The sequence below is a fragment of the Micromonospora sp. NPDC004704 genome (assembly GCF_053601675.1).
Genome location: NZ_JBSGCD010000011.1, coordinates 112,911 through 228,253, shown reverse-complemented (window position 1 = coordinate 228,253; position 115,343 = coordinate 112,911). Strand labels below are relative to the sequence as shown.

92 protein-coding genes and 1 pseudogene (2 of these 93 cut by a window edge) are annotated in these 115,343 nt (G+C 69.7%); 52 read left to right on the top strand and 41 right to left on the bottom strand.

Going from position 1 to position 115,343, the window contains the following annotated elements:
* A protein-coding gene (gene lon, locus ACWEFB_RS18140; RefSeq protein ID WP_452286799.1) for an endopeptidase La crosses the window boundary here: on the bottom strand, positions 1–1,761 show its 5' portion. It extends 582 nt beyond the left edge of the window; the window shows 1,761 of its 2,343 coding nt (coding positions 1–1,761); it begins with the start codon at positions 1,759–1,761; the stop codon falls past the left edge of the window.
* A 173-nt stretch (positions 1,762–1,934) separates the two neighbouring features.
* Here lon and ACWEFB_RS18135 point away from each other — a divergent pair, with 173 nt between their 5' ends.
* The 10 genes from ACWEFB_RS18135 (at position 1,935) to ACWEFB_RS18090 (ending at position 11,877) form a co-directional block, all read left to right on the top strand.
* A complete protein-coding gene (locus ACWEFB_RS18135) occupies positions 1,935–2,525 on the top strand; it encodes an excalibur calcium-binding domain-containing protein (protein ID WP_452286797.1) in 591 nt (196 codons plus the stop codon).
* A 193-nt stretch (positions 2,526–2,718) separates the two neighbouring features.
* Positions 2,719–3,681, top strand: a complete 963-nt coding sequence (locus ACWEFB_RS18130; RefSeq protein ID WP_452286796.1) for an ABC transporter substrate-binding protein — start codon at positions 2,719–2,721, stop codon at positions 3,679–3,681.
* Positions 3,682–3,744: 63 nt separating this feature from the next.
* Positions 3,745–4,803: a Rieske 2Fe-2S domain-containing protein gene (locus ACWEFB_RS18125; RefSeq protein ID WP_452286794.1), complete on the top strand. Its 1,059-nt coding sequence runs from the start codon at positions 3,745–3,747 to the stop codon at positions 4,801–4,803.
* Positions 4,800–5,030: a hypothetical protein gene (locus ACWEFB_RS18120; protein ID WP_326558883.1), complete on the top strand. Its 231-nt coding sequence runs from the start codon at positions 4,800–4,802 to the stop codon at positions 5,028–5,030. The genes ACWEFB_RS18125 and ACWEFB_RS18120 overlap by 4 nt, the downstream gene beginning before the upstream one ends.
* Positions 5,031–5,048: 18 nt before the next feature.
* Positions 5,049–6,011, top strand: coding sequence for a PDR/VanB family oxidoreductase (locus ACWEFB_RS18115; protein WP_452286792.1), 963 nt, complete (start codon positions 5,049–5,051; stop codon positions 6,009–6,011).
* 253 nt (positions 6,012–6,264) lie between these two features.
* Positions 6,265–6,879 (top strand): DedA family protein, encoded by a 615-nt coding sequence (locus ACWEFB_RS18110; RefSeq protein WP_452286790.1) that lies wholly within the window; start codon positions 6,265–6,267, stop codon positions 6,877–6,879.
* 248 nt (positions 6,880–7,127) lie between these two features.
* Positions 7,128–8,762 (top strand): VWA domain-containing protein, encoded by a 1,635-nt coding sequence (locus ACWEFB_RS18105; protein WP_452286788.1) that lies wholly within the window; start codon positions 7,128–7,130, stop codon positions 8,760–8,762.
* A gap of 9 nt (positions 8,763–8,771) precedes the next feature.
* The gene (locus ACWEFB_RS18100) at positions 8,772–9,368 is read left to right on the top strand and encodes a hypothetical protein (protein WP_452286786.1); all 597 of its coding nucleotides are present in this window, start codon (positions 8,772–8,774) and stop codon (positions 9,366–9,368) included.
* Between the two features lie 50 nt (positions 9,369–9,418).
* The gene (locus ACWEFB_RS18095; RefSeq protein WP_452286784.1) at positions 9,419–10,564 is read left to right on the top strand and encodes a hypothetical protein; all 1,146 of its coding nucleotides are present in this window, start codon (positions 9,419–9,421) and stop codon (positions 10,562–10,564) included.
* A gap of 47 nt (positions 10,565–10,611) precedes the next feature.
* A complete protein-coding gene (locus ACWEFB_RS18090) occupies positions 10,612–11,877 on the top strand; it encodes a toxic anion resistance protein (protein ID WP_452286782.1) in 1,266 nt (421 codons plus the stop codon).
* A gap of 67 nt (positions 11,878–11,944) precedes the next feature.
* Here ACWEFB_RS18090 and ACWEFB_RS18085 read toward each other — a convergent pair whose 3' ends face one another.
* The 10 genes and pseudogenes from ACWEFB_RS18085 to ACWEFB_RS18040 form a co-directional block, all read right to left on the bottom strand.
* A complete protein-coding gene (locus ACWEFB_RS18085) occupies positions 11,945–12,313 on the bottom strand; it encodes a SchA/CurD-like domain-containing protein (protein ID WP_326558890.1) in 369 nt (122 codons plus the stop codon).
* Between the two features lie 122 nt (positions 12,314–12,435).
* A pseudogene (locus tag ACWEFB_RS18080) lies at positions 12,436–12,741 on the bottom strand (antibiotic biosynthesis monooxygenase family protein); the annotation flags it as partial.
* A gap of 17 nt (positions 12,742–12,758) precedes the next feature.
* On the bottom strand, positions 12,759–14,018 hold the full coding sequence (locus ACWEFB_RS18075; protein WP_452286779.1) for a beta-ketoacyl synthase N-terminal-like domain-containing protein: 1,260 nt from the start codon (positions 14,016–14,018) through the stop codon (positions 12,759–12,761).
* Complete coding sequence (locus ACWEFB_RS18070; protein WP_452286778.1) at positions 14,015–15,286, bottom strand: beta-ketoacyl-[acyl-carrier-protein] synthase family protein; 1,272 nt, start codon at positions 15,284–15,286, stop codon at positions 14,015–14,017. The genes ACWEFB_RS18075 and ACWEFB_RS18070 overlap by 4 nt, the downstream gene beginning before the upstream one ends.
* Positions 15,283–15,702 carry a cupin domain-containing protein gene (locus ACWEFB_RS18065; protein WP_452286776.1) on the bottom strand — a complete coding sequence of 140 codons (420 nt, stop codon included), beginning with the start codon at positions 15,700–15,702 and terminating at the stop codon, positions 15,283–15,285. The genes ACWEFB_RS18070 and ACWEFB_RS18065 overlap by 4 nt, the downstream gene beginning before the upstream one ends.
* Positions 15,695–16,573, bottom strand: coding sequence for an SRPBCC family protein (locus ACWEFB_RS18060; protein WP_452286774.1), 879 nt, complete (start codon positions 16,571–16,573; stop codon positions 15,695–15,697). The genes ACWEFB_RS18065 and ACWEFB_RS18060 overlap by 8 nt, the downstream gene beginning before the upstream one ends.
* Positions 16,574–16,606: 33 nt before the next feature.
* Positions 16,607–18,043: an acetyl-CoA carboxylase biotin carboxylase subunit gene (locus ACWEFB_RS18055; RefSeq protein ID WP_452286772.1), complete on the bottom strand. Its 1,437-nt coding sequence runs from the start codon at positions 18,041–18,043 to the stop codon at positions 16,607–16,609.
* 18 nt (positions 18,044–18,061) lie between these two features.
* Positions 18,062–18,544 carry an acetyl-CoA carboxylase biotin carboxyl carrier protein gene (accB, locus tag ACWEFB_RS18050; protein WP_452286770.1) on the bottom strand — a complete coding sequence of 161 codons (483 nt, stop codon included), beginning with the start codon at positions 18,542–18,544 and terminating at the stop codon, positions 18,062–18,064.
* Positions 18,541–20,313 carry an acetyl-CoA carboxylase carboxyltransferase subunit alpha gene (locus ACWEFB_RS18045; protein WP_452286768.1) on the bottom strand — a complete coding sequence of 591 codons (1,773 nt, stop codon included), beginning with the start codon at positions 20,311–20,313 and terminating at the stop codon, positions 18,541–18,543. The genes accB and ACWEFB_RS18045 overlap by 4 nt, the downstream gene beginning before the upstream one ends.
* A complete protein-coding gene (locus ACWEFB_RS18040; RefSeq protein WP_452286766.1) occupies positions 20,310–20,654 on the bottom strand; it encodes a TcmI family type II polyketide cyclase in 345 nt (114 codons plus the stop codon). The genes ACWEFB_RS18045 and ACWEFB_RS18040 overlap by 4 nt, the downstream gene beginning before the upstream one ends.
* Positions 20,655–21,173: 519 nt before the next feature.
* Between ACWEFB_RS18040 and ACWEFB_RS18035 the strand changes: the two genes are divergently transcribed.
* Complete coding sequence (locus ACWEFB_RS18035; RefSeq protein ID WP_452286764.1) at positions 21,174–22,025, top strand: AfsR/SARP family transcriptional regulator; 852 nt, start codon at positions 21,174–21,176, stop codon at positions 22,023–22,025.
* A gap of 51 nt (positions 22,026–22,076) precedes the next feature.
* On the opposite strand, the gene ACWEFB_RS18030 is transcribed toward ACWEFB_RS18035, so the two are convergent.
* Positions 22,077–24,158 (bottom strand): multicopper oxidase family protein, encoded by a 2,082-nt coding sequence (locus ACWEFB_RS18030; protein WP_452286762.1) that lies wholly within the window; start codon positions 24,156–24,158, stop codon positions 22,077–22,079.
* A 328-nt stretch (positions 24,159–24,486) separates the two neighbouring features.
* On the opposite strand from ACWEFB_RS18030, the gene ACWEFB_RS18025 reads away from it, so the two are divergent.
* The 8 genes from ACWEFB_RS18025 (at position 24,487) to ACWEFB_RS17990 (ending at position 31,533) form a co-directional block, all read left to right on the top strand.
* Entirely contained in the window at positions 24,487–25,239 is a 753-nt protein-coding gene (locus tag ACWEFB_RS18025) for an NUDIX hydrolase (protein WP_326558900.1), read from the top strand.
* Entirely contained in the window at positions 25,236–26,243 is a 1,008-nt protein-coding gene (locus tag ACWEFB_RS18020) for a molecular chaperone DnaJ (RefSeq protein WP_452286760.1), read from the top strand. Before ACWEFB_RS18025 ends, ACWEFB_RS18020 begins: the two co-directional genes overlap by 4 nt.
* Before the next feature lie 24 nt (positions 26,244–26,267).
* Complete coding sequence (locus tag ACWEFB_RS18015; protein ID WP_452286758.1) at positions 26,268–27,245, top strand: hypothetical protein; 978 nt, start codon at positions 26,268–26,270, stop codon at positions 27,243–27,245.
* Positions 27,242–28,519: an adenylosuccinate synthetase gene (locus ACWEFB_RS18010; RefSeq protein ID WP_452286756.1), complete on the top strand. Its 1,278-nt coding sequence runs from the start codon at positions 27,242–27,244 to the stop codon at positions 28,517–28,519. Before ACWEFB_RS18015 ends, ACWEFB_RS18010 begins: the two co-directional genes overlap by 4 nt.
* Positions 28,520–28,610: 91 nt before the next feature.
* Positions 28,611–28,928 carry a hypothetical protein gene (locus ACWEFB_RS18005; protein ID WP_326558904.1) on the top strand — a complete coding sequence of 106 codons (318 nt, stop codon included), beginning with the start codon at positions 28,611–28,613 and terminating at the stop codon, positions 28,926–28,928.
* A 157-nt stretch (positions 28,929–29,085) separates the two neighbouring features.
* On the top strand, positions 29,086–29,469 hold the full coding sequence (locus ACWEFB_RS18000; protein WP_452286830.1) for a VOC family protein: 384 nt from the start codon (positions 29,086–29,088) through the stop codon (positions 29,467–29,469).
* Positions 29,470–29,475: 6 nt separating this feature from the next.
* Positions 29,476–30,102: a DUF1349 domain-containing protein gene (locus ACWEFB_RS17995; protein WP_452286754.1), complete on the top strand. Its 627-nt coding sequence runs from the start codon at positions 29,476–29,478 to the stop codon at positions 30,100–30,102.
* A 117-nt stretch (positions 30,103–30,219) separates the two neighbouring features.
* Positions 30,220–31,533, top strand: coding sequence for a helix-turn-helix domain-containing protein (locus ACWEFB_RS17990; RefSeq protein WP_452286752.1), 1,314 nt, complete (start codon positions 30,220–30,222; stop codon positions 31,531–31,533).
* Here the strand turns inward: ACWEFB_RS17990 and ACWEFB_RS17985 are convergent.
* Complete coding sequence (locus ACWEFB_RS17985; protein WP_452286750.1) at positions 31,502–33,286, bottom strand: prolyl oligopeptidase family serine peptidase; 1,785 nt, start codon at positions 33,284–33,286, stop codon at positions 31,502–31,504. The genes ACWEFB_RS17990 and ACWEFB_RS17985 overlap by 32 nt on opposite strands.
* Positions 33,287–33,653: 367 nt before the next feature.
* Here ACWEFB_RS17985 and ACWEFB_RS17980 point away from each other — a divergent pair, with 367 nt between their 5' ends.
* The 3 genes from ACWEFB_RS17980 to ACWEFB_RS17970 are packed head-to-tail and all read left to right on the top strand — an operon-like array spanning position 33,654 to position 34,407.
* A complete protein-coding gene (locus ACWEFB_RS17980) occupies positions 33,654–33,818 on the top strand; it encodes a hypothetical protein (protein ID WP_452286748.1) in 165 nt (54 codons plus the stop codon).
* Entirely contained in the window at positions 33,811–34,053 is a 243-nt protein-coding gene (locus ACWEFB_RS17975; protein ID WP_452286746.1) for a hypothetical protein, read from the top strand. Before ACWEFB_RS17980 ends, ACWEFB_RS17975 begins: the two co-directional genes overlap by 8 nt.
* 60 nt (positions 34,054–34,113) lie before the next feature.
* Positions 34,114–34,407: a DivIVA domain-containing protein gene (locus ACWEFB_RS17970; protein WP_452286744.1), complete on the top strand. Its 294-nt coding sequence runs from the start codon at positions 34,114–34,116 to the stop codon at positions 34,405–34,407.
* A 22-nt stretch (positions 34,408–34,429) separates the two neighbouring features.
* Here ACWEFB_RS17970 and ACWEFB_RS17965 read toward each other — a convergent pair whose 3' ends face one another.
* On the bottom strand, positions 34,430–34,825 hold the full coding sequence (locus ACWEFB_RS17965; RefSeq protein WP_452286742.1) for a nuclear transport factor 2 family protein: 396 nt from the start codon (positions 34,823–34,825) through the stop codon (positions 34,430–34,432).
* A 110-nt stretch (positions 34,826–34,935) separates the two neighbouring features.
* On the opposite strand from ACWEFB_RS17965, the gene ACWEFB_RS17960 reads away from it, so the two are divergent.
* Entirely contained in the window at positions 34,936–35,499 is a 564-nt protein-coding gene (locus tag ACWEFB_RS17960; RefSeq protein WP_452286740.1) for a TetR/AcrR family transcriptional regulator, read from the top strand.
* A 221-nt stretch (positions 35,500–35,720) separates the two neighbouring features.
* Entirely contained in the window at positions 35,721–36,629 is a 909-nt protein-coding gene (locus ACWEFB_RS17955; RefSeq protein WP_452286828.1) for an SDR family NAD(P)-dependent oxidoreductase, read from the top strand.
* 132 nt (positions 36,630–36,761) lie between these two features.
* Here the strand turns inward: ACWEFB_RS17955 and ACWEFB_RS17950 are convergent, their stop codons facing one another.
* From ACWEFB_RS17950 to ACWEFB_RS17935, 4 genes are all read right to left on the bottom strand, one after another.
* A complete protein-coding gene (locus ACWEFB_RS17950; RefSeq protein ID WP_452286738.1) occupies positions 36,762–37,547 on the bottom strand; it encodes an ABC transporter permease in 786 nt (261 codons plus the stop codon).
* Positions 37,544–38,380 (bottom strand): class I SAM-dependent methyltransferase, encoded by an 837-nt coding sequence (locus tag ACWEFB_RS17945; RefSeq protein ID WP_452286736.1) that lies wholly within the window; start codon positions 38,378–38,380, stop codon positions 37,544–37,546. Before ACWEFB_RS17945 ends, ACWEFB_RS17950 begins: the two co-directional genes overlap by 4 nt.
* 13 nt (positions 38,381–38,393) lie before the next feature.
* Positions 38,394–39,422: an ABC transporter substrate-binding protein gene (locus ACWEFB_RS17940; protein WP_452286734.1), complete on the bottom strand. Its 1,029-nt coding sequence runs from the start codon at positions 39,420–39,422 to the stop codon at positions 38,394–38,396.
* A gap of 192 nt (positions 39,423–39,614) precedes the next feature.
* A complete protein-coding gene (locus ACWEFB_RS17935) occupies positions 39,615–40,370 on the bottom strand; it encodes a hypothetical protein (RefSeq protein WP_452286732.1) in 756 nt (251 codons plus the stop codon).
* A gap of 75 nt (positions 40,371–40,445) precedes the next feature.
* Between ACWEFB_RS17935 and ACWEFB_RS17930 the strand changes: the two genes are divergently transcribed.
* The 3 genes from ACWEFB_RS17930 to ACWEFB_RS17920 all read left to right on the top strand — a co-directional run bounded on the left by ACWEFB_RS17930 (position 40,446) and on the right by ACWEFB_RS17920 (position 43,152).
* Positions 40,446–41,267 carry a phosphatase PAP2 family protein gene (locus ACWEFB_RS17930; protein ID WP_452286730.1) on the top strand — a complete coding sequence of 274 codons (822 nt, stop codon included), beginning with the start codon at positions 40,446–40,448 and terminating at the stop codon, positions 41,265–41,267.
* Positions 41,268–41,297: 30 nt separating this feature from the next.
* A complete protein-coding gene (locus tag ACWEFB_RS17925; RefSeq protein ID WP_452286728.1) occupies positions 41,298–42,035 on the top strand; it encodes a phosphatase PAP2 family protein in 738 nt (245 codons plus the stop codon).
* A gap of 91 nt (positions 42,036–42,126) precedes the next feature.
* The gene (locus tag ACWEFB_RS17920) at positions 42,127–43,152 is read left to right on the top strand and encodes a hypothetical protein (RefSeq protein WP_452286726.1); all 1,026 of its coding nucleotides are present in this window, start codon (positions 42,127–42,129) and stop codon (positions 43,150–43,152) included.
* On the opposite strand, the gene ACWEFB_RS17915 is transcribed toward ACWEFB_RS17920, so the two are convergent.
* A complete protein-coding gene (locus ACWEFB_RS17915) occupies positions 43,149–43,664 on the bottom strand; it encodes a GNAT family N-acetyltransferase (protein ID WP_452286724.1) in 516 nt (171 codons plus the stop codon). The two genes, ACWEFB_RS17920 and ACWEFB_RS17915, sit on opposite strands and share 4 nt — an antisense overlap.
* A gap of 141 nt (positions 43,665–43,805) precedes the next feature.
* Here ACWEFB_RS17915 and ACWEFB_RS17910 point away from each other — a divergent pair, with 141 nt between their 5' ends.
* The 3 genes from ACWEFB_RS17910 (at position 43,806) to ACWEFB_RS17900 (ending at position 46,318) form a co-directional block, all read left to right on the top strand.
* On the top strand, positions 43,806–44,552 hold the full coding sequence (locus tag ACWEFB_RS17910) for a phosphotransferase family protein (protein WP_452286722.1): 747 nt from the start codon (positions 43,806–43,808) through the stop codon (positions 44,550–44,552).
* Positions 44,553–44,798: 246 nt separating this feature from the next.
* Positions 44,799–45,347 carry a DUF1062 domain-containing protein gene (locus ACWEFB_RS17905; protein ID WP_452286720.1) on the top strand — a complete coding sequence of 183 codons (549 nt, stop codon included), beginning with the start codon at positions 44,799–44,801 and terminating at the stop codon, positions 45,345–45,347.
* A gap of 158 nt (positions 45,348–45,505) precedes the next feature.
* Positions 45,506–46,318 (top strand): ArsR/SmtB family transcription factor, encoded by an 813-nt coding sequence (locus tag ACWEFB_RS17900; RefSeq protein ID WP_452286718.1) that lies wholly within the window; start codon positions 45,506–45,508, stop codon positions 46,316–46,318.
* A 17-nt stretch (positions 46,319–46,335) separates the two neighbouring features.
* Here the strand turns inward: ACWEFB_RS17900 and ACWEFB_RS17895 are convergent, their stop codons facing one another.
* Entirely contained in the window at positions 46,336–47,955 is a 1,620-nt protein-coding gene (locus tag ACWEFB_RS17895; RefSeq protein ID WP_452286716.1) for a CocE/NonD family hydrolase, read from the bottom strand.
* Positions 47,956–48,136: 181 nt separating this feature from the next.
* Between ACWEFB_RS17895 and ACWEFB_RS17890 the strand changes: the two genes are divergently transcribed.
* The 4 genes from ACWEFB_RS17890 (at position 48,137) to ACWEFB_RS17875 (ending at position 50,594) form a co-directional block, all read left to right on the top strand.
* A complete protein-coding gene (locus ACWEFB_RS17890) occupies positions 48,137–48,865 on the top strand; it encodes a TetR/AcrR family transcriptional regulator (protein ID WP_452286714.1) in 729 nt (242 codons plus the stop codon).
* 53 nt (positions 48,866–48,918) lie between these two features.
* Positions 48,919–49,278 (top strand): hypothetical protein, encoded by a 360-nt coding sequence (locus ACWEFB_RS17885; protein WP_452286712.1) that lies wholly within the window; start codon positions 48,919–48,921, stop codon positions 49,276–49,278.
* 35 nt (positions 49,279–49,313) lie between these two features.
* Positions 49,314–49,559, top strand: coding sequence for a hypothetical protein (locus tag ACWEFB_RS17880; RefSeq protein WP_452286710.1), 246 nt, complete (start codon positions 49,314–49,316; stop codon positions 49,557–49,559).
* Positions 49,560–49,628: 69 nt separating this feature from the next.
* Positions 49,629–50,594: a helix-turn-helix domain-containing protein gene (locus tag ACWEFB_RS17875; RefSeq protein ID WP_452286708.1), complete on the top strand. Its 966-nt coding sequence runs from the start codon at positions 49,629–49,631 to the stop codon at positions 50,592–50,594.
* A gap of 50 nt (positions 50,595–50,644) precedes the next feature.
* On the opposite strand, the gene ACWEFB_RS17870 is transcribed toward ACWEFB_RS17875, so the two are convergent.
* Positions 50,645–54,496 carry a S8 family serine peptidase gene (locus tag ACWEFB_RS17870; protein WP_452286706.1) on the bottom strand — a complete coding sequence of 1,284 codons (3,852 nt, stop codon included), beginning with the start codon at positions 54,494–54,496 and terminating at the stop codon, positions 50,645–50,647.
* Between the two features lie 350 nt (positions 54,497–54,846).
* Here ACWEFB_RS17870 and yaaA point away from each other — a divergent pair, with 350 nt between their 5' ends.
* The gene (yaaA, locus tag ACWEFB_RS17865) at positions 54,847–55,644 is read left to right on the top strand and encodes a peroxide stress protein YaaA (RefSeq protein WP_452286704.1); all 798 of its coding nucleotides are present in this window, start codon (positions 54,847–54,849) and stop codon (positions 55,642–55,644) included.
* Between the two features lie 29 nt (positions 55,645–55,673).
* Positions 55,674–55,817 carry a hypothetical protein gene (locus ACWEFB_RS17860; RefSeq protein WP_452286702.1) on the top strand — a complete coding sequence of 48 codons (144 nt, stop codon included), beginning with the start codon at positions 55,674–55,676 and terminating at the stop codon, positions 55,815–55,817.
* 8 nt (positions 55,818–55,825) lie between these two features.
* Here the strand turns inward: ACWEFB_RS17860 and ACWEFB_RS17855 are convergent, their stop codons facing one another.
* Positions 55,826–56,467, bottom strand: a complete 642-nt coding sequence (locus tag ACWEFB_RS17855; protein ID WP_452286700.1) for a TetR/AcrR family transcriptional regulator — start codon at positions 56,465–56,467, stop codon at positions 55,826–55,828.
* Positions 56,468–56,611: 144 nt separating this feature from the next.
* On the opposite strand from ACWEFB_RS17855, the gene ACWEFB_RS17850 reads away from it, so the two are divergent.
* Complete coding sequence (locus tag ACWEFB_RS17850) at positions 56,612–57,346, top strand: SDR family NAD(P)-dependent oxidoreductase (protein WP_452286698.1); 735 nt, start codon at positions 56,612–56,614, stop codon at positions 57,344–57,346.
* A 33-nt stretch (positions 57,347–57,379) separates the two neighbouring features.
* The gene (locus tag ACWEFB_RS17845; protein WP_452286696.1) at positions 57,380–58,003 is read left to right on the top strand and encodes an NADPH-dependent F420 reductase; all 624 of its coding nucleotides are present in this window, start codon (positions 57,380–57,382) and stop codon (positions 58,001–58,003) included.
* 128 nt (positions 58,004–58,131) lie between these two features.
* Here the strand turns inward: ACWEFB_RS17845 and ACWEFB_RS17840 are convergent, their stop codons facing one another.
* The 4 genes from ACWEFB_RS17840 to ACWEFB_RS17825 all read right to left on the bottom strand — a co-directional run bounded on the left by ACWEFB_RS17840 (position 58,132) and on the right by ACWEFB_RS17825 (position 65,276).
* Positions 58,132–59,367 (bottom strand): glycosyltransferase, encoded by a 1,236-nt coding sequence (locus ACWEFB_RS17840; protein WP_452286694.1) that lies wholly within the window; start codon positions 59,365–59,367, stop codon positions 58,132–58,134.
* A 500-nt stretch (positions 59,368–59,867) separates the two neighbouring features.
* Positions 59,868–62,822, bottom strand: a complete 2,955-nt coding sequence (locus ACWEFB_RS17835; RefSeq protein ID WP_452286827.1) for a BTAD domain-containing putative transcriptional regulator — start codon at positions 62,820–62,822, stop codon at positions 59,868–59,870.
* A gap of 128 nt (positions 62,823–62,950) precedes the next feature.
* Positions 62,951–65,053: an HAD-IIIC family phosphatase gene (locus ACWEFB_RS17830; protein WP_452286692.1), complete on the bottom strand. Its 2,103-nt coding sequence runs from the start codon at positions 65,051–65,053 to the stop codon at positions 62,951–62,953.
* A 7-nt stretch (positions 65,054–65,060) separates the two neighbouring features.
* The gene (locus tag ACWEFB_RS17825; RefSeq protein WP_326558933.1) at positions 65,061–65,276 is read right to left on the bottom strand and encodes an MbtH family protein; all 216 of its coding nucleotides are present in this window, start codon (positions 65,274–65,276) and stop codon (positions 65,061–65,063) included.
* A gap of 262 nt (positions 65,277–65,538) precedes the next feature.
* On the opposite strand from ACWEFB_RS17825, the gene ACWEFB_RS17820 reads away from it, so the two are divergent.
* The 4 genes from ACWEFB_RS17820 to ACWEFB_RS17805 are packed head-to-tail and all read left to right on the top strand — an operon-like array spanning position 65,539 to position 79,830.
* Positions 65,539–68,664, top strand: coding sequence for an AMP-binding protein (locus ACWEFB_RS17820; RefSeq protein ID WP_452286689.1), 3,126 nt, complete (start codon positions 65,539–65,541; stop codon positions 68,662–68,664).
* Entirely contained in the window at positions 68,661–71,816 is a 3,156-nt protein-coding gene (locus ACWEFB_RS17815; protein ID WP_452286687.1) for a non-ribosomal peptide synthetase, read from the top strand. The genes ACWEFB_RS17820 and ACWEFB_RS17815 overlap by 4 nt, the downstream gene beginning before the upstream one ends.
* Positions 71,817–71,875: 59 nt before the next feature.
* Entirely contained in the window at positions 71,876–75,361 is a 3,486-nt protein-coding gene (locus tag ACWEFB_RS17810) for an amino acid adenylation domain-containing protein (RefSeq protein WP_452286685.1), read from the top strand.
* A complete protein-coding gene (locus ACWEFB_RS17805; protein ID WP_452286683.1) occupies positions 75,358–79,830 on the top strand; it encodes a non-ribosomal peptide synthetase in 4,473 nt (1,490 codons plus the stop codon). Before ACWEFB_RS17810 ends, ACWEFB_RS17805 begins: the two co-directional genes overlap by 4 nt.
* A gap of 10 nt (positions 79,831–79,840) precedes the next feature.
* On the opposite strand, the gene ACWEFB_RS17800 is transcribed toward ACWEFB_RS17805, so the two are convergent.
* From ACWEFB_RS17800 to ACWEFB_RS17790, 3 genes are all read right to left on the bottom strand, one after another.
* Positions 79,841–80,767, bottom strand: a complete 927-nt coding sequence (locus tag ACWEFB_RS17800; protein ID WP_452286681.1) for a DUF2726 domain-containing protein — start codon at positions 80,765–80,767, stop codon at positions 79,841–79,843.
* 129 nt (positions 80,768–80,896) lie between these two features.
* A complete protein-coding gene (locus ACWEFB_RS17795; RefSeq protein WP_452286680.1) occupies positions 80,897–82,333 on the bottom strand; it encodes an acyl-CoA synthetase in 1,437 nt (478 codons plus the stop codon).
* Between the two features lie 286 nt (positions 82,334–82,619).
* Complete coding sequence (locus ACWEFB_RS17790; RefSeq protein ID WP_452286678.1) at positions 82,620–83,531, bottom strand: aminoglycoside phosphotransferase family protein; 912 nt, start codon at positions 83,529–83,531, stop codon at positions 82,620–82,622.
* A gap of 271 nt (positions 83,532–83,802) precedes the next feature.
* Between ACWEFB_RS17790 and ACWEFB_RS17785 the strand changes: the two genes are divergently transcribed.
* From ACWEFB_RS17785 to ACWEFB_RS17775, 3 genes are all read left to right on the top strand, one after another.
* A complete protein-coding gene (locus ACWEFB_RS17785; protein WP_452286676.1) occupies positions 83,803–87,156 on the top strand; it encodes a glycosyl hydrolase family 95 catalytic domain-containing protein in 3,354 nt (1,117 codons plus the stop codon).
* A gap of 283 nt (positions 87,157–87,439) precedes the next feature.
* Positions 87,440–87,607, top strand: a complete 168-nt coding sequence (locus tag ACWEFB_RS17780; protein WP_452286674.1) for a hypothetical protein — start codon at positions 87,440–87,442, stop codon at positions 87,605–87,607.
* A 406-nt stretch (positions 87,608–88,013) separates the two neighbouring features.
* On the top strand, positions 88,014–91,055 hold the full coding sequence (locus tag ACWEFB_RS17775; RefSeq protein ID WP_452286672.1) for a TrlF family AAA-like ATPase: 3,042 nt from the start codon (positions 88,014–88,016) through the stop codon (positions 91,053–91,055).
* Between the two features lie 2 nt (positions 91,056–91,057).
* Here the strand turns inward: ACWEFB_RS17775 and ACWEFB_RS17770 are convergent, their stop codons facing one another.
* The 3 genes from ACWEFB_RS17770 to ACWEFB_RS17760 are packed head-to-tail and all read right to left on the bottom strand — an operon-like array spanning position 91,058 to position 92,751.
* Complete coding sequence (locus tag ACWEFB_RS17770) at positions 91,058–91,591, bottom strand: GNAT family N-acetyltransferase (RefSeq protein WP_452286670.1); 534 nt, start codon at positions 91,589–91,591, stop codon at positions 91,058–91,060.
* Positions 91,592–91,645: 54 nt separating this feature from the next.
* Positions 91,646–92,011 carry a hypothetical protein gene (locus ACWEFB_RS17765; RefSeq protein ID WP_452286668.1) on the bottom strand — a complete coding sequence of 122 codons (366 nt, stop codon included), beginning with the start codon at positions 92,009–92,011 and terminating at the stop codon, positions 91,646–91,648.
* Entirely contained in the window at positions 92,011–92,751 is a 741-nt protein-coding gene (locus ACWEFB_RS17760) for a GntR family transcriptional regulator (protein ID WP_326558944.1), read from the bottom strand. The genes ACWEFB_RS17765 and ACWEFB_RS17760 overlap by 1 nt, the downstream gene beginning before the upstream one ends.
* A gap of 656 nt (positions 92,752–93,407) precedes the next feature.
* On the opposite strand from ACWEFB_RS17760, the gene ACWEFB_RS17755 reads away from it, so the two are divergent.
* From ACWEFB_RS17755 to ACWEFB_RS17745, 3 genes are all read left to right on the top strand, one after another.
* Positions 93,408–93,734 carry a hypothetical protein gene (locus ACWEFB_RS17755; protein ID WP_452286666.1) on the top strand — a complete coding sequence of 109 codons (327 nt, stop codon included), beginning with the start codon at positions 93,408–93,410 and terminating at the stop codon, positions 93,732–93,734.
* 107 nt (positions 93,735–93,841) lie between these two features.
* Complete coding sequence (locus tag ACWEFB_RS17750) at positions 93,842–94,120, top strand: hypothetical protein (RefSeq protein WP_452286664.1); 279 nt, start codon at positions 93,842–93,844, stop codon at positions 94,118–94,120.
* Positions 94,120–94,425, top strand: coding sequence for a hypothetical protein (locus ACWEFB_RS17745; protein ID WP_452286662.1), 306 nt, complete (start codon positions 94,120–94,122; stop codon positions 94,423–94,425). Before ACWEFB_RS17750 ends, ACWEFB_RS17745 begins: the two co-directional genes overlap by 1 nt.
* Before the next feature lie 94 nt (positions 94,426–94,519).
* On the opposite strand, the gene ACWEFB_RS17740 is transcribed toward ACWEFB_RS17745, so the two are convergent.
* Together ACWEFB_RS17740 and ACWEFB_RS17735 are read right to left on the bottom strand one after the other, a co-directional pair.
* Positions 94,520–94,912 carry a hypothetical protein gene (locus ACWEFB_RS17740; RefSeq protein WP_452286660.1) on the bottom strand — a complete coding sequence of 131 codons (393 nt, stop codon included), beginning with the start codon at positions 94,910–94,912 and terminating at the stop codon, positions 94,520–94,522.
* Positions 94,913–95,329: 417 nt separating this feature from the next.
* Positions 95,330–95,608, bottom strand: coding sequence for a hypothetical protein (locus ACWEFB_RS17735; protein ID WP_452286658.1), 279 nt, complete (start codon positions 95,606–95,608; stop codon positions 95,330–95,332).
* 34 nt (positions 95,609–95,642) lie between these two features.
* Here ACWEFB_RS17735 and ACWEFB_RS17730 point away from each other — a divergent pair, with 34 nt between their 5' ends.
* The gene (locus tag ACWEFB_RS17730) at positions 95,643–95,930 is read left to right on the top strand and encodes a hypothetical protein (protein WP_452286656.1); all 288 of its coding nucleotides are present in this window, start codon (positions 95,643–95,645) and stop codon (positions 95,928–95,930) included.
* 234 nt (positions 95,931–96,164) lie between these two features.
* On the opposite strand, the gene ACWEFB_RS17725 is transcribed toward ACWEFB_RS17730, so the two are convergent.
* Positions 96,165–97,034: a ribosome-inactivating family protein gene (locus tag ACWEFB_RS17725; RefSeq protein ID WP_452286654.1), complete on the bottom strand. Its 870-nt coding sequence runs from the start codon at positions 97,032–97,034 to the stop codon at positions 96,165–96,167.
* Positions 97,035–97,391: 357 nt separating this feature from the next.
* Between ACWEFB_RS17725 and ACWEFB_RS17720 the strand changes: the two genes are divergently transcribed.
* Positions 97,392–98,438 carry a YVTN family beta-propeller repeat protein gene (locus tag ACWEFB_RS17720; RefSeq protein WP_452286652.1) on the top strand — a complete coding sequence of 349 codons (1,047 nt, stop codon included), beginning with the start codon at positions 97,392–97,394 and terminating at the stop codon, positions 98,436–98,438.
* A 210-nt stretch (positions 98,439–98,648) separates the two neighbouring features.
* Here the strand turns inward: ACWEFB_RS17720 and ACWEFB_RS17715 are convergent, their stop codons facing one another.
* Positions 98,649–99,383, bottom strand: coding sequence for a hypothetical protein (locus tag ACWEFB_RS17715; RefSeq protein WP_452286650.1), 735 nt, complete (start codon positions 99,381–99,383; stop codon positions 98,649–98,651).
* A gap of 97 nt (positions 99,384–99,480) precedes the next feature.
* Complete coding sequence (locus tag ACWEFB_RS17710) at positions 99,481–107,358, bottom strand: ricin-type beta-trefoil lectin domain protein (protein WP_452286648.1); 7,878 nt, start codon at positions 107,356–107,358, stop codon at positions 99,481–99,483.
* A gap of 495 nt (positions 107,359–107,853) precedes the next feature.
* Here ACWEFB_RS17710 and ACWEFB_RS17705 point away from each other — a divergent pair, with 495 nt between their 5' ends.
* Positions 107,854–110,949 carry a DNRLRE domain-containing protein gene (locus tag ACWEFB_RS17705; protein ID WP_452286646.1) on the top strand — a complete coding sequence of 1,032 codons (3,096 nt, stop codon included), beginning with the start codon at positions 107,854–107,856 and terminating at the stop codon, positions 110,947–110,949.
* 193 nt (positions 110,950–111,142) lie between these two features.
* Here ACWEFB_RS17705 and ACWEFB_RS17700 read toward each other — a convergent pair whose 3' ends face one another.
* The 4 genes from ACWEFB_RS17700 to ACWEFB_RS17685 all read right to left on the bottom strand — a co-directional run bounded on the left by ACWEFB_RS17700 (position 111,143) and on the right by ACWEFB_RS17685 (position 114,946).
* Positions 111,143–112,339 (bottom strand): low temperature requirement protein A, encoded by a 1,197-nt coding sequence (locus tag ACWEFB_RS17700; protein WP_452286644.1) that lies wholly within the window; start codon positions 112,337–112,339, stop codon positions 111,143–111,145.
* Positions 112,340–112,529: 190 nt separating this feature from the next.
* On the bottom strand, positions 112,530–113,336 hold the full coding sequence (locus tag ACWEFB_RS17695) for a DUF4328 domain-containing protein (RefSeq protein WP_452286642.1): 807 nt from the start codon (positions 113,334–113,336) through the stop codon (positions 112,530–112,532).
* 204 nt (positions 113,337–113,540) lie between these two features.
* A complete protein-coding gene (locus ACWEFB_RS17690) occupies positions 113,541–114,197 on the bottom strand; it encodes an HAD family hydrolase (protein WP_452286640.1) in 657 nt (218 codons plus the stop codon).
* Positions 114,194–114,946, bottom strand: a complete 753-nt coding sequence (locus ACWEFB_RS17685) for a hypothetical protein (RefSeq protein WP_452286638.1) — start codon at positions 114,944–114,946, stop codon at positions 114,194–114,196. Before ACWEFB_RS17685 ends, ACWEFB_RS17690 begins: the two co-directional genes overlap by 4 nt.
* Positions 114,947–115,155: 209 nt before the next feature.
* On the opposite strand from ACWEFB_RS17685, the gene ACWEFB_RS17680 reads away from it, so the two are divergent.
* Positions 115,156–115,343: the 5' portion of a hypothetical protein gene (locus tag ACWEFB_RS17680; protein WP_452286636.1), read on the top strand. Its footprint extends 400 nt past the window's final position; only the first 188 of its 588 coding nucleotides appear in the window; its start codon is at positions 115,156–115,158; its stop codon lies off the right edge, out of view.

Sequence of the window (115,343 nt, the reverse complement as noted above, 5' to 3'; positions counted from 1 at the left end):
AGCCACGCCCGGTACGGCGGTGCGCTCGGCCGACTCCGGGGTGAACCGGGGCCGTCCCAGGTAGGTCTTGAGGTTGTCGGTGTCGACCCGTACCGGTTCGTCGGTCGTGGCCAGCGCGACCGCGACCTTGCGCAGGATCCGGGCCAGGGCCCGCTCCAGTTGCCGTACCCCCGCCTCGCGGGTGTACTCGGCCGCGACCTGGCCCAGGGCCTCGTCGCTGACGCTGAACTCCTCGGCGGTGAGGCCGGCCCGCTCGAGCTGCCGGGGCAGCAGGTGGTCGCGGGCGATGGCGACCTTCTCCTCCTCGGTGTAGCCGTCGAGCGTGACCAGTTCCATCCGGTCCAGCAGCGGGCCGGGGATGGAGTCGACCACGTTGGCGGTGGCCAGGAAGAGCACGTCCGAGAGGTCGAGGTCGACCTCCAGATAGTGGTCCCGGAAGGTGTGGTTCTGGGCGGGGTCGAGGACCTCGAGCAGGGCGGCGGCCGGGTCACCGGCGTAGCCCGCGGAGATCTTGTCGACCTCGTCCAGGAGCACGACCGGGTTCATCGAACCCGCCTCGCGCAGTGCCCGGACGATCCGGCCGGGCAGCGCACCGACGTAGGTGCGCCGGTGACCCCGGATCTCCGCCTCGTCGCGGATGCCGCCGAGCGAGACCCGGACGAACTTGCGGCCGAGCGCGCGGGCGACGGACTCGCCGAGGCTGGTCTTGCCCACCCCGGGCGGACCGGCGAGGGCGAGCACCGCACCGGAGCCACGGCCGCCGACCACCTGCAGGTTGCAGGCGGCCCGACGGTTGCGCACGGCCAGGTACTCCAGGATCCGGTCCTTCACGTCGCTCAGTCCGGCGTGGTCGGCGTCGAGTACCTCACGGGCCGAGGCCAGGTCGGTGTTGTCGTCGGTCCGGGTCGTCCAGGGCATTTCCAGTACGGTGTCCAGCCAGGTGCGGATCCAGCCGGCCTCCGGGGAGGCGTCACTGGCCCGTTCCAGCCGACCGACCTCGCGCATGGCTGCTTCGCGTACCTTGTCGGGCAGGTCGGCGGACTCGACCCGGGACCGGTAGTCGGCCGAGCCGTCCGGCTCGTCCTCGCCCAGTTCCTTGCGGATCGCGGCGAGCTGCTGGCGGAGCAGGAACTCGCGCTGGGACTTCTCCAGACCCTCCCGTACCTCCGAGTTGATCTGCTCGGTGACCTCCTGCTCCGCGACGTGGTCGCGAACCCAGCCGACGAGCAGTTCCAGTCGGGTGGTCACGTCGGGCGCGGAGAGCAGTTCGGTCTTCTGGGCCAGGGTGAGCCACGAGGCGTACCCGGAGGAGTCGGCGAGTTCGGACAGGTCGGTCATCCGCTCGAGGGCGTCGATGACCTGCCAGGCGCCGCGCTCCTGGAGCAGCGACGTGGTGAGGGCCTTGTACTCGCGGGCGAGTTCCTTGGCCTTGCCGGTCGGCGCGGGCTCGTCGAGCTCGGTCGCCTCGACCCAGAGCGCCGCTCCGGGTCCGGGCACGCCGGAACCGATCCGGGCCCGGGACATGCCACGGACCACGGCAGCCGGCTCGCCGCTAGGCAGCCGACCGACCTTCTCAATCAGGGCGATAACGCCCATAGAGCCATATTCCCCGTCCACCCGGGGCACCGCAAGAACTTTCTTGTCACCCGCCGCGCGAGCGGCGTCGACGGCAGCCTGGGTGCTCGGGTCGAGGGTCACCGGGATGACCATCCCGGGCAGCAGGACTGCGTCGGTCAGGGGCAGAACCGGAAGAGTTGCCATCGAACACCTGCCATCGTTTGAGTTGAGCCTGTACGACTCAAGTAACAAACCGTGCCCCGTGTTCCGTGTTGTGGCGCAGGCCACATCCGGGCCGGCGACGACCGGTCTGATCGTTCCCGGACGCGTCGACAGCCATCGGCCGGCTTCGCTGAGCGCACCTGTAACCTGCTCTGGTGAGCCAGCCGCCCCTCGACAACCAGCGGCAGGAACCCCGCGCGTTCGCGTACGGGCGAGGTAACCAGGCGGCGGGCCGCTACCGCTCGGCGGTCCCCCGCCCGGCGGACCCCTCGCCCACCGCCGCCGTTCCTGTCCGGATCGGCGCCAACCGCCGACGCATCTGGCTCCTCGCGTTGCTGCTGGTCCTGACGTTGGGGGTGGGAGCGGCCACGTTGAGCGCCGTATTCGCCGGTCAGACCCCGACCGCGCTGGCACCGGACGGTGCCGCCAGGGCGCCGGTGCAGGTCGCGCCGCCGGCACCCCCCACGCCCCGGACGACAACCCGACCGACCACCCCCGCGCCGCCGGCCCAGCCCCGGCCGCAGATCGGAACCACCCGGAGCGCGACCACGGCCACCACCTCGCCCATCGTCCAACCCGTCGTCGCGCCGACCCCGGAGCCCGGCCGGGGCGGTGCCGTCGTCTACCGGAACTGCAACCAGGCCCGCCGGGCGGGTGTCACGCCGCTGCACCGGGGCGATCCCGGCTACTCGGCCAGGCTGGACCGGGACGGCGACGGCATCGCGTGCGAGAAGGACAAGGACTGAGCCGGCCCGTACGGCATCGGCCCGGCCACCGGACGGCGCAACGCCGGTCGACGATCCGCTGCCCAGCGGCTCCGATCGGCTGTTTGTTGACCGCCCGTCCGACCGTCTCTAGGGTCCATAGAGGAATCCATCCTCACGATTCGCACGGGGTTGGCCGGAAGCTACGTGTTTTCGGCCGGATCGGGAGCACCAGATGCGTAGAAAACTTGCCGTTGTCCTGGCCGCCGCCATGTTGCTCACCGCCTGCGGCGGTGGTGGAGACGGCGAGAGCACCGACAGCGGGGCCGGGGACCAGGCCACGAAGATCACCGTCGGGGTGATTCCGATCCTGGACGTGGCGCCGATCTACCTGGGCGTCCAAAAGGGATTCTTTGCCGACCGCAAGCTCGAGGTCAAGCTCGAACTGGCCCAGGGCGGTGCCGCCATCGTCCCGGCCGTACTCTCCGGCCAGTTCCAGTTCGGGTTCAGCAACAACACCTCGCTGCTGCTCGCACAGACCCGCGGGCTCCCCCTCAAGATCGTGGCGCCGGGTCCCTCCTCCACCGGCACCCCGGGCAAGGACTTCGCCGGGGTGGTCGTGCCGGAGAGCAGCCCGATCAAGTCGAGCGCCGACCTGTCCGGCAAGTCCGTGGCCATCAACACCCTCAACAACATCAGCGACACCGTCGTACGCGAGGCGGTCCGCAAGGCCGGCGGCGACCCCAAGACGGTGAAGTTCGTCGAGCTGCCGTTCCCGGACATGCCGGCAGCGGTGGCGAACGGTCGGGTCGACGCCGCGTTCATCGTCGAGCCCTTCCTGACCATCGCCCGCAACCAGAAGGGCCGGGACATCTCCTCGGCCTACGCGGAGGCGACCCCGAACCTCTCGGTGGCCACGTACTTCACCTCAGAGGCTCTGCTCAAGTCCGACCCGGACCTGGTCCGGGCGTTCACCGACGCAATGGTGGAGTCGCAGGCGTACGCCTCGGCCCACCGGGACGAGACCCGTCAGGTCCTGTCCACGTACACCTCGATCGGGGCCGAGATCATCCCCACCCTGACGCTGCCCTCCTTCCCCGCGGAGATCAACCGGCAGTCCATCCAGGCGCTGGCCGACCTGGCCCTGCGCGACGGCCTGGTCACGAAGGCGCCGCAGGTGGACGCGCTCTTCCAGTAACCCGGAACGGAACCGTTCCCCGCCGCGCAGCCCGCGCGGCGGGCGGTGGGAAGGAGACCGGAGATGGAGTTCGTCAGGAACCAGTGGTACGTCGCGGCCTACGGCAGCGAGATCGGGCGGGACCTGTTCTCCCGTACGGTCTGCGGAGAGTCGATCCTGTTCTGGCGTACCGAGGCCGGTGCGGTGGTCGCGATGACCGACCGGTGTGTGCACCGCCGCTTCCCGCTGTCCCAACCGCCGGGCCACCTGGTCGGTGACACCGTGGTCTGCGGTTACCACGGCTTCACGTACGGGGCGGACGGGGTCTGTGTGGCGGTGCCGGGTCAGACCCGGGTGCCCCGGGCGGCGAGGCTGGGCTCGTACCCGGTCAAGGAGCAGGACTCCTTCGTATGGGTGTGGATCGGCGAGCCGGCCGGTGCCGACGAGTCGACCATCCCCCGGGCACCCTGGCTGGACCTGGACGGTTACACGGCCGTGTACGGGATGGAGCCGCTGGCCGCGCGGTACGACCTGCTGGTGGACAACCTGCTCGACCTCTCGCACGAGACGTACCTGCACGGCGGCTACATCGGCACCCCGGAGGTCGCGAACACGCCGATCACCACGGAGGTCGACGAGGAGCGGGGCATCATCTACGTCAGCCGGCACATGGACGACGCCGAGTGCCCACCGTTCTACTCCCGCTCCACCGGGATCGAGGGCCGGATCGTCCGGTGGCAGGACATCGAGTACCACCCACCCTGCCTCTACCTGCTGCACAGCCGGATCGCCCCGGTCGGGGTCTATCCCGAGCCGGACGGCACCGACGAGCGCGCCTTCCACGTCGAGGTCGTCTACGCCATCACCCCGGAAACCGAGACCACTACGCACGACTTCTGGGCGGTGGCCCGCGACTTCGCCCTCGACGACCGGGAGGTCTCGGACTTTCTCGAGAACAGCAACCGGACCGTGGTGTTGCAGGACGTCACCGCGCTCAACCGGCTCGAACAGGTCATCGCCACCGAGCCCGAGGGCTTCCGGGAACTGAGCATAAACATCGATACCGGCGGGCTGGCCGCGCGCCGCATACTGAGGCGAATGGCGGCGGCGAGTGCACCCCAGGCGCAGGCAGCGGCGCGATGACCCCGGAGCCGACCAGGCTCACCGGTACCGGGATCTACCGCATCGTCTGGTTGCCCGGCTCCGACCGGCTGCGTGGCTACTGCTGGTGCGGTACGTCGCAGGAGGCCGAGGACCCGGTCGAACTCTGGGACTGGCTGCTGGGCCATCCCGAGCAGCACGGCAACGGCCCCGACCCGGACCGCCCGGTCCCACCCGTCGGTCGGCTCCCGGCCGGGATGCGGGCGTGAGCACCAGGAGGAGCGGACATGGGCAGCACCGGCGCCGAGGAGAAGCTCGACCTGGTCGTCCGGCACCGGGAGCGGGCCGCCGAGGGAGTCGTACGACTGACCCTCGCCGCGCCCGACGGTCGTGTGCTGCCCGACTGGAGCGCGGGCGCCCACATCGACGTGATCCTCGACGACGGGTCCACCCGCCAGTACTCGCTCTGCGGCGACATCGACGAGGCACGGCAGTGGACGATCGCGGTCCTGCTGGAGCCGACGTCCCGGGGCGGATCCCGGTTCATGCACGACAACCTGGCGGCCGGCGACACCGTACGCGTGCAGGGTCCGCGCAACCACTTCCCGCTCGAACCGGCACCGCGTTACGTCTTCGTCGCCGGCGGCATCGGGATCACCCCGATCGTGCCCATGCTCGCCGCCGCCGAGGCCGCCGGTGTCCCCTGGCGGCTGGTGTACGGCGGCCGGACCCGCTCGTCGATGGCCTTCGTCCGCGAGCTGACCGAGCGGTACGGCGACCGGGTCGCGATCCGGCCGCAGGACGAGACCGGCCTGCTCGACCTCGACCGGATCCTCGCCGATTCGGACCCGGCGACCCTGGTCTACTGCTGCGGGCCGGAACCCCTGCTGCTGGCGGTGGAGGCGACCTGCCGAGATCGGCGGCCGGGCGCCCTGCGGGTGGAACGTTTCGCCCCGAAAGAGCAGGGAGCGCCGGTCCGGGCGGGTTCCTTCGAGGTCGAACTCGCGCATTCGGGCCTGGTGCTGACCGTGCCGCCCGACCGCTCGGTGCTGGAGACGATCGAGGACGCCGGGGTGGACGTGCTCTACTCCTGCACCGAGGGGACCTGCGGGACCTGTGAGACGAGCGTGCTCGCGGGGGAACCGGACCACCGGGACTCGCTGCTCACCGACGAGGAGCAGGCGGCCAACGACACGATGTACATCTGCGTCTCCCGGTCCCGGGGCCCGCGGCTCGTACTGGATCTCTGACCGGGAGCGGGCGGGTCACTCGTACGGGTGACGACGGTGATCCGGGAGGGTCACTGATTCCCCCTGGTCGGGGCGTCGCGGGGTGTTCTGATGGTGCTGGTGGTCTTACGCCGACCACCGGTTGCGGCACCAGCCGCAGCACCTGCCCGACGAGGGGACGAGATGCGCAGACCCGTCCGAGCCGACGTGCGCCGGTCCGGCGGCGGTGCGCGGGTGCGCCCACCGTCCGGCAGCGGCTGACCGGGGCCCTCGGGTGGACCAGCTCACCGACATCCTGTCCGACCTGTCCGGCTGGCCGCTACTGGTGCTGGTGGGGCTGCTCGCCTTCGGCGAGTGCGCCGCCTTCATCGGGTTGATCCTCCCCGGCGAGACGGCCCTGCTGATCGGCGGCGCGCTCGCCGCCACCGGACGGACCAACATCGCGGCGCTGGTCATCGTCGCGGCGGTCTGCGCGGTCGTCGGGGACAGCGTCGGATACGAGATCGGCCGGCGGACGGGGATGCCGCTGCGCCGCAGCCGGCTGGGTCGGTGGGTCGGCGAGGAGCGCTGGCAACGGGCGGAGACGTTCATCCAGCGCCACGGTCCGGCCGCGGTCATGCTCGGCCGCTGGATCGGCGTACTGCGGGCGCTGGTGCCGGCGCTGGCCGGGATGACCCGGATGCCGTACCGCCGGTTTCTGGCGTACAACGTGGTCGGCGGGGTGACCTGGGCAACCACGGTTGTCCTGGTCGGGTACGTGCTCGGCGCCTCCTGGAAACGGGCGCAGGGATACCTCGGGGCGGCGAGCATCGGGATCGCGGCGGTTGTCGTGCTGGCGGTGATCATCCGCTGGATCGTCGTACGGCGCAGGCGCCGGCACGGCCGCTGACCGCCCCGACCCGGTGGCCCGCCCCGGTCATGCCGGCCCGCCCGCGTGCCTCGGTGACCGGGCGGCGACCTCGGGATGACATCTCGTCGACCATCTGGCGTCATCGGCGTGCGGTGACCGCCGACCACCCCCGGCCAGACCACTGCGGCCCTGGTCAGGCCCCTCCCGCCGGCTGACCCGCCGGTAGCCGCGCACTGCTACCAAGAACCCGTTCGGAACAGGATCTCCATACGGGAAATGGGGCACGGGTGCGATTCAAGGGACTGGCCGGTACCGCACTGGCGGTGGTGCTGCTCCTCAGCGGCTGTACCGACGACGGGCCACCGGACCCCGGCGCGTCCGGCCCGGCCGGTACGACACTGCGGATCGTGGCCGGGTCCGAGCAACAGTCGGTGATCGACACCATCGTCGAGCCCTGGTGCGACGCCAGGGGCTACCGGTGCCCGGTGACCTTCATGGGTTCGGTGGACCAGGCCCGGCAACTCGCCGCCGGATCCGGCGAGTACGACGCGTACTGGTTCGCGAGCAGCGTGTTCCTCCAGGTCGGCGACCAGCGCAACACCCTGCAGGACGTCAAGCCGATGTTCCTGACCCCGGTGGTGTTCGCCGGCTGGCGCGGTGAGATGCAGCGGCTGGGTTTCGCCGGGCGTACGGACGTGTCGATCGCGGAGATCCTGACCGCGGTCGAGTCCGGGCGGACCCGGGTCTGGATGACCAATCCCACCCAGTCGAACTCGGGCGCGACGGTGCTGTTCGGTTTCCTGAACCACTTCGCCGGCAACGGCCCCGGCAAGCCGCTGACCCAGGACCAGCTCGACTCGCCCGCCGTGGTGCAGGGGGTGACCCGGCTGATCAAGGCGATGGAACAGACCCCGCCGTCGACCGGCACCCTGATGACCGACTGCCTGGCCCGGCCGGACGACTGCCGGACCATGTTCACCTACGAGGACCTGGTGATCGAGAAGAACCAGGAGCTGGTCAAGGCGGGCCGGGAGCCACTGGTGGTCGCCTACCCGCGCGGGTCCCTGGCGATCAGCGACGCGCCCCTCGGCTTCCTGCCGCACGGCAACGGCGACGACGCCGCCAAGCGACAGCTCCTCACCGAGTTGCAGGCGCACGTGCTGTCCTCGCCCGACGCGCAGGCGAAACTGCGCGGCCTCGGACGGCGACCGGCGGCGAGCATCGGTCTCACGCTGGACAACCCGGACCTGTCGGTGTTCAACCCGGAGTGGGGCATCCAGGCCACCATCAACGAACAGGGAATCCAGTTCCCGGTGGCAGCCGTGATCGAGTCGGCGCTCAACCGCTACCAGACCAGCTACCGCAGACCGGTCGCGGTGCACTACTGCCTGGACGGCAGCGGGTCCATGCAGGACAACGACGGGTGGACCGGGGTGAAGCAGGCCGCGGCGCAGGTCTTCGACGCCGAGCAGGCCGCCCTCAACTTCCTGCAGACCCACCCGCAGGACGTGACCAGCGTGACGATCTTCAACGGGGGCATCACCGGTGGCAGCCCGTTCACCGTCAACGGCAACGATCCCGGTCAACTGCACGGCCTCACCGAGGCGATCAACCGCTACCGCCCCGACGGCGAGACCAATCTGTACGGCTGCCTGCTCCGGGCCTCGGCACAGCTCGCGGATCCGTCGCTCGGTGACCGCAAGCGGCTGGTGGTGCTGATGACCGACGGGAAGTCCAGCCAGGGCGAGCGACCGCCGGCGCTCGACGCTCTCCGGAGGGCCGGGGTGCCGGTGATCGCCATCGCGTTCGGGAAGGACGCCGACCCCAGCCAGTTGACCGAGGTCGCCCAGGCCACCTCCGGCGCGTTCTTCGAGCAGAACGACCTGGTCGCCGCGTTGCGCCAGGCCGCCGGCTACAAGTAGGGCGGGCCGGTGCGACACAAACTCGCCGCCCCGGCCGGGCTGGCCACCGGCGTCCTGGTCTTCGTCGGAGTCCTGCTCGCCACCCGGTCGGTGCTCTGGCCGGCACTGCTCGCCGTCGCGGGGGCGATCGGCGTCTACCTGATGGTCGACGACCGGTCCCCGGCCGAGGCGGCGGGTGACAGCTACCTGGACGAGGCGAATGCGAAGGTCGGGGAGGCGCTGCGCACGCTGCGCGACGTACGGCGGCTCAGCCGGGAGGTGCAGGCACCGGCGGCCCGCGCCAGCCTGGAGACCGCCTGCCGGCACGTACCCGACCTGTTCGACCGGGTGCGCGGCACCTCGCCCAACACCCTGTACTCAACGGCGAGCCAGATCGGCGCGCACCTGGTCTCCCTCGACGGGGCCGTACGCAGATACCTCGACATCCAGGGCTCACCACTGCTCTACCGGGACGCGGACGCGCTGCTGACCAGCGGGGACCAGGCGTTCCAACGGTTCGCCGACTTCACCCTGGAGAGCGTCCGGCTGGTCAACCAGGGCGACATCGGACAGTACGTGGCGAACCTCGACACGGTGGCCCCGCCGCGAATGCCGGAGGTGACCTAGTTGACGTCGTCACCAACGCGCTCCAGCGGTTCAATCGAGAGGAAGTTGACGTGAGACTGCCGAGTCTGCGGTTTTTCATCGGGCTGGGCATGGTGATCGTGGTCGGTGTGGTGGCCGGCGTGCTGTGGCTGCGGTCCGGTCAACCGGCGGCACCGGGCCAGGCCGCACCGGTGGCGATCACCTGCCTGGGCGGCTCGGAGAAGTCGGAGCTGATGGCCGATCCGACCGTCACCCGGATCCTGCGGGAGCGGTACGGCCTCACCGTCGACTTCCAGCATCTCGGGTCGTACGACCAGGTGCAGCTCTCCACCGACGAGCTGAAGGCCAGGAAGATCGGTTGCCTCTGGCCGTCGAGTTCGAGCGCGCAGAGCGTCTTCGAGGCGGGCCACCAGGGCGCCTTCGCGGCGTACCGGGCGGAGAACGTGTTGCAGTCGCCGGAGGTCCTCTACGCCGGTCCTCGGGGCACCGAGGCGCTGGTGAAGCTCGGTCTGGTCGAGCAGCGGGACAACCGCTACTACCTGATCGACATGAAGTCGCTGCTGCTGGACTACGTGCTCAAGCACCGGACCTGGGACTCGGTCGGCGCCGAGGGGCTGCGTGGGCCGATCTCGGTGTCGAGCACCGATCCGGCGAAGTCCAACAGTGGCTTCACGCTGGCCCAGTTGCAGTTGGCGATCGTGGCGACCGCTGACCCGTACGCGGCACCGAACCTGGCGCAGGCGCGTACCGCCCTGCCGACGATGCGGCAGATCTACGACGCGCAGGGCCTGCAGTCGCGTACCTCCGAGACCGGGTTCCGGGAGTGGCTGACCCAGGGTGGCGAGTTCAAGGCGCCGATCTACGCCGGTTACGAGAACCAGGTGATCCAGCAGGTCGTACGCGACCCGTCGGCCGCCGGGTCGCTGCTGAAGAACATCCGGGTGCTCTATCCCGACCCGACCATCTACAGCGACCACCCGATTCTCGCCCTCGACGCCGACAGCGCCCGGTTCATCGAGGCGATGAAGGACCCGGAGGTCCAGACGGTGGCGTGGCGCAGCTACGGCTTCCGGTCGGCGATCCAGCTCGGACTGAGCGACGTGGCCGACTTCCCGGACATCCCGCTGGCCGAACAGATCCGGGTCACCCCACCCCCGGCCGCGGACGTGACGCTGGCCCTGCTGGCCTGCGTCAAGGACGCCAAGACCTGTGCCTGACGTGTGGTACCGACCGCGATGACGTACCCGAACGGAAGAGGAACACGATGACGCAAGGCAGTGCCCTTCAGATCGACTTCGGCACCATCGTCGGTGGACCGGCCGACCCGCCGGCCGGCGCGGCCGACAGCGCGGTGGCCACCGTGCTCGCCTCGACCGAGCCACGAGCCCTGGTCTGCGCGGACCTGCTCAGCCCGGAGCAGCGAGCACAGGCCCGGGTGGTCGCGGCGAAGCTCTACCCGACGATGCTGGCCAGCACCAACGAGCTGGCGAACTTCGGCAGCGCCGCAATCGAGCAGGTCAACGCCCAGGTGACCCGGATCTTCCGGGAGGTCGGGCGGGTCGACATCCCGGAGCTGACGTCGATCATGCGTCAGCTCAACGACCGGATGCGGGGCTTCCGCCGCAAATACGACCCGTCGGACCCGAAGGTACGGGAGGCGTTCGACAAGTTCGCCGACTCGATCCGTGGGCTGTTCCGCAAGGGGCGCAACCTGTTGGAGATGCTCTTCGAGGAGGCCCGTACGGTGGAGCGCCAGCTCGACCTGGTCGCCGGCCAGCTCAGCGAGAAGCAACTCCAGTTGCGCCGCAACGTGGTGCTCTGCGACGAGTTGTACAAGGCCAACGAGGCGGCGATCGGGCAGCTCATCGGCGCGATCGCGGTGATGGAACTGGTGCGGGACGCGGCGGTGGCGGACGCGCGGTCGATCACCATCGACCCGGACGACATCCACCGGCGGGACTCCGAGGAACGGCTGTCCCGGGTGACCGAGTTCATCTCCGCCCTCGAGGTGCGGATCAACGAGTTCCAGCAGCGGCTGTTCGTCGCGTGGTCAACCTCACCGCAGGTCCGCAACATCCGTACGCTCAACTACGGCCTCGGGCAGCGGCTGGCCCTGCTGATCAACCTGACCATCCCGACGATGAAGCTGACCATCGCGCAGTGGGGTCTGCTGCTGCAGGCCAACCAGGCAGCCGGCATGCAGCAGGCGGTGGCCGACGGGGCGAACGACGTGCTGAGCGCGTACGCCGCCGCGTCCAGGACGGCGGTGCCGCAGATCGCCAAGGTGATCCAGACGCCGACGATCCGGCCCGAGACGATTCTCGAGGTGGCGGACTCGATCGACGCCCAGGCGCGCGGAATCGAGGAGGCGGTCCGGTACGGCCAGGAGAAGCGGGCCGAGGTGGCGTCCGCGATCGTCGAGGCGAACGAGTCGATGTCCGCCTCGGCCCAGCGGCTGAGCCGGATCGTGGTGGACTTGGTGGCGAAGGCGCGCGATCCGCTGGTCCTGCCGGCGGCGCCCCACCTGTGAGGGCGGCTCGGGTGGCCCCACCAGGCCACCCGAGCCACCACCGCGCCGAGCCGTACGGTCCACCACGCTACTGGTCGTGACGGCGGGACAGGACGCACTCCATCGAGGCGTTGCGGAAGAAGTCCCGGGCACCCTGCGGGGTGGCCATGTCCCGGGGAACGGCGAGATGCTCGTGCAACTCGCGTTCGAACTCGCGTACCGCCTCCTGCTTGCTCATGTGCGCGGCGACCAGACCGAGCGGGCCCTCGACCTCGATCACCCGTACGGCCATCTCCCGGCCGACGAAGGCCATCGTGCCGAGCAGCCGCCCGACCAGCCGCCCGTCGTCGCCGAAGATCTCGAACTGTGGTCGCCCACTGATCCGGAACAGCTCCTTGACCTTCTCCTCGCTCCCCGGCTTGAGCGGGTAGTAGAGCGCGTGCCAGTTCGAACTCATCCGTTCTTCCTTCCTCGGTCGGCGCGGCGGCATCCCGGTCAGACCTCCGCCGTCACCGTCTCCATCTCCTCGTCCGCCCAGTCCCCGGACCCGTTCCGCTCGGGCGTGAGGTTGCGCGCCGAGGTCTGCTCGTGGACGACGAACCGCATCGACCGGGCCTCGGTCATGCACTCGCGCATCGGCTTGACCAGCTCCCGGTGGTCACTGCCGCGCTCCCAGTCCTCGAAGTGCGCCAACGACAGCCACTCACTGGTGATCAACCACTGCTCCGGGTCGGTGGTCGAGCGGCAGACCTGGTCCACCAGGTGTCCCGGCACCCCCTCGGCGACCTGGTAGCGGATCCGCTCGTACGCCCGGAGGAACTCGTCGGTCCGCTCCGCAGGTATCCGGATGAGGAACACCACCCGTCCCTTGCCCGATACACCCATCGCCGTCCCCTCCTGGCTCACTGGTCGCCACCGGCACGTTGTCCCGGCGGCTGGTAGGCACGGATCAACACGGAACTGTTGAAACCGTCGAAGCCCCGCGCCCCGACCAGCGCGGTACGCACCGGCTGGGTGCGGGTCTGCCGGACGAAGTCCAGTTCGCAGCCGGGCGCGGGGCGGTCCAGCCCCGCGGTCGGCGGCAGCACCTGGTGGCGCAGGGCGAGCAGGGCATTCGCCGCGTCCAGCGCCGAACCACCCTGGTGGGCCCGCCCGACCAGCGGTTTCTGGGTGGTCACCGGCGGGGAGTCCGGGCCGAACACGGTACGCAGCGCGGACGCCTCGGCCCGGTCGTAGCGCGGCACACCCAGCGCGTCGGGAAACACCACGTCCACCTCACCGGGCGGGCAGTCGGCCCGTTCCAGCGCCAGCCGCAGCGACCGGGCGTACTGGGTACCGTCGGCGGCGCCGACCCGTACGGTGTGCTGCCCGTCGTGGGTGGCGGCCCAGCCGGCGATCTCGCCGTAGATCGTGGTGACCCCGCGGGCCAGGGCGTGTTCGAGTTCCTCGACCACGAAGACCGCGCCCCCCTCCGCCGGAACGTAACCGGAGGCGGCGACGTCGAACGGCCGGTACGCCCGCTCCGGGTCGTCGCTGTCGCTGAGCAGTCCGTTGCGGATCTGGCAGGCCAGGGCGTACGGGCTCAGCGGGCACTCGGTTCCGCCGGCGATCACCACCGGGGTACCCCGACGGATGATCCGGGCGGCGTGGGCGAGGCTGTCCAGCCCACCGGCCGCCTCGGCGACCAGGACCCCGCACGGTCCCTTGAACTGGTGGTGGATGGAGACCTGGCCGACGCTGGCCGCGTAGAACCAGGCAATCGACTGGTACGCCCCGACGGTGCGCGACGGCTGCCCCCAGAGCCGTTGCAACTCGCGCTGGCCGAACAGGTTGCCGCCGGAGGAACTGGCGAGGGTGACCGCGTACCCGTACGGGTCGGTGGCCACCTCCGGCAGACCGGCGTCGACGAGGGCGAGCCGGGTGGCGGCGAAACCGAGGTGGGTCCAGCGGTCGGTCTGCACCAGCCGGCGGTTGTCGGCGAAGGTGGCGGCGTCGAAGTCGGCGACCTCACCGGCCAGGGTGGTGGGATAGCGGTCCGGGTCGAACAGGGTGATCCGGCCGATCCGGTTCTCCCCGGCCAGGACGCTCTTCCAGTGCGCGTCGGTGCCGATCCCGCTCGGCGCGACCACACCGATGCCGGTGATCACCGCCCGGGGCGTCACCGGTCCAGCTCCCGCAACCGTTTGAACACCATCGCCGACTGGAAGCCGCCGAAGCCGCTGCCAACCGACAGGGCCACGTCGACCGGCAGGTCACGGGCGGTGTTGGGGATGTAGTCGAGGTCGCACTCGGGATCGCGGTTGGCCCAGTTCGCGGTCGGCGGGACCACGCCGTACTCGATCGCCAGAGCGCAGGCGGCCATCTCGATCGAACCGATCGCGCCGAGCGAGTGCCCGACCATCGACTTGATCGAGCTGATCGGCACCTGGTACGCGGCCGGGCCGAGCGACCGCTTGAACGCGGCCGTCTCGTGCCGGTCGTTCTGCCGGGTCGCCGACCCGTGCGCGCTGATGTACGAGATCTCGTCCGGGTTGACCCGGGCCTGGTCCAGGGCCGAGCCGATCGCCAGCGCCATCTCGGCCCCGTCGGGCCGCAGACCGGTCATGTGGAAGCCGTTGCTGCGGTTGGCGTACCCGGCGACCTCGCAGTAGACGTGCGCGCCCCGGCGCCGGGCGTGTTCCAGCTCCTCCAGGATCAGCACCGCCGCTCCCTCGGCGAGCACGAACCCGTGCCGGTCCCGGTCGAACGGGCGGGAGGCGTGGGCCGGGTCGTCGTTGTCCGGGGTGGTCGCCTTGATCGCGTCGAAGCAGGCGACGGTCACCGGCGAGATCGGGGTGTCCGACGCGCCGGTCACCACGATGTCCGCCTCGCCGTCGGCGATGAGCTGGTACGCGTAGCCGATGGAGTCGATGCCGGAGGTGCACCCGGTGGAGATCACCTGGGCCGGTCCGTGCAGCCCGTGCCGTACCGCCACGTCCGCGGCCAGGCTGCTCGGGACCAGCGCCTGGTAGAGGTACGGTCCGCTGCACTCGTGGTCGACCAGCCAGTCCGTGCCCGAGTTGCTGGCCACCACGTACTCGTCTTCCAGTGCCATGGTGCCGCCGACCGCCGAGCCGAGCACCACTCCCGTACGCAACCGGGTCGCGTCGGTCAGGTCGAGTCCACTGTCGGCCATCGCCTCGATCGAGCCGGCCAGCGCGAACTGGACGTACCGGTCGGCCCGGCGGCGTTCCCTCGGGGTGAGGCCGGCCGCGACCGGGTCGAAGTCGCACTCGGCGGCGATCTGGGAACGGAACGGCGACGGGTCGAAGAAACTGATCCGCCGGGTGGCCGTCTGGCCGTCGGTGATGGTGGCCCAGAACTGTTTACGGGTCGGCCCGCCCGGTGCGACCACCCCGATGCCGGTCACCACCGTGCGGCGCGCTGTCATGACGCGAACTCCGGCCGGGCCGGCGGGGTGGCGGCGGATTCGGTGTCGACGTGCCCCAGTTCGGGGCGGGGCGCGAGCGGGCCGAGTTGGAACACCACCTCGGCCGGCTCGTCGCCGGTGTTGCGCAGCCGGTGGCGGGTGTCGACCGGGATGAACAGCGCCTCACCGGCGGCGACCGGTACGGGTCGGTCGTCGAGGTCGACGGTGATCGCGCCCCGGGCGACGTAGAGGAACTCCTCGCTGTACGGGTGGTAGTGCTCGGCGATCCGCTCGCCGGGTGCCAGGGTGGCCACCCCCATGAAACCCGAGGTGGCGCCGACGGTCTTCGGGCCGAGCAAAACCCGCAGTTCTCCCCCGCGCCGCTGGTCCGGTGGCACGTCCCGGGCGGCCACCACGTACGGCTTGCGCTCACTCATCGTCGCCCCCGGCGCGTACGTCGACGGCCCGCTCCCGCGCGGCCGCTTCGATCTGGTCACGGATGATGTTCATCTGGATCCTGCTGTTGCTGTTGATCCGCTCGGTCATCTGCGCGTTGTCGACCGGGGCGGTGGGTTTCATGGCGAAGTCCTGCACCCAGGTCATCCGGGTGCCGGCGAACACCTCGTCGTAGCGCCAGTAGATCCGCATGTACGCGAACGGCCCGGTCTCCACCCGGCGCGCGTGCACCTCGTACGCGGTCGGGTCCATCGTGCGTTCGCTGACCCAACTCCAGGCGGTGCCGTTCTCGTCCGGGAACATGGTCAGCCGGAACAGCACCCGGTTTCCCCGCTGTTCGAGCACCTCCGCCAACTGGTACTCGGTGAACAGGGTGGGCCAGGTGGTGACGTCGTTGGTCAGGTCCCAGACCAACTGGCGGGGTGCGGCTATCACAATGCTGTTCTCCGTGTGCCCCGGCGGGTCCGTGCCGACGGAACTGACCGGCTCGATGGTGGTCACCCCTGCCGTGCCGACGGCGGATTCCGTGGCGGGTGCGGCATCGACGTCCGGAGGCTCGGCGTCGGATCCGGTCGACTGCTCGGGCACGGTGGCCGGGTCCACCTGGCGGTCCACCAGTTCGGCGATCTCGGCGATGGACAGGTGCTTGACCTCTTCCGGGATCTGCACCTGGTACCGGTCGTTGACGACGGCCTGCAGTTCGAGCAGGGCGAGGGAGTCCATGCCGAGTTCCTCCAGGGACGCGGTGGGTGCCGCGGCGGCCGAGTCGGCGTTGAGTCCGCAGTTGCGGACGAGGATCGAGGTGATGTCCTCGGCTGTGGCCAGCCGCTTGTCCGCCCTCTGCACGGTCATCTGGGTCTCCTTGAACTCGACGAACGGGACTGGTCAGGTGTCGGAACTGGTCGGGAGTGGAGCGGGATCGGTCGGCCGTGGGGCCGGCCCGGTCAGGTGTCCCGTGCCGCCGGGGCTACCGCCGTCGCGCAGCAGGCGGTCGACGAGGTCGGTGGAGTAGCTGCCCTTGCGGAACCGGGCGTCGTCGAGGACCCGCCGGATGAACGGGATGGTGGTGTGCACTCCCGGTCCGGCGATGTCGAACTCGTCCAGTGCCCGTTCCATCCGGTCCAGGGCCAGGGCCCGCTCCGGCGCCCAGACGATGACCTTGGCGAGCAGCGAGTCGTAGTGCGGCCCGACCACGTACCCCGGCAGGCCGTGTGTGTCGACGCGGGTGAACGGGCCGCCGGGCGGTTGGAACCGGTCCAGCCGGCCGGGGGTGGGCAGGAAGTCCCGGTCCGGGTCCTCCACGTTGACCCGGCACTCGATCGCCACCCCGCGCAACCGGACCTCGTCCTGGCTGATCCGCAGCGGTACGCCGCTGGCGACGTAGAGCTGTTCGTGGACCAGGTCGACGCCAGTGATCATCTCGGTGACCGGGTGCTCCACCTGGATCCGGCAGTTGATCTCCATGAAGTGGAACCGTTCGGCCTCGTCCACCAGGAACTCGACCGTGCCGGCACCGCTGTAGCCGACACTCAGCGCGCCGCGCAGCCCGGCCGCCGCGATCGTCTCCAGGGTGGCGGCCGAGAGCGCCGGGGCGGGACCCTCCTCCACCAGCTTCTGGTGGCGGCGCTGCACCGAACAGTCGCGGGTGCCCAGGTGCACCCCGCCGCCGTGCCCGTCGCAGAGCACCTGCACCTCGACATGACGGGCCTGGGGCAGGTACCGCTCCACGTACACCCGGTCGTCGGAGAAGACGGCCCGGGCCACGATCCGGGTGTGCGCGTACGCGCGGGCGAAGTCGGCACCGGACCAGACCACGGTCATGCCCCGACCACCACCACCGGCGGCGACCTTGATGATCACCGGATAGCCGATCTCGTCCGCGACCGCTCGGGCCTCCCCCACCGTGGCCAGGGTCTCGACGCTGCCCGGCAGCAACGGCAACCCCGCCTCGCGCATCAGCGCCCGGGCCCGGGACTTGTCGCCGAGCGCGGCCATCACCTCGGGTCGCGGGCCGACGAAGGTCAACCCGTTGTCGGCGCAGATCTCCGCGAAGTCGGGGTCCTCGGAGAGGAATCCGTAGCCGGGGTGGATGGCTTCGGCGCCGGTCTGCCGGGCCGCCTCGATGATCGCGGCGGCGTTGAGGTAACTGTGCCGGCTGGCCGCCGGTCCGATGCAGACACTTTCGTCGGCGTACCGGACGACGGCCGAGTCCCGGTCGGCGGTCGAGTGGACCGCGACCGTACGGATGCCCAGTTCACGACAGGCCCGGGCAACACGCAGGGCGATCTCGCCCCGGTTGGCGATCAGCAGCTTTTCGAACATCGGACACCGTCCTCGGCGTCAGGCGGATACCAGGGCGATCAGCGGTTGGTTGAACTCCACCGGCTCGCCGTTGCCAACGAGCACCTCGGCGACCTTGCCGGCGTGCTCGGCCGTAATGTGGTTCATCAGTTTCATCGCCTCGACGATGCCGATCACCTGTCCGGGCTCGACCAGGTCACCGACCTCGACGAAGGGCGCCGCACCGGGCTCGGCGGCCCGGTAGAACGTGCCGACCATCGGTGCGACCACCCAGTCGGGGGACTCACGGTCGGCGGCGGCCACCACCACCGACCCATCGGCGACGGCGGACACCGCGAGCGTGGTGGGGCCGGCGGCAACCCCGTTCGGTGCCGGAGCACCGTGCCACTCGATTTCGAGTACGGCGCTACCGCTGCGCATCCGGATCCGGCGCAGCGGCCCGTCCACCTCGGCCACCAGCCGGCTCGCCTGCTCACGCAACTGCGCCAACAGGTGCTCGTCGTCGGTCGTGTCACCCGTCATCGCGTACCCACCGCAGGTGGAACCCGGCGGTTGCCGGCGCCGAAGCCGCGGAAGCGCAGCCGGCGCTGGCGTACCAGGGTCTGCGCCGGTAGCCGCAGGAGCGGGGTGAGTGTCTCGACGACGGCTCGGCGCAGCAGGTCGGCGGCGGCCACGGTGTCGGTGTGCGCCCCGTGCGCCGGCTCCGGTACGACGCCGTCGACGACGCCCAGTCGGAGCAGGTCGGGTGCGGTGACCCGGAGCGCCCGCGCGGCGCGCGGGGTGGCCGTCGGGTCGTTCCAGAGGATGGCCGCGCACCCCTCCGGACTGATCACCGAGTAGACCGCGTTCTGCAGCATCAGTACCCGGTCGGCGACCCCCAGCGCGAGCGCACCGCCGCTGCCGCCCTCCCCGGTGACCACCGCGACGACCGGTACCGGGAGACCGGTCATGGCCAGGATGCTGTCCGCGATCGCCGCCGCCTGACCCTGCTCCTCGGCCTCGATGCCGGGGTACGCACCGGGGGTGTCGATCAGCGTCACGATCGGCAGCCCGAGCCGGACCGCCAACCGCATCACCCGTTGGGCCTTGCGGTAGCCGGCCGGGCTGGGCATGCCGAAGTTGCGGGCCAGCAGGTCCTTGGTGTGGTGTCCCTTCTGGTGCCCGACCACGACCAGGTGCTGGTCGCCGAGGCGGGCGAGGCCGGCGACGATCGCCGGGCAGTCGGCGCCGAGCCGGTCGCCGTGCAGTTCGGTGAAGGCGTCGAACGCGGTGGCCAGGTAGTCCAGGGTGGTGGGCCGGTCCAGGTGGCGCGCGGCCTGCACGGCCCGCCAGCCGTCCGGCTCGGCGAGCCGGTCCGGGTCCCGGATCAGCACCGACGATCCCGCCCCGTCGCCGGGTGCCAGGCCGGAGCCGGCCGGACCCACCCAACTGGGCGAACCGCCGGCCGAGTGGGGCGCGTCGGCACCGTCGGCCCGGCGTACGGCCGCGTGTGCGGCGGCGAGCAGCGGCCGGAGCCGGGCGCGCAGGCCCCACCGCTCCACCACCATGTCGGCCTGACCGTGCCTGAGGAGGAACTCCGCGGTCTGGAAACCTTCCGGCAGCGGCTGCCGGATGGTCTGGTGGATCACCCGGGGACCGGCGAAGCCCATCCGCGCGCCGCTCTCCACCACCACCAGGTCGGTGTTGGTGGCGAACGAGGCGGCCACGCCGCCGAAGGTCGGGTCGGTGATCAGGCTGATGGTGAGCAGTCCCGCCTCGCGCAGCGCGGCGATGGCCTGGCTGACCGTGGCCATCTGCATCAGGGACAGCACGCCCTCCTGCATCCGGGCGCCGCCGGAGGCGGTGACCAGCAGCAGCGGCAGTCCGCGGTCGAGCGCCCGCTCGGCGGCCCGGGTGATGAGTTCGCCGACGACCGCGCCGAGGCTGCCGCCGAGGAACCGGAAGTCCATCACCGCGAGGACCAGCGGGTGCCCGTCGATCCGGGCCTCCCCGCAGACGACGGCCTCGTCCAGGCCGGTGTCCGCACGGGCGGCGGCGAGCCGCTGCGGGTACGGCACCGAGTCGACAAACTCGATCGGGTCCACCGGGGCGACGTCACCGGGCAGTGCGGTGAAGGTGCCCGGGTCGACCAGTTGCCGGATCCGGTCGGGCGCGGCCAGCCGCTGGTGGTCGCCGCACTCGGGGCAGACGTCGAGGTTGCGGCGCAGCCGTTTGCGGTAGAGCAGCGAGGAGCATGACCGGCAGCGGGTCCAGAACTGGTCCGCCACGGCGTCGGTGGTGGTTGCGGTCATCGTCCACTCCCGGTCACCGGGACCGACGCGTTCCACTGGTAGAAGCAGCCGGCGACCGCGTCGCGGGGCGAGCGCCAGGTCGACAGGTACGGCGAGATGTGCGGTCGCAGCCGTTCGCTCACCCGGACGAACTCGGGGTGCTGGCTGGCTGCCATCAGCCCGGCCGCGACCGGCTCCTCCGTCTCCAGCAGGTGCACGTAGAGATCGTCGAGGCGGTACAGGGATCGGTGTCGTACGCCGACGATGCCCGGCAGTTCCGTCTCGTCGGATTCGCCGAAGATCCGTGCCACCTCCGACTCGGCTCCGGGCACGATCTTGGCGACGATCAACGATCGATGCATCTGCGACCTCCCAACAGTCAGTGCCCCGTGCCCCGTGCCCAGCTCGGTTCGAGGGCGGTACGTGATGTGCGCGGAGTGCGATCGGACCATCGGGGCGTTTCCGGTCGCCGCCGCTGCGGAAGCGACGGCGCGTCCACAGAAACGCTGGTCACGATGCTCCGAGGACCGTCAACGTGATGTCACGGAGGTGGACCGCCCGGTGACCGAATCCGGTGACGTTGCGGTGACGCCGCGGTGGCGTGGCCGGCGGATGCTGGATCGCGTACGGCGGTCGTACCGGGGCCAACGATTCGGGGCCCGGCCCAACGAGTCGACGGCACACCACGGCGCGCGGAAGTCAAAAGATCGCCGCTACGATTGACCGAGCATATGGGCAATTGCTACTCTTCGTCACACTTTCGGGGGCATGGAACAGTTCAACGACAGAGCCGTTGCACCGCGGTCATGCCCAGCCACCCCGGGGGCACCATTCCCGGCCAGCGCGGTTCGGGACAAGGTTCCGGTGCAGGGGGTTCGACCATGACCTCTGACAGCAGCATGGCGCCCACCGTGCTCCGCCAACCGGTCCCCGGCCAGCACTCCGGGGCCGGGACCGTCCAACTCTTCCTGCTCGACGGCTTCCGCCTGCTGCACGGCGGGGCACCCGCGGTCGTACCACGCGGGCTGCAACGGGTCGTCGCGCTGATCGGGCTGCGGCCGGGCGCCACGCGTACGCACCTGGCCGGGCTGCTCTGGCCGGACACACCGGAGGAACGCGCGCTGTCCCGGCTGCGTACGGCACTGTGGCGGCTGCGCCGCAACGGGAGCTGCCCGGTGCTCACCGCCGGCGGCGCCGTACGTCTCGACGCCCGGGTCGAGGTGGACGTGGACGACCTGGTCCGCGCCGCCGCCCGGGTACGCGAGGGCGGTGACCCCCGCTGGGCCGAGGGGGTGCTGATCGCCGGCCGCCACGACCTGCTGCCCGGCTGGTACGACGACTGGGTGCTGGTGGAGCGGGAGCGGCTGCGCCAGTTGCGGCTGCACACGTTGGAGCAGATCGCCCGCGCGTACCTGCGCGCCGGTCAGCACGGTGAGGCGTTGCAGGCGGCGTTGGAGGCGATGCGGGCCGAGCCGCTGCGCGAGACTCCGCACCGGCTGGTGGTGCAGGTGCACCTCGCCGAGGGCAACGCGTACGAGGCGCTGCACGCGTTCTACGCGTACCGTCAGTTGATCCTGAGCGAACTCCAGTTGGAGCCGTCGGTCGCGATGCGGGCTCTGCTCGACGACATCCTCGCCCCGATAGGCGGCCCGACGCCGGGGCGGTACCCGTACTCCGCGCACCACCCGCCCCCGCCGCCGGCGCCCCGCCATCCGCGCCCCGGCCCCGGTTAGCAAGGGGCCCTTCCTGTGCGGGAAGCGACAGGAAGGGCCCCTCTTCCGTGATCAGGCGGAGGAACCGGCGGGGGTGCGGCGGGTCAGGACGATGCCGGTGGCGGCGGCTGCCGCGAGCATGGTCACCCCGGCCGCGGTCAGCACCGGGTCGGCGCCGTCCTTGCCCCCGTCGCCGGTGTGCGCGCCGCCCTTGGGCGCCTGTCCGACGAAGAACGGGAGCATCATCTCGTTGTCCTCGTGCTCCAGGATGTGGCAGTGCCAGACGTACCGGCCGGGCAGGTCGAACTTCGCCTTGACCCGGGTGAGGTGGCCGGGCAACGTGACGACCGTGTCCTTGTAGCCGGTCTCCGACGGGTCCGGGGGCGTCTGGCCGTCCGGCCCCCGACCGAGCACCTGGAACTGGACCTGGTGAATGTGGACCGGGTGCGCGTGCGGGGTGAAGTTCCGGAACTCCCAGATCTCGGTTGCACCCAGGCTCGGCTTGTCCCGGATCGGGTCGTGCCAGCGCAGCGGCTGCCGCGCGCCGGCCGCATCCACCCCGCCGGCAAGGTGCGCGACCGTGCCAGCGGCCGGCGCCACAACCGAGTTCTGCACGTTGAGCGAGAACTGCCGGGTGCCCGACTCCTTGCCCAGCGGGGTGAACGCGGGTAGCTCCAGTTGTTCCGGCGGAAGGCTCCCGTCGGGTGCGACGAGCGAACCGACCAGGAACTTCATCACCTGTCCGGTGGTCGCAGGGTTGGCCACCGCGTAGTCGGTGCCGGGCGTACCGCCGCTGAACTCGTGGTCCGGCCCCTCGTTGACCAGGTACAGCGCGGTCCCCTCGGCGATGCCGGTGAAGTCGACGACCACGTCCACCCGCTCGGCGTTGCCGATCACCAGTTGCTCGTGCCGCACCGCCTTGGGCAGGAACCCGCCGTCGGACCCGATCTGCCAGATCGGTACGGCGGCGGCGGCCGGCCGGGCCGTCGCGTCCCCGGCGATCTTCAGTACGAGGAAGCGCGAGTTGCAGGCGTTGAGCAGCCGGAACCGGTAGCGGCGGGGCTCGACCTTGAGCACCGGCCAGGTGTTTCCGTTGACCACGATGGTCTCGGCGAAGAACGTCTGGTTGAACATCGGCGACACGTCGCTGTCCGGGATGTACGGCCCGTCGAACCCGTCGATCGCCGCCGCGCTCGGGTACGACAGCGACCCGTCCTCGTTGAACGTACGGTCCTGGATGACGAGTGGAATCTCGTAGTACCGGGAGCCCGGCGGGTCGTTCAACGCCGGTGCCGGTCCGGGCAGGACACCCGGCGCGACGTCGGCGGGGCCGCCGCGCAGCAGGTAGAACCCGACCGGTCCGGCGTAGATGTTCAGCCGGGTCATGCCGAGGGTGTGGTCGTGGTACCAGAGCGTCGTGGCCCGCTGGTCGTTCGGGTACTGGAAGGTGGCCGAGCCGGCCTTCCAGGCGGCCTTGTGCTGCCGGGCGAAGGTCTCGTGGAACTCGTCGTAGAACTTGCCGACGGGGGCGTACCCGTCGGGGATGTTCCTGGCGGCGGGGAGGTACCACGCCTCGGGGTAACCGTCGTTCTCCGGGGTGGTGTGCGCACCGTGCAGGTGGGTGATCATCGGGACCGGGCCCTGGTACGCCTCGGGGGCCGAGGTGAAGGTGGGGCGGTGGTCCCGGTGTTCGATGCCGCCGCCCGGGTTGGCCCAGTGCAGGGTGGGGTCGACGGTCAGCAGGTGCGGCAGGAAGTCGCCCTTGTCGTCGACCAGTTCGTTCGCCCAGGTGATCCGGACCGGGCGACCGACCTTGGCCTCGACGGTGTACGCCGGCCAGGAAAAGGTGTTGCCGTGGCCCGGTGAGCCGTAGCTCCAGACCGTCGTCTTCGGGTAGCTGGGCGGGAGTACCTGCTGCTGGAACTGTCGTACGGCGATCCGGTACTCGTCGAGGGCGTGCTGCCCGCTCTGGGCCAGCGGTGGCATCACCGGTGGAATCACCAGGTCGGTGACGTACTTCGGGATGGTCGTGGGATTCAGCGCGGACACGGACCGGACGGTCGCGTACGCGCTCGCCGGGCGGCTCGCCGCCGGGATCACCAGTGCGGCACCACCTGCGGCACCGGCCGCGAGAAGTTGCCTTCGTGCAACCATGAGCCTTTCCACCTTCCGCCACTTCTTCGACACCATTTGGTTGGCAACAGCCCGTCCAAGGTCAATGTCCGACTTGGGCGAATCTTCCGGTTGAAAGTAACCGAGGAAGACTCGCGGTCAGCCACCTATCGGTGGATTCACCCCGAAGGCTTGAAGATGCGGAAAACCCAACCGTCCACGGCATAAAAGGGCTCCACCAAACAACCCTGGCTCGCCGTCGGGACCCCAAACCCGGCACCGAACCCGGTTGACCCGGGCCACATCGCGGGTTAAGTTACTCTCGATCTGAGAAACACTCAGTTAGAGAATGATAGGCCGGAGGCAGGGCATGACCACCGAGCAGGAATTCCTCGACAACTACGACCCGCGCGCGTTCCCGGCGCTGGCCGTCACCGTCGACGTGGTCACCCTGACCATCCGCGACGGCGGCCTGCACGTACTGCTGGTCACCCGCGGGGCACCGCCGTTCGCCGGGCACCGTGCCCTGCCCGGCGGATTCGTCCGCGACGAGCCGCTCGAGGCGGCAGCGGTCCGCGAACTCGCCGAGGAGACCGGACTGCATCCCGGCGAGGGCGCACTCGCCCGGCTGCACCTGGAGCAGCTCGCCAGCTACGGCGACCCCGACCGGGACCCGAGGATGCGGATCGTGTCGGTCGCCTACCTGGCGTTCGCACCCAGCCTGCCCGACCCGCAGGCCGGCTCCGACGCCGCCGCCGCGGCCTGGGTCCCGGTCGGCTCGGCCGGCGCCCTCGCCTTCGACCACACCGCGATCCTCGCCGCCGGACTGGAACGGGCCCGGTCCAAGCTGGAATACACCCCGCTGGCCACCGCCTTCCTCGGCGAACGGTTCACCATCGGCGAGCTGCGCGCGGTCTACACCTCGGTCTGGGGCGAGGAACTGCACGCCGGGAACTTCCACCGAAAGGTGCTGTCCGTACCCGGCTTCGTGGAGAGCACCGGCGAGACCACCAGCCGGGGCGGCGAGCGTGGCGGACCCAGGGCCCGCCTCTACCGGGCCGGCGACGCCAAACTGCTTCACCCGGCCCTGCTCCGGCCGTCCCGAGAGGACGGTGTGCGATGACGTTCGCCGAGGCCGTCGCACTGGTCGACGCCGCCCGTACGCCGGGCGACCTGTTCCGTGGTGAGGACGCCGGGCCGACGTACCGGAAACTCGCCCGGCTGCTGCACCCGGACGCCGCACCGGCAGGTCGGACGGCGACCGCGACGGCCGCCTTCGCCCGCCTCGCCGGGCTCTGGGCGACCTACCAGGGCCGGGGAGACGCGACCCTCACCACCCGCCGACACCGCTACACCCTCGGTGAACGGTTCGCCACCGGTGACCTGGCCAACCTGTACCGGGTCCGCTACGACGGCAGAGAAGCCCTGCTCAAGCTGCCCCGCCAACCGGGCGCCAACGACCTGCTCGAACGGGAGGCGACCGCGCTCGCCACCCTGCGCCGCGACGGCAACCCGCAGCACCGGGCCTACGCCCCGGACCTGGTGGAGAGCTTCCGGCACGAGGACCCGACCACCGGCGTACGCCGCACCGCCAACGTGCTGTCCCACTCCCCCGGCCTGGTTCCGCTCACCGAGGTGGCACGGGCCTACCCGGACGGGCTCGACCCGCGCGACGCCGCCTGGATCTGGCGGCGCCTGCTGGTCGCGCTCGGCTGGGCGCACCGGGCCGGGGTGGTGCACGGCGCCGTCCTGCCCGAGCACGTGCTGATCGAACCGGACCAACACGGGGTGGTCCTGGTCGACTGGTGCTACTCGGTCACCACCGACGGCGGCTCGGTGCCGGCGCTGGTCGCCCACCGCCGCGACTGGTACCCGCCCGAGGTCACCAAACGGTCGCCGGCCACCCCGGCCACCGACATCCACCTGGCCACCGGCTGCATGCGGTGGCTGATGGGAAGCCGGGCGAACAACGCCCTGTTCCGCTTCACCCGCGGCTGCACCCAACCGAACCCGCGCAGACGCCCCCAGGACGCCTGGCGGCTGCTGGGCGAACTCGACGAACTGCTGGAGAAGCTCTACGGACCGCGCCGGTTCCGGCGCCTGCTCCTACCGACAACAACCGCGTAAAGCACCAAGAGAAGGAGAAAGATCATGGGTAGTGGACGCTGGTCCACCGACGTGTACGGCGCCGCCGCGAGCTACCGCGCGGCCACCGGACGCAGCGCGTTCGCGTACAGCGACAGTGGGGCGCGGAAGGTGCACGAACGGCTCGACCCGCGCGGGGTGGACGTACGGGAGAGCCGCGACAGCGACGAGCACCCCCGGTCGACCCCGATCGCGGTGCTCTTCGACGTGACCGGCTCGATGGGCAACGTGCCCCGTACGCTTCAGAGCAAGCTGCCGGAGCTGTTCGGCCTGCTGCAACGCAAGGGGTACGCGGCCGATCCGCAGATCATGTTCGGCGCGATCGGTGACGCCACCTGCGACCGGGTGCCGTTGCAGATCGGGCAGTTCGAGTCGGACAACCGGATGGACGACGACCTGGGCAGCATCGTGCTGGAGGGCGGCGGTGGCGGCCAGCGCACCGAGTCGTACGAGTTGGCCATGTACTTCATGGCCCGGCACACCAGTCTGGACAGTGTCGAGCGCCGGGGTCGGCGCGGCTACCTGTTCCTGATCGGTGACGAGCTGCCGTACCCGCAGGTGAAGCCGGCCGAGGTGCGGCGGTGGATCGGTGACGACCTGGCCGAACCGATCTCGGTCGCGGCGATCGTGGCCGAGCTGCGCCAACGCTTCGAGGTCTACTACATCCTGCCCAGCGGGGCGAGCTACGCCGGTGACCCGGAGATCCTCGGTTACTGGCGGCGGCTGCTCGGCCAGCACGTAATCGAACTCGACGACCTCGACGCGGTCTGCGAGACGATCGCGCTCACCGTCGGCCTGGGCGAGGAGGCGATCGACCTGGCCGAGGGGCTGACCGACCTGGAGGACGTTGGGTCCACCGCGACCGGCTCGGTCGGCAAGGCACTGGCCACCATCGGTTCGGCGCGCGGCAGTGTGGTCCGGACCGATCTGCCCACCGCCGGTCTGGACACCGACGGCCCGGACGACGGGCTGATCCGGCTGTGACCGGCGACGGCCGGCACACGATCGTCGTCGACCTCGGTTACGGCGACGCGGGCAAGGGCACCGTGGTCGACCTGCTCTGCGCGGACGGGCCGGTCGGCGCCGTGATCCGGTTCAACGGCGGCGCGCAGGCAGCGCACAACGTGGTGACGCCGGACGGGCGGCACCACACCTTCGCCCAGTTCGGGTCGGGCACCCTGCACGGGGTGCCCACCCACCTGTCCCGCTTCATGGTGGTCGACCCGCTCGCGCTGGCCGCCGAGGCGGAGCAGCTCAACGCGCTCGGCGTACCTGACCCGTTCGGACTGCTCACCGTCGACGCACAGGCGCCGCTCAGCACGCCCTGGCACGTCGCGGCGAACCGGCTGCGCGAGCTGGGTCGGGGCGCCGGGCGGCACGGCTCCTGCGGCATGGGGGTCGGCGAGACCACGGCGTACGCGCTGCGCCACCCCGATGCACCCCGGGCCGGTGACACCCTCGACCCGGCACGGCTGCGCCACCGGCTGGCGGCCGTACGCGACCGCCTCACCGACGAGCTGGGTGAGCTGGGCGGGCCGCCGCTGGACGAGGTGGTGTCGGTGTTCCGGGCGTTCGGCTCGATCGTGTCGGTCGTGGACGGCGGGTCGACCCGGAAGCGGTTGCTGGACGCGGGGCGGTGTGTGTTCGAGGGGGCACAGGGGGTGCTGTTGGACGAGTGGTTCGGATGGCACCCGTACACGACGTGGTCCACCACGACCTTCGAGAACGCGGAGACCCTGCTGGCGGAGGCGGGGCATGAGGCGGTGCGGTTGGGGGTGGTCCGGACGTACACCACCCGGCACGGCGCCGGGCCGCTGGTCACCGAGGACGCCGCGTTGACCGCCGCGCTGCCGGACCGGCACAACGGCACCGGACGCTGGCAGGGACCGTTCCGGGTGGGTCACTTCGACGCGGTCGCCCACCGGTACGCGGTCGAGGTGACCGGTGGTGTCGACGCGCTCGCCATCACCCACCTGGACGCCCCGGACCGCGTTCCGGAGTTGGCCATCTGCCCCGCGTACACGCTCGACGCCCTCTCCGGGCCGACGCTGGGTCGCCTGGTGCCGGGCGGGCGGGGCGACCTCGCGTACCAGGAACGGCTGACTGCCCTGCTGGCCCGCGCCCGCCCGGCGCGGCTCGACCGGCCCGCGCACTGGGCGTCCGCGATCGGCGCACTGCTCGACGCCCCCGTCCTGATCGAGTCGTACGGCCCGAGCGTGGCCGACAAACGCGTGCTCGGCGGCGCGTTGGCCGCTTGATCGGGTCGTTTCGACTGTTCGGCCAGCTTGTCAACGGTCGATGTTCGGATAGACGATGGTCGCAGCACCGCTGTGAGCCGAGGAGGGCGCGATGCCAGAGGTCATTCACCACCCACGGGTGGCATGGGACACCGCTCGGGTCGTCGTGGCCGCCGCCGAGGCCGACGAGGTGTTCGGTTGGCTCAGCGGGGAGGTCGCGACGATCCTCGGTCCCGAGCACCGACGGGAGCTGACCGACACCCGCGCCCGCCTCCGGTGGCCAACCGGGACAAACGCCGAGGCGGTCGAGGCCGGCCGCTGGCGGGCCCGCCTCCAGGACGCTCTCGACGTCCACCCGGAGGCGGCCGAACCGCTGCGCCGGCTCGCCACCACCGCCACCGCCCGCCTACGCGGCGGCTACTCCCGCTGAGGAAGCGTCCTCGGCCCACACCACCGATTCCCTCGCCGATCTTGCACTTGTGGCGCCCGGATCAGGGCACTCATCCGGATTTGCGCACCACCACAAGTGCAAGATCGTCACGCCGCCACGGGTGGACGTGGCTGAAGGCCTGCGACAGGATACGGGGATGCGATCTCGACAGGCCGGCATGTGGTGGGGTACGGCTATCGAAGCGCCGGACCCGAGTGCCTTGGCGCGGTTCTATTCGAAACTGCTCGATTGGCCGATCGGCCACGAGGAGCCGGGAACGGCGATCGTCGCGCCTCCCCAGGGATCGGTCTATCTGGTCTTCCAACAGGCCACCGATTACCAGCGCCCCGTCTGGCCGCCGATCGACGGCGAACAGCGCCCGATGATCCATTTCGACTTCCAGGTCGGTGACCTCGATTCCGCCGTCGCCGACGCGATCTCCCTGGGAGCCACGCTGGCTTCGGCCCAGCCGCAGGAGAACGTACGGGTGCTTCTCGACCCGGCCGGTCATCCCTTCTGCCTCTGCCTCGACCAGGAGTAGGTCCTCATGGCCATCGCGTGGAACGTACCGGACCTGCCCTTCACCCTCTCGCCGTCGGATGAGGCGGCATGGACGATCACCGAGGCGCCCGCCACGGTGACGGGCTCGGCGGCACCCCACAGCGACATCTTCATCGACCCGGGAGCAGACACCCCGCACGACGCCGCTTCGACGCTCAACGCGGTGACCCTGCTCGGCGTCCCACCGGACGGTGACTTCCAGTTCAGCGCCCGCGTCACCGTGGAGTTCGCCGCCACCTACGACGCGGGTGTGCTGCTCCTGCGGGTCGACGATCGCCACTGGGGCAAACTCTGCTTCGAGTTCTCCCCCGACGACGAACCGATGATCGTGTCCGTGGTCGCCCGCGGCGTCGCCGACGACGCCAACGCCTTTGTTGTGAACGGCCGGACGGTGTGGCTGCGGGTGTCCCGGCTCGGCCCCGCCTTCGCGTACCACGCCTCGCTCGATGGCGAGGTCTGGCGGATGATCCGCTACTTCGCCATCGACGGCGCGTCGACCTCAGCGATGATCGGCTTCGAGGCGCAGTCGCCGACCGGTGACGGCTGTGCTGTCACCTTCGACAACATCCGGTTTATCCCCGAGCGTCTGACCGACCTCCGCAACGGCTCCTGAACCCGGCCCCGGGAATCATTTGCTGCTCTTCGACTATGGAGACTCGTCAGGTGTCCGCATGGATTTTGTCTGACTTGGGCACTGCGAGCGTTTGACTGACAGTGATTGATTGTTCGTATGCTGGGCAGTGTCCGGACGGCGGTGATGATGGGCCAAGCTCCCAAACAACTCGATCCGACGCGGTCCCCGCTGCACTTCTTCGGCGCCGAGGTCCGTCGGCTGCGCGAAACCTCGGGTATGTCCCAAGCCGACCTTGGTGGCTTGCTGTTTGTACATAAAGACCTGGTACGGAAGATCGAGACCGCCGAACGGATGCCTTCGGACGCGCTGATCGATCGCTGCGACGAGGCACTCGGCGCCAGAGGCGCGTTCCGGTGGATGGCTCCGATACTCCAACGCGAGCGACTTCTTCGTCTGTCCAGCGACCCGGTCAGCCCGGCCACGACCGTGGCGTTCGACGCGGCGGCCATTGATCGGCGGGTGCTCGACTGGCTTCTCTCCCCGGAGCAGGACGCGCGGCGCTCCCACTCTCACAGCGAACCAGTTGTCGCCGAACGGCTTCAGGGGCTTCGGGCGATGGGACATGTCCGGGGAGCCGGTGACACCTACCCGGAGATTGCCACTCACCTCGGCCCCGATCTTGATTCTCTGGCCATCCATTCACCGCAGATCGCGGTGGGTCTGCTCGAACTGGCCGGTTACGAGGCCGTCGATCTCGGTGCCGACGGAGTCGCGCAGGAACACTATCTGCGCGCTTTGAAGATCGTGACCGCCGGCGGCGACCGGCTCTACGGGGGCTACCTGATCGCGGTGAGCCTCGCCCATCTCGCCCTGCACTGTGGTGACGCGGACCAGGCCGCGCGGCTGGCCGCGGCGGCGCTGGCGGGCACGAGACAACGGACCATCTACGCCGTACGCGCGGCACTGCGCGCCGTACTCGCCCGTGCCCATGCCCGGCGCGGTGACGCGGCCGGCTGTGCTGCGGCACTGCTCCAGGTCGAAGCCGACCTCTCGCGGCGGGATCCCGCCGACGAACCGTCCTGGATCTCCTACTTCGGCGAGGCCGACCTCGCCGACGAGAGAGCCCACTGCCTCTTCGACCTCGGCCTCCACGAACTCGCCCAACGCGAAGCCGCCCGCGCGGTGGAACTACTGACGCCGCGTCGTGCTCGTCGCCTGGCGCTCGACACGTCACTGCATGCCACCTCGCTGGCCCGGTCCCGCGAGATCGAGCACGCCTGCGCGATCGGCTACCGGGCCGTCGACCGAGCGGCGGAGGTCGTGTCCTTCCGCAGCGCCCACCGAATCGCGCTCATGATGGCCGAGCTGCAGCCCTACGCCGATCTACCCGTGGTTCGCGATCTGGGCGAGTACGTTCGCACGAAACTGCCGCCCGTGGTTACTCTGCGGGGGATATCCCGGCGCCCCTGAGTACGGCCAGATAGGCATCGAGTTCGGCTTCCAACGCGGCAGACAGCGTCGCGGCATCCGAGAGGTAGTGTCCGACGCCGTCGAGCCTGATCATCCGAACCAGTAGTTGTCGATCGTCCAACGCGTCCGCGAGTTCGCTGACGTCGCCGATCGGGGCGACGGGGTCCTCGACGCCGTGGATGAGCAGTACCGGACGCAGGACCTTCGTTGCCGCCACCTTGGCATCGCCACCGGCGAGAACCGCCGCGTGCGGTCGCTGGAATCGGGGCGCGGTGACCGTCCAACGTCCCGGATCGACGATCGCCGACCGGGCGACGGCGAGGGCGAACGGCCCGTCCTCACACACGGCCCGCAACGCCGTATAGCCGCCCGCGCTGGCACCGGAGATGAAAACCGCATCGCGTCGCGCCGAACCGTTCTCGATCAGGTGTAACGCGACGGTTCGACAGTCCTCCACGTCGAAACGACCCCAGTTGCCGTCCAGGGCCTTGCGGAACTCGCGACCGTAACCGGTACTCCCCCGGTAATCGACGTCCACGACGGCGAACCCCCGGCTCGTGAAGAACTGCACCTCCCAGTCCAGCCGCAGGTCGCTCTGGTGTGTCGGTCCAGGATGCGGCCTGACGATCAACGGCGCGGGGGCGCCACGGCTCGCAGCCGGATAAAAGAGCCCGGTTACCTCGGTTCCGGCGGTATTGAAGCGTATGACCTCGGGTATCGAAAGCGCCGCCGACAGTTCCACCCGGTAGGTGCCGGCGCGGATTATCTCGATCTTGTCCGAGCCGTCGGTTTCGACCAGTGCGACCTCCTGCGCGCGGGTCGGCGACGAGCCGATCAACGCGATCCGGCTGCCGAGGGCGGCAAGGTAGGGCTTGATCGAGGTGTACGGCAACTCGATCCGTACGACCTCGCCATCTGGTCCTACGACGACGAGGTGGTGGGCTGGGCCGTGTTGGACGACCACGCCGATGCGGTTCTCCGGCAGCAGGACATAGTCGGCGTAGGTGGACTCCCAGGGTGCCCTGGCACAGTCGGCTGCCATCGGGGCGAGCGCCTCCGTGCTGCCCGCACTCCACCGGTAGAGGTTCCACCAGCCGGTCCGGTCGCTGAGAAAGTACAGCCTGCCGTCCTCGCCCCACCGTGGTTGAACCGCCGACTCGTCCGGACCTCCGGCGACGCGTAGGGGCCGACTGATCGAGCCGTACGCCGTTCTGTCGGCGACCCAGACCTCGCTGGAATCCCACGGCATGACATCCCTGTCCCACTGCACCCATGCCAGCCGATCCCGGCCGGGGGTCGGCGAAGCGAGGAAACCGTCCGTCGCTCGCAACACTCGGCATCTCCCCGTCGCCGGCTCGATCGCAACCAGCTCGTCGCCGTCGTCGTCCTCCCGTACGCAGAGCAGCTCATCGCCGGAGCCAACAAGGTCGCCGTACGAGTGCCCGGTCGCGGATAGCCCGGTCGTGCCGTGGAGCTGTCCGGTCGAGGCGTTCACCAGGACCATTCCGCGCGACGGCAGCCAGCCATAGGGCATGCCGCCGTAGGCGTGCAGCCTGCTGCCGACGCTGTCCGCCGGTAATTCGGAGACATGGGTCCCGGAACCCCATGACGGCCGCCAACTCGTCACCACCGCCCTGCCGTGCTGCGGTGAGGACTCCACCCAGTGCAGGCCGCCATCAAAACTGGCAAGCCAGTCGTAGGACGTGCGGGCCCCAGCCACCTCGTCGGCGGTGAGTGGCATCGCTGCGTCCATGACCTCCGCCCCCTCCCCTGCCAAGCTGCCCCGATCACAACACAGGCGGCCGGTCGGGTGCGAACGGGTGCTCAGCGAACGGCGAAGCGGACACGTCCGACGTCCCCACTGATCGTCTGGCGGACGCCGGGTCACTACCGCGTGAATGGAACCCATGACCTCACCGCCGTACCGCCTGAAGGCTGCGGCGGTGGGCGCCGGGCGGGCTCACCGGCAGCGGCAACAGCCGGTGGGCCCGCCTTCCAGGCAGGTGGAGAGGCTGGAGGATCGTGTGTGGGTTCCGGAGCCGGGTGACGTGCTGCGGATCGATCGCCGGGCGTCGGTGCAGTTCGCTGGGTCGCCTCCGCTTGTGTTCCGGGTGATCTCGGTGAGTAAAAAGCCGACCTACGACGGCTGGGCCTGGATCACCGGATACGTCCTGGACCGGAAGGGTACGGCGGTCGAGCGGCGTGAACTGTTCGTCCAGCCCGCCGGGGTCCAGTTGATCCCGCCGGCCGCGGTCGCGGCACCTGCGCGGAGGCGTCGTGTTTGACATCCGTGTGCAGCTCGGCGCGGTACTGCGAATCGAGGCGGAGGACCGGTTCCGTCCGAGCGACGGGCCGGTGGCGCTGCGGGTCACCGGCGTACGGCTGGTGGCGAACCGACCCGAGCGGGCCGAGTGGATCTGGCTGGAGGGGGTCCGGATCCTGCCCGACGGCCACTCCGGCAACCAGACGCAGATCCTCGTCCGGGCCAGTCTGCTGCCGGTCGAGCGACAACCGAACTGAGCGGTCAACCCGAGAAGGAGCGAAGTTCATGGGTACGTCGGAGACGTACGGATGCCGGTCGTGAGCGCGCGGGCGGTGGGTGTCACGCGGGCCGTACGACGGTTGTCGCGTCTGCGGCCCGAGCAGGTACGGGCGGTACGCTTCGGTCGCACCCGGCTTGGTCGGCGGGGGCTGGCCGAGGAGCAGGTGTACGCCTTCGTGCGGCAGGTGGTGGACGAGCTGATCGCCCGGGACGCCGCCGAGGCCAGTCTCCGCGAGGAGAACACCCGCCTGAAGGGGGCGCTGCGGGACTGGCAGGCGCGACACTCCAGCACCCGCCCGGACAACGCGGGGCACTGGACGGATTCGCGGTGATCGGCGGTGCGAGCAAGGTAGCTCACCGGAGGACAGCGGGTTCGCCGTTCGAGGTGATGTCGGAGGGGCCGTAATACGCCTTCATCTCGGTGATCAGCCCCTTCTCGTCGAACTGCATGACGTCCAGCGAACGGATCTCGATCGGCCTGTCACCCAGCACCATCCGTACCGTGAAGGCCATGGCCGCCCCGGAGCCATGGGAGGCGCGAATCGGGGTGTCGAGCGTGAACGTCGCCTCCGCTGCGAGGCCGCCCACCAGACGGGTGAGGCCCGCCCGAGCGTCGTGGACTCCGGAGCCCACCGGGTCCTCCACGGTGCCCCGTTCGGCGAAGAGGGCGATGATCCCCTCGACGTCTTGGGCGTTGAGGGCGTCCAGGTATGCCTGCATTGCCGTACGCAGTTGAGCCTCTGACAGCATGTCGCGCCTCCTCCGGCCGTGATTGATCTGGGAGTTGGACTCCCGTTTTGCCAACGTACTCGCAAAATGGGAGTGGTGCTACTGTTTCTCGGGTGGGAGGTACGTCACCTGTGCGAGCACCACGCAAGGACCAGTTGCGTAACCGACAGAAGCTGCTGGCCTCGGCGCAGGAAACGTTCACGGAACACGGCCCCGACATCAAGATGGAGGAGGTCGCGCACCGGGCGGGCCTGGCCGTGAGCAGCCTCTACCGGCACTTCCCGACCAAGGACGACCTGGTGGTCGGGGTCCTGGACGCGATGATCCGTGGCGTGCAGGAGGGCGCGGACCGGGCCGCGTCGATCGAGGATCCGTACGAGGCGTTCCGGACGGTGTTCACCCAGAGCTGCGCGATGCGGGACGAGGAAGTGGCGACGTTCGCGAAGCTCGCGGCGCTGAGCCGACGAACCCAGGAGCACGCCCGCCGTCTGATCGCCGACGTGGTGGGCCCCGCGACCACCCGACTGCGCGCGGCAGGCGGCCTGCGGAAGGACATCACGATCGAAGATGTCGCGGCGTTCGTCCGGATGGCCGACCTGAGCGAGGGCGTCGAACAGCGCGGCCGGATTCTCGATGTCATCCTCACGGGACTCCGACGCGACCCGGCGGAGCGCCAGCACCCCAGCCGACCCTGATGCCGGCTCGATATCGCCCTATACCGCCGAACCCCGCAAACTGCCCAACACCGGACGATTAACTTGAGTGGGGCATCCGAGCGTGCTCTCCCCTGTTGCGAACCGGAGCACCGTCCGGCTACCTTGACTTAGCGGAGGCATGCCTCCGATTCAGGGCACGTGTCCGAGCAGGAAGAAGCAGCACCGTGAGTAACAACCCTGTCACCACCTCGTTCGGCGCGATGTCGACCGCCGCGGAGGTCATCGCCGGCGTTGATCTCGCCGGTCGCCGTGCGATCGTCACCGGGGCCGCGTCCGGCATCGGCGTCGAGACCGCCCGTGCGCTGGCCGGCGCGAACGCCGACGTGACCCTCGCCGTACGCGACCTGGCGGCCGGTGAGCGTACGGCCGCGGAGATCATCGCCAGCACCGGCAACCTCCAGGTCCGGGTTGCCCCGCTCGATCTCGCCGACCGGGCGTCGGTCGCCTCGTTCGTGGCTGACTGGACCGGGCCGCTGCACGTCCTGGTCAACAACGCCGGCATCATGGCCCCGCCGCTGATGCGCACCACGCAGGGCTGGGAGATGCAGTTCGCCACCAACCACCTCGGCCACTTCGCCCTGGCCACCGGCCTGCACGACGCACTCACCGCAGCCGGTGGAGCACGCGTCGTCTCGGTCAGCTCGGTCGGTCACGTCGGTGGGGGCATCAACTTCGACGACCTCCATTTCGAGCGACGCCCCTACGACCCCTGGGTCGCGTACGGGCAGTCGAAGACGGCCAACATCCTGTTCGCGGTCGAGGGCAACAGGCGCTGGGCCGCCGACGGGATCCTGGTCAACGCGCTCAACCCGGGCCGCATCATCGGCACTAACCTGATGCGGCACCTGCCCGAGTCGGCGAAGGCCCCGGCCACGCTGGATTCGAACAGCACCGGGGTGTCCTGGAAAACGCCGGAGCAGGGTGCCGCCACGTCGGTGCTGCTCGCCGCCTCACCATTGATCGACGGCATCGGGGGTCGCTACTTCGAGGACTGCAACGAGGCCGAGCCACACCAGCCCGAGGTACGCCGGGGTGTTGCGGCGTACGCGCTCGACCCCGAGGATGCCGCCCGGCTGTGGCAGGTCTCGACCGACACCCTCGTCGCCTGAGCGACACCGGCAGCCTCCCGCCGGTGGGCGGTGGCCGGATCAACTCGATGATCCACGCGCTCCTATCTGTCGGCCGACCACCTCTGGGAACAGCAGAGAGCGCGTGGATCATGCTTCTCCGCGGGTTTCGGGCTAGCCGGTGGTGTCGCGGGCCCAGGGTAGGAGGAGGGTTTCCACCGCTACCACCAGGTAGTAGAGGGCGACGCTGAGCAGGGCGAGCAGGGCAATGGCGGCGAACGCGAGCGGAGTGTCGGCCGACGCGGTGGACAGTGCCACCACCGCGCCGAGCCCTCGGTCGGGGTTGTAGACCTCGGCGACGACGGCACCGATCGGGGCGAGCGAGATCGCGACCTTCAGCCCAACGAAGATCTGCGGCAGGGCCCACGGGATACGGAACTTGCGGTAGGTCCGCCACCAGGAGGCGCTCAGTGAGCGGGCGAGTTCGGTCAGCTCCGTCGGTGTCGACGCCAGCCCGGACATGGCCGAGACCACGAGCGGGAAGAAGCAGATCAGCGCGGCCAGGAAGATCTTCGGCTTGGGGCCGTAGCCGAGCCAGAGCACCAGCAGCGGTGCGATGGCGACCTTGGGCACCGAGTTGAGCGTGATCAGCAGGGGCAGGGTGGCCCGTTCCAGCGCGGGTGCGGCGGCCAGTACGAGGGCGAGGATCAGCGCGAAGACGACGGCGATGCCGTATCCCGCGAGGGTCCCGACCAGGGTCGCCCATGCCTCGCGCATGAGGTATTCGGGCTGTTCCAGGAAGCGGTCGACGATCTGCGGCGGTGAGGGCAGGAAGAACGACCGGATGTCGAAGACGATGGTCGTGCCCCACCAGGCGCCGATCGCGCCAACCGCGCCGAGCAGCGGAAGCCCGAGAAAGGCGAAACGCGTACGGGCTTGGCCGGTGCCGGTGCTGCTCATCCGGAGGCCTGTTCGCGCCAGCCGACGGTGGAGTAGGTCAGGTGGCCGCGTACGACCAGCCGGGGATCGTGGACCAGCCGTTGCAGGGTCTCCAACTGCGCTTCGGTGAATCCCCGGGTCAGCATCTGGGTGCGTACCTGTGCGACGTTCGCCGCGACGAGCAGGGCACCGGCGGTGCCTCCCGGCCAGGATCGGGAGTGGATGACCGTGTCCACGCCCACCAGACCTTCCGCGAGCATGACCGAGTGAATGTGCGCCGCCCAGGTCGAGTCGGTGCCGTTGCCGGTCAGGACCTGCCCCACCAGAGTCTCCTGGTAGGCGTCGATCAGGGCCTCCGCCTCGTCGTCGGGCGCGGCCAGGACCAGCTTTCCCGCCGAGGTCAGCCAGTCCTCGATCACCAGCACCCCGCCGGGCGCCAGGGCGTCGACCAGCCGGCGCATGACCTCCCGCCGCTGGGGCACGTGCATGAGCACCAGCCGTGCGTGGATGAGGTCCCACGGTCCGTCGGGCAACGGGTCGTTGAGATCGTGCCGGAGCACCGTGTAGCCGGGGTCGTCGGGGATGTGGCGAGGATTGAGATCGGTCGCCACCACCGTGCCGGTGGGACCGGTCCGGGCGGCCAGCCAGCGGGCCACGCTACCGCCGCCGGCACCGAGTTCGAGGCAGCGACGACCGGTCAGGTCCCCCAGTTCGGAGAGCCGGGCGAAGGTGGGCTCGTCGAGCATCTCGGCGAGGAAGTTGTGCCGGTCGGCCGCCGCCGGGTCGTTGTTGTCGAAGGAGTACGAGGGTTTGTCCCCGTGGGGCGGCACCGACGGCCGGGTGGAGGTGGTCATGCGTACTCCCCGTTCAGGCTTTCGGAGTGAGGTTGAAGTCGACCACCGCCTGCGGCGCCAGGGCCTCCTTGACCAGCCCCAGATCGTGGATGACGGCGAGAGCCGACCTGACCCGTTGCTCGTCCATGGCGCCGAGTGGAGCCCCCGCCGCCGGGGCCACGTACGGCGTCATCGACGTGATCTCGGCCTTGGCCGCGTCGACGTTGGCCGCCGGCTGCGCCTTGAACAGGATCTGCGCCGCCTCGTCGGGGTGGTCGATCGTGTACCGCAGGCCCTTCATCAACGCTTCACGGAACCGTTTGCACAGCTCGGGATCGTCCTTGATGACCCGGTCCGACGCGAGGATGCCGTTGCCGAACAGGTCGGGCAGGTAATCGTTGTACGGCAGCAGGACCGTCTTCTTTCCGGCGGCCTTCTCGATCCCGGCACGGCCGATCAGGAATGTGCTGACCGCGTCGACCTGACCCGAGGCGAGCAGGGCCGGCACCTGCGCGGGGGCCGCGTTCACCCACTTCACCCCTGCGGCGTCGACCCCGGCGAGCTGCGCGTACGCCGGAAAGAGCAGTTGGTTGACGGAGCTGGTCGCGGCGCCGATCCGCTTGCCGGCCAGGTCCTTCGGTGAGGTGATGCCGCCGCCCTCCAGGGCGAGGATGGCGACCAGGGTCTGCTGGTGCACGGCGGCGATGGCCCGGAACTGGTCCTTGTACTCGGCGTTGGTGCCGGCCAGGATCCAGGCGCCGATCAGGTCGATGTTCACGAACTGGGCTCGGCCCCCGACCAGCGCCTTGACGTTCTCGCCCGACGCCTGGCCGAGCTCGATCTCGGCATCGATGCCGGCCTCCCGGAAGAACCCCTTCTCCTTGGCGACGAAGGCGAAGGCGTCGCGCCCGGAAGCACCGAACGCGGTCAGGTAGGTCACCTGGTCCGGTTCGTCGTTGCCCGCAGCCCCGCTGTCGCCGCCCTCGGCGCCGGAGCAAGCGGTGGTTGCCAACAGGGTCAGGACCAGCAGGCCGCTGGCCAGCGCACGGCTGTGTCGGAACATTCGTCTCTCCCCGCTACAGAGCCCCGATGGCCTCGTGTCGTCTGTGTGGGCGGCGGTGTCCCTTGTCGAGCGCTCAGCAGGGAGGTGTACACCCGTACGGGGCAGGCACGAGGCAGTTATAGACATATAGCGTATTCGATATCTTGGTCCTGGGGCGTCCCGAATGAGACTCCGGTCGGAGTTTCGGCCCGCTCACCACAGGGTTCCCTGACCCGAATGGGCGAGGGCCGGTGTGCGTAGGGCGTCGGGCGGGAGCGGAGAGGGCCAGATGTCGAGCGTGGGTGGGTTGGCCGACCGGTAGTGGTCGAGGTACCCGCGCACCACCGGTGACAGCGCATCCCACTCGCGGTCCTGGTCGACAACCTCGTACCACGCCACGTGCTCGATCCAGTACCGATACAGGAACTGCTCGAAGTCCGGGGCGACCCAGCGCGTCTCGCCCAGGAAGTCGGTCAGGCTCGTCTCCCCAGCCTCCTCGCCCTCCTCCGGTTCGTGGTCCGAAGGACTGCAGAGCACCGGTCCGGTGCCGTCCGACCCGAGGTAGAGGTACCAGTACAGGCATCCCTGCGAGTCGTGCATGAATCGCACGAGGTAGGCATGCTTCTCGATCGGGCTGGGCAAGGGTGTGGTCACCCGCCACTCGTTGCCGAGCGAGGGCACGGCGTGTTGCAGCCGAGCGCTGCCGATGAACGTGGCGAACGCAGCGGGCAGGATCAGGCCGTCCTTGGCCAGCAACCGGTTGAAGACCCGGACCGCCTCGGCCGTCAGGGGGTTGGGCGCCAGGTGGTGGTCGTCCGGTCCGGCCGCCCCCGGCTCCAGCCACTCGAACGTTCCGTCGAACGACCGGGCCGGCAGCGGCGGCAGGGTGCCGTACGTGTCGTCGCCCAGGACGTTGTCGCTTCGGTAGCGGTCCAGAGCCGGGCCCCACCAACCCCGTGCGAATCGCATCGCCGCACCCTACCCACCCGGCTTCGGCCACGATCGGGGCGCATGGATGGTGGGCCAGCCGGGTAGGGCTGGTGCATGCGTTCAGCACAACCACGGACAGATGAACATTCGGCAAAGAGAGGATGGTGGACGCGGCGACTCGATCCGGACCGCTCACTGGGTCTGCGGCTGACGCTCGCCTCGGTTGCGGCGGTGCTCGTACTCGTGCCGTTCTCGGTGCTGTCCCTGCTGGTCATCTCGGCCTGGTGGCCGCTACGCAGCGTGGACGAGGGACTGGCCGAGTCGCTGCACGCCGAGGCGGTCGCGAACCCGGGCTGGACCTCGACGATGCAGATCTGGACCGACGTGTTCGGCCCTGGGCCGCTGCGGGTGCTGGTCCTGGCGGTGGTGGTCTGGTTGTGGTGGCGGGGCGCCCGCCGGGTGGCGCTCTGGGCGGTCACGACCATGGTCGCCGGTGGTCTGTTGGGCGCCGGGCTCAAGCTGCTGTTCGGCCGGGGGCGGCCCGAGTTGCTCGATCCGGTGGAGCACGCGGCCGGCTACTCCTTCCCGTCCGGTCACGCGCTCACGGCGGCGCTGGCTGCGGGCGTACTGGTGCTGGTCTTCCTGCCCTTTGTCGGCGAGATCGATGAAACCCGGAGGCGGCGCGCGGCCCGCTGGGGGATCTGGGCCGCCGCCCTTGCGGTCACGGCGGTGACCGGACTCAGCCGGATCGCGCTGGGTGTGCACTGGCTCAGTGACGTGCTGGGCGGCTGGGTGCTCGGCGGCGCGGTGGTGGCCGCCACGACGGCCGCCTTCGCCACCTGGCGGGGCCGGGTCGGACAGCACCCGAGCGACCCGTTGACCGAGGGCGTGGTCGACGAGGAGGAGGGGCAACCGGCCGCGAACGGCCAGGCGTAGTTTGGGCGGACACCGGGTAGCTGAGGAGCCATGTCGATCGCGGCGATACCCCATGTACTCCGGCAGTTCACCACTCGCCTCCTGCTCCCGGTGGCCGTCCTCTACGGCGTGATGGTCGGCCTCGGGCTGCTGGTCACGAAGGTGCTGGACGACGTCTGGCCACTCACGGCCGAGGACACGGTCAACCGGCAGTTGGAAGCCGAGCGAAGCGGGGCCGCGAACGGCGTCTCCCTGGTGTTCAGCACGATCGCCAGCACACCGGCGATCATCGCGGTGACCGCGGTGGTCGCCTGCGTCCTCGCGCTGACCCTGCGCCGGTGGCGGGAGCCGGCATTCCTGATCGGGGCGGTCACCGCACAGGCCCTGATCTTCCTGTTCACCACGTTGGCGATCGACCGGCCACGCCCGGCGGTCGAGCACATGGACGTGTCCCCGCCCACCTCCAGTTTCCCGTCCGGGCACACCTCGGCGGCCGTCGCGCTCTACTGCGGCCTGGCCCTCGTGCTGGCGCTGCGCGCCCGGCGTACGTCGACGAAGGTCGCCTGGTGGTCACTGCTGGTGGCGGTGCCGATCGGGGTGGCCCTGACCCGGATGTACCGGGGAATGCACCATCCCAGTGACGTGGTCGGTTCGTTCATCAACGCGGGCACCTGCATCGTCATCATGGCGCGGGGCGTCCTGGACCGGACGGTCCGATGGGGGCGTGAGCACGTGCCGGGCAGGCGCACCGCCCGCAACCGGCAGCGGGTCACCGCCGGGACCACGTAGCGCCTCCGTCCCTTGTAGGCTTCCGGCCGCTCGAAGTTGGTTCTGAGAGAGGCTGACGTTGCTCGCACATCTGCTGCCCGGCTTTCGAGAGGTGCGCGCACCTCTGATCGCGGGATACGTCTGGGTACTGGCGGTCTGGATCGCCGTCGGCGAGAGCATTCTCGACCTTCAGCCGTACCCGCCGGCGCTGGAGAGCCTGGTCCAGCTCGGTAACTGGCTCGGGAAGACGGTCCTGCTCGGCGCGGTCAGCGTCTGCGCGTACATCATCGGGATCATCTCGAACACGACAAACAGGCTGCTGGAGCCCCGGCTCCTGGCATCCGGTTGGGACCACCGGAAGGTCGTCGCCCTGGCTCGCGGCAGCGCGCTGCGCCGGATCGACTCCAGTACGCGCTGCCCCGGTCCCCGCTCGGTCAGTCGACCGCTGTTCGAGATGTTCCGCAAGCGGGCGATCGAGCGCTACTCCACCGCCGTCGACTACCGCGACCAGTGCCTCCAACTGGTCGACAGGGCGCGGCAGACCCTGCCGTCGCGGCACCCCGGCCGGGCGGTGCTGGTACCGGCAACGGTCGCGACCGCCGACCTGGTGCAGCAGTACCCCGGACTCGACCACGCGATCGCGGAGTCGATGTACGGCATCGAACGCAAGGTCGCGCTGGTGCTGCGGGATCTGGAGCCGACGGTGGAGCGCCTGATCGGTGCCGAGCCGGAGCTTCACGGCGAGTTCGACCGGTGGGTCGCCGAGGCACAGTTCCGCATCTCGCTGTTCGTACCCACCTGCGCGCTGGTGGGGATCCTGAGCTGGCGCTTCTCCCCGCTCTACCTGCTCGGCCTGGTCGCACCGATCGCCCTGCTCCTGGTCGGTCGGCGCGAGCTGGTCAACGCGTACGCGAAGATCGCGATCTGGCTATCGGCGGGCCGGGTGGGTTCGCCGGTCCTCGACGACATCCTGGCCCAGGTCGACCAGCATGACCCGCAGGCGGAGTCGTCTCCGGCCGCGGACCGTTTCGTGCTGCGTAACCTGCTCGGCCCCGAGCCGGTCGGGGTGAATCCCCTCGCCTGGGCCAGAGCCCTGATGCCACGCACCCGGCGCGGGTACGGCTACGAGTTCGACTAGGGGTTGGCGAGATCGATACGCCAGTCATTGCTGCGCATCAGGGAGCCGCTGCCCGGCGGGTACTCGAAATTGCAGGGGCCGAGGAGAGTGAAGCCAAGGCGGCGGCAGAGAGCGTTGGAGGGGGTGTTCTCGACCGAGGGGAACGCGTGCAGGCTGTGGGGGGCATCGGGATGACGGCCAGCCTCGCGGACGATGGTGATCAGGGCGGCACCGGCTGCGGTGGCCACACCTCGGCCCTGGTACGGCGGTAGGACGTTCCATCCGGTCTCAAAGATCTGCCGACCCTGCCAGTCACGCTGGTGGTAGGCGATGCTGCCGGCCAGCTCGTCGCCGAGCAGTACGGCGAACATGCAGCCTCGGCCGGTTGTCGGCATGGCGAGGTATCGGCGGTGCCGGGCGAGCAGCTTCTCCTCTGACTCGGGGCCGCCGACGTGTCGACGCATCTGCGAGGTGTTGATCTGGCGCAGGAGGTCGAGCGCGGATTCCGACCAAGGCTCAAGACGAACGTCCATGCGGCGCAGCCTGGCAAAGTTCGGGATGACCAAGCACTTTATTTCGCCGTGGTGCGGCTCTCCCCCGGCCCGCGAACTCGGACCTGCGTCCCACCCGCAAATCCGGCGACATCGGCGGCCATCCCCGCCAGGATGGCCGGTATGGAAGAGGTTGAGGTCGTCGTCGCCCACAGCCAGCGCGCAACACTGCGCGTCGGCGACGTGTTCCTGAAGGTCGACGGCGACCCGGCGCACGCCGAGGTCGAGGTGCGGGCGATGGCCATGGCGCCGATACCGACCCCGGCGATCCTCTGGCGCGAGCCGCCCGTGCTCGCGATCACCGCCGTGCCCGGCAAGGCGCTCGGCCTCCTGGGCGAACCGTCGGCCGCGTCGCCGGCGGCGTGGGCTGCGACGGGTGCCGCCATACGGCGGCTGCACGATGCGCCATTGCCGCCGTGGCCGGGGCCCCGGCTCGACGACGTGGCGGCGGAGCTCGACAGCGAGTGCGCGTGGCTGCTCGCCAACGCCGTCCTGCCCGCCGAGGTGATCCGGCGCAACCGCGAGATCGCCGAGGCCGCCCTCCGGCCGTGGAAACCGGTGTTCATCCACGGCGACCTGCAGATCACCCACGTGTTCGTCGACGGCGACGAGGTCACCGGCGTCATCGACTGGTCCGAGGCCGCCCCCGGTGATGCCATGTTCGACCTCGCGACCTTGACGCTCGGGCACGAGGAACGCCTGGACGACCTGCTTGCCGGCTACGGCGCCGACGCGGACCGGGACGTGATCCGCGCCTGGTGGTCACTGCGCAGCCTGGTGGCGTCGCGCTGGCTGATCGAGCACGGCTTCGATCCGGACGCGCCGGGGTGCGAATTCGACGTGCTCAGATCCCGGATGCAGCAACCCTAGGGTCTGTGGCCACGCAGCCCGGCCTCGGCTTGATACGGACCCCAGAGCCCGGCTGGCGGTGAGGCACGCAAACCAGTGGCGCGGCGCCGCCGCGCACCATTACCGTCCTGCGGAACCGAGTCGTCTAGTGAAGGACGCGCCGTTGTACATCGCGTGAGACCTCCCAAGCGCTGATCTGTCGCGCGTCGCGCCTGTGCGCCGCGCTCCTTCTTGCTGCGGACTTCTCACTGAAACCGGTGTACCTCTGTGCTCAAAAACTGGATGGTCGTGCCCACCCGCCTGCCCCTTGTTCGCCGCCGTTGCCACACGTGCGCGTCCGAGTTCTTCCGGGCAAGCGGCAAATTTCGCGTCAACGCAAATCACAAGCTCATCGACGCCTGGCTCCTCGTGCTCTGTACCGCCTGCGGGGAAACCGCAAAGCTCACGGTTTTCGAACGGATGACCGTGCGGTCCGTACGACCCGACCTGCTGGATCGGCTGCACGACAACAACCCTGGCCTGACAGCCGAGCTGCTCCAGGACCCGGTCGTGCAGCGACGCAATCGCATCGCCCTCGACTGGGACAACGCCTGGCGCCTCGACACCGGCGGATCGGATCACCTGGACCACGAGGTGGTCGACGTCTCGGTCCGCTTCGCGGCGCGGATCCCGGTCCGGCCGGTGCGGCTGATCGCCGAGGGTTTCGGCCTTCCGCGGGCCGAGGTCGAACGGCTGATCACCGAGGGGAACCTCGTTTCGGCAGTCCGGCTGAGCGGCAAGCTCTCCGGCGACTTCACCTTCACGCTCAAACGCTGAGCCCTCCTCGGGACCACGGGCCTGTCCGGCACGATCCGGCCGGACAGGCCCGGGCGGCGCCACGCTGACCAGCGCAGATCCTTGACATGCAGCCATCCGGCTGCCTATTCTTTGGGCAGCCGGATGGCTGCATGTCCGAGAGGCGGTCGAGGTAGCGCGTGGACGAGGTGTTCAAGGCGCTGGCGGATGCCAGCCGTCGCCGGCTGCTCGACAGCCTGAACGCCCGCAACGGCCAGAGCCTGCGTGAGCTCTGCGCCGGGCTGGACATGGCCCGCCAGTCGGTGAGCAAGCACCTGGCGGTCCTGCAGTCGGCCAACCTGGTGACCCCGGTCTGGCGCGGCCGGGAGAAGTTGCACTACCTGAACGCCGCCCCGATCAACGCGATCACCGAACGCTGGATCAGTCAGTACCACCGCGAGCGGGTGCACGTGCTCGCCGACCTGAAGAGGGCACTGGAAGAGGAACCCATGAGCGACCTGGAATTCGTTTACACCAACTACATCAGGACCACTCCGGAACGGCTCTGGCAGGCGCTGACCGATCCGGCCTTCACCAGCCGCTACTGGGGGGTGACGTTCGAGTCCGAGTGGCAGGTCGGCTCGACCGTCGCCTGGAACGTCAACGGCGTACGGATGGCCGACCACGCCCAGGTCGTGCTGGAGGCGGACCCGTACAGCCGGTTGTCGTACACCTGGCACACGATCACTCCGGAGTTCGCCGCCGCCTACGACATGAGCGACGAGTTGGTGGCCAAGATGGCCGGCGAACCGCGTTCGAAGGTCACCTTCACCATCGAGCCGGTCGGCGAGATGGTGAAGCTGACCGTCACCCACGACGGCTTCGAGCCCGGCAGCGCCATCCGCGAGGGCATCCAGCAGGGCTGGCCGGAACTGCTCTCCAGCCTGAAGAGCCTGCTGGAGACCGGCGATCCCCTACCCTCCCCCGGTCAGGCCGCCACCCAGCCGGCCTGACCGGGAGAGTCGGTCACCTACCCGGCTTCGTCGGCCGCCGGCAGGTCCGTCGAGACGGGCAGGACCAGGGCGGACGGGAAGTGGACGGAGATCCGCGTCGGCACCAGCCGGGTCGCCGTCGCCGCCCGCTCACCGGTGCCGGTGTTGCGGTTGAACCGCGGATGGGCACCGCCGCTGATTTGCAGCCGGATCCGGTGCCCGGCCGCGAAACGGTACGCGGTGGAACTCATCGCGACGGTCACCGCCACCGGCCCGGTGGCGCCGGCCGGCAGGCGTACCAGCCCGTCGCAGACGTTGCGGGAACGTCCGCGTACGTCCACGTCGCAGAGCCGGGCGAAGATGTCGGCGTACCCGGTGTCGGTGCCGACCGCCAACTCGGCCGAGACGGGTCCGAGGATCTCGACCGGTTCGGTCAGCGGTTCGGTGGTGAACAGCAGCACGTCGGCGCGGGCCTCCAGGGCGCTGTTGTCCCGCGAACCACCGTCGCGGTTGAGCACCTGGCCACCCCGTGACGGCGTCGGGTCGGACGGGTCGTACCGGAACGAAAGTGGCGCCGCCGTCTCCGTCGAGGCCCTGGCGCCCAGCCTACCGTCGGGGTGCAGGTACCAACGGCGGCCGGGTCCGGCCGGGGGCGGCCAGTCGCGCAGGTCGCGCCACTCGTCCGCACCACCGACGTGTACGCGTACGCGGGTCGGGCGCAGTCCGCTCCGGTCCCCGGTGAGATGTGCTCGCAACCAGGCGAGACTCTCCGGGAAGACGTGCGGCCAGCCCCGGTCGAAGGCGGAGGTGTGGGTCCACGGGCCGATGAGCAGGGACGCCTCGCAGCCGGCCCGCCGCAGCCGGACGTACTGCTCGATGGTCTGGTCCAGGCAGAGGTCGTGCCACCCGCCCAGGAGGTTGGTCGGCACGGTCAACCGGTCGATCGCGCCGCCGAGGTCGGTCCCCTGCCAGTGTGGATCGTCCCGCTCCGGATGGGTCAACGGCTCCTCGACGACCGCGGTCCGCTCGCCGACCGCGGGCACGTACGCGTCGATCAGCGGCAGGGTACGGGTGACCTTCCGCAGTTGTCGCGTCAGCCGCAGGGTCGCCCGGAGGAATGCGGGTGTCTCCCGGCTCTGCCAGGCCAGGCCGACGCCCGCGACCAGCGCCGTCTCCAGCGCGAAGACGCCGCCGGGCCAGGCGGTGCGGTACGGGTCGTGCGGCGCCACCTGCACCACCATCGCCCGCAGCTCCGGTGGCGGGTCCACGGCCAGGGCCCACTGGGTGTATCCGAGATAGCTCGCGCCGATGGTGCCCAGTACGCCGGTGAACCAGGGTTGCCGGCGTAACCACGCCACGGCGGCCTGACCGTCGGCGGGCTCGTTGCGCCACCGGGCGAAGTCCCCGCGCGACCCGCCCGACCCGCGACAGCTCTGCAGGAGGACGTGGAAACCCTGTTCGGCGAAGCGGGCCCCGTACATCGCCGCCCAGGGGAAACCACGCCCGTACGGCGTCCGCAGGAGCAGGGTGGGGAAATCGCCGTCGGCGAGCGGGAACCAGTGGTCGGCCGGGAGCGGGGTCCCGTCGGCGGCGGGCACCATCAGTCCGGGCTCGTATGCGATCTCGTACGGGGCCGGCGGCAGCCCGCGTTTCAGCATCCTCCGGGCGTACCAGGGTGGTCTGCGTCCGGTGTGTGCGTACGTGTTGGTCGGCACGGCGCCTCGTTTCCACTGGTCGAGGGAGGACTTTTCGCAGGTGGGAGCAGTGATGAATTCCCGTACAACGTACTAGAATAATGGTTGACCATAATTGGCGCCAGACCGCTCGGAGGGAGACACGATGGGCCGCGCACGTACGACCGGCGCAACCGGCGCGGTCGACCCTGAGACACTGTGGCTGCCACCCACCGGCACCCGACTCGGTCGCCGGCCGACCCACAGCCGGGCCGAGATCACCGCCGCCGCCGTCACGATCGCCGACACCGAGGGTCTGACCGCGCTCACCATGCGCCGGCTCGCGACCGAGGTGGCCGCCGGTGCGATGTCGCTCTACACCTACGTGCCGGACAAGGAAACCCTGCTGGAGCTGATGATTGACCAGGTGGCCGGCGAGCACGATCTTCCCCCGCCCGGCGACGACTGGCGGGACGACCTGCGCCGGCTCGCGCACGTGCAACGCGACATCATGCGCCGGCATCCCTGGCTACCGTCGGCGCTGGCATCCCGGCAGACCCTCGGGCCGAACACCCTGGCCTCCCTGGAGTACGCCCTCACCGCACTGCAACCCACCAATCTCGACGGACAGCAGAAGATGGAAGCGTTCGCCCTGCTCACCGGCTTCGTGGCCAGTTACGTCTCAAACGAGGTCGCGCAGGAACTGAACAGCCGTCGTACCGGCCGCGACCCGCAGGAGGCACTCGCCGCGCAGGGCCGCTACCTGCACACCGTCGTACGCAGCGGCGCGTATCCCCGACTGGCCGAGGTGCTGGGCACGATCAGCGGCGGCACGGTGTCCAGCTTCGACCGACTGCTCGACCAACTGCTCAACGGGCTGGTCCCGGTCGGCTAGAGCCCGCTCGCGTCGGGGCCGCGAGGTAGCGAGCGGGTCGGTAGGCTGCGTCGGTGATTGCCTCGGTAGCCAATCCTGCGGTCAAGGTCCGGTGGGTCGGCCCCCTGGTGTCGATCCAACTGCTCGTCATCGCGGCCTACCTCTACGCCGCCGTCGCGTACCTCGTCAGCGACGCCGCATACTTCCCCGAACAGTCACCACCGGGTTGGTCCTGGCCAGCGGTCATCGCCGTCGGCGTGGGTTTCGTCCCGGCCATCATCAGTCTCGCGGTGGCGAGGCCGATCCTGATGGCGCCGCAGTCGCGTCGGCGCGGATGGACACCGCTCGCCCTCACGAGTGCCGCTACCCTGCTGATGTTGCTGGTCATGGCCACCCCGCCCGGCTGGGCGCTGTTCGACTGGTACGTGAGCTGAATACGACCACGGGCTCGCGGACGTATCTCGCCGGTGTGCTCGGGCGGCTGCTCGTCGCGCTCGCCTTCCTCCTCCCCGCCATCTCGTTCCTGTGGTTGTCCGTGGTCGCGATGCCCTACCAGGACGCCTCCCCGGAAATCGCTGACCAACAGACGGAGACCATCGGCGTACTCGAATGGCGCCTTGCCCTCGGCGTGGTGATCGGCCTCTGCCTCGGCGTCGCCGGAACCCTGATCCAGCTCCGGCTGCGCCGGCAGCATTCCCGTACGGCGCTTGACTGAGTCCTGGGAGCGCTCCAGGATCGACCGGGGTCCGCTGCGGGGCGGACGATCGAGCGGGGTGGTGGGCAGATGCTGGCGGCGTTCGGGCTGACCGAGCTGGCGGAGCGGATCTACCTGGAACTCGTGTCCGGGCGGCCCGGCACCCTCGCCGAACTGGCCGGGCGGCTGGGCGTCGACCGGACCGAGGTGTCCCAGGCGTTACGGACCCTGGAGCAACCCGGGCTGGTGCACACCGTCGACGGTCGGTCCGAGGCGACCTCGCCGGACCTCGCCATCGACTCGCTGGTCATGCAGCGGATGCGGGAGCTGCAGGAGGCACGGACCGGGTTACGGGAGTGGTTGCAACGGCAGCGCGCCGCCGAGCCGGTCGACCAGGGCGTACACATGGTGGTCGGCGGGGCGGCGATCGGCAGGACGTTCGACCAGTTCCTGCGCGGGGCGCAGGAGGAGGTGCTGGGCTTCGACCGCCCGCCGTACACGGCCGAGTTCCACGACAACCCGACCGAACACGAGCTGCTCGGCCGGGGCGTACGTTTCCGGGTGGTCTACGACCGGCGGGCGTTGGAGCGACCCAACGCCAGTGCGCACATCGGCGGCCTGGTCGCCGCCGGGGAGCAGGCCCGGGTCGCGCTCGACGTACCGGGAAAGCTCGCCGTCGCGGACCGTCGGGTCGCCCTGCTCTCCTTTCCCGGACGCAACGGGACCATCGAGCCGTGGGCACTGGTGGTACGCGGAGCCGCCTGGGTCGAGGTGCTGGTCGCCCTCTTCACCGAGGTGTGGGAACGGGCCACCCCGTTGCGGCTGGCGCCGGCCGCGGACGCTCTCGACGACGTGGACCGGTGGAGCATGCCCACCGCCACCGACCGGCAGATCCTCTCCCTGCTGATGACCGGGCTGCCGGACAAGGCGGTCGCCTCGCAGCTCGGCATGTCCCTGCGTACGGTGCAGCGCCGCCTGCGGCAGCTCATGGACGTCACCGGCAGCGCCACCCGGATGCAGCTCGGCTGGTTCGTCGCCCGCAACGATTGGTTGTGAACCGCCCCGCCCCCACACGGCGGGGCGGTTCACGTCCTGGGGTGCGGTTGTCAGCCGCGCGGGGTGACCGTGACCGAGATCGTGATCGGTGCGGTCGGGGCCTTGGCGCTGTCACTGCTCACCAGCACGGTGGCGGTGTAGGTACCCGGAGCCAACCCCGTGGTGTCGACCGTGAGATCGAGCTTGCCCTTCTCCCCCGGATTGACCTGCCCGGACTGCGGGGTCGCCGCCAGCCAGGGCACGTCGCTGTACGCCATCGACCCGTCCACGTGGTAGACGGCGGCGCGGTACGGCTGCCGGTTCGCCTGGCCGACCAGCCACAGGTCACCGTTGTTGTCGAGTTCGATCCCGGCACCGCTGAGCGGGTCCGGATCCGGGTCCGGGATCGAGCCGATCGTGGCGCAGGTGTCCGGGTTCATCGCCCAGATCGCCTCGGTGCTGTCCTGGTTGATCCCCCAGAGCATGTTGCCCTGCTCGTTGAGGGCGAGACCGGTGATCCACGGGGTGGTCGGCACGCACTGGCCGAGCACCGCGCCCGGTTCGGCGTGCGACAGCCCGGCCAGGTGCTGGATCTTCCCGTCGCCGGCGAGGTAGAAGGTGTCGTCGGCGGACCGGTAGGCCAGCCCGTAGTAGAGCTTGCCCGCCCACGGGCCGGTGATCGTCTGCTTGACCTCGTAGGTCTCGGGGTCGAAGCAGACGATCGGCAGCGGGTCCACGATGGACATGCTCGGCCCGCACATCAGGTCCTTGCCCGGCACGTACGCCAGGTCGGAGGGCCAGCCGTTCATCGTCACGACACCCTTGCCGAGTGACTTGCCGGCGGTGTCGAAGCGCTGCATCTGGCCCCAGAAGTAGCTGTCGGAGACCAGCAGTTCGCCGTTGCGGTAGCCGACCCCGTAGGCGTTGTAGAGGTCGGGTATCGGGAACGAGCCGAGCACCCGGCCGGGGGTGGTGACCGGTGGCGTCGGTGAGTCGATCTCCCTGGCGGTCCAGTTCGCCGGCAGACCGCCGTGGTTGTTGAGGTTGACCGACACGCTCCGGGTTCCACCGGCCGGCGCGGTCACCGCCACGCTGCTCTTCGCGGCGAGCAGCAGCGGGGTACGCAGCGCGAGATCCTGCTTCTGCATCACCGCCTCGGCGACCGTGAGCGTCACCGCCGGCAGGTCGTACCCGGACCTGGCGGCACCGACCGACACCTCACCGGCCGGCACCTCCACCTGGTAGAAACCGTTCGCGTCGGAGGTCGCGGTGACCGGAGCCGCCCCGGCCGGGGTGACCCGTACGGTCGCGCCGGCCAGGGGTTGACGGTCGTTGGCGTCGGTGACGGTGCCGCGTACCAGGCCGGTGCCGGGGACGCGGAAGGTGACCGCTGCGGCCTCGTCGAGCACCGGGGCGTCGACCGAGTACGTCAGCGCCGCACCACCGGCGGCGTCGGAGATGCCCACGGTGGCGCCGGCACCCGTACCCGCCGTGCCGAGCTTGCGGTACTGGAGGGTGACGGTGCCGTTCTCGCCGAGCAGCAGTTGGAAGTCGACCCGGGTCTGCGGTGCCTTCTTCAGCGCCGCCCTGGTCCAGCTCACCAGGAACTGCCGGTTCGGTGCGCTGCCGGTGACCCGGGTGCGGACCGTGGACTGGTGGTCCAGCACCAGGTCGTCCCAGTACGCGTAGACCGCCGCCGCCGGGACCGCCGGTGCGGGCAGGGCAGTGTTGTCGCCGCCGCCGGTCGCACCGAAGGCGACGTACCCGTTGCTGCTCACGGTGAGCTTGCGGTGCGGTTGACCGTAGAAGGTCACCGCGAACGGCAGGTCGACCGCACGGCTGGCCTCGTCGCCGGTGAGCGGCAGAACGCTGCCGCCGGTCACCCAGACGGCGGGGGCCACACCGGCGGCGTACCCGTGCCGGTCGGTCTTCGCGGCGAGACTGACATCGAGCGTCTCCTCGCCGTCGACGGTGAGCGGGACGGTCTTCGGCGCCAGCCAGCGGCCGTAGTCGACCAGGACGTCGTAGTCGGCCTCGGGGAGCATCCCGGCGTAGCCGCCGTCGGCCCCGGTGACGAAGGCGGGGAAGGTCTCCCCGGCCAGCGCCACCGTGGCGCCCGCGACGGGCTGACCGGCCGGATCCCGGACGATCCCGTGTACGGGGTGCCACGGCGCACCATCGGACAGGTCGACCGTGGCGGTGGCCGTCCCGTCCGCCGTCACCGTGAGCGTCTGCCGCTGCGTACGTTGCGCGAAGACGCTCGCGGTGAGGGTGTAGTCGCCGGCCGGGACGCGTCCCAGCTCGACCCGCCCCTGCCCGTCGGTGTGCCCGCTGCGGGTGAGCACACCGGAGGCGAGGGTGACCCTGGCGCCCGGCATCGGGCCGCCGGACCGGGTGGTGGTCACCACGACCCCGCCGACCTGTCCGGCCGGTGCCTGACTGACCAGCGCGTACGCGTCGAGCCGGCCCTCGCCGTAGACCCCGTTGTCGGCGGCGGTACCGCCACAGCTCAGGTCCTCGACGTCGTACGCGGTACGGTCCAGCAGCTCACGGGTGGTCGCCACGTCCCGGCGCAGGTTCGGCACCGCCGACCAGAGCAGCGCGATCGCGCCGGTCAGGTGTGGTGAGGCCATCGAGGTGCCGTCGGCGGAGCCGTACTGGCCGCCGGGGAGGCTGGAGACGATCCCGACGCCGGGCGCGGTGATGTCGGGGCGGATCGCACCGTCACGCGCCGGTCCCCGGCTGGAGAAGTCGGCGATGGTGCCGGTGCTGTCGGTCGCGCCGACCGCGTACGCCAGCGGGCTGGTGCCGGGGTAGCCGGCGGTGCCGCAACCGGCCCGGCCCTCGTTGCCGGCGGAGAAGGACGGGAAGATGCCGGCGGCGACCCAGGTTTCGAGGATCTCCTCGTAGAAGTGGTTGCCGTCGTCGGCCCCGCCCCAGGAGTTGTTGATCACGTCCGGGGCCAGGTCCGGGCGGGGGTTCTCTCCGTTGTGGTCGGTCGGCGCGACCATCCACTGACCGGCGGCGAGCAGGGCGGCGTCGGAACAGGTGTTGATCTCGCATCCCTTTGCCGCGATCCACTTCGCGCCGGGTGCGACACCGGTGACCGTACCGGCGCCGTCGTCGCCGAGGACGGTGCCGACGGTGTGCGTGCCGTGGCCGTAGTTGTCGCAGGGGGTCGAACCGCCGCAGAGACCGGTCGGGTCGAACCAGTTGTAGTCGTGGGTGAAGCTGCCGTCACCGTTGTTGCCCCGGTACTGGCGGACCAGGGCCGGGTGGTCGTACTGGACACCGGTGTCGACGCTGCCGATGACGATGCCCTCGCCGCGTACGCCGTAGGAGTCCCAGACCTTGTCGGCGCCGAGCTGGGTGAGGTTCCACGGGAGCGCACCGGCTGCGGTGGTGCTGCCGGCGGTCTTCACCGGGTCGGTCAGCCGGGTCACACCGACCGGGCTGATCCGGGCGACCTCGGGCCGGGCGGCCAGTTCCGTCACCAGGGACAGGTTCCCGGTCACCTCGATCGCGTTCGCGATCCAGTACGGGGTGAAGCTGCTCCCCCGCTCGCGCAGCAGCGTACGGAGTCCACGCTGGGTCTTCTCCGCGTGCGCGACCTTGGTCTGGTAGACCTTCGTCGTACGGGCGACCCGACCGGCCCGGCCGGCGGTCCGGCCCTCGATCCGGGTCAGTTCCGCCTCGTCCAGCTTCGCCTCGTCGGCGAGCCGCACGAGGAAGGTCGTGCTGCTGCCGTCCGACAGCGACCGGAGCACCGGCACGTCCACCTTGCGGTTCGCGTCGGGTGCACTGGCCGGTGCCGCGGTGACCGGCGGAGCGGCCACCGCCCCGGTGGGCAGCGCGAGCAACGCGCTCAGCCCGATCGCGGCCCCGCACACCCATCGTGGTGTGCGGCCTCTGAACCTACCCATCGACCTTCTCCTCCTCGGGCGGGCCGCACGGAGCGGGACGCCGCCGTCGCCGATTCTGGGCCGGTCGGCGCCCGGTTCGCGGGCGTGACCCATGGCGGATCAAGGACATGGCGGAACCCCGCCAGATTTGTGACGGGCAGGGACATCGGATCGCGGCGGAATCGGCCGACCCGTCACACGCCGGCAACATTGGCGGGCGGTACGGGCGCACCTGGAGTCGCGCGGCCCTCGCTGGCGGGGTCGTCATCGGCAGCCGTCCGGCAGCCGGGCTTCGCTGGCCGACGCCGCGCCGCGCCGCGAGGTCTCACCACCCGTGCCGGGCCGCCGGCGGGGGCCGTACGCTGCTGGTCGTGCTGATCCTGCTGCCACCGTCGGAGGGGAAGACCGCCCCCCGGTCCGGCCGCCCGTTGAACCTGGACACGCTCACCCTGGGCGAGCTGAACCCCGGACGGGAACGGGTCCTGGACGCGCTGGTCGACCTCTGTGCGTCCGACGACCGGGAGCGGGCGCGTACGGTCCTCGGGCTGAGCGCGGGGCAGGACGGGGAGATCGACCTCAACGCCCGGTTGCGGACCGCGCCGACTCAACCGGCGGCGAAGGTCTACACCGGGGTGCTCTACGACGCCCTGGACACCGGCAGCCTCACCGGGGCTGCCCGTACCCGGCTGCGGCGGTCCGCGTTGATTTTCTCCGGCCTGTGGGGCGTGGTCCGGGTGGACGACCGGATCCCGGCGTACCGGTGCGCGATCGGGGTCGGCCTGCCGGGGGTGGGCGGGCTCACGCCGTACTGGCGAGGGCTGCTCGAACCGGTGATCACCGACGCCGCCGACAGCGGGCCGATCCTCGACCTGCGCTCCGGCGCGTACGCGGCGATGTGGCGACCGACCGGACGTACCGCCGAGCGGACGGTTGCCGTACGGGTGCTGCACGAGCAGGTGATCAACGGGATGACCAGCCGATCCGTGGTGAGCCACTTCAACAAGGCCACCAAGGGGCGACTGGTCCGCGACCTGCTGCTGGCCGGTGCGGCGCCCCGGACCCAGGTAAAGCTGGTGGAGGCGCTGCGCGACCTGAAGTACACCGTCGAGCAGCAGCCCGCCGCCGCAGGCAGGCCCCGCCAGCTCGACATCGTGGTCAGCGAGCTGTAGCGGCGGTCCTCGCCGACGCGGGCCACCTGGTGCGGCGGCCACGAAGGTTGGCCGGGCTGGGTGACACGTCGGGCGGGTTCGTGCCGATCGCGGGTGTCGCCATCATCGGCGGCTTCCTACCCGCCTACTACCCACCCATACACGGCGAGTACGGCGACGACGACAAGGCGTGATCGGGCCGTCATTGGCCTCCCACCGGAACGGGAGCAGACCCGGTAGTTCCGCGGTCACCGCTGGGCTGCCGAGGAGATGACGCGGGGATGGCGTTGTCGATGAGGACGGCGGCGATGGCGGCGGCGGTGGGGAAGGCGTCGGCGTTGAGAACGCGGGTCCGGGCCGCGGCGCCGTCGATGAGCAGCGCGAGTTGCTCGCCGAGCTGTTCAGGGTTCGCGGCGCCGGCTTCCCGGGCGGTGTCGGCGAGCCGCGCGGCGACGGCTTCCTTGTAGTTGCGCGCGTACTGGGACGCGGGGTGCTGCGGGTCGTGAAGTTCGACGGCGGCGCCGATGTAGGGGCACAGCGGGGTGGTGGGAGGGACGTCGAAGGCGGCAAGGAGCCGTTCACGGGGCGTGAGGTCGGTGCGGTCGAACACGCCGGACAAAACGGAGGGGTCGAACCGGCGCAGGTACTCGGCGACGAGTTCGTCCTTGCCGGCGAAGTGCTGGTAGGCCGTGCGCTTGGACACCTGGGCCGCCGCGCAGAGCTGGTCCATGCCGGTGCGGTTGATGCCCTGCTCGCGGAACAGCTGCTGGGACGCGCCGATGATGCGCTCGCGGGCACCCCGGCCGCGGCGGCGACCCTGAGGGCCCTTCTCCAGCTCCGTCATGGGTCCATGGTACCCCAGCTGGGTAACGACCGGTGTACATAGTTTGCGTCCCGGTCGCCCGCCCCGTACCGTAAGCACACAGGGCGGTGTACATAACATCGTCGCCCCGGGTGCGTACGGCACCACCGACCCAGAGGAGCGATCATGGGAAAGCTTGACGGCAAGGTAGCGGTCATCACTGGCGGCACCACCGGCATGGCGCTGGCCGGCGCGAAGCTGTTCGTTGACGAGGGAGCGCACGTTTTCATCACCGGCCGCCGGAAGGACGCCCTGGACGAGGCCGTGAAGCAGATCGGCCGCAACGTCACCGGTGTCCAGGGCGACGCCGCCGACCTGGACGACCTTGACCGCCTCTACGACACGGTCAAGCGGGAGAAGGGCAGCCTCGACGTACTGTGGGCCAGCGCCGGCGGCGGCGAGCCCGCCCCGCTCGGCGAGATCACCGAGGCCCAGTTCGACACCTGGTTCGGGCTCAACGCCCGGGGAACCCTGTTCACCGTCCAGAAGGCCCTCCCGCTCTTCAACGACGGCGGCTCCATCCTGATGACCGGCTCCAACGCCTCCCTCGGCGCCTTCCCCGGCTGGAGCCTCTACGCCGGCAGCAAGGCCGTCCAGCAGGCCTGGGCCCGCGTCTGGCTCAACGAACTGCGCGACCGCAAGATCCGGGTCAACGTGCTGACCCCCGGCCAGGTCGCCACCGCCAAGCAGGAAGAACTCTTCGACGAGGCCACCAAGCGCCAGTTCGAGTCCCTCATCCCCCGCGGGAACATGGGCCGCCCCGAAGAAATCGCCACCGTCGCCCTCTTCCTCGCCTCCGACGACTCCAGCTACGTAAACGGCCTGGAACTCGTCGCCGACGGCGGCACCACCGCCCTCTGAACCGAACAACCCACAACCACGGCAGGAAATCTCATGAGCAACATCAGCATCATCGGCACCGGGAACATGGCCCGCACCATCGGCGCGCGGGCGATAGCGGGCGGCAACACCGTCGAAATCATGGGCCGGGATCAGTCCAAGGCCGCCGACCTGGCCAAGGCTCTCGGCAGCGGCGCCACGACCGGAGAATGGGGCAGCGCACCGGACGGGGACATTGTCATCGTGGCCCTTCTGTACGACGGTGTCGTGCCGGTCGTCGCCCAGTACGGAGACGCCCTCGCAGGCAAGGTCATCATCGACATCAGCAACCCCTTCAACGCGACGTTCGACGGACTGGCCCACAGCGAGGAGACCTCGATCGCGCAGCAAGTCGCCAAGGTGGCCCCGGCCAGCGCCAGCGTGGTGAAGGCATTCAACACCATCTTCCGTAATGTCCTGGAGAAGGGCCGGCCCAACGTCTTCATCGCTGGCGACGATGCCCAGGCCAAGGCGGGCGTGGGGGCATTCATCGAGAGCCTCGGGCTGCGCCCGCTGGACGTCGGCGGACTGAAAATGGCGCACTGGCTGGAAGGAGTGGGCGTGGTCACGGTGGGCCTTGCCGGCAACGGGGTCGGCCACTGGGACTTCGCCCTCGGCGTCAACGAATTCGCCGGCTGAACCCCCGGCGCGTTGAGACAGCCCAGCGAGGCTCCTGGTTGGGGCGTCGGCTCCTGGTCGACTGCTGTCTTATCGGGAGCCTCGCCATATGTCGACATCAGACCTCGCCCTACTCGTGACCTGCACCGTCACGACGAAAATGGCTCAGTGGTGAGCAGCGCCTCGATCCGCCGACCGGCCTGGTCGACCGAGGTGCTGCCGACGGCGGCCCGCAGTCGGATCGCCCGGTCCCGGTAGCCGCGCTCGTCGAGCAGCCGGCGCATCAGCGCCGCCGCCCTCGGTGGGTCCCACTGGGTCGACGGCAGCCACTCCCCCACCCCGAGCCGGCGCAGGCGGGCGCCGGTGTCGGGCTGGTCGAAGCTGTGCGCGAGCACCAGTTGCGGCACCCCGGCGGCGAGACACCGGGCGATCGTCCCGGTGCCACCGTGGTGGACGACCACGGCCACCCGGGGCATCACCTCCCGGTACGGCAACCAGCGGAACCAGTGCACGCCGGTCGGCAACGTCGCCGGCAGCAGTTCCCGGTACGGCGTCACCAGCAGGACCGTACGGCCGGCGTCGAGTGCGGCGGGCACCGATGCGGCGTAGAAGTCGTGCAGCAGCATCTGCCCGCTGCTGCCGGCCACCAGGACCGGTGGCACCTCGCCGGCCAGCGCCTCGGCCACCTCCGGCGGAAGCGGCGCCGGGTCGGCGGAACCGGCCGGGTCGGCGGGACTGGCGTCGAGCAGGAAGCCGATCTTCGCCACCCGGTCGGGGGTGGGGTCACCGGCGGCGTCGAACCAGCGCGGCCAGAGCCCGAGTTGCAGGTCGGCCGAGCCGAGCCAGGCGGCCCAGTCGTCGACCGGCGCCAGCCCGAACTCCGCTCGGAGCTGGTCGATCGGCCCGGCCAGGGCGGTCCGGTGCAGGTGTTCGGTGACCGGCAGCAGCAGGTGCTGGGCCGGGGTCATCGCCGCCCAGGCCACCGGCAGGCCGAGCAGTTCCGCGGCGATCAGCGTCGACAGCCCCGAGGTGTGCCGGCCGACGAGCACGGTCTGCCCCGGTACGGCCAGCTCCCGCAGGGTCTCGATCTCCAGCCGGAGTTGGCCGAACAGGTTCGTCCGCCGGTAGTGCGCGAGCAGGTCCGGCGGGCTCGGTGACCCGACCCGGTCCAGCAGGATCCGGCGGGCGTCCTCGAGGTAGGTGGCGTAACCCTCGGGGGTGTCGATCGGGACGTATCCGAGGCCGGCCCGGCGTACGGGCTCGGCGTAGGGGGCGTGGGTGAGCAGGGTGACGTCGTGGCCCCGGCCGCGTAGCCCGGCCCCCAGGTGGATCATCGGCCACACGTCGCCGTGGGTACCGTGACTGACCAGCAGGACGGTTGCCACCGCGTGGCCTCCTCGTCGGTGCGGGGGCGGGACCCACCCGCCCGACACGTCGCTGCACGGTCCCCGGCGGCGCCGCGGACGCCACGTTACGTTCCACCCCACCCGGCGTCGATCGGCCTACGGGCTCCCGACCCGTACCCGGTTGTCCCATTGGCGGCCACCGGCGCCGCCCTGTCACCTCGATCAGCCCGGTCGCCGACATGCTCGACGTCTCCACCACCGTGGTGAAGACGCAGAGCATGCGGTCGCTGACCCGGTCACCTGAACTGCTCGGCGCCAGCCGTTGCACCCGGTACGGTCCCACCCCGAAGGGGACCGGCCTCGGGTGTCGGCTAGTTCCAGGTGAAACCGGTCCTGGTGCGCGGCCCGGACTCCTTCTTCGTGAGCCGGTCGGTGATCACGACACTGATGGCGATGCCTTGACGGTCCATGACGGCCTTCCCCCCTCGACTGCCGGGACGCGCAACTCGACGTCCCTGCCCATCAGGAGAAGGCCCGGCTCAGACAAGACGCTGAACGCCCGCTGAACACGTCGTACAGTCCGGGTCGGCCCGGTCCGGCACGCCGAGTACGGCGAACGCGTCGACCGCCGCGCGCCAGGCGGGTACGGCAACGTCGTGTCGCCCCAGCGCGCACTGCGCTCGGGCGGTCCCGTGCAGGGCGCGGGCCTGCTGGTAACGGTCGTCGACCCGGCGGACGTGCTCGAACTCCCGCAGTGCCGACTCCGGTTCGCCCGTGGCCAGCCGCAGCAGTCCGAGACCGTGGCGTACCTCCCCGCGCAGGGTCGGGTCGTCCACGACGGCACTGATCGCGAGTGCCTCGTTCAGGAGGTCGTTCGCCTCGACGAACTCGCCCCGCCCGGTACGGACCAGCCCGAGCCCGCACAGCGCCTCGCCCTCGTACCGCTGGTCGCCGAGGGGGCGGAACCGTTCGATCGCGTCCCGGAAGTGCGCGTCGGCGGTGTCGAGTTCGCCGAAGTGCCGGCGGACGTGCCCGAGATTGAGCGTTGCCGCCGCCTGGCCGTAGCGGTAGCCGAGCTTGTCGAACAGGGCCAGCGCGCGTTCGGTGTGCTGGAGTGCCTGGGCGGCGTCGCCGAGACGAAGGTGGAATCCGCCCAGGGCGTTGTGCGCCACCGCCTCGCCGAACACGTCGTCGAGGTCCTGGCGCAGCGTGAGGGTCCGCAGGCCGTGTTCGACCGCGTCCCGGTAACGGCCGGCGAGGTAGTGCACGATCGCGATGTTCATCAGCGTCCGGGCCGCGCCCGCCTGGTCACCGAGCCCGTCGCGCAACACCACTGCCTGCTCGTAGACGGCCAGTGCGGCGGTGTAGCGGCGGGCCGTGTAGTGGGCCGCGCCGAGGCTGTTGAGCAGGTCGGCCTGGGCAAGGGTGTCACCGGCGAGGCGGGCGGAGGCCAGCCCCGTCTCGTGGGTCGTGGTCAGGTCGTCGACCAGGCCGAGGGCAAGCCAGTGCCGCCACACGGTGTTCGGTAACCGCCATGCGTACTCGTGCAGGCCGAGGGCGGCGGCGAACCGGGGAACGGCGCCCAGGACGGGTCGTTCGACCTCCAGCCAACCGGTGGCGTCGCGTTGGTCGGCGAAGTCACCGCCGGTTTTGTCGTCGCCGGTGTCGGTTTCCAGGAGTGCGACCGCGGCGCTGGCGCGTGCGAGGTACCAGTCGAGGACCCGTACGGCCGCCTCGCGGCGCTCCTGCCCGGTGGCGAGACCGGCGGCGTAGACCCGCAGCAGGTCGTGCAGCCGGTAGCGGTCGATCGACGTCTCCTCGACCAGGTGACCGGAGACCAGGATGGCGAGCGGTTCGTCCAGGTTCGGGTCGTCGCCCGCTTTGGCTGCGGCGCGGACGTCGAAATCGTCGCCCGGCATGGCGCTGAGCCGGCGGAACAGGGTCGCGGCGGCCGGCGGTAGGGCCAGGTAGGACCAGGAGAACACCGCCCGGACGGCGGTGGACGGGTCGTCGGGCGGGGAGAGCAGGTCGATCCGCCGCGCCTCGTCGGTCAACTGCTCGGCCAGTGCCGTCAGGGTGAACCCGGGCCGGCGTACGGCACGGTGCGCCACCACCCGCAGCGCGAGCGGCAGGCCGGCGCAGAGGTCGACCAGTCGACCGGCGGCCTGCGGTTCCGCGTCGACCCGCCGGTCGCCGACGATCCGGCGGAGCAGGGCCAGCCCCTCGTCGGTGGAGAGCGGCACCACGGCGACCGGACGGGCGCCGTCGCGGGCGGCCAGCCCGGCCAGTTCGGCCCGGCTGGTGACCACGACCAGGCAGCCGGCCGTGCCGGGCAGCAACGGTCGGACCTGTTCGGCCGACCGGGCGTTGTCGAGCAGGAGCAGCATCCGGCGACCGGCGAGCAGCGACCTGAACAGGGCCGACCGTTCCGCCTCGCTGTCGGGCACCTGTTGCGGGTGTACGCCGAGGGTGTGGAGGAACCCGGCGAGCACCGTACGCGCGTCGACCGGCTTGTCGGGTGCGTGGCCGCGCAGGTCGACGTAGAGCTGGCCGTCGGGGAACCGTTCGGCTACGGAGTGCGCCCAGCGCAGCGCCAGGGTGGTCTTGCCGACCCCCGGTGGTCCGACCAGCGTGACCAGCACCGGTGCCCCGGTCGCGTCGAGCAGGTCGTCCAGCGCAGCCAGGTAGTGCTCACGGGCGACGAGTTCGGCCGGGGCGGCGGGTAGCTGCCGTGGCACCGTCGGCCGCACCACCACGGCCGCGTTGGCGTTCCCGGTTGCCGCGGCGCTGTCGTTGAGCAGGAGCTGGTGCAGGTGCCTCAGGTCGGCGCCCGGTTCCACGCCCGCCTGTTCCACCAGCAGATCACGCAGGTCCCGGTACGCCTCCAGCGCCTCGACCCGCCGCCCGCACCGGTGTAGGGCGAGGATCAGCGCTCCGGTGAGCCGTTCCCGCCCCGGATGTTCGGCGACCGCTGCCGCCAGTTCCGCCATCACGTCGTGGTGGCGGCCCAGTTCCAGGTCGACGTCGAGCCTGTCCTCCAACGCGGCGAGCCGTTCCTCGGTCAGCGCGACGACCAGGCGGTCCCGCAGCGGACCGGTCGCGGTGTCGGCCAGGGCGTCGCCCCGCCACTCGGCTAGCCCGGCGGTGAGCAGCCGCCGCCGGACGGCCACGTCGGCGCTGTCGCGGGCCTCGCGTACCAGGGCGCGGAACCGGTGCAGGTCGACGTCCTGCGGGTCGATGTCGAGCCGGTACCCGCCGCCGGAGTGGAGCAGGGTGGTGTCCGGCGTGGTGAACAGCTTCCGCAGCCGGGACACGTAGACCTGCAGTACGCTCCGCGCGCTCGTCGGGGGTTCGTCCCACAGGGCGTCGACCAGCCGTGCGACCGGCACGGTTCGTCCCGCCTCGGACGCCAGGACCGCCAGTATGCACCGTAGCTGCGGCCCCGGCACGGCAACGAGCCTGCCCCCGTCGCTCAGCTCGACCGGCCCCAGCATCGCCACCCGCACTACGCCTCCCTGATGACTCGCGTGCCCGACGGCATCCGCACCTCAGAATTGTCCATGCTGGAGTCCACCGGCCCGTTCTACCGAACGGCACCGACACATCCCAAGGCTCGGGACCGCTACTGGGCGTCCTCTTCGGCGAGCAGGAGTTCGATCTCGTCGTCGGAGAGCCGGTCGAGTTCGGCCAGGAGGTCGGTCAGCTCGGTTTCGTCGGCACCGTCGAGCTGGCGCCGCCGGATCTCCCGGGACACCTCGGCGACCGTGAACGCCGGGGTGAACAGCAGGTCGACCGGCAGCTCGACCGCGAAGACCTCCCGTACCCGGGCCATGAACTGGACCAGTTGCAGGGACTGCCCGCCGAGGGCGAAGAAGTTGTCCGCGGGTGTGGCTGGTCGGACGGCCAGCAGTTCCGCCCAGATCTGCATCACCCTGGCCTCGATCGGGTCCTCGACACCCGTCGCCGCCGGCGCGCCGTGGCCGGCGAGGACCGCCGCCCGGACCGCGGACGGGTCGGCGAGGGTGGTGGCGATCCGCTCCACCACCCGCCAGGCTTCACGGTTTGTTGCGGGGGTCGGCCGGTCAGGCTCCGCCAGGGGTGGGCGGTCGGTGGCGTCCGGGGGCCGCGCCGGCTGGTCGGATCCGCCGGGCCGATGGTGTACGCCGGCAGCCGCGCCCGCCGGCAGCAGGTAACCGATCCGGGTCGACCCGTCGGGTTCCGCCACTCGGGAGGTCCCGTCGTCGGCCGGCTCGGCGGCGATCTCGGCGAGGAAGTCGCGGGCGGGACCGTTGCGGGCGGTCGGAATGAGCGACAGCTCGACCGTGGTGGCACCCCGGTCGAGGGCCAGCTCGCCGAGGTGGGCGAGCATCCGGTGCTCGACTCCCCGGCCGAGCGCCCGGCAGCTCAGCAGGAACGTGTCGACCCGCAGCAGGTCGCCGTCGAGCGTGTACCGCATCGCGCCGACCAGGCCGTACTCGCCGAACCGGTCCGCCACGGTCACCACCAGGCACTCCGGGTCACCGGAGCGCAGGTCGCGCACGTCCAGGCGTACGGGGGCGAGGTTGAACTGGTTGATCCGGTGGGTGAGTTGGGCGATCCGCTCGTGCTGGTCGGGGCGGGCCGGGGTGACGTCGACCCGCAGTGCGAGGTTGGCGTGGAAGTCGGCCAGCGACATGCCGCTCTCGCGCAGTGCCCGGCGCTGGTTCTCCTGCTCGTAACGCGCGCTCCGCTGGCGGTCCTCGTCGGTCACCCGGTCGGTGTCCAGCGGCCAGCAGTGTCGCAGGAACGCCAGGGCCCGGCCCGCGTCGGCCGGGACCGTCAGTGCGAGCACCTCCGGGTGGGCGGCGCGGACCTCGGCGACCTCGATCGGGCTGTCGTCGAGGAAGACGAAGCTGTCCAGGCCGAGGTTGAGTTCCTCGGCGAGCGACCGGAGGTTGTCCGACTTGGGTTGCCAGTTGACCCGGCCGGCGGTGAGGTGTTCGGGTCGGAGCACCATGTCCGGGTGGCCGGCGAGGACCGCGTCGACGTCGGCGGCGTTGTTGCGGCTGCACATGCAGAGCAGCCGGCCGGCGTCCCGCTGGTCGACCAGGAGTTGCTGGAGCGCGCGGCGGTCCGGGTCGACGGTGATGCCACCGATCCCGTCCTCGCCGACGATTCCGGTCCACAGGGTGTTGTCGGCGTCGACCACGACCACCTTGGGCCGGGGGCTGACGATCGTGTGCACCGTACGGACCAGCGCGGTCCCCAGTGCGGCGAAGAACTCGGACGTGTACGGCACCCGCCCGAGCCGGTCGGCGTACGCGTCGTGCGCCTCGTCGACCGGGTAGATGCGCGTCAGGTCGGCCGTGCCGAGCAGGCGCAGGTGGGTGGTGCCGGTGACGCCGTCGCGTACCGCCCGCTCGGCGGCGTCACTCGTCCTCGGGTCGGTGCCGGGCGGGTCGGGGCAGATGGCGAGCAGCAGCGGGACGGTCGTCTCCCGGTCGGCGGCACGCAGTGCGGCCACGAACCCGTCCGGGTCGGCGAGGTCGGTGGACCGGACCGCGACGACGTTGACCCCGTCGCGGTTGGTCCGCAGTGCACCATCGGGATCGAGCAGTTGCTGGAACACCTGACCGTACGGCGCGAAGCTGACCGCCATCGGCAGCGCCAGTTCCCCGGCCCAGAACCGGAGCACCTCGGCCAGCGGTTCGGCGGTGAACGAGGCGGCGACGCGTACCGTCAGCACGCGCGGGTCATCCAGAGGTGGCGGCGATCCGGGCGCGCAGCGACGCCGGCCGCATGTCGGTCCAGACCTGGTCGACGTACTCGAGGCACTCGCGCTTGGTGCCTGCCTTGCCGACCTGGCGCCAGCCGGCCGGCGGCGGGGTGCCGTCGCGCCAGATGGAGTACTGCTCCTCGTCGTTGATCACCACGACGTAGCTGGTGGTGTCCTCGTCTTCGTCGTACATCGCTTGCTCCGCCTCGAATCCAGGGGGTGAACGGGGCATGACCATCGGTACGGATCGCTGTGGCTGTGCACGTTTTCACTGCGGCCCGATGCCTGTCAAGTGTCTGTCGGCGGGTCGGAAAAACGCCCGAGAGCGAACCCAACTGTTAGGACAGTGATCTCTACTGTTAGGACTAATTACATATCGACGAAGTGCTCGTTACGGTGGGTGCCACGCGGGGGCGGCAGACGACCAGCACCAGGTACGCAGACGAGAGGGCGCCATGCTGACCCATCCGGTGCGCACCGACACCACGACCGTACCGGCGTTGCTCGATGCCCGTGCGGAGATCGAACCGGACCGGATCGCCCTGGTTGTCGACCACTCGGGGGAACCGGACGGCGGGCCGGACCGGTTGACTTTCGGGCAGTGGCGGACCCGCGCCAACTCGGTCGGGCACGGGCTGCTCGCCCGGGGAGTCCGGCGCGGTGACCGGATCGGCCTGCGGTTCGACGGGTCCGACTGGGTGGGCTTCGCGGTCGCGTACGCGGCGGTCACCTCGGTCGGCGGGGTCGCCGTACCGCTGCCCGAACGCGGTACCCCGGCACAGCTTCGGGACCTGCTCGACCAGTGCGGGGCCAGCGGCCTGATCCAGGGCACCGAGGGCGATCCCCGGCCACGGTACGGATGGACGGCCACCCTGGACGAGCTTGACCGGGGTCCGGCGGAACCGGTGGGCGGCCTGGTCGAACCGGCCGACCTCGCCCAGATCATCTTCACCTCCGGCACCACCGGACGACCGAAGGGAGTGACGGCCAGCCACGCCAACCTGACCTTCGGCCTGCTCCCCCGCCCCCGTCGCCGACCGCTGGCCCACTCGCGACACTTCCTGCACGCGTTCCCGCTGGGCACCAACGCCGCCCAGACCATGCTGCTGCACGCCCTCGCCGCCCAACCGGCGGCGCTGGTCCTGCCCCGGTTCGAACCGGAACGGTTTGCCGCGCTCGTCGCCGAGTACCGGGTCGGGACGGTGTTCGTCGTGCCGGCGATGGCGATCGAGCTGCTCAACACCGGCGCCCCGGAACGCCACGACCTGTCCAGTGTGCTGCTGCTCGCCTCGACCGCCGCGCCGCTGCCCGGCGCGGTCGCCCGCGCGCTGTGCGCCGCCCTGCCCGACGCCACCATCGTCAACAACTACACCTCGACCGAGGCCGCCCCGGCGCACACCACCGTGGTCTTCGACCCGGACCGACCGGCGGCGCTGGGACGTCCGGCCGCCGGGGCCGAACTCCTGATCGGCGACCCCGACGGCGTACGCCTACCGCCCGGCACCGTCGGCGAGGTGTACCTCCGCTCGGACACCCTCCCCCGCGCCTACTACGGCGACGAGGACGCCAGCGCGGCGGTGTTCCGGGACGGGTGGGTACGGATGGGCGACCTCGGCTACCTGGACACCGACGGCTACCTGCACCTCGTCGACCGGGAGAGCGACGTGGTCAAGTCCGGTGCGTTCAAGGTCTCCACCCCGCACGTCGAGGCGATCCTGCACGAGCACCCGGCGGTCGCCGACGCGGCCGTGGTGGGCGTACCGCATCCGACGATGGGGACGATGCTCGCGGCGGCGGTGGTCGCCCGTACCCCGGTGGAGCCGGCCGACCTGCGCGTCTGGCTCGCCGAACGGCTCGCCCCGCACGAACGGCCGACCCGGCTGCTGCTGGTCGACGCGCTGCCTCGCAACGACGGCGGCAAGCTGCGCAAGACCGAACTTCGGCAACTGTTCACCGCCGCCGCGGCACCGGAGCACCGGACACCGCCCGCGACACCGACCGAGGTGACCCTCGGTGCGCTCTGGGCCAGGGTGCTGTCGGCGGCTGAGGTCGGGCGGGACGACGACTTCTTCGCCCTCGGCGGGGACTCGCTGCGGGCCACCCAGCTCGCCACCCTGGCCACCGAGAGCTTCGGGGTGGCCGTACCGGCGTCGCTCGCCTTCGACCAGCCGGTCCTGAGCGCACAGGCCCGGTGGCTCGCCGACGCCACCCCGGCCGCACCCGCCGAGCCGACCGGTACGGACACCGTCATGGCGTACGACGAGGTGCCGCTGAGCGCGCAGCAGGAGAACTTCTTCAACTGGATGTACGCCACCGACGAGCCCCGTGACGTCGGCCCGATCAGCGTGGCGATCCGGATCCTCGACGACTTCGACCCCGAACTGCTGCGGCGCAGCCTGGACCTGCTGGTACGCCGGCACGAGTCACTGCGTACGGTCTTCGCCGACGCCGAGGGTAGGGCCGGCAGGGCGGGCGGGCAGCGGGCGTACGTCCGGCCGGACTGCCCGCCGAGGGTGACGATCGTCGCGGCCGACGGCGCGGACGCCGAGTCCCGGCGGGCGCACGCCGCCACGATCGTCCGGACCGACCGGGAACACGGCTTCGACCTGACCACCGGTCCCCTGGTCCGGGCGGTGGTGGTCCGGCTCGACGCCGACGACCACGTGCTCGGTCTGGCCGTGCACCACCTGGTCTTCGACGGCTGGTCGATGGGGGTGCTGCTGCGCGAACTCGGGCTGGTCTACTCGGCGCTGCGCGCCGACCGCCCGGTGGCGCTGCCCCCGCTGCCGGTGCCCTACCCGGAGGCGGTCCGGTGGACCCGCGAGCAGTGGCCCCGGACCCGCGAGTTCTGGTCCGGCCGGCTCGACGGGGCACCGACCGGGATCGAGCCGTTTCCGGGCCGGCGGCGGGCGGTCCGGCTGCGCAGCGACTCGCTGGAGTTCCGGCTCGACCGGGAGGCCGCCGACCGGCTGCGCGGTTTCGCGCGCGACCGGGGTGCGAGCACGTTCATGGTGGTCGCGGCGGCCTGGGTGGCGGTGCTGTCCCGGTTCACCGGCGCGCCGGAGATCATGCTGATGTCCCCGGTGCCGGGCCGGACCCGGCCGGAGTTCGAACCTCTGCTCGGTTGTCTGGTGCAGTCCCTGCTGCTGCGGATCGACGCCCGCGCGGACCCGACCTTCGACGAGCTGCTCGACCGGGTACGCGGAACCGCGCTGGACGCGATCGACCACCAGTACTACCCGTACGCCGAGTTCTATCCCCGGTTCCCGAACTCCGCCTGGCTGCGGTTCGAGAGCTGGGGCGGGGTGACCCACTTTCCGGGGCTGGACTCGGAGCCGTTCGAGCTGCCGCGTGCGCTGGACGCCGACTGGCCGACCCCGAACGGGGAACCGGATCTGGGCGTACCGGAGTTGGCGATGCTCGAGCAGCCGGACGGGTCGATCTCCGGCTGGTTGCTCTGGAACTCGTACGCCTTCGATCGGTCCACAATGGAGCGCTTGGCTGAGATGCTGGTCCGGCTGGCCGCGTACGCACCGGACCGGTCCGGTCGGCGGCTGTCCCAACTGACGGAGGCGATGTGACCACGGTGCAGATCCCCCGGCGCAACCGGCGCCCGGCCACCACCGCCCAGCACGGGATGTGGTTCACCGAACGGCTGGGTACGGCCGGTTCGGCGTACCACATGCCGGTGCCGATCCGGCTCGACGGCGAACTCGACGTGCTGGCGCTGATCGACGCCTGCGCGGCACTGGTGGCCCGGCACCCGGTCCTCGGCAGCTCGTTCGAGGAGCACGACGGTGAGCTGTTCTCCGTCCCGGCGCTGATCAGCCCCCGGGTCACCCTGACCACGGTCCCACCACCGGAGCCGGAGGCGGAGGAGGAACTCGCCGATCTGGTCCGGGCGGAGACACTGCGGCCGTTCGACCTGCGGCACGGGCCGCTGACCCGGTTCACCCTGTTCACCTCGGGACCGCAGCGGCACCTGCTGCTGGTGGTCGCCCACCACCTCGTCTTCGACGGCGAGTCCAAGGACATCCTGGTCCGTGACCTGGGCGAGCTGTACCGGGGCTTCGCTGACGGCCGTACCCCGGACCTGCCGCCGCTGCCCGTCTCGTACGCCGAACATGCCGGCGCCGAATCGGCCCGGCTCTCCGCCGAACTGGTCCCGGCCGGCGAGTTCTGGGGGCGGCACTGGCACGAGCCGGCGCCGGTGGTCCTGCCGGGCCTGCGCCACCAGCAGCCGGCGGCGGCGCCCGGCGACACCGTGGACCACCTGTTCGACCCGTGTATGCGGGTGGCGCTGGCCGGCACCGCCGACCTGCTCGGCGCGACCCGGTTCGAGGTGCTGCTCGCCGCGGTGCAGGCACTTTTGCACCGGTACGGCAACACCGAACCGACCGTCGCGGTGGACCTCGGCACCCGTACCCCGCTGACCCGCGAGTGTGTCGGCCTGTTCGTCAACGAGGTGCCGGTCACCGGCGTACCCCGGCCGGAGCAGACGTTCCGTGACCTGGTCGCCGCGACCCGGGCGGCGCTGCGCGACCGGTACCCGTTCCGGGCGGTTCCGGTGGCCCGTGCCACCGCCGGGGTGAAACCACGGATCGCCCTGGCGCCGGTGTCGATCAGCTACCGCCGGCGACCCAGCCGGCCGCCGTTCGCCGGGCTGACCGCCGACGTCGAGTGGTTGGCGTTCAACCACACCGCCCGCAATGCCCTGCACCTGCAACTGCTCGACAGCCCGGAGCAGCTCGCCCTGCGCCTCCAGTACGGTCGGGACACCCTGGACCGGGCCGACGCGACTCGGATCGCCGGGCACTTCACCACCCTGCTCGCCGCCGCGACGGCGGCACCGGACACCCCGCTGGGCGACCTCGCCCTGCTCGACGCCCACGAAGCCGACCTGCTGAGCACCTGGTCCCGCCCCGCCCCGGTCGACCGGGGCGCCGCCGCACCGACCGGCACGCCACCGAGCCACCGCACAGAAGGCACCCTGCCCGAGCTGTTCGCCGCCCGGGCAGCGGCTGCACCCGACGATCCGGCGGTCATCTCCGGCGACCTGACCTGGACGTACGGGCAACTGTCGGCCGCCGTGGACCGGCTCGCCGCACGCCTGCGCGGGTACGGCGTCCGCCCCGGCGACCGGGTGGCCGTGCTCGTACGCCGGACACCCGCGTTGCCGGTCGCCCTGCTCGGCGTACTCCGGGCCGGTGCCGCGTACGTGCCGCTGGACCCGGACCACCCGACCGCCCGGCTGGACGCGATCCTGGCCGACGCCGCACCGACGATCCTGGTCACCGACCAGCCGTCCACCGGCCTGTCCCACTCCTGCCCCACCGTCGCACCGCTCACCGACGACGAGTCGGGACACGCGGGTGCCGACCTTCCGCCGCCGCACCCGGACGACCTGGCCTACCTGATCTACACCTCCGGTTCGACCGGGCAGCCGAAGGGCGTGCAGATCGAGCACCGGGCGCTGGCGAACCTGCTGCTCGGGATGCGGGACCTGCTCGGCTCGGAACCCGGTCACGGCTGGCTGGCGCTCGCCTCGGCCGCGTTCGACATGTCCAAACCGGAACTCTTTCTGCCCCTGGTTACCGGTGGCCGGATGGTCCTGGCGACCGAGGCCCAGACAAGGGACGGGACCGCGCTGCACGAACTCGTACGCCAGCACGGGGTGACCCACGTGCACGCGACGCCGTCGACCTGGCGGCTGCTGCTGGACGCCGGGTTCGACCAGCCGGACGTGGTCGGGCTCAGCGGTGCCGAACCCCTGCCACCGGCCCTGGCCCGGGAGGTGCGTAACCGGGTGGGCCGGCTGTGGAACCTGTACGGCCCGACCGAGGCGACCGTCTGGTCCACCGTCGGGGAGCTGCCCGAGGCGGTGGACACCGTCGGTATCGGCGAACCGATCGCCAACACCCGTCGGTACCTGCTCGACGGAGGGCTGAACCCGGTCCCGGTCGGCATCGCCGGCGAGGTCTGCCTCGGTGGGAGCGGACTGGCCCGGGGTTACCTGAACCGTCCCGCGCTGACCGCCGCACACTTCGTCCCCGACCCGTACGGGCCGGCCGGGTCGCGGCTCTACCGCACCGGCGACCTGGCCCGTTACCGGCACGACGGCGAGGTCGAGTTCCTCGGCCGGATCGACAACCAGGTCAAGATCCGGGGTTACCGGGTCGAACTCGGCGAGATCGAGGCGCACCTGGGCGGGCACCCGGATGTGCTCGACTGCGCGGTGCTGCTGCGCGACCGGGAGGGGACCGGGCCGGTGCTGGTCGCGTACGTGGTCCGGCGGGCCGGGGGCGGGGATCCGACGCCCGCCCGGCTGCGCCAGCACCTGGGCGGGACGCTGCCGACGTACCTGTTGCCGAACCTCTTCGTCGAGCTGCCCCGGCTGCCACTGACCGGCAACGGCAAGCTCGACCGGCGGGCGCTGCCCGATCCGCCCGCCGACACCGGCACCGGGCCGGACCAGGTGGACGAGAGCCAGCCGGGTTACACCGGTGTGGCACGGGAGATCTTCGAGATCTGGCGCCAGGTGCTGCGGATCGACGACATCGGCCCGGACGACGACCTGTTCGACCTCGGCGGGCATTCGCTGACCGTCACCCAGATCGCCGCCCGGATGCGCCGACAGCTCGGCATCGACCTGCCCCTGCACGTCTTCTTCGACTCGCCGACCATCAACGGCCTGGTCGCCGCGTACGCGACGTCGACACCAGCGGCGAGTTAGCGGCCGGAACGCGGCAGGAACCCACCACCGATCGCACCGTCCAACGAGGAGGCAAAGTCGTGCCATCCACCGCCGACCCTGACGCCGGCACATCGACGGCACCGGCGTCGCGTACCAACCTGGAGAGCGTGGTCGCGCTGTCGCCGCAGCGGCAGGCCCTGCTGGCCCGCCGGCTCGCCCAGCGGGGGTTGGCGGCGGTGACCGAGCCGGTCATCGCCCGGCTGCCGCGTACCGGGCCGGACCAGTTGTTCACCTGCTCGTCCGGGCAGCAGCGGATGTGGTTGGCCAGCCAGTTCGACCCGTTGGACCCGTCCTTCCACGTGTCGATGTCCCAGCGGTTCGGCGGTCGGCTCGACGTCGCCGCCCTGCGTCTGGCCCTCACCGACCTGGTCGACCGGCACGAGGTCCTGCGGACGGTCTATCTCGGCGCCGACGGTGCGCCGCGTCAGCTCGTCCGGCCGCCGGAGCCGGTCCCGCTGCCCGAGGTGGACCTGCGTGACCTGCCGGTCGCCGAGCGGGAGCCGCAGGCCCGCCTGCTGGCCCGGCACGCCTTCGCGGTGCCGTTCGACCTGGCCACCGGGCCGGTGCTGCGGGCGACCCTGTACCGGCTGGCCGACGACGACCACGTGCTGATGATGACCAGCCACCACATCGCCATCGACGGTTGGTCGATCGGCAACGCGCTGCGCGAACTGGCCGCCCTCTACACCTGGCGACTGTCGACGCCCGAGTCCGGACCCGGCACGTCGACCGCCGCCGGTCCGCCGCTGCCCGCGCTGCCGATCCAGTACGCCGACTACGCGCACTGGCAGCACGATTCCCTCAACGAAGGCGAGTTGGCCGACGGGTTGGAGTTCTGGCGCCGACAGCTCTCCGCACCCCGCGTCGATCCCGAGCTGCCGATCGCCCGCCGACGCGACCAGCCCGGTGACGGCGCCGGTGCCGGTACGGGTGGCAAGGTCAGCCTCCCGATCGGTCCGGAACTGCTCGACGGGCTGCGGGCGGCGGCCGGCGCGACCCGGGGCACCACCCCGTTCGTGACCCTGCTGACCGCGCTCAAGGCGCTGCTGGCCCGCTACCTGGGCCAGAGCGATGTCACCGTCGGTACGCTCGTCGCCGCCCGTACGCACGTGGAGCTGGAGCCGCTGATCGGCTACTTCGCCAACCCGCTGGCGTTGCGTACCCGGCTCGATCCCGAGTTGACCTTCGCCGAGGCGGTGGCCCGGGTACGCCGTACGGTCATCGACGGGTTCGCGTACCAGAGTGTGCCGTTCGACCTGGTGGTGCAGGAGTTGGCGCCACGGCGGGACGCCCAACGGCACCCGTTCTTCCAGGCCGCGTTGATCCTGCACAACTTCTCCGAGGGTTCCCGGCCGGACTGGCCCGGGCTGGACGTGCGCTGGTGGGACAGCGAACTGGACGACATGCTGTTCGACCTGACCCTGGTCGCGGTGCCGCAGCCGGACGGTGGGTTGGAGGCGACGTTCTCGTACCGGACCGAGGTCTTCGACGCCGCCGACGTGGAACGGCTCGCCGCCGGGTTCCGTCAGCTCCTGATCGGGATCGCGGCCGATCCGGGGCAACGGCTCGGCGACCTGTCACTGCTGACTCCGGCGGATCGGCAGCGGGCGCTGGTCGACTGGCAGGGGCCGACCCGGGACGTGCCGCCGGAGGCGGCCACCTTCCCGGCGCTCTGGGCCCGAGCCTGTGCCCGTTATCCGGAGGCGGTCGCGGTGGTGGCCGACGATCAGGTGCTGTCGTACCGGGAACTCGACCGGCGGGCGAACCAGCTCGCGTACCGGTTGCGGGCCGGCGGGGTCGGGCCGGAGACCCCGGTCGGTATCTGCCTGGACCGTACGTCGGACCTGCTGGTGGCGGTCCTCGGCGTGTGGCGGGCCGGTGGCGCGTACGTGCCGCTGGACCCGGCCTTCCCCGCCGGCCGGCTGCGGATGATGGTCGACGACGCGGCCGTCCGGGTCCTGGTGACCGAGCAGGGTGTGGCCGACCGGATGGGCGAGCTGTGCGACGCGGTCCCCGAGCTGGTCCGCCTGGACCGGGATCGGGCCGAGTTGGACGGACTGCCGGACGGTCCGCCAGCCGCCGACCCGCACCCCGGCCAGCTCGCGTACACGATCTTCACCTCGGGCTCGACCGGTCGACCGAAGGGGGTCGAGGTCAGCCACGGCTCGGTCGGGAACCTGCTGCTGTCCTTCGGCGAGTCGCTCGCGCTCACCCCGGCCGACCGGCTGCTCGCGGTCACCACCCTCTCCTTCGACATCTCCGTGCTGGAGTTGCTGCTGCCGCTGGTGTCCGGGGCACGGGTGGTGGTCGCCACGAACGCGGAGGTCGTCGACGGCGCCGCGCTGCTGGCGCGGGCGCGGTCCAGTGACGCGACCGTCCTCCAGGGCACCCCGGCGACCTGGCGGATGCTGCTCGCGGCCGGCGAACTGCCGACCTCCGTACGGCACCGGCTCTGCGGCGGCGAGGCGTTCTCCCGCGACCTGGCCGACCGGCTGTCCGGCGGGACCCTCTGGAACGTGTACGGCCCGACCGAGACCACGGTCTGGTCCGCCGCCGGGGTGGTCGACCCGGAGCCATCCGCCGGTTCGGCGCCGGTGACGATCGGGCCGCCGATCGTGAACACCCGGATCTACCTGCTCGACGGGCGGGGACAGCCGGTGCCGGTGGGGGTCACCGGTGAGGTGCACATCGGCGGGGCGGGCGTGGCCCGTGGTTACCGGGGTCGACCGGGGCTGACCGCGCAGCGGTTCGTCCCGGACCCGTTCGGCGACGTGCCGGGAGGCAGGCTCTACGCCACCGGTGACCTGGCCCGGCACCTGCCCGACGGTCGGATCGAGTTCCTCGGGCGCGGCGACCAACAGGTGAAGATCCGTGGCTTCCGGGTCGAGCTGGGCGAGATCGAGTCGGTGCTCCGCGAGCAGGAGAACGTACGGGACGCGGCGGTAGCCGCCTGGACCGACGGCGGCGACGGTGACGCCCGGCTGGTCGCGTATGTGGTGCCGGAGGCGGCAACCGACGCCGCCCAGCTCTGGAGCCTGCTCCAACCCCGGTTGGTGTTGCGGCTGCCGGCGTACCTGATCCCGGCGACGTTGGTGCTGCTCGACACTCTGCCGCTGACCCCGAACGGCAAACTGGACCGGGCCGCCCTGCCGGCGCCGACCTGGGGCGCGACCGACTCCACCCCGTACGTCGCCGCCCGTACGCCGGTCGAGGCGGCGATCGTGGGGATCTGGGAGGAGGTCCTCGACGTACGACCGATCGGGGTGGACACCGACTTCTTCGCCCTCGGCGGGCACTCGCTGCTGGCCGAACGGGTGCTGTCCCGGCTGCGCGCGTACTTCCAACTGGCGGCGCCGACGCGGGTGCTGTTCGACGCGCCGACCGCCGCCGGGCTGGCCGCCGCGCTGATCGAGCTGGAACCGGTCCCCGGTCAGGTCACCGCCATCGCCGAGGTACGGGCGGAGATCGAGGCGATGTCACCGGAGGACGTGGCGTTGCTTCTCGGCGACGGTGGGGCCGGATGACCGGGCGGACCGACGAGCTGCTGGCCGTCCTGCTGGCGCGGCGGGGTATCGCGCTCACCGCGAGCCAGACCATCCGTCCCGGTCCACGGGGACCGGAGTTGCCGCTCTCCCCCGCACAGCAGCGGATCTGGTTCCTCGACCGGCTCGGGGTGGGCGACTCGGCGTACCTGATGTCGACCGCGTACCGGCTCGACGGGGTGCCCGACGTGTCGGCGCTGACGGAGGCGTTGCGCCGGCTGGTCCGGCGGCACGAGCCGCTGCGTACCGCGTTCGTGGACCGGGACGGGCACGGGGTGCAGGCGATCCGGCCGGCCGACGACCCGGACGTGGTGGTGGCGCTACCGGTCGTGGACCTCGGTGACCTGCCGGACGAGGCGCGGGAGCGGGGGCTGTTGCGGCTGGCCCGGCACGAGCTGGCCCGCCCGTTCGACCTCGGCCGACCACCGCTGGTCCGGGGGACGTTGGTCCGGCTGGCGCCCGACGACCATCTCCTGCTGCTGGTCTTCCATCACATCGTCTGCGACGACGTCTCCCTCGACCTGCTCACCGGTGACCTGGCCGCCACCTACAACGCGCTGGTCACCGGCCGCGAGCCGGCGCCGGCACCGCTGCCGGTCCAGTTCGCCGACTACGTACGCTGGCTGGCCGACCGTGATCCGGAGGTGCTCCGGGCGCAGGAGTCGTACTGGCGCGAACACCTGACCGGCGCGCCCGCCCTGCTGGAGTTGCCCACCGACCGGCCGCGTCCGGCACCGGTCGACGCGCCCGCCGGCAGTGTCCGGTTCGCCCTGCCGGCGGAGGTGACCGTGGCCGCCGAGCGGCTGCGCCGGGACACCGACTGCACCCTGTTCACGGTCCTGCTGGCCGCGTTCACGGTGGTGCTGGCCCGGCAGAGCGGCCAGTCCGACGTGGTGGTCGGCGTACCGGCGGCGAACCGGTCGCTGCCGGAGCTGGAGACGATGGTCGGGATGTTCGTGAACACCCTGGCCCTGCGGACCGACCTGTCCGGTGACCCGACGCTGCGGGAGGTCCTGGACCGGGTCCGGCTCACCTGCGTCGGCGGGCTCGGGCACCGCGAGGTCCCGCTCGAACGGGTCACCGAGATCGTCGCCCCGGACCGCAGCGCCGGCCACCATCCGCTGTTCCAGGTGATGTTCGTCCTCAACTCCGGCGGCGGCGACGCGGCCGGTGGGCTCACCCTGTCCGGGTTGACCGCCCGACCGGCCGGGATCGGGCACGGCACCGCCCGGTTCGACCTCACCCTGGTCGTGGACGCGGGCGGCGACCGGCTGACCGGCCAGCTCGACCACAACACCGGCCTGTACGACCGAACCACGGTCGAACGACTGGTCGACCGGTTCGAGCAGGCCCTGCGGTTGCTGACCACCGCACCCGACCGACAGCTGTCCGAAGTGGACCTGTTCACCAATGCCGAGCGGCAGCTCCTGCTCGGTGGCCTGCATCCTTCGCCCCCGCCGCCTGTGCAACCGGGATTCGTCGACGACCTGGTGGCGGCGCAGGCGTCCCGTACGCCGGACGCCCCGGCCGTGTACGGCGACGGCGGTTCGGTCACCTACGCCGAACTCGACCGGTGGGCCGACCGGATCGCCCGACGGTTGCGGGCGACCGGTGTCGGGCCGGACGTCCCGGTCGGGTTGGTGTTACCGGCCGGTCCGGCGGGTATCGCCGGGCTGCTCGGCATCCTCCGGGCCGGTGGCGCCTACCTGCCGCTCGACCCGACCCACCCGCCGGAACGGCTGGTCGACCTGCTCGCCGACGCCGATGCCACCGTCCTGCTCACCGCCGGCCCGTACGCGGACACCGTCGCCACCTTCGCCGGCACAGTGATCCGGGTGAACGACACCACCCCCGCCCCGGCCGACGCCCCTCCCCCACCAACGCGGCGCCCGGACCAGCTCGCGTACGTCATCTACACCTCGGGGTCGACCGGGCGGCCGAAGGGCGTGATGGTCACGCACGACACCGTGACCAGGTTCGCGGTGGCGTTCCGGGACGTGCACGGCTTCGGTCCCGGACAGCGGATCCTGATGATCCCCCCGCTGACCTTCGACGCCTCCGTCGGTGACATCTTCCCGGCGCTGATCAGCGGCGCGGCCCTGGTTGTCCACCCCGAGCCGGCCGCGCTCACCGGACCGGCCCTGCTGGACCTCTGCGTCACACAACGGATCACCGCGGTCGACGCTCCCTCGGCGCTCTGGCAACGCTGGGTGGACGATCTCGCCGGTCATGAGGTGCCGGCCGACCTCCCGTTGACCGTGATGATGGTCGGCGGTGAACGGGTGCCTGCCGACAGGGTCGCCGAGTGGAACCGCCTGACCGGTGGCCGGGTCGAATTCTTCAACCACTACGGCCCGACCGAGGCGACGGTCTGCGCCACCGTCCACGTCGCCGGCCAACCGGGCACCACGATCGCGGCACCGGACGAGTTGCCGATCGGCCGACCGCTGCCGCACGTACGGGTCTACGTGCTGGATCCGGGCGGTCGGCTGCGCCCGGTCGGCACTCCCGGTGAGCTGTACCTCGGTGGTGACTGCCTGGCCCGTGGGTATCTCGGCCGCCCGGAGCTGACCGCACGGGCGTTCGTACCCGACCCGTTCTCCGGCACACCGGGGGCGAGGCTCTACCGCACCGGCGACCTCGCGAAGGTACGCGCCGACGGTGAGCTGGAGTTCCTCGGCCGGGTGGACCGGCAACTCAAGATCCGGGGTTACCGGATCGAGCCGGCCGAGATCGAATCGGTGCTCGGCCGGCATCCCCTGGTCGGCGAGGCCGTGGTGGTGGCCCGTGACCAGCGCCTGGTCGCGTACGTGGTGCCGCGCGCGGGTGCCGCCGTACCGGATCCCGACGAGTTGCGTACGTTCCTCCGGGGCCGGTTGCCGGACTTCCTGGTGCCGGCCGGGTTCGTGCCGCTGGACCGGTTGCCGCTGACCGCGCACGGCAAGGTCGACCACCGCCGGCTGCCGGCACCGGATCCCGAATCTGCGCACCCGTTCGTCCCGGCTGGTACGCCGACCCAGGCCCGGCTGGCCCCGATCTGGGCCGAGGCACTGGGCCGGGACCGGGTCGGCGCCCGGGACGGCTTCTTCGACCTCGGTGGGCATTCGCTGCTGGCCGCCCCGCTACTGGCCCGGATCAACCGGGAGTTCGGTGTCGAACTGCCGCTGCGTACGCTCTTCGACGCCCCGCACCTGGACACCTTCGCCGCCGTCATCGACTCCGCCCTCGCCGGCAGTGCTACGCCCGGTCCGGTCGTCACCCCCGCGAAGGCGGACAGGGTCGACCTGTGGGCCGAGGCCGTGCTGCCGGACGACGTCTGCGCCGATCTCGGGCAGCTTCCGCCGGCCGACCATGATCCGGCGCACGTTCTGCTCACCGGGGCCACCGGGTTCCTCGGGGCGTTCCTCCTCGACGACGTGCTCCGGCACACCACCGCCGAGGTGCACTGCCTGGTCCGGGCCGGTTCGGTCGGCGCGGCCATGGTCCGGGCGGAACACAACCTGCGCCGGTACGGACTCTGGCGCCCCGAGTACGCGGCCAGAATCGTCCCCGTCCTCGGTGACCTGACGCAACCGCGACTGGGACTGTCCGCACCGGCCTTCGCCGCCCTCGGTGCACAACTCGACGTGATCTACCACAACGGTGGGGCGGTGCATTTCGTGCATCCGTACCAGCGGTTGAAGCCGGCGAACGTGGGCGGAACGGTCGAGGTGCTGCGGCTGGCCGGGCTGGGCCGGGTGAGCGCCGTACAACACGTGTCGACTCTCGGCGTCTATCTCGGCCCGGTGGACGGGTCACGGACGCTCACCGAGGCCGATCCGCCGGACCGGCCGGACGGGCTGTGGGGCGGTTACAACGAGAGCAAGTGGGTGGCGGACCGGCTGGTGCAGGCGGCTCGGGACCGGGGGCTGCCGGTGTCGATCCACCGGCCGGCGCGGGTCACCGGCCACGCCGGCACCGGTGCCGGCAACACCGACGACTACCTCAGCCGCCTGTTGAAGACGTTTGTCCAGGTGGGAGCCGTACCGGCGCTCGATTTCGAGGAAGATCTCGCCCCGGTCGACTACGTCGCCGCCGCGATCGGGCACCTCTCCCGCCGCGCCGACACCGCCGGCCGCGACTTTCACTTCTACAACCCCCGGACCATCGGGTACGCGGAAATCGTCGACGTCCTGCGCGAGCGGGGTTACCCGGTCCGGTCCCTGCCGTACGAGCGCTGGTACGCCGAGGTGGTCGACGCGGCACAACACTCGGCAGAGATCGGCCTCGGCCCGTTCCTGGCGGGGCTGCCGCCGACGATGGGTCCCCGGGAGCACCCGACGTTCGACTGCACCGGCACCGAACGGGCGGTGGCATCGGCCGGAATCCACTGCCCACCGGCCGATCGCGTACTGCTCGGGCGGTATGTCGACTTCTTCGTCCGTACCGGATTCCTGCCCGGACCCGGCTGACCGCCTGCGGCTAGACCTCGGCGTCGACCGGCTGCTCGAAGGAGATGTGGGCGAAGGCGAAGTCGGTCGCCAGTTCGTCCTGGCGCAACCGCAGCTCGGTCAGGTCCCGGCCGAGCTGTTCGCGGGCGTACAGCACGGGTTCGTCGTTGCCGAGCCGCTTGAGCTGTTCGCCGATCGCCGCCGCGGCCAGGTCCTCGGCGAGCTTGCCGGGGTCGACACCGCAGGAGAAGCCGTGCTGCCAGACCCGGACCCGTTCGAAGAAGAACTGGTCGGCCCGCACCTCCAGCCAGGCCCAGCCCTCGGCCGGGCCGTCCGCCCAGCTCACGTGCAGGCTCCGGATGATCGGGTCGAAGACCTGGCGGCTCGCGTACGCGTCGACGGCGGCGGAGCGGGCAACGGCGCCGAGGTCGTTGACGTACCCGCTGCGGCCGTCCGGGAGGCGGCCGATGATGTCCCGGTAGGTCTGCGGCGCCGGGTCGGTCGGGTCGCCGTCGTCCGCTCCGGTGACGTCCCCGAAGGCGCGGGCGTCGAGGACGTAGTCGAGGATCCGGCGCCCGTTGCCGCCGTCACCGAGCGTCGGCGACTCGATCCGCAGCAGTTGCAGGCCGACCGCGGCGCAGACGGCGTTGGTCATCCGGTCGTCCCGGCTGGCCTCGGGGCCACGGCCGACGCTCGCGCTCAGTTCGACCGCGAAGGTGGGGGCGACGCTGCGCTGGTCACCGACGACAAACGCGAACTGCGTACGGATCGCGGAGCTCCACTGGTGCGCGGTGATGCCCGGCGGACGACGGCGGGTGATCTGGCTGAGCTTCCAGTCCGGCTGCACCACGCAGCCGCCCCGCTCGAACGCTTCCCCGCGGGCGACGCGGGCCGCGTACTCGGCCGGGGGGAAGATCGGACGCAGCCATAGATCGTCGTCGATGCCGGTGTCTACCATGTATGTCGATCCCAAGTGTCGCAGCCGGGACGCCGTCCACCGCGGGTCGGGTGGACAGCCGGTAACCATGCTAGAAATCCTCTCCCGTACGGGCGGCGGCAGGTTCGCAACCCGCCGTACGATCCCTGGTCAGCCGGCCCCGAGCAGCTTCTTGGCGACCTTGCCCATGGCGTTGCGGGGCAACTGGTCCACCAGGTGCACCTGACGGGGACGCTTGTGTACGGACAGTTGCCCGGCCACGAAGTCGATGAGCTGCTGGCCGTCGACCCCGTCCGCCACCACGTACGCGGTGACCTGCTCGCCGAGATCGGCGTGCGGGGTGCCGACGACGGCTGCCTCGGCCACCGCCGGGTGCGCCAGCAGGGCGTCCTCCACCTCACCGGCGCCGATCCGGTAACCGCCGCTCTTGATCAGGTCGGTGGAGGCCCGGCCGACGATCCGGTGCCACCCGTCCGGCCCGATCACCGCCACGTCCCCCGTGGCGAACCACCCGCCCGCCCCGATCCCCGCCGGACCACCGTCGGCGCGCAGGTAGCCGTCGAACAGGGTCGGCCCGCTCACCTGGAGTTCGCCGATGGACTCGCCGTCGGGCGGGACGATCGCGCCGTTGTCGTCGACGAGCCGGGTCCGTACCCCGGTCACCGGGAGGCCGACGTGCCCCGGACGCCGTTCGCCGCCCGCCCGACCACTGACCGTGATCAGGGTTTCGGTCATCCCGTACCGCTCCAGCGGCGGTTGTCCGGCCAGGGCGGCGAGCCGGTGGAAGACCGGCACCGGCAGGGCCGCACTGCCGGAGACCAGCAGCCGGGCCGAGCGCAGTGCCCGAGCAGCACTCTCGTCACCACTGATCCGGGACCAGACCGTCGGTACGCCGAAGTAGAGCGTCCCACCGGCTGCCGCGTACGCCTCCGGGGTGGGTCTGCCCGTGTGTACCAGCCGGGAGCCGAGTCGCAGCGGCCCGAGCACCCCGAGCACCAACCCGTGTACGTGGAACAGCGGCAACCCGTGCACGAGAGTGTCGTCCGGCGCCCACTGCCAGGCGTCGGCGAGGGCGTCCAGGTCGGCGGCGATCGCGGCACGGCTGATCAGGGCGCCCTTCGGGGGCCCGGTGGTGCCACTGGTGTAGAGCACCAGCGCGGTCCGTTCCGGCGGAGGCTCGGGATACCGGGTGTTGGACCGGGTGGTCCGGCCGATCCGCAGCACCGCCGGGCGGGATGCCCCAGCCGGCAGGGCGGATCGTTCGCCGCCGGGCAGGTTGTCGAGCAGGTCGGGCCGTTCGGTGAGGACCAGGTCGGCGCGCGAGTCGCGGAGCAGGTGGGCGAGTTCGGCCGGGCCGGAGTCCGGCGGGAGCGGCACCACCGGCACGCCGCTGATCAGCCCGGCGAGGACTCCGACGACGGTTTCGACCGTCGGGGTGGCGTGCACCGCGACCATTCCCGCGCCCCGGATGTCGTCGGCGACCGCCGTCGCCCAGCCGATCAGGTCGTGGCGGGACAGCCCGCGCCCGGCGACCACCAGCGCGTCGGAGTCGTCGGAGATTTCCGTGAGCAGGGCGTCCAGCAGCACCGACCGACACTCCTCGCCGCTTCGACTGACGGTGGCACGGACAGTCGGCGGGTTGTCCCCGACTGTGCTTCGCCGCAGCCAGGTGGGATGGGCAACTGGCAAGAGCGTAGTTCACATCCGGGAGCGGCTGCCGGTAGTGCTGCCTGCGCGGCGGATGGCGCTCCAGGAAAACCAACGCCTTCGACTCGTACACCTTCTTCGATGTAGGAACATCAAAGACGATGTAAGGGAATTACGCGTTATGCCTCCCGGCCGGGTGACGGTCGCCCACGGAGAGCGACGAGCACTACCGGAGTCGGGGCAGGAGTTGCCGGGCGACGTCCAGGGCCCGACCGCCGCCCGTGGCACCGCCCTCGGCGTCCCACACCTCGGAGAGCACGCAGAGCACGAAGCCCCAGGCGATCACCCGTTCGAGCGGAAGCGCCAGCCCGTCGGCGAGCTGTTCGATCCGGGCGGGTACGAGGGCGAGCAGGTCATCGTCCCGCCGAGCGGGGTCCGGGTTGTAGAGCCACGGGCCGACCTCTGATCCGGGGTCGCCGACCACCCCGTGCGGGTCGATGGCCAGCCACGGTTCCCGGTCGGCCCGGAGGATGTTGTCGTGGTGCAGGTCGCCGTGGAGTACGACCCGTTCGGTGGCGCTGGCACACAGCTCGTCGAAGAGCCGCCCGGCCCGCTCCACCAGGTGCCGGGGCAGCACCCGGTCGTCCGGATACCGCCGCAGGTGGGCCGCGAACGCCTCGCCACGGGTCACGAGTTCGGGCACCGGGCAGTCGGCCGGCGGGGTCCGGTGCAGTCGCCGGGTCAGTGCGACGAACGCGGCCGTCGCCTCCTCGTCCCGCTCGGGTACGAGCACCCTGGCCTGGGTGCCGGGTGCGGCCCGTTCCAGCAGGAGCGCTCCCCGTTCGGCGTCCCGGTCGAGCAGGCGTACGGCACCGCGCCCGTCGAAGGAGGTCAGCGCCGCCGCCTCGTCAAAGAGGTGGTCGGATCCGGGCACCCCGAGCTTCAGTACGGCAGCCAATCCGTCACCGCGCCAGACCGGGGCTACCCAGTTGAAACTCAGTGTGTAGGGGTCGCCGACGTCGAGGTCCCAGTCGTGGGCGACGGCCGCGACCAGTGACGGCAGCTCGGCGAGCCAGCGCTGCCCGTCGTCACCCCACACTTCGCTGACGTTGCGCCGGAAGACGGGCGGGATGGTCATTTCGCGGAACATGCCGCGAATCCTGCCACCGGTTGCGGGTGTCCGGAGTGACGTCGAGTGTGGACCTTACCGTTCGGCCGACCGCGGGGCTTGTTTCCTCGATGTTCAATCCGTAACCTGCCGATTAAACATCCGATGCCTGTGCGGCACCTTACTGTCATTAGTCCGCTTTTATCCACCAAGACATGAGCACCACCACCATGTACCTCGGATGATTCCGGAGACCCCGTTGATACTCCACCCCCGAAGAAGAAGACTTCTCCCCCGTACGATGCTCGCTGGTGTGCTGGCGGCGGCGGTTGCCGTACCCGTCCCGGCCTTTGCCGGGCCGACGCCGCTGGCGGCCCCGGAGACCGCGCCCCTCGCGGCCGGCGCCGACCCGCTGACCCTCTGGTACGACGAACCGGCCGCCGACTGGGAGACCCAGGCGCTGCCGATCGGCAACGGCGCGCTCGGCGGCATGATCTTCGGTCGGGTCGCGACCGAGACCGTGCAGTTCAACGAGAAGACCCTGTGGACCGGTGGACCGGGCGCGCCCGGTTACAACTTCGGCAACTGGACCTCGCCCCGGCCGAACGCGATCGCCGACATCCAGGCGCTGATCAACCAGAACGGGCGCATCTCCCCGCAGGAGGTGGCGAACAAGCTCGGCCAGCCCAAGAGCAGCTTCGGTTCCTACCAGAGCTTCGGTGACCTGTCGCTGCGGCTGACCGAGGACCCGGGCACGGTCCAGGAGTACCGGCGCGAGCTGAACATCGGCACCGCGCTCGCCAAGGTCTCCTACGTCGACGAGGGTGTCCGCTACACCCGCGAGTACTTCGCCAGCAACCCGGACAACGTGCTGGTGGTCAGGCTCAGCGCCGACCAGCCCGGCAAAATCGGCTTCACCGCCGGGGTGACGGCGGCGAACAACCGGTCGAAGACGACCACTGCCACCGGCGGCCGGATCACCTTCGCCGGGGCGCTCAACGACAACAAGCTCAAGTACGAGTCGCAGATCCAGGTCAACAACGACGGCGGGACGCGTACCGACGGAACCGACGGCACGGTCACCGTGGCCGGCGCCAACTCGGCCACCCTGGTCCTGGCGGCCGGCACCGACTACGCCGGTCGCTACCCCACCTACCGGGGCACCGACCCGCACGCGGCGGTCACCGGTCGGGTCGACACCGCTTCGGCGAAGTCGTACGCGGAGCTGCTCGCCGCCCACCAGGCCGACTACAAGGCCCTGTTCGACCGGGTCAACCTCGACCTCGGCCAGGTGATGCCGAACATCCCGACCGACGAGCTGCTCAGCGGCTACGACAAGGGCAACGCCGCCGCGGACCGCGCGCTGGAGAGCCTCTTCTTCCAGTACGGCCGCTACCTGCTCGTCGCCTCGTCGCGGGGCGGGTCGCTGCCGGCGAACCTCCAGGGCGTGTGGAACAACTCCACCAACCCGCCCTGGGACGCGGACTACCACGTCAACATCAACCTCCAGATGAACTACTGGCCGGCCGAGGTCACGAACCTCTCCGAGACCACCGCCCCGCTGTTCGACTACGTCGACGCGATGGTGGCGCCGGGCAAGGTCACCGCCCAGCAGATCTACGGTAACCGGGGCTGGGTGGTCAACAACGAGACGAACCCGTGGGGCTTCACCGGCCTGCACAACTACCCGCAGTCGTTCTGGTTCCCGGAGGCGGGCGCCTGGCTGGCACAGTCGTACTTCCAGCACTACCAGTTCACCAAGGACGAGAAGTTCCTGCGTGAGCGGGCCTACCCGATGATGAAGGAGCTGGCCCAGTTCTGGATGGACGAGCTGGTCGTCGACCCCCGCGACGGCAAGCTGGTGGTCTCCCCCAGCTACTCGCCGGAGAACGGTGACTTCACCGCCGGTGCGTCGATGTCGCAGCAGATCGTCTGGGACCTGTTCACCAACACCATCGAGGCCGGCAACATCCTCGGTGGCGACGGCGCGTTCCGCAACGAGGTCAAGGCCGCCCTGGCGAACCTCGACCCGGGCATCCGCGTCGGCTCGTGGGGTCAGCTCCAGGAGTGGAAGCTCGACCTGGACAGCCCGACCGACACCCACCGGCACGTGTCGCACCTGTTCGCCCTGCACCCGGGCTCGCAGATCTCCCCGACGAAGAACCCGGAGATCGCCGAGGCGGCCAAGGTGTCGCTGACCGCGCGCGGCGACGGTGGCACCGGCTGGAGCAAGGCCTGGAAAATCAACTTCTGGGCCCGGCTGCTCGACGGCGACCACTCGCACAAGATGCTGAGCGAGCAGCTCAAGGGCAGCACCCTGGCGAACCTGTGGGACACCCACCCGCCGTTCCAGATCGACGGCAACTTCGGTGCCACCTCCGGCATGGCCGAGATGCTGTTGCAGAGCCAAACCGGTGAGATCCAGGTCCTGCCGGCGCTGCCGAGCAAGTGGGCCAACGGCTCCGTCAGCGGCCTGCGGGCCCAGGGCGACAACACCGTGGACGTACGCTGGTCCGGCGGTGCCGCCGACGAGATCAAGGTGACCACCGGTCGCGCCGGCAAGGTCAGCCTGCGCAACTCGATGTTCACCGGCCCGTACACGCTGGTGGACGCGGCCAGCGGACGGAAGATCACCACCACCGGTGGCGGCGAGAAGATCACTTTCGACGCCGTCAAGGGCCACACCTACGTCGCCACCGCCCAGGTCGACATCGCCATCGCGGCGCCGGCCACCCTGGAGGTCGGCCAGTCCGCGCCGGTCACCGTCACCATCAAGGCATCGGGTACGACCACAGTCCCGGCCTCCTCGGTCAAGCTCGCCGTGCCGGAAGGCTGGACCGTACGGCCCGGCCAGATCGCCACGCCGAAGCTCCGCCCCGGAGACTCGCAGGTCTACACGTTCACGGTCGCACCGACTCGGGAAGCCGAGGCGGGCCCGAACCGGATCGAGGCACGACTGATCAACGACGCCTGGCGGGCCACCGCCAGCACCTCGATCGCCCTGCCGATCCCGCCGCCGTGCGACGTGCCGAACCCGGCCAACCCGCTCGTCGCCTGGGATCCAAGCTCGGGCAACACCATCGCCGACCGCTCCCCCAACGGGCGTACCGCGACGGTCCAGACCGGAGCCGAGTACGTCGCCGCCGGCCCCACCGGCAGCGCGCTGGCGCTCAACGGCCAGCGTTACCTGCGTACGACCCCGACGACGCTCGGCTACCTGAACACGGCCACGTTCGCGGCCGAGGTGAAGGTGACAACCACCGGCAGCTACCGCCGGTTGTTCGACTCCCAGCCGGGCGGCAACCCGGGCACCGACGGGATCCTGATCGACCTGACGCCGAGCAACCAGGTCCGGTTCATCGGCGCCGGCAACGGCGTCACCACCACGGCGACCCTGCCCACGGGCCGGTTCCTCGATCTGGTCATCACCATGGCCGACGACGGCGCGATCACCGTCTACGTCGACGGCCAGGTGGCTGGTACGGCGAAGGTCCCGGACGGCGGCATCATCGGCTGCGCCACCCGGGAGCTGCGGTTCGCCGCAGACCAGGACGGCGGCCAGCGGCTGACCGGCGAACTCGACCGGGTGGCCATCTTCCCGACGGCACTCCCCGCTGACCAGGTGGTCGGCTGGCAGGCTCGCGCCTTCGGCTAACCACCACCCAGCAGCAGCAGTACGCACACAGGGCTCCTGCCGCCTCCCGTACCGGGAGCCGGCAGGAGCCCTCAGCCGTTGACGGCCCGTTAGTCAATCGTCGAGACGGCGCCCAAGCAACAACGTGCTGGCACAGCATGTCGGGCAACACGCGATGGCCCTAGCTTGCGATCATCATGAGATGGAGCAAGAGCAAGCCAAAGTCCTGTCGCGGTCCGGCACCTACGCCGTTGTGAGCTTGTACGGCCCGGCGTTCCCCGGCGTACATGTCTAAGGTGACACCTTGCTTTCGTTGGTGACGCAAGTTGCCGAGGCGACCCACACGCTCCGAGAGGAGGCTGGCAACGTTGGGGTGCTCGACGAGTTGGACCATGCGGTTACGGAGATGAGCGGGTCACTCGGCTTCCACGAACGCGTGCTGGCGGAGCGCCAGATTCAGCGGCCCTACTGATCGACGGCCGGCTTGCGGCATGAGCGTAAGTCGACGTTTTCGTCCTACTCCCTCTGCCGTCCGGCGTGGGAAACCTGAGCGATGCCCTCACGGGGCGACGCCGTGGTCACACCGGCAGCGGAATCGTGCAGGTTTGGTTCCCGATGTCAGGTGGGCCGGCCGCAGCTTTCGGCATCGGCGCCGAGGCGCTCACGTCGGACCGAGTCCGGCTGCCGTTTGCACGATGGGCTGCGCTAACGCCACCAAGGGTGACATCTCTCGTACGGACTACATGAATTTCCTTCGTCATCCCTGGGGGCAACACGCCCATAAAGCACCAAATAGACATCGCCGATCTGGCGGCACCACGAGGTGATAGAACCGATCTCGCTTCATAGGCGGGACGTAAGCAAAGGGGCCGACGACCTTGTTCGAGCGTGGGACCGAGTGGCGAATGTGGGATCTTCATGTGCACACGCCAGCATCCCTTCATCACCGCTACAACGGCGCTGACCCCTGGGATCGTTTTCTTAGCGAACTGGCAGAGCTTCCGCCCGATCTCAGCGTCATCGGAATCAACGACTACTGGTTCCTCGATGGCTACGAACGCGTTCGTCGCGAATTCGACTCAGGCCGCCTGCCAAACTTGGCGGCGGTTCTCCCCGTACTAGAGGTTCGGTGCGACAATTTCGGTGGGACCGACGGAAAGCTGCGGCGGATCAACCTTCACTTCATCTGCGATCCAGCCCTGCAGGTCGAGGTGATCAAGACTCAGCTGATCGGGCCGTTACGGCCGACCTACCGGCTCCACGACGATGACCCGTACCAAGAGTGGAGTCAAGCGGTAAGCCTAGAGTCCATGGAGGACCTTGGCGCAAAAATCAAAGGACAAGTGCCGGAATCGGAACTGTCGCGCTTTGGAAGCGATAGACAGGAAGGGTTCAACAGCATCTGCGTGCCGTTCGATCGAGCCGTGAGTGCGGTCCGGCGCAACTCACTGCTTGAATCACGCGTGATCCTCGCCGTCGGAAAAACCGAGTGGGCCTCTATCAAATGGAACGATCAGTCGATCGCCACCAAGAAGACCCTCTTGAACACGGCGGACGCTGTCTTTACGGCAGCAGCCAATCGGGATGAATTCACGGCCAGCCGTGTCTCCCTGACCGAAAAGCGTGTGAACAGCAAACTAATTGATTGCAGCGACGCTCACACATGGACGGCCAGCTCGGAAAAGGATCGTCTCGGCAACTGCCTGACATGGATCAACGCCGACCCAACTTTCAAGGGTCTTCGCCACGCGCTACGCGAGTACGACCATCGCGTGACGGTCGCTCCGCGCCCGGCAGTCCTCGACCGTGTGGCCACTAAGCCCGATTCGATCATCGATCGAATCAGCATTCAGAGGAAGGGCGTTCTGACCGAAGGCCCTGCGCTGTTCGGCTCCGAAGTTCCACTCAACCCTGGTTTCACCGTCGTCCTTGGCAACAAAGGACAGGGTAAGTCAGCGCTGCTAGATGTCGTAGCTTCCTCGGCCAACAGCGATCGGCGCGACGACTTCTCCTTCCTGAAGGACACACGGTTCCTACGCAACCGTGGTCGGGAAGCACGCGAGTATGAGGCCGTTCTGGATTGGCAGGATGGCACATCCCGAAAGATCTCGCTCGATCAGCCGTTTGTTCCGAGCGAACCAGTTCGCGTCGACTACCTGCCACAGTCTCTCATCGAGCGCGTTTGCTCGGCGGACCCAGACAGCGTCGAGAAACGGCAGTTCGAACGTGAGATCGAGCAGGTCGTCTTTCGGCATGTGCCCGCCACGGACCGTGGAGACGCCGTGTCGCTCCGCGACTTCGTCGACCAACAATCGAAATACTCAAAGGAGAAGCTCGCGGCCGCCCGGGGACGCCTCCAGGCAGCGGCCACGACGGTGACCGACCTGGAAGCCAACCAGGAGCGACTGCGGGCACTGGATCTCGACAGTCGACTCGCCACTGTTCAGGAGCACATAGCTGCCGTCGAGGCACAGATTGGGATCCTGAAGACTTCGCTCGACGAACGGCACAGAATTTCCGGAACTGCCACCGAGAATCTTTCGAAGCGACGCGACGCGGCTTTGCGCCGACGTGACGATCTCCAGATCGCACAGAAGAGGATCACAAAGCTAATTGCTGAGGCCACCAGCCGGCTGCGCGGTATCAAAGATCTTCGTCGGAGACTGGCGGACGCGGTTCAGGCCGTGGAAGGGCATGCCAACAACCTGGCCACTCTCCTTGACCTTGATGTTATGGCCTTCTTCCAGACGACGATTAGGCACGACGTGCTCGACCGGTCAGTTCGAGATATCGAAAAACAACGTCAAACGTGGCAGTCGGAGCTTGGGGACCCGACGGTCGGGCTCCTCGCGCAAACTACGATAGCGAGTCAAGAGATCACTGAGATCGATGGGAAGCTCCGGGAACAAGCTGCTGGGACCGAAGCGGATCTCGCCGCACTGGCCGACCTAGACGAACGGCGGCTGCACTTGATCGGGGATGCAAGCAAGGCCGATTCGATGCTCGGGCTACAGGCTCTCGTGACCCAGCGCGACACGATCCCGCAGGAGTATGCCGCAGCACGGGCTCAGCTCCGGGCCTCGTTTCAAGAGGTGCACGGCGCCTTCATGGAGATCTTTGGCGCCCTGCGTGAGGCGTATGCCGGTGCGACCGACTTTGTTGCCGGTAGCGAACTGTGTCGGCAGGTGGGCCTCGAGTTCGGAGTCGAACTTAGGCCACGGGACTTCTTGACCTCATGGATCGAAATGGTGAACAGGCAGAGGCTCGCCGAGTTCCCTGAAGTCGCCGATCCTGGTGATCGCGACGTCCTTCTTGACGGAGCCGATCTCGGCTCTGCTGATGCGCTTTTTAGCGCTCTTAACGGAATCGAAGGTCGGCTCGCATCTGTTAGGGGTGCACACAACGGGTCCCCAAGAACGCTGTCGTCGATCATGCGCTCTGCATACAAAGCCGATGACCTGCTCTCAGCGCTCTACGGGCTGCGCTGGCTGGACGGCCAGTACGTGATCCGCTCCTCGGGACGCGAGCTGTCTGAACTCTCACCAGGCCAGCGAGGTCTTGTACTCCTCATGTTCTACCTACTGGTCGACACCTCGGATCGCCCTCTCCTGCTCGACCAGCCAGAGGAGAATCTTGACAACCAGACCGTACGTCATCTCCTAATCCCGGCCCTTCGGAGCGCGATTACACGTAGGCAGGTGGTAGCCGTGACACACAACCCAAACCTGGCCATCGTTGGCGACGCTGATCAGTTAATCGCGGCGACCTATGTTGAGGGATCCTTCAGATACTCGTCGGGATCGCTGGCTCAACACGGCATCGGCACCCAGACGATTGACGTGTTGGAGGGAACGCGCGAGGCGTTCGACAATCGCGAGCAGAAGTACGATCACGTCGTTGGCCGCCCAGACGATGAATAACTCTACTGGTGGCGAGACGGCAGGAAGAGTGCCAAGAGATCCATCGCGGGTCCCCACGGCAATACTGACCTGCCGACATCGCGCCACCCAGCACGTTCGTACATGCTCCGGGCCGCTGATCGTGGATCAGACGCCAGGGTCGCCCAAGACTCCGGCCGTCCGTCGATCAGGCGTCGGATGAGTTCTGCACCCACACCTTCGCCCCTCCTACTCGGGTGAACGATCCACTCCATGAGCGCAAACTTGTCGGCATCCAGGAGGTTCGGTGGCGGCTCCCGGTCGGCGCTGGACCACCAGGTCCCCGCAGGCATCGTCCATCCGTAGGCGACCCCGACCGCCGAATCGTCCTCGACGGCGACCACCAGCTCAAAGCCAGGACGCGACAGCTCCTCCGGCAACTTGGACCGAAACACATCCACCTGCTCGGGGCCTTCCTCGTACGGCGCCTCGGAGTAAACGGTCGCGTAGAGGTCTGCCACCTCTTCGAACCACAGAGCGGCCGACTGCCCGGTAGGCTGCATATACGAGATCGACATGAGCAGTGCTTTCAGCTCGGATAGGGGCAAAGCGCCGATCGAGTCCCGAGCAATTTAGCGTGAGTACACGCCCCACGGCCCCATCGGCTCATCCGTACGGATCTCGTAGATGGTTTCCGCACTCAAGGTCAGCTCCCCATCGACCAGCGGGAGCTGGCCGACATGCTGGGCATCCTGTGCATCGACAAGGCGGTATTCGTGCCGGCCGAACAGGTCGTTATGGACTCGCCAGCCGGTACCGTCGTGCTCCAGGCGGTACGTCTCGCCCCGGAGCATCCAGTGGCGGAAGATCCCGTCGTTCCGCAGGGGCACGCCGATCGGCTGATACATGGTGCGCGCGGCCATGTCGGTCCGGTATCCGGAGTCGTAGACGGGAACTTCCTCAACCGCCAGTACGCCCAGCATCGTTTGCGTAGCCATCACGCCGTCCCTTCGTAGATGATCTCGTTGCGGTCGCCAGGTAGAGCGGTGACAGACACCGCCACGACCTTGCCGTCTGCGGCCCTGCGGACCCTCGTGTGTTCGGTGACCGCAACGCCGGGGTCCAGGCCGAACAGGTCAAGCTCAGCGGCGGTTGGTGGCCGTGACCTGAGAGTGTCGCGCCAGGTCCGCCACCCATGACCAGCCGCTTCCAAGATTGCATACGTTCCCGGTAGCACGTCGGCCGGCAACTCGATCATTGTCCCAGCCACAAGGGAACGTGGGTAGTAGCTGTCCGACGTGGTGTGGAGTTGCCGGTCGACGTACCGCAGTCGCCTACGAACGGTCACTGGCTCGCCTGGCGGCAGTTCGAGGAAATCGGCGATGCGGCCGGAGGCGAGGATCGTCTCGGTGGTGATGACCTCGTTCGGTTCGCGTCCCTGCGCCCGGATCCCGTTGGACCAGGTGTCGGCCGGCGACGTGTCGATGCGGGTGTTGCGCTCCGGCTCGGAGGCCACCCAGTCCAAGGTGCGCTGGTCGCGAGTGGACCATCCCTGGCCCTGTGTGGAGACGATGAGCCCTTCCCTGGCAAGGGTTTGCAGGGCGGTCCGAACGGTCTGCCGGGAGACCTTGTAGCGCTTGGTGAGGTCGTGTTCGCTGGGCAGCTTCTGCCCGGCCGGCATCTGGACAACATCACGTCGCAGGTCGTCTGCGACGCGGCTGAACAGGGTCACGGTCATCAGAGCTTCCGATCCGGTCGTCCTGTACGAACAACAATACGTACGGTGATGGCCTTGTGGCTGCGCTCACACCAATCCTAACCTCAAGTTACGTCCTGTCCGACAAGTTGTCACGGCTGACAGGACGTGAAGGGGTGTCGGATTCTCGGCTCCATCAGCATCGAGCCCACGCGGTCGCGACGCCCCTACCCAGTCCGGATGCGGTGACCTGGCGTACCCCAATTGCGTCAGGTCACCGCGTCCGCCGGAGCGGGTGCGGCGGTCGGTGAGGGGAAGTGAATCCCGGCCGTCGCGCCTCCAATCGCAAGGGGGCAACGGATGGCGTGCGAGCAGATCCAGCAAGTCCACCAGGCGAAACACGGCCCGCCGAGTCATTCCGGGCGGCAGCAGGCGTCGACCGACACCCGAGCACGGTCCTGAATGGGCAGGTGGCGGTGGTTTTGCGACGCGTATGAGCCGGATGACGACGGGATCGGTCCTGCGACTCAGTATCCAGAGCGAGCCGGCTACAAGCACCGGGAACACGAGCCGGTCACGGGAATGGGCTCCTCACCGGATGGGCAGCCGGAGTCCCCGGTGGATCCCGAGGACATGAGGCTGGCGCGGCTACGCGGCAATCGGGGATGCCGGTTCCGTTACGGATACAGGCAGCGATCGTGACCACGCCCGCTGGGCTGCCGGAGGTACCGGTCGGGACCGTACTTCGTCTTGGGGCTGGCGAGTGGCCGCACTGCCGCGACCTGCCGCCGAGCGCGCCCGTCGATGTGGTCGTGGCACGGGTGCACCTGGACCGGTTGCACGTTCGGTCGGACGAGGTGTGGGTGACCGGGCATGCCCCGGAGTGCGCGTGGGAGTCGTCCGACTGCACGACTCCATGCATCGAACTCCTCGTGCACGTGGCCGCGATCGTCCGCCAGGTGGCGACGGAACTGAGCAGCGAAGACAGGCCATCAGAAGCAGTGACCGAGGAGGAGCAGGGGTGAGTACGCATAATCCGATGGGGCGTACGTGGCTATGCACGGGTTGTGGGGGTGACTGGCCGTGTGCGACGCGGCGGCGGGAGCTGCGGGCCGAGTTCGATGGCAGTCGGGTGTCGCTCGGGCTCTACCTGGGTCAGTACTTCGTCGTCGCGGCCGAGGATCTGCGGCACATCCCCAGCGGCTGGCTGCACAACCGCTTCGTCGGCTGGATCCGGCACGACGAGCAGGCGGTTCCGTACACCGCGGTTGATGTTTTGATCAGCTCTTATGAGCTGGCCAAGGCCCACTCCCCCGACCCCGGCGGACGCTGCCCCACCTGCGGCGAGCAGACCGAGTGTTGGGTACGCATCGCACCCGACGGACCAGGCTTCCTCATCCCGCTCCCCTGATGTTCGGCCCACTGCCCGAACCCGGCGACATCCTCCTGATCGGGGAACGCGCCAGCGTCCAGTTCGCCGGGGACCGGGCACTCATCCTGCGCCTCATCTCCCGCTCCCGGGAACCGACCTGCGACGGCTGGATCTGGCTCACCGGCTACGTCCTCGACCAACGTGGAAAAGCAACAGACAAACGCGAGGTGTACGTCCAACTCGCCGGCCTCCGACCCCCACCGACCTCGGCGAGCAAGCCGACCCGAGCGGCTGACCGGCGAGGTCGACCGGATCGCCATCTTCCCGACGGCAGTCCCCGCTGACCAGGCGGTCGGCTGGCAGACCCGCGCCTTCGGCTAACCACCACCAGCAGTACGCACACGGGGCTCCTGCCGCAAGCACACGACGTTCGACCGGCTAGGGCTCTCTGTCCATGCGGTCCAGATCGGCGCCCGACCTCTGACGGATGATCCATGACGACAGAGTCGAGTAGTCAACCTCCGGTAGACCATCCCCGATCAGCCCCAGGTCATCGCGCGCTGATTCGTAGAACCTGGTCCGAGCCGAACCGGATTTCTCGATCGCCTCGGCGAACCTAGGCACCTCGTACGAATCTTCGGAGACCAGGTCAACCAGAGCCCAGATCGTCCGATGCCACTGCCTCGCCGCCTCCACCGTCCGTGCCGTCCCTACCAGCATCAGGGTCTCCCATTTGGCCGCACGGATGGCGTCTGCGGCTTGCAGCCCTGCCAGTTCCTCAGGAGACAGCGACGGGTTCGAACCACGACGCACGCTTGCCTGGAGGGTCAACTGGAAAAGGCTCTTGACCGCGCTCGCGTAATCCGCATAGGCTGCCGCTCTTCTTTCGTCCCAACGCGCCTTATGTTCTCGGCGCCACCTGGATCGCTCAGCCAGGGACGAAATCAGGTACGAGCCAAGCGCACCTAGCATTACCCCCACAAGAGTGGGTAATTGTTGAAGAAGAGCAGACAAGATTCCTCCACGCTCGCCCGCAGCGATCCGTCAGGGCCCCCATGGTCACACCAGGATGCAAGGCGAGTTGCAGAGGGCCTACCATCGTTCGTACCCCGCCGTCTGTCGGACCCGCTGGGGCCGCGCCGCGGACGCACGGGAGCGGCAGCAGTGCCGCCGACGGGTCGAGGGCGTTCCCGATCCCACCACCATCGGTTGAACCTGCGGCCCGGTGCCCCGGTGCTCGTAGCCGTTTCAGGCGCTGGCCACGGTCATGCCGGGCAGCACCGGGGCGGCTGGCACGCCGCGCCCGATTCGGGTGTCCTGCGCGGCCGACACCCGGTTGATCAGCATGATCAGGGACACGCCGGCCACCGCGCTGAGTGCCGCCATCAGCAGGCTCGACGGCACAGCGGAGAAGTAGTAGTCGACGTACAGCTGATAGTCGCCGGGGCTGTAGAGGTCGCTCGGCAGTGCCAGGAATTTCCAGGTGCACTTGCGGCGAGCAGACCGAGTGCTGGGTACGCATCGCACCCGAGGGACCGGGCTTTCTCCTCCCGCTCCCCTGATGTTCGGCCCGCTGCCCGAACCCGGCGACTTCCTTCTGATCGGGGAACGCGCCAGCGTCCAGTTCGCCGGGGACCGGGCACTCACCCTTCGCCTCATCTCCCGCTCCCGGGAACCGACCTGCGACGGCTGGATCTGGCTCACCGGCTACGTCCTCGACCAACGAGGAAAAGCAACAGACAAACGCGAGCTGTACGTCCAACTCGCCGGCCTCCGACCCGCACCGACTCCGGCGGCCCGACCTGCACGAGCGCCTGAGCGCCGAGGTCGACCGGACCGCCAGCGTTGAAGCTCCGGTCGGCGGTCCGATCGTTGGGCACGGGAGGACAGTGATGATGTTCGATGCTGACCCCGCTACGGGCGCATCGGTGACGAGCCGCCCAGTCAAGACTCCTACGCCGAAGCCGTCGTAGGGCCGACCGTCATCAGCGGGGCGCAACCGCGCCCCGCTGACAAAGCCGGATCCCCCGCTGCCGACGTGAGCACCCTGCCGCTGCTTGCCGACGTCCGGCGATGATCCCGGCTACTTGGTGCTCGGGTTCCGGATCATCAGGTAGTGGAGCACTTCCACGAGGCCCGCCACGGTGTAGAAGTATCGTCCGAGCAGGTACACCGGCGCGGTTGTGGGGTTGTCGACGATGTCCAGGATCCAGTCCGAGAGGCGAGCCCAGTTGTTTTCGAGCTCACGGTTTTCGGTGCCGAGCCCGATATCGCCCCGATCCCGGATGCGGTGATAGACAAAGTTTTCGATCGCGCCGAAGCGGGCTGCCTCTGCCACAGCACCGATCAAGCGAATCATCTCCTGAGCGAGATGAGTCCGCTGCGGGTTGCTTCCGTTCAACTGGGCCGGCATGCCTTCGAGGGTATAAATCGCATCGTTCAGATGTTTCGCCGTGTAGCGCATGTCCTCGCGGTACGAGCCGCCGGGAGTCGTCGCGTAGTTGCCGGTCCACGGCAGCCGTGGCGGCTGAGGGATACCCAAAATGCCGGCGGCGCCATTCACCGCCGGATCGTTGAAGAATCGGTGTCCGACCTGTCCGGGGGTGGTACGGGCCCAGAATCCAATGACGTACAGGCTTCGGGCCCAGAGGTATATCGACAGGTTGTGGGCGCCGTTACGCAAGACCCGGATCTCGATCACCCGCTGGCCTCGGTCCGTCGTCTCGCCGACCCGATTCACGAGATCGTGACCGGCGACACGGCGCAGGCTGGTAATCATGTTGACGTAGTCCTGGGCCGCCATCTGGCGGCCATAGTTCGTGTCGTCGTCAAGGTCTGACACGTCCCAGTTGATTATCGTGTGCGGGTTCGATGGGTCGGCGTTCGCAGGCGCCGGGTGTACCGCTACGAGGAACGCCGCCATGGTCACCAACGAGGCGATCCAGGCGAGCACACCTCGCACATAAGAATTTCGCATCTCCGGGTCACACCTCTCGGTCGACGACGGTGACAACGCACCCGTCGGACACCGTGCCCGACGCGCACCGTCCGAACTGGAAAAATCGTGTCATGCCACTCTTGACGAACAGTTGATTCGTCATTCAGTCCCCATTCAGCCCATCGGCGGCGATGATGATCCGGATGCTCCCCGCTGATCATCTCGCCGGGTGCCCGGAGGCCGATGTCCTCCCGGCGGCCCTCCGCACACACCAGCACCCGGCATCGAAATCCATCGTTGCCAGTGATCGACCGTCGCGGTCTAATGACTGCAGGACCCAGCGCGAGTGTCGTCCAGACGGGGGTGCGTGCGATGACCAGGACCAGCAGCGGACTGTTCGACAGGTGGCGGAGGGGATCCGGCCGCGCGACGACCGCCCGACTCGCCCTGCTCACCCTCGTGTCCGCCGCGACGCTGATACCGCCGGGCAGTCCGGCCTCGGCCTACTACCCGGACCCGTACGCCTACGTCCCCGCCTGCACCAACAACGGCGTCTCGGTGGTGTCACTGGCCACGAACCAGGTCGTCAAGACACTGGCGGTGCCCTCGACTCCGCTCGGAGTGGGGATCAACCCCGGCGGTACCCGCGCCTACGTCAGCGTCCAGAACGCGGTCATGGTGTACGACACCCTCCAGGACACCCTGCTCACGGTCATCCTCAACGCGGGCCCGCGTCCCGGCCCGATCGAGGTCGACCCGACCGGCACCTTCGCCTACGTCACGAACCCCCGGTACAACGCCACGAGCCCGCTGACGGTGATCTCCGTCGAGACGAACACCATCGTGGCCCGCATCCCCAACATCGACGCCAGCTCGGGATTCGTGGCGTTCGACCCGACGGGTACCCGCCTGTACGTCACCGACTACTGGAACATCGTGCACGTCGTGGACGTCGCCACGCACAGCGTGATCGGCACGATCCCGGTCGGCACCTACCCGACGGGCGTGGCGGTCAACCCAGCCGGCACCCGGCTCTACGTGGCGAACGGGCGGGACCGCACGGTATCGGTCGTCGACCTCGCGACCCACGCCACCATCGCCACGATCCCGGTCGGCACCGACCCCGAGGGAGTGACACTCAACCCCACCGGCACCCGACTGTACGTCGCGAACAGCTACAGCGGCACCATCTCCGTCATCGACACCGCCACCAACACCGTGGTAGCCAACATCACCGCCGGGTACGGCGTACAGGCGATCGCGTTCAACCCGGACAACCCGACGGTCGGATACTTCGTCCGATTCGCCTCCGGCAACGCCCTGTACCGCTTCAACACGACATCGAACACCACGCTCGGCGCCGTCGGCGTCGGCAGCAACCCCTGCGACCTGGCCGTCAGCCGGGGATACGGCGCCTGACAAGCTGCCCGGAAGGCGCCACCGGCTCCGACTTCAGGCACAACCACGGTCACTCGACCTGGCGAGACTCGTCGCGCCTTTCAGGATCCTCCCGGTATTGGCCAAACATCGTGCGCCCGATATTCGGGTTCCTCATGGCCGATGAGGTGATCGGACCCAATATTCCTGCATGTCATGAACGACCGGGAAGACGAACGCGAACCTGTCCCGTCACCTTGTCCGGCCGCAATGACAGCGGACGCCCTCGTCGATTTCGGCGTCGAAGCGGTGGCGCAGATCGTGGCCCAGCGCAACCAGCTCTCGAATCTGCTGGAAGGTCAGCCGCCGACCTTCCCACATCAACTCGGCAAGACCGTCGGAGTACGCAGGCGCAGGGACATCCTCGGTCATGTCGACCTCGCACAGCGCGGCAAGGTCACCGACGGGTATGCCGAGAAAGTGCGCGAACCCGCTGACGAGTTGCGGGTCGAGCGCCTTACCTCCGAGGGAAATTTGGTTAACCGTGGGCCTCGATAGGTACGGGCCGCCCGAGTAGAGCAGTAACTGCGCGACGGATGTGCCCTTTAAGTTGCGGTAATGCAAGAGTCTGCCAATGATCGCGCTTGCCCTGTCCTCAGGGAAGGGGCGAAGCGGCGGAAGCAGTCCTACTAGTGGCTGCTGGGGCATGGCCCGGGCCGCGGCAAGCAGGATCGGCCGGGCAGGCGGCACGGCGACGAAGTCCCAGGCAATCCGACCCGGGTCGGCCTTGGGATCCGTGGGAGCAAGATCGGCGGGCAGCTGCTGTCCGGCCAGCACGAACAAATCGGCTAGGTGCCAGCCCAACGCGGGAGCAAGGCGTCGCAACGCCTCCGGCGTCGCGATGTCGCTGCCCATCTTGCTGGCCACGGTCGCGGCACTCCAGCCGCGTCGATCCGTCAGCCGGCGTAGGAGAACCTCGAACTCCATGCGACCTCCCCAGCTCGTTTGTTCAGGGAGCATTGATTTGCGACACGTCACCCACCCTCACACACTACCCGTGGCAGACCTCGGCCGCCGAGATCAACTACCGTCGCTGCCCCATTCTCCAGTCGCGCCACGTTGCGTTTGGCGCCATGGAATAGCCGTTGGCGGTCAGCGCCCGGGCGGACACGTCCTTAACCGGCATATAGCCCTCGGCATTGTTGGGCCAATAGTGGCCCGAACCATTATTCCAGTCGGTAATCTGGCCGTTACTAGCCGTGAAGTTTCCTGCCATGAACACCGGCTGTTCCTGCGCGAGACTAGCGTGTCCGGCGCCGAATTCGCCGTAGGTGTCGAGCTGATCGTGAGGCATGGACCGGACGGATCCGTCGCGCATAACAACGAAAGCGTGGTCGCCGTCGGCGAGATTCGCTCCATCCGATTGCCAGGAGCCCACCGGGATTGTCGGCTGCGCCATATCGTCTGCACCGTTTTCACCCATCCGGAAGACCTTCTGAGGCAGGATCGGGCCGCTCGTGCAATTGTGCACCAGGACTGGCTGGTCACCCGCCACCACATAGTACGTGTGGACATCGGCCACGGTGAGGTTGTGGACGGTCGCTCGCAGGACGGTCGAACGCTCGACCGCCGTGATCTGGACGTGGGTGCCGGCGCTGGTCCGCAACCACTGACCCGACCGGAGATCGGTCGCCTCGATCCACTCAGCCAGTTCCGGGACCCAGAACGGGTGGCCATCGGTGGCGGTAACCTCGGCCGTCTCCGAACCGCGTTCACCATCGGTGTCGATGATGACCTTCACCAGGTGCTTGACACCCTCACCCTTGATCGTGGCGGTGACCGTGTGCACCTCGGTCCGACCGGTCTCGGCGTCGGTGGCCCTGACCTTGTCGCCCGGCTTCACATCCTCGATCGGCTTCGTGGAGCCGTCCGCCATCGACACCCCGGTGCCGGGGACGAAGCTGTTGTCGAGACAATCGCCGTCATCCGTCTTACCGGCGCCGCCACCACCACTGGAACCGCCGTTGTTACGAGTGGTACCACCCGTGGATCCTCCGGGCTTGGACGTTGCCTTGCCACCGCCACCCGACTTACCCGCGCCAGAACCGGCGGAAGATCCTCTTGGGTTGGACTTGGCCTGGGCCTGTTTCTGGACCGGGTTTCCCGTCTTCTTGGTGGCGTTGACAGCACTGTTGCTGGTTGTTTTAGCCTTTTCCGCAGCCTTTTTCTGCGCCGCCTGTGCGGCCTTCTTCGCCCGTTCGATGGCCAGTTTCTTCGCGTTGAGCGCCGCCTGCTCCGCCGCGCGGGCGGCGGCCAGGACCGCCTCGGCGGCCTTCTTCGCCGCCCGCCACGCCTGGATCGCGTTGATCGTACGGTTGATGGCCTTGACCACGGACGGGATCTTGGCGACCTTCGTCCACGGGATCGCCCCGATGATCAGGCTGCCGCACGCCCACAGGTCACCGCCGAAGCAGTTCATGGCGTCGTTGATGCCGATGAACTCCTTCAGCATGTACCAGGCCGAATCGAGGATCACCGACATGAGCGAGCGGCCCATGTTCGCCTGTGCCTGGGCGACCATCGCGGCCGACAGCCCCACCCCGGCCAGTGCCGCCGCCAGCTCCGAGGCGGTCAGGCTCACCGACAGACCGGTCGGATCGGACAGCGTGACGGGGTTGTTGTGCGCGTAGGCGTACCCGTTGGACTGCAACGGGTCGGCGAGGTCCAGGATCGGGTCCGCGGAGAGGAACCGTCCCACGACCGGGTCGTACAGACGGGCCCCGAGCTGGGTGTAACCGGAGGCGTCGTCCCGGGCCGCGCCGAGGAACCCGGCATGGGTCTGCATGCTGACCGCGAGCGGAGCGGTAGCTCGCTGGTTGCCGAACGGGTCCTGCTTGCGAATCCGGGTCAGCATCGCGCCATAGATCCCGATCTCCGCGTACGGGCTGCCCTGGTGGTCGTTGGCCACGGCCAGGAGGGTGGGACCGCCGGTCCCGTACGCGTACCGCACGATGGTGCCGCCCGGGGCGGGGTACGAGCGCTGGATGTTGACCAGCACACCGCCGCGTTGCACGGTGATCACGGTCTCGCCCAGGTAGAGAGTGGCCTGACGGTCCTGGATGGTCAGGACCTGACCACCACCGGGTCCGTAGATGTGCCGGGTCTCGTCCTGCGGCTCCCAGCGTTGCGCGGCGGCGGCGCCGTCACAGGTCGCCAGCACGAGCGGCGTCCCGCTGACCGTGGCCCCATCCCTCACTGCCACGCAGAGACCGGAGGCGGGGTGCTTGAACTGGCCCGTGGACAACCGCTCCAGCCGCTGGTTGGTCGAGCCGACGCACTTCTGTAGCTGGAGTGCCGACCCGGCCGTGTTCGCGGCCGGTTGGGCGCACCAGTTGTCGTGCACGGTCAGCGTGCCCAGGTTGGCGTTGGCCTGGCCCGGGACCGTGCTGAAGTTCCACTTCTGGGCGATCGTGCCGTTGCAGTTGTACGACTGGATTGGCCGGTTGGCCTCCGCAAGTGATCCGGACAGGTCGATGCACATGTTCGCGATACCGAAGTACGCGGTCTTGCCCTTGCCGCCCTGCCCGGTGATCCGGTCGATCATGCCGTCGTGGGTCCAGGTCAGGTTCTGCTGGTCACCGTTCTGAACGGAGGTGACGGACCGGGTCTCGCCGGTCAGCTCGTACAGCCGCTCCGCCTCGGCGGTGACCGCAGCACCCTCCGGGGTGACGAAGTTCTTGGTCACCTTGGTGAGCGTGCGGGGCTGGCTGCCGTCGGCCTTGCCGTAGGCGTACGTGGTTGTGGCGTCCTTGGTGGTGTCCCCGGTCAGGTTCTTTTCCACCAGCTTGGTGCGGTTGCCGAGCAGGTCGTAGGTGTACTCCTGCCAGTAACCGGCACCGTCACCGCCGGGCGCCACGTTCACCGCCCCGCCCGCACCGAGCGGACCTGCGGCGCAGCTCCCCTGGTCCGTGGCGGTCCACGCGGTCTTCAGCTGGCCGAGTGCGTCGTGCGTGAAGCACTGCCGCTCCGCGATCCCGGCCGCCGCCTCGCGGATCGCGGTGACGTTGCCGGCGGCGTCGTAGGAGTAGGAGCGGTCCGAGACGAGGTTGCCCGGGACAACAGCCTGGTCCCCGGTCTGCTCGCGGTAGACCCGCTGGTTGGTGAGGGCACCGCTGGCGTCGTCGAACGAGGCCATTGTCCACACCCGGTACGGCTGGGCGCCGAGAGTGGAGCGCAACACCTGCCCGTACGGCGAGTAGGTGGTTTCGGAGGCGTACCACTCGTTGCCCGACACGGACAGCGGCAGCCCGTCCTTGGTGTAGCGGACCAGGATCTTCTCGGATGGGAAGCTGCCGACTGCGGGCAGCGTGCTCGACTCGGGCAGACCGGTGTCGGTGTAGGTGTTCGTGTAGGTGTAGGACGGGCGCAGGCCCCACGTGTCGGCGATCGACTGCGGCAGCGTGAGAGTGGTGGATGTCGGCTGGTAGTCGTTGGTGTAGCCACCGACCGTCTGCGTGTACGGCAGCCCGTCGGTGTACCGGGTGCTGCTGGCGGGTAGGCCCTTGCCGCCGGGTACCGAGTCGTAGGTGTACTCGGCCAGCAGGGTCCCGCCGCTGTCGCCGAGGCGCTGCTGGGTCGGGCGGGACAGCTCGTCGTACCCGTTCCAGATGGTGATGTTGCGGGCGTTGGTGCTGGTCACCTGCCGGTCCCGGTGGTCGTACGTCAGCCGGCTGGTGCCGCTGTCCGGGTCGCTCATCGTCGCCAGCCGGCCGCGCTGGTCGTAGGTCCAGGTCCAGGGACGTGCCGGGGCGGCGGAGCTGGTGGCCTTCACCATCTGGCCACGTACGTCGTACTCGTAGCGCAGCGAGGTGAACGTGGTGCGGGCGGCGTCGGTGAAGGTGTCCACCCGGCTGGTCCGACCCAGCCCGTCGGTGTACAGGCGGTAGGACGCCGCACCGGTCGGATTGATCACCGTGGAGTGGTCGGCTCCGTACGTGTACCGGGTGGCCCGCTCCGGTGTCTCGACACCCCGCAGGACCGGCATCTCGGTGAGCACCCGACCGAGACCGTCGTAGGTGTAGCGGGTTGCGTTCGGCACCGCAGTGTCCGCCAGCGGTGAGAACAACTGACCCATCGGGGATCCCGAGGCGAGATAGGCGTTGTTCGTCTGCCACACCTCACCCGACGCGTTGTACAGCGTGTCCGTGATCAGGCGACCACCGCCGGTGGCCTCCTCCTGGCTCTGCCGCTCGCGACCCAGGCCGTCGTAGAGGGTGACCGAGGTCTGGATCCGGTCCTCATGGCCGCGGCTGAAAGTGGTGACGTACGGCGGCTTGCCGGCGGGTACGGCGTACTCGGCCCGGAAGTCCGGGACGGCCGAGGTGGACGGGGTGCGACCGGGAGCCCAGGCTTCGAGGAGTCGGCCCAGCGGGTCGTACCGGGCCTCGCTGACCCGGCCGTTGACGTCGGTGGTCATGATCGAGGTTGCCCGGCCCGGATCCAGTTCCTGGATTTGCTTGTGGCCCAGCGAGTTCTCCTGGGTGACCGTGAAGGCCTGACCGGTCGACGGGGTGTAGGTGATCCTCGACGTCTTCTGGTCCGGGTCGGTTGCCTGGGTGACCCGGCCGATGGCGTCGAAGCCGGTGGTGCCGCCCGACTGGAAGCCGGAGCTGTCGGCCTTGAGCGACCAGGTCTGGGTGGCGAGCCCTCGGGACGAGGTATCGAGGGCGGTGTTGTACTCCTCGGTGTCATAGGCGACGCGGCCCGCGCCGGTCAGCGTGGTCAGGTTGTCGAACGTCGCCGCCGCGCAGGTCGTCGGGCTGGTACGGGTCTGCCGGGTCAGACCGATGATGTTCCGGTCGGTCTGGTGCAGGTACTCGACGAACGTGCAGGACTCGTCGCCGGTCCTGCCGGTGTCACCGAGGGATTCGATGTGCGTGGGCAGGCCGTGGGTGTTCTCGTAGGTGGTCTTCGTCTCGACGGCCCGCAGGGTGCGGTTGTCGTCACCGGTACCGGAGGACCGCGCCCAGGCGACCTGGCGCGGATCGTTGACCCGCCAGGCGATCAGCGGACTGAGACCGTCCTGCCGGTTGCGTCGGGCGAGTTCGACGGCGCCGGGATACGTGACGCTTCGGGTCAGCCAGTTCGCGTCGGTGTCCCCGGCGTTGGAGTAGGTGAGTTCCTCCGCGACCCGGCCGGCGAACGCCTCCCGGTCCATGGCGATCTCGGCGCCGGTGACGTCGTTCATCGGCACGGTGTCGCCCATGCCCCGGAAGTAACGGGTCACGGACTTGGTCGGTACGCCACCGACACCGGATTCGGATCCGGACGGGTCGTCGGGGTCCGGGTCGGTCTCCGGAGCGTCCGCCCCGCTGAGCACGGTGACCTGCTGGAAGCCGGCAAACTGGGAGTACGTCCGGGTCGACTTCTTGGTGAACTCCTGCTCGGCGAGCCGCCAGCCCGGGTTGTCGTAGGCGTACCGGGTCACGCTGCTGAACGCGCCGTCCACGTTCGGGAGTTCCTCGATGCTGTCCACGACGTACTTGTGGAACCAGTCGATGTCCTCGACCGCCGGGTCCGGATGCCAGAACGCCGGATAGCACAACCGGTTGTTCGCCTTCAGCCCGGCCGTGTCCGTCTTGCCCGGCAGGCCGGTACCGGTGGCGCAGCCGCCCACCGGAGCCTTGTACGTGACGACGGTCTCCCCGCCGTACTCGCTGATGACGCGGGCGATACGCAGCCGGGAGAAGCCGGGGCGCGCGTCGTTGCGGACCCGGTTGGGCATGTCCTCCGCGTTGGCCTCGAACCGCACCGGGTTCAGGGTGATGCGGTCACCGCCCGTACGGGCATGACCGGTCCGAGTGATCGACTCCAACCACAGGGCCGTGTTGGGGCCGGTCCTCAGGATCGGGAACGACTGCTTGAGCTGGTACTCGTCCACCGTCTGGCGGTCGGTCGTCTCCGGACGCCGCTGCGCGGACGTGGTGATCTTGTCCAGCCGCTTGCGGGAGAAGAACGACGGTCCCGCGTTCCAGCACTTCTGGTTGTCGGCACACCGCAGGTCCGCCGGGGTGTCGTACCAGATCCGGTACTTGCTCGGATCCGTGCTGGCGAAGTTCGCGTCGGTGCAGGTGAGCGAACCCTCGGTGAAACACCGCTCGGCCACGGCGAAGGACACCTGTGCCAGGGGCGCGGCCGAGAACAGGGAGTTGGTCCGCTGGCCGTAGTCGATCCGGGTCAGGTAGCCGCCCCGGTCGTACCCGACCGGATCCTTGAAGTTGAAGTTGCGGGCGTAGAAGTTCGTTTCCTTCGCCCACCACAGTGACATCGCGTTGCCGTGGACGTCCTCGACGTAGTCGAGGGACCACCGCCACGCCTGGGTACAGGCCGACCCGGCCCAGTTACCCGCCTTGTAACACGGCTCGCCCGCGTGGTTGCCGTACACCGGCACTGTGAGGACCGAGTTGGTGACCGGGTCGTCCGCGGCACTGCCCCGGTCGGACCAGCCGGGCAGGCGGTGGCGACCGAAGTGGTACCGGTTGCCGTCCCTGGTGGTGACGACCCAGTACTCACCGTCCGCGTCGCCGTTGGCCAGCCCGGTGTCGGTCAACAGCTGTACCTTCGAGCCGTCGCCGTTGGCGGTGAACCAGGCCCCCTTGCCCTCGTCCCAGACCAGTTCCGTGGTCATCCCACCGAGGGACAGGGTCGCGTTGTCCGAACCCCAGCACAGGTCGGCGGTCCGGTGCTGCGCGTTGTTCGAACCCGACCTCTTCGAGTCCTCCCGACAGTTGGCGTAGCTACGCGTGATCGCACCCGCGTTGTAGTCCCAACCGTCGCCGATCCAGGACGCCTGGTTGTTGGTCGCCGAGGTACGGCCGTCGACCGACTGCGACGAGTACGACAGCGCCACCTTCGGCATCAGCCCACCCGCCGTCTCCGGCACCTGCACCTGGTACGAGTAGGTGAACGCACCGGAGGAGGAACCCGCGGCCCAGGAACCCGAGGACAACAACGGGGTCGCGGTGAAGTCACCTGCCGCCGACGCACCGGTGTCCAACACCCCGACGACGCTCGAACCGCCAGCCAGTTCGGCCGCCCGGCCCGCGACGCCGGGTGCGCTCCCGGTGTCGAGCAGCGGACCGACCGGCACCCGACCGGTCACGACCCGACGGGTCGGCTGGTCGGCATCGTTGGTGTTGACCCGCGCCGCCTCGGCCGGGACCAGCTTCACCTCACTGGGTACGGCCCGCGCGCCGCTTCCGGTGGCGACGGAGAAGGTCGCCGTTCCGGCGCCGTCGTCGGGGGCGCAGTCACCGGTGTCCGGGGCGTCGTACACGCAGGTCGGCAGCAGCATCACGCCGAAGCGGTCGGCGGCCTGCGGACCGTACAGGTCGGCGAACGGCGTGTAGTCCACGCTCAGCGCGACCTCGGCCGCCGGGTCGGCGGTGGCCGGCGGCGTGATCTTCATGATCAGGCCCGACACACCCGCGACCTGGGACGCCTCCGGGGCGGCGAGGTCAACGGTCCAGGTGCCCGCGAGCGCGGCCGGATCAACACCCTCCGGCACGCCGAGCGCGACCGGCAGGTCGTCGACGGGCCTGCTGTCACCGGCCGCGGTGCCGGTCAGATCGACCGCCCCGGTGTCCTGCTGCCACGGGGTCACCGCCACCGGCTCGTACGGCACCACGGCGACCTCGTCGGCCGTGGTCAGATTCGTATCGGCGTCCTCGTCCTGGTCCACCCGGGGAGTCGACGGGATGTCCGGCAGGTCGACCTGCGTTTCCGCGCGGTCCATTCCGGCGCCGGGCACCGCCCACGCCTCGGCCGGCACGAGCGTCACGACCAGCGTCGCGACCAGGGACATCACCAGCCCCCTACGGGAGCGGCTCAACCCTTGACGGGCTGATTTCGTGGGGGTCCGTCGGCCGCGCCACCCCCGAGACAGCAAACCGGTACCACGCATACGTGTCGACTCCCACCCAGGCATGAGAACAAGAAAGGTGCGGAAAAGACCCCGGAACACACACGCCAGCCAAGGCACGTGCGTGAGCACTCTGCGTCAGGAGGAGTCGCTACTCAAGGTCACAAGATGTGACCGATAAGAGATTTGCGTGATCCACGTCACGGTGCGATCACTATCGGAACGGCCGGAAAGCAAGAGTTAGTCCACAACGGACAATCTGCCGCATGCCCGTTACTCCGTACTACCAAAAGCACACATACGCGCTATAGCCGACGTAACTCTTCGACGGCCTTCGTACACGCGTAACAGATCCATAACGGTCACGGGATAGACGTACTCCCCTGCATCCATGCGATCGTGTGCGCGCGTTCTGCCCCGATGGCCCGCCATCCGGACAGAACGCCCGTCTTCCGTGTCCATCGTCTTCCTTGTCGACCGTGTTCCTTGTCCACCGGTTCCTTGTCCGCTCTGGGACTCAACGGGGGTAGACCTGCCGTGATCGCGCCTCGCCTGCTCAGCCCACTCGTGCGCACGCGTACCCGGCTGGTTCTCAGCCTGGGCCTGCTGCTGGCCGCACTCGTCGCCGCCCCACTCCCGCCGATCTGGTCCCGAGGCGACGAACCCCGCAGGGTCGTCACCGGGGCCACGCCGGCCGCTCCCCTGGACGAGGTCGGCGCGATGACCGAGGCCCGCCGCACCGGCGAGGAGGTCCCGGTCGAGACAGCCACCACGCCCACCTCGCTCACCTGGGCCCTCCCCACCGGGGAACTGCGCTCCACGTTCCACGCCACGCCCCAGCGGGCGAAGAACAGCAAGGGACACTGGGCGGCGCTCGACAACACCCTGACCCGTACCGGGAAGACCTCGGGCGGTCTGGACATCAGTCCCGGTAACGCCCCCGTCCCGGTGCGCTTCTCCGGTGGCGGCACCGGGGCCGGTGGGAGCACCGTGCTGGCCGAGGTCGACGTCGACACCCACACCATCGCGTACACCTGGCCCGGTCCGCTGCCCGAGCCGGTCCTCGACGGCCCGCGCGCCCTCTACCCCAATGTCCTGTCCGGGGTGGACCTGCTCGTCGTCTCCCGTGAGGACGGCGGCTTCGCTCAGCTCCTGATCGTCAAGAACCGGGCGCCCGAAACGGTCAAGGCAGTCGGAGCCCTGCGCTACGGCCTGCGGTCCACCACCGCGGTCTTCCGCCACGACGCGACCACCGGTGGTGTGCTGGCCATCGACCCGAAGAGCGGCAAGGAGATCGGATCGATCCCGACCCCGTTCGCCTGGGACTCCGCCGGCCGCAACCCCGAGACCCCCGAGGGCACCCCCCGCACCACCGTCGACACCCCCGCCGACGTGCTCAAGCTGTCCGGCCTCAACGGCAGCGAACCGGGATCCCACGAGGCCCAGATCCCCACCCGCCTCGACGGCGATGGCACCGGCAACGCCGAGTTGCACCTGGACGCCGCCGCCACCGGCCTGCTCACCCGCCAGGACGTGCTCTTCCCCGTCTTCCTCGACCCGACCCTGATCAGCGGCACCCAGGCCTGGGCCACCGTCTACGCGCAACACCCGAACACCAACACGTACAACGGCACCAACTTCAACTCCGGGACCGTCGACGCCCGAGTCGGGTACGAGAGCGACACCCCCCTCAAGACCCGCTCCTTCTGGCGGATGGGCTACAGCAGCGCCCTACGGGGTGCCACCGTCAGCTCCGCCACCTTCAAGGTGCTCAACACCCACTCCTGGAGCTGCACCGCCCGCGAGATGCAGCTCTGGCTGGTCGGCGCCATCTCCTCCGGCACCACCTGGAACAAGCAGCCGGCCTGGACGACCGAACAACAGAAGCGTTCCTTCGCCCACGGCTACGGCAGCAGCTGCGCCGACGCGTACGTCAGCTTCAACGTGCAGAACGCGGCCCAACAGGGCGCCAACAACGGCTCGACCAGCATCACCCTCGGCATGCGCGCCACCACCGAGACCGACACCCAGACCTGGCGCAAGTTCAAGGCCACCTCCGCCGAACTCAGCGTCACCTACAACCGGGTGCCCAACGAACCCACCGGCGGCACCACCACACCGGGCGGCGCCTGCGTACCCGGCACCGGGGCCGGCGTCACGGTCGGCAGGACCAACCTCGTCCTCAGCGCCACCGCCACCGACCCCGACGGCAACCTCAGTGGCCTGCGCTTCCGGTTCTGGAAGAACGGCGCCGCGATTCCCGCCGGCACCCTGGTCACCTCCCTGAGCAGCGGCAAGGGCAGCCTGACGATCCCCTCCACCAGTCTGGAGGACCGGGCGACCTACTCCTGGGACGTACGCGCCGAGGACTCCTCGAACGCGTACTCCTCGTACTTCCCACCCGGCAACGACCCCTGCCGGTTCACCGTCGACGGCTCGGCACCACCAACCCCGGTGGTCACCAGTGACGTGTTCAAGGAGGCCACGCCCGACGGCGCGACCTGGGCGACCGTCAAGTTCGGCCAGACCGGAGCCGTGACCTTCACCGCGACCGGCGCGACCAGGTTCGGATACCTCCTCGACGGGGTCAGCGAGACCTCGGTGACCGCCACCGCCGGTGCCGCGACCGTGCCCAACCTGGCACCACGACACGCCGGACCCACCACCCTGCAGGTCTTCGCCTACGACGCGGTCGGCAACCGCAGCGGCCGGGCCGACTACACCTTCTACGTCCCACCCCGTGACGTCGCCGACGGGCCCGGCGACACCGGCGGCGACGGCATCGCCGACCTGAGCGTCATCGACGCCAGCGGCAACCTGCGCACCTATGCCGGTGACACGACCGGCGAGTTGAACACCTCACTCGCTGCCTCCTACACCGGTGACCGGACACTCAATCCCTCCGGCCACTGGTACGACCCAGCCACCGGCAGAGCCGCCCTCATCACCAAGTACGCCGACGCCTACCCCGGCGACGGCACCACCGACCTGTTCGCCCGTACCCCCGACGGCGGCTTCTGGCTCTACCCCGGCGACGGATACGGCAGCTTCAACGTCGACCGCCGACTACGGGTCCTGCTACCGGCCAACGCACCCAACCCGACCACCTGGACCCAGGTCAAAGCCGTCGGCGACATCACCGGCGACAAACTCCCCGACCTCGTCGTACGCGCCGGAACCGCGTTCTGGGTGCTGACCGGCTACACCGGAGCGAGCTTCCAGGAGGCGATCCTGATGGAGGGCACCACCTGGGCCGGCCCGGAAATCGTCAACGTCGCGGACATCGACCTCGACGGCACACCCGACCTGCTCTGGCGCAATGTCACCACCGGCATCATGTATATCCGACACGGCAAACCCGGCCCGGTCGCCGGCAGCGTCGACCTCAACTCGCTCAAACTGCCCGGCAACTCCCGCAGCGGCGACGTCTCCTACGGGAACAGTTGGACCTCGACGAACGTCACCGCGGTGGTCGGCATCCCCGACATCAGCGGGGACCGGATTCCCGATCTCTGGGCCCGCAACGGTCCGGACGGAAGCATTCGCGTCTACCACCCGTCCGCCACCAACACCAACCCGTTCGTGAAGGTCATCATCGCCGAGAACTGGAGCACCATCAGAGCCTTCGGCTGAACCCACAGAACCATCCGGCAACGGCGGCGACTACCAGCAGTGGGCCTACCAACCTTTCTAGTGCTACGACCGTAAACGTTGACCGGGTTGGGCCAGCCCGCTCGGATGGCGGCCTGGCCCCTCGTTGCGGTGCCCTCATCTCCCGCTCCCGGGCACCGACCTGCGCGTGCCAGGGTTTCAGGTAGCCGCGCGATCACGCCTCGGACCCGTGATCGCCGGGGGTCTCCGGCCCGGTCGGCGAGTCGGAATCGTCACTCGGCCGCTGCCGACCTCGCAACGCGTCGGGCAGCGCGACAAGGGCCAGCACTCCGGCCACCACGCTCAGTGCGACCATCGGCGACCAGCGGACCAATACTGTCGTGACCAGCAGCAGGACGACCAATCCGATGATCCGCGACCACGAGAGCCGGCGGAAGATCTCGTACTCCAGCCACACCCGGCCGCCGAGGAAGAGCACCGGGCCGCCCACCACGAACAGAAGCCACGTCGGCCGCAGCGACCCGTACGGATCGGTGATCACCAGCTCGTAGCTGGCCGCGGTGACGAGCACGCTGAGCACGATCAACCCGTGCGTCCGTTCCGACGCCGCACCCAGGTGGCCGGGCATACGCGCCCGACCCAACGCCTCGGTCAGCAACCGACCGGCGCGGTAGAAGTAGATCCGCCACAGCAGCACGCTGGTGGCGAACGCGACCGTGAAGGCGGCAGCCCGCACCGAGGAGTAGCTCGTGCCACTGAACACGGCGGCGATGACAATGATCGTCTCGCCGAGCGCGATGAGGAACATCTGCTGGTGACGTTCGGCCAGATGCTCCCCGGCGATCCGCCAGCGACTCACCGCCGCAGCCCCCAGCCACGGCAGCGGCCAGCCCAGAGCCCAGGCGACGTAGTCCACGGTGAGCGCGGCAGCCCACAGCGGCAGGCGTAGCTGTTCCGGGCCCAACGCGCCGACCAGCCAGAGCGGTGCGGCCGCCGCAGCCCATGCGGCGAGCCGAAACGGCACCAGCCGTCGTGGATGGCCACGCAGCGCGGCAGCGACCACCAGCGGCCGCACCACCATCACCACCAGGTACGCGACCGCGAACGGCAACGCCCGCTCCTCCAACGCGCGCGGCAGCGTCACCGCCATCACCAGGGCGGCGAACATGGTGCCGACCACGACCGCCTGGATGACCGGCCGCTCCGGCTCGTAGCGACTGGTGATCCAGATGGTGTGCGACCAGATCAACCAGAGCGCCAGGAACAGCAGCAGGGTACGACCGAGCCCGGCGACGAGCGTCCAGCCGGTGTCGCCGCCGAGGTCGGCGAACCGTTGCGAGACCCGGGTGAGGGCGACAACAAAGGCCAGGTCGAAGAAGAGCTCCAGGAACGTGGCACGCCCCGAACTCATCCCAGAGCGCAGCAGTGTGTCACCGCGTCCCGCCACCATTGTCCGCCCCCGTCTGCCCCTCGTGGCACCAACGAGTCGGCCGCCGGCAGGTTGCGCAGGCCCCTGCCGACCCCGTACCCGCAGTCGGCAGGAACTCAGCCGTTGGCTCACGTTCTCGGCGACGCCCTCCGACGGCGGGCCGTCCGCTCGCTCATGCTCCGGTGGTGGCCATGCCGGGCATCACGGGGGCGGCCGGCGTGCCGCGCCCGATTCGGATGTCCTGCGCGGCCGACACCTGGTTGATCAGCTTGATCAGGGACACGCCGGCCACCGCGCCGAGCACTGCCGGCACCAGGGTCGACGGTATGGCGGAAAAGTAGTAGTAGTCGACGTGCTCCTGATAGTCGTCGGGGCCGTCGAGGTCGGTCGGCAGCGCCAGGAAGTTCCAGAGGTCAAAGAGTGGAAGCGCCACGCCCGCGATCCCGTAGACCACCCAGCTACCGATCCAGATCCGTACCAGGGTTTGCGTGTTCGACGTCCACACGCTCTCCCGGACGATGTTCGCCACTACGCGCGGTGGAACGACAAGGTATACGAACGGCACCAGCCAGCCGGCGATCGCCCAGCCCTTGTGCAGCGTCGGCACGGCACCTGGGAACGCATCCAGGTTGACCCGCGCCAGGTAGCACCAGACGATCATCAGCACAGCGGCGGCGGTCAACGGAACAACGAACAGCAGGCCGACCAGGCCCGTGCTGAAAAGAGCGCTGTCGATCGCGTCCGGGTCGAGGTCCCGCTTGGCGCGCTCAACCAACTGGCTGTCCACGATCATCATGACAGCGAGCAGCAGGTGAGCCACCACCGCGAGACCGAGCGCATTCGATGTCGCCCGTCCGACGCCGCTCAGACTGTACGTACGTGCCCAGGGAATGACCGCCGGGGCGCCCGTCGGAGTGCGACAGACCGCGCACGCCACGGTGGTCGACGCCTGTTCGGTATGACAGGTCTGACAGCGCATGTATGTCTCTCCAATGTGGTCAGTCACGTCAGCCTACGGACCCCCCATAGCACCCCGACCCCCGCACCGCCGCTGACCGATTCCGCCGACGATCTTGCAGTTGTGGCGCCCGAATCATGGCACTCATCCGGAATTGTGAGCCACCACAACTGCAAGATCGCCGGGCCGAGCCGGGCCGAGCCGGGGTGGAGGGGGTGGACGGGTTCAGGGGGTTGTCGCGTTGTGCTTTGCGACGAGGGTCGGGAGTTCGTCCAGCGAGTCGATGCGGAACGGGGACTGCTCGGCGACGGCTGGTAAGTCGAGGATGTAGCCCCACGGGCCGCGCCGGATCAGGCAGGTCTGCATACCGGCCTCGATGGCAGGGCGTACGTCGTTGTCGGGGCGGTCGCCGACGTACAGAATCGAGGAGGCGTCGCCACCGCCGGCGCGGATGACGTGGTCGAAGAAGGCCGCCGACGGCTTCGCCACACCCCAACCGGCGGACGTGCCGATCACGTCCACGGGTAGGTCGAGGGCACGAAGCATCGTCTCGGCATGAGCCGGTTGGTTGCCGGCCAGGCCCACGAGCGGGCCCTGATCCTTCAGGGAGGTCAGGCACGATCGCGCGTCCGGGTAGAGGTCTTCTTCGCCGAACGTCTCCGGTTTGCCGGCAGCCGCCCGAAGTTCGAGCTCGGTCGCGAGATCGAAACCGGGCCGGAAGACCCGGAACGGTTCCTGCCAGTCCAGACCTCGGGCGATCGCCGCGCCGAAAACCGCCGAGAAAGTGTGCCGGGGAACGCCGAACCAGTCGGCCCACATCGCGAACTCGCGGGACTCGTCGAGAATCGTCCCGCCGATATCAAAAAAGACCGCATGGATCACTGGTGTTCCCCCCGTTGGTCGTCGGCCATCAACCACTCGCCGGGCAGTGCCTGCCGTACGCGGGTTATCCCTTCGGATGAGGCCGCCCGCGCCCACAGCCACGTTGCGGCGTCGTCGCGCAAAACCACCCCGTCGGCGCCGAACCACCTCATCGGCCGTCCGTCCGGATCCGCCCACAACGGGTAGTCGGGCAACGGCAGCCGCCGGAACCCCCGCTCCAGGTCGTCGATCGCCTGGTCGTCGAGTTCCCGGTTGTCCGCGAAGACGTCACCCGACAACATCCACTCCGACAGCACCATCTCCACGCACGCCATCGAGACCCGGTCCATGAACGGCCGCCAGAGTCGCTCGGCCGATCCGGACACCTCCGGGCGGAACACCGCCGGTGGATCGGGGTCGGCGAGGGCGGGCAGCGGGACGCCCCACTGCGCGCCGTGCTGGTTCTCCACCCGGAAGACCAGGACCTGGCCCGTGTCGTCCAGGTGCAGTTGGGCCGGGGCGAGCAGATGGTCCTGCACCCGCGTCAGGTCGTCACACCTGCCGATCAGGGCGTACACCGCGCGCAGCGACGCCGGCAACGGGAACCCCAGCCGGGCCGCAGCCGCCCCCAACTCGTCCTGGTCGCACCCGTCGCCGTCAACCACCGGATTCGCGTACGCCTCGGCGAACTCCCGGATGAACCGACATGCCCCGGCGGCGTCACGAACGGCAGCCGCAACTCCTTTGTGGAGGTCGAAGCCGCTGTTCACGCCGCACACCATACCGAAGCAGGTGCGGCTGCCCGCTCCACCGTGACTCAGCCCGACGCACCTGCTCAGCCTCGCACCGGCATCGAACGATGCGTTCGATCGACGTTAGGCGACGTATCTGGTCCAAACGGGCGGGCCCGGTTCCGCAATTGCCTGGATACAGTTCGTTGACAATCTATTTCGCATATCGAAAGTACAAGCGGCTAACTGTGCCGTACGAGAAGCAGACGGCGCGTAGGACGATCGAGCTGGCCCGGCGGGAGATCGGCAACCTGGGAAGGCGCGAGCCGAGCATCAGGAAATCGTGGGAGGACAACTGGCGCCCGTGGGCGGCAGGCACAGCGCGCTGGTCGTTGTTCGCCGAATCAACGAAGGGGACGAACAAGATGGGGATTTT

Excerpts from the sequence above, each read along its gene's own strand:
- ACWEFB_RS18130 (WP_452286796.1), top strand. The coding sequence starts at position 2,719 with ATGCGTAGAAAACTTGCCGTTGTCCTGGCCGCCGCCATGTTGCTCACC.
- ACWEFB_RS18125 (WP_452286794.1), top strand. The coding sequence starts at position 3,745 with ATGGAGTTCGTCAGGAACCAGTGGTACGTCGCGGCCTACGGCAGCGAG.
- ACWEFB_RS18120 (WP_326558883.1), top strand. The coding sequence starts at position 4,800 with ATGACCCCGGAGCCGACCAGGCTCACCGGTACCGGGATCTACCGCATC.
- ACWEFB_RS18115 (WP_452286792.1), top strand. The coding sequence starts at position 5,049 with ATGGGCAGCACCGGCGCCGAGGAGAAGCTCGACCTGGTCGTCCGGCAC.
- ACWEFB_RS18090 (WP_452286782.1), top strand. The coding sequence starts at position 10,612 with ATGACGCAAGGCAGTGCCCTTCAGATCGACTTCGGCACCATCGTCGGT.
- ACWEFB_RS18085 (WP_326558890.1), bottom strand. The coding sequence starts at position 12,313 with ATGAGTTCGAACTGGCACGCGCTCTACTACCCGCTCAAGCCGGGGAGC.
- ACWEFB_RS18070 (WP_452286778.1), bottom strand. The coding sequence starts at position 15,286 with ATGACAGCGCGCCGCACGGTGGTGACCGGCATCGGGGTGGTCGCACCG.
- ACWEFB_RS18065 (WP_452286776.1), bottom strand. The coding sequence starts at position 15,702 with ATGAGTGAGCGCAAGCCGTACGTGGTGGCCGCCCGGGACGTGCCACCG.
- ACWEFB_RS18060 (WP_452286774.1), bottom strand. The coding sequence starts at position 16,573 with ATGACCGTGCAGAGGGCGGACAAGCGGCTGGCCACAGCCGAGGACATC.
- ACWEFB_RS18055 (WP_452286772.1), bottom strand. The coding sequence starts at position 18,043 with ATGTTCGAAAAGCTGCTGATCGCCAACCGGGGCGAGATCGCCCTGCGT.
- accB (WP_452286770.1), bottom strand. The coding sequence starts at position 18,544 with ATGACGGGTGACACGACCGACGACGAGCACCTGTTGGCGCAGTTGCGT.
- ACWEFB_RS18045 (WP_452286768.1), bottom strand. The coding sequence starts at position 20,313 with ATGACCGCAACCACCACCGACGCCGTGGCGGACCAGTTCTGGACCCGC.
- ACWEFB_RS18040 (WP_452286766.1), bottom strand. The coding sequence starts at position 20,654 with ATGCATCGATCGTTGATCGTCGCCAAGATCGTGCCCGGAGCCGAGTCG.
- ACWEFB_RS18035 (WP_452286764.1), top strand. The coding sequence starts at position 21,174 with ATGACCTCTGACAGCAGCATGGCGCCCACCGTGCTCCGCCAACCGGTC.
- ACWEFB_RS18030 (WP_452286762.1), bottom strand. The coding sequence starts at position 24,158 with ATGGTTGCACGAAGGCAACTTCTCGCGGCCGGTGCCGCAGGTGGTGCC.
- ACWEFB_RS18025 (WP_326558900.1), top strand. The coding sequence starts at position 24,487 with ATGACCACCGAGCAGGAATTCCTCGACAACTACGACCCGCGCGCGTTC.
- ACWEFB_RS18020 (WP_452286760.1), top strand. The coding sequence starts at position 25,236 with ATGACGTTCGCCGAGGCCGTCGCACTGGTCGACGCCGCCCGTACGCCG.
- ACWEFB_RS18015 (WP_452286758.1), top strand. The coding sequence starts at position 26,268 with ATGGGTAGTGGACGCTGGTCCACCGACGTGTACGGCGCCGCCGCGAGC.
- ACWEFB_RS18005 (WP_326558904.1), top strand. The coding sequence starts at position 28,611 with ATGCCAGAGGTCATTCACCACCCACGGGTGGCATGGGACACCGCTCGG.
- ACWEFB_RS18000 (WP_452286830.1), top strand. The coding sequence starts at position 29,086 with ATGCGATCTCGACAGGCCGGCATGTGGTGGGGTACGGCTATCGAAGCG.
- ACWEFB_RS17995 (WP_452286754.1), top strand. The coding sequence starts at position 29,476 with ATGGCCATCGCGTGGAACGTACCGGACCTGCCCTTCACCCTCTCGCCG.
- ACWEFB_RS17990 (WP_452286752.1), top strand. The coding sequence starts at position 30,220 with ATGCTGGGCAGTGTCCGGACGGCGGTGATGATGGGCCAAGCTCCCAAA.
- ACWEFB_RS17985 (WP_452286750.1), bottom strand. The coding sequence starts at position 33,286 with ATGGACGCAGCGATGCCACTCACCGCCGACGAGGTGGCTGGGGCCCGC.
- ACWEFB_RS17965 (WP_452286742.1), bottom strand. The coding sequence starts at position 34,825 with ATGCTGTCAGAGGCTCAACTGCGTACGGCAATGCAGGCATACCTGGAC.
- ACWEFB_RS17955 (WP_452286828.1), top strand. The coding sequence starts at position 35,721 with ATGTCGACCGCCGCGGAGGTCATCGCCGGCGTTGATCTCGCCGGTCGC.
- ACWEFB_RS17950 (WP_452286738.1), bottom strand. The coding sequence starts at position 37,547 with ATGAGCAGCACCGGCACCGGCCAAGCCCGTACGCGTTTCGCCTTTCTC.
- ACWEFB_RS17945 (WP_452286736.1), bottom strand. The coding sequence starts at position 38,380 with ATGACCACCTCCACCCGGCCGTCGGTGCCGCCCCACGGGGACAAACCC.
- ACWEFB_RS17940 (WP_452286734.1), bottom strand. The coding sequence starts at position 39,422 with ATGTTCCGACACAGCCGTGCGCTGGCCAGCGGCCTGCTGGTCCTGACC.
- ACWEFB_RS17935 (WP_452286732.1), bottom strand. The coding sequence starts at position 40,370 with ATGCGATTCGCACGGGGTTGGTGGGGCCCGGCTCTGGACCGCTACCGA.
- ACWEFB_RS17930 (WP_452286730.1), top strand. The coding sequence starts at position 40,446 with ATGCGTTCAGCACAACCACGGACAGATGAACATTCGGCAAAGAGAGGA.
- ACWEFB_RS17925 (WP_452286728.1), top strand. The coding sequence starts at position 41,298 with ATGTCGATCGCGGCGATACCCCATGTACTCCGGCAGTTCACCACTCGC.
- ACWEFB_RS17915 (WP_452286724.1), bottom strand. The coding sequence starts at position 43,664 with ATGGACGTTCGTCTTGAGCCTTGGTCGGAATCCGCGCTCGACCTCCTG.
- ACWEFB_RS17910 (WP_452286722.1), top strand. The coding sequence starts at position 43,806 with ATGGAAGAGGTTGAGGTCGTCGTCGCCCACAGCCAGCGCGCAACACTG.
- ACWEFB_RS17895 (WP_452286716.1), bottom strand. The coding sequence starts at position 47,955 with ATGCTGAAACGCGGGCTGCCGCCGGCCCCGTACGAGATCGCATACGAG.
- ACWEFB_RS17890 (WP_452286714.1), top strand. The coding sequence starts at position 48,137 with ATGGGCCGCGCACGTACGACCGGCGCAACCGGCGCGGTCGACCCTGAG.
- ACWEFB_RS17875 (WP_452286708.1), top strand. The coding sequence starts at position 49,629 with ATGCTGGCGGCGTTCGGGCTGACCGAGCTGGCGGAGCGGATCTACCTG.
- ACWEFB_RS17870 (WP_452286706.1), bottom strand. The coding sequence starts at position 54,496 with ATGGGTAGGTTCAGAGGCCGCACACCACGATGGGTGTGCGGGGCCGCG.
- ACWEFB_RS17855 (WP_452286700.1), bottom strand. The coding sequence starts at position 56,467 with ATGACGGAGCTGGAGAAGGGCCCTCAGGGTCGCCGCCGCGGCCGGGGT.
- ACWEFB_RS17850 (WP_452286698.1), top strand. The coding sequence starts at position 56,612 with ATGGGAAAGCTTGACGGCAAGGTAGCGGTCATCACTGGCGGCACCACC.
- ACWEFB_RS17845 (WP_452286696.1), top strand. The coding sequence starts at position 57,380 with ATGAGCAACATCAGCATCATCGGCACCGGGAACATGGCCCGCACCATC.
- ACWEFB_RS17835 (WP_452286827.1), bottom strand. The coding sequence starts at position 62,822 with ATGCTGGGGCCGGTCGAGCTGAGCGACGGGGGCAGGCTCGTTGCCGTG.
- ACWEFB_RS17825 (WP_326558933.1), bottom strand. The coding sequence starts at position 65,276 with ATGTACGACGAAGACGAGGACACCACCAGCTACGTCGTGGTGATCAAC.
- ACWEFB_RS17820 (WP_452286689.1), top strand. The coding sequence starts at position 65,539 with ATGCTGACCCATCCGGTGCGCACCGACACCACGACCGTACCGGCGTTG.
- ACWEFB_RS17805 (WP_452286683.1), top strand. The coding sequence starts at position 75,358 with ATGACCGGGCGGACCGACGAGCTGCTGGCCGTCCTGCTGGCGCGGCGG.
- ACWEFB_RS17800 (WP_452286681.1), bottom strand. The coding sequence starts at position 80,767 with ATGGTAGACACCGGCATCGACGACGATCTATGGCTGCGTCCGATCTTC.
- ACWEFB_RS17790 (WP_452286678.1), bottom strand. The coding sequence starts at position 83,531 with ATGACCATCCCGCCCGTCTTCCGGCGCAACGTCAGCGAAGTGTGGGGT.
- ACWEFB_RS17785 (WP_452286676.1), top strand. The coding sequence starts at position 83,803 with ATGCTCGCTGGTGTGCTGGCGGCGGCGGTTGCCGTACCCGTCCCGGCC.
- ACWEFB_RS17770 (WP_452286670.1), bottom strand. The coding sequence starts at position 91,591 with ATGTCGATCTCGTATATGCAGCCTACCGGGCAGTCGGCCGCTCTGTGG.
- ACWEFB_RS17765 (WP_452286668.1), bottom strand. The coding sequence starts at position 92,011 with ATGGCTACGCAAACGATGCTGGGCGTACTGGCGGTTGAGGAAGTTCCC.
- ACWEFB_RS17760 (WP_326558944.1), bottom strand. The coding sequence starts at position 92,751 with ATGACCGTGACCCTGTTCAGCCGCGTCGCAGACGACCTGCGACGTGAT.
- ACWEFB_RS17745 (WP_452286662.1), top strand. The coding sequence starts at position 94,120 with ATGTTCGGCCCACTGCCCGAACCCGGCGACATCCTCCTGATCGGGGAA.
- ACWEFB_RS17730 (WP_452286656.1), top strand. The coding sequence starts at position 95,643 with ATGTTCGGCCCGCTGCCCGAACCCGGCGACTTCCTTCTGATCGGGGAA.
- ACWEFB_RS17720 (WP_452286652.1), top strand. The coding sequence starts at position 97,392 with ATGACCAGGACCAGCAGCGGACTGTTCGACAGGTGGCGGAGGGGATCC.
- ACWEFB_RS17715 (WP_452286650.1), bottom strand. The coding sequence starts at position 99,383 with ATGGAGTTCGAGGTTCTCCTACGCCGGCTGACGGATCGACGCGGCTGG.
- ACWEFB_RS17710 (WP_452286648.1), bottom strand. The coding sequence starts at position 107,358 with ATGCGTGGTACCGGTTTGCTGTCTCGGGGGTGGCGCGGCCGACGGACC.
- ACWEFB_RS17700 (WP_452286644.1), bottom strand. The coding sequence starts at position 112,339 with ATGAGTTCGGGGCGTGCCACGTTCCTGGAGCTCTTCTTCGACCTGGCC.
- ACWEFB_RS17695 (WP_452286642.1), bottom strand. The coding sequence starts at position 113,336 with ATGCGCTGTCAGACCTGTCATACCGAACAGGCGTCGACCACCGTGGCG.